Genomic DNA, 112,441 nt, shown 5'->3' on the forward strand with positions numbered 1-112,441 from the left:
GACCCCGCCCGCGACAGGCGCGCAATCGGGCACGCGTCCGGGCAGCGAAGGCTCCACCGGCTGGACCGGTGGCACCGGCGGTTCCTACACCGGCCTCACCCCCCACGCCGGAACCCCCGCCTCGCCGGACCGCCAGCCGGAGGTGGTCACCGGGGTCAATCCGAAGGCGGAGCCGGGCAAGGCGCCATGCTGATGACATCCATGGTGTGCCGCTGCCAGCGGATGTCGCCCAGGTCGTAGGCGAGCTGGTGCCGCACCACGGCGGCGTCGGCGTCGGAGGCGTCGCCCGTGCGGGCCTCGACACGCCGGATCAACTCGGCCTCCGGCACGTCGAGCCACAGGCCGTAGAACCGCGCGTCCGCCTCCTGCGCCACCACTTCGATGGCGTCGCGCTCGCCGGGTCGGGCATGGACCGCATCGACGATCACGCTGTAGCCCGTGGCAAGCACCCGGCGCGCCAGGGTCCGCAGCCGCTCATAGACCCGCTCGCCCGCTTCGGGCGTGTAGGCCGCGGGCGGCAGCTTCTCGGTCTCGGCGACGCCGAACAGGCGCTTGCGCTCGATGTCCGAGCGCACGATGACGGCCCCGGGCGCGCGCCCGAACGAATCCGCCATGTTCGCTGCCCAGGTGCTTTTGCCGCTGCCGGACAGGCCGCCCACCGCGCAGAGCGTCGGGCGATGGGGGGCTGCGCACGGCCATATGGTGTTTCCAGTGAACGACGCCACTGTCCTGCTGGGGGGCGCCTCGACATCGGCGAACCGCAGCGCCTGCGCCAGTTCCCCGCACACCCGCCGCTCCGCCTGCGCCCGCTTCTCTCCCGCAAGATGGGAAAGCCCCGCCGCCTCCACCTTGGCGCGGATGCCGGCGCGCAGGCTGAGGAAGAAGGGCAGGGCCTTCAGCCCGTCCAGTTGGGCATCGTCGCTCGCCCACAGATAGCGGTTGAAGACCGCGTTGGCCTGTCTGGTCAGCCCCTCCTGCCACAGGTCCATCAGCAGGAAGGCCAGGTCGTAGAGCACGTCGCAGGTGGCGATGTCGTCGTTGAACTCGATGGCGTCGAACAGCACCGGCCGGCCGTCCAGGAGCACGATGTTGCGCAGATGCATGTCGCCGTGGCAGCGGCGCACGAAGCCGGCGTCGCTGCGGGCCTTCATGAGGGGCGTGATGACAGCCAGGGCGTCTTGCGAAAGCTGCGCCAGCCGGGCCACGTCCTGCGGCGGGAACAGCTCCGGCCGGGCGGAGAATTCCTTCGTATTGTCCGCCACATAGGCGCCGAGCCGGGTGGCGGTGTCGAAACCGCGCGCAATCGGGGCGGCGGCATGGGCCGTGACCACGGCGGTCGCCAGCGCCTTCACGAGCTCGCTCGAAAGCGCGCCACGCCCGGCCACCTTGTCGAGGGTGAGGGAGGTGTCGAACCGGCGCATCTTCACCGCATGCTCCACCACCTCGCCCACCCCGCCCAAAGCAAGGCCCGCGGGCGTGCGCACGATGGGCACGACGCCGAGATAGAGGCCGGGCGCGCCGGGACCGGAGATGGCCACTTCGGCGGCGCAGGCGGCGCGGCGCTTCTCCAGCGTGGAGAAATCCATGAAGGGAAACAGCACCGCCCGCTTCACCTTGTAGGCGAACGGCCCGGCAAGGAAGACGGCGGCGCCGTGGGTGTCGATGCGGTCCACCGGCCCGGGAATGCCATGGGTGGCGGGATCGGCGAGGAAGGCGAAGACGGCGCCCTGGTCGGCCACCACATGGTCGGCGGCAGGCTGCGGGGATGGCGGGTGCGACGGCGCCGTCATGGGGGGCTCGCAGCAGGAGGAATGCGGCCCCGGCACGCGGCCGGGGCGGCTTTCACCTTAGGGCGTGATCGCCACCTTGAGAACGCCGTCGCGCTGGTTGGCGAACAGGTCGTAGGCGGCCTCGATGTCGTCCAGCTTGAAGCGATGGGTGACGAGGGCGCGGGCATCTACCCGGCCGGAGGCCACCACATCCATCAGCCGCCGCATGCGTTCCTTGCCGCCGGGGCAGAGCGAGGTGACGATGGCATTGTCGCCGAGGCCGGCGGAGAAGGCATCCAGCGGGATTTTCAGGTCGGTGGAATAGACGCCGAGGGAGGAGAGCGTTCCGCCCGGCCGCAGCACCCGCAGCGCGCCCTCGAACGTTTCCTGCCGGCCCAGCGCCTCGATGGCCACGTCCACGCCGCGCCCGTCGGTGAGGCGCAGGATCTCCTCCACCGGGTCCACCCTGGAGAAGTCCACCACCTCGTCCGCCCCCATGGCGCGGGCCACGTCGAGGCGGGCGGCGACCCGATCCACCGCGATGATGCGCGTCGCCCCCATCAGCCGGGCGCCGGCGGTGGCGCACAGGCCGATGGGCCCCTGCGCAAACACCGCCACCGTGTCGCCGATGCGGATGCGGCCGCTCTCGGCGCCGGAAAAGCCGGTGGACATGATGTCCGGGCACATGAGCACCTGCTCGTCGGCCAGGGCCTCCGGCACCGCGGCAAGGTTGGTCATGGCGTCGGGCACGAGCAGATATTCCGCCTGCGCGCCATCGATGGTGTTGCCGAAGCGCCAGCCGCCCATGGGCTTGAAGCCGTGCTTCATGCGCGGGCCGTCCTGGGAGGCGCAGCCGCACAGGCAGGCGTTGGAATAGCCCGAGGGGGTGATGGCGCCGGCGATCACCCGCTGGCCTTCCGCAAAGCCTTCCACGGCGGAACCCAGCTTCTCGATGATGCCCACCGGCTCATGGCCGATGGTGAGACCTTTGGCCACCGGATACTCGCCCTTGAGGATGTGGACGTCGGTGCCGCAGATGGTGGTGGTGGTGACGCGGATGAGGGCGTCGAGCGGCCCCACGTCCGGAATCGGCTTTTCGTCCAGGACGATACGGTTCTTCTCGACGAAGATCGCCGCCTTCATCCTGCCGGTGGCGGGGCGGTGGCGGGGGGTGACGGTGGCGGGGGTCTGCGCGATGGTATCGGACATGGTTCCCTTCCCTCCGGACGGCGGGGCCGTTGGAATATGGTATTTTGATAGGCGTGTGCGATGCGGGCCGCATTGACCCCGGTCAAGCTGGCCGCCGGCGCCGGGTTGTTGTATTTTCTTGTAGTATGGCAATGGTTTGCAGCATTTTTCAGGCGAGGATTTCATGACCGGGACATCGGATGAAGGCGGCATTGCGCAGGTGGCGCTGGAGCGGTGGAACACCTTGGAGGAGGGGGTTCCCCTGGCCCTGGCCCTGACCCGGGCGGACATCGACAACCTATTGCTGGGACTAAGAAATCTCGCCATCGGCCAGAACCGGCTGGTGGCCGCCCTGTCGGCCCACAGCAACCAGGATTTCAACGGCTGCATGGAGGCGATGAAGCTGTCGAACGAGCTGACCGTCGCGTCGTTCGACAGAATCAACGCCTTCATCACTGCGGTCATGGCCGGCGCCACCCCGGTTTGCGGCCCCCGCGGCTGAGGCGGCGGCGAAGGTTCGCCGGCTTCCACGCCTTCGCCATCAAGGCGCCTGCGGACGGGGGCGGGCGCCCTCGCGCCGGGGTGTCATTTTGCGGTATGAGAGTCGCGCGATGCGGTGCAGCATCGCGTCCGGTGCGGAGGCGCGACATGGGGATTGCGGGGGGACGGCACGGCGTGTTCCGGGCGATGGCCTTCTTCGCATTCTGGGTGGTGCTGGGGCGCACCGGCGCGGCGGACCTCGTGGTGGGGGCCCTGGCGGCGGTGGCGGCGGCGGCGCTCAGCCTGCGCCTGCTGCCGCCCGGCGCCACGCGACCGGACCTTGCCGCCGCCCTGCGCTTTGCCGCCCGCTTCGCCGTGGGCTCCGTGGTTGCCGCGGTGGATGTGGCGCGCCGCGTGTGCGTGGCGCGGGTGCGGGTGCGGCCGGGCCGGCTCCAGGTGCCCTGCGCGATTGCCGACGCCACCTTGCGGCAGGCCTTCTGCGCCGTCGCCAGCCTGCAGCCGGGCACCCTGCCCCTGGCCGGCGACGAACGGGGCCTGACGGTGCACTGCCTCGACGTGACCGCGCCGGTGGCCGAGGCGCTGGCGGCGGATGCGGCCGCCTTCCTCGCCATTTCCCAAATGGCTCCCGCCCGCCCGGCCGCCGGCCATGGCTGATCTTCTGTTGGCCGGCGCCGCCGTGCTGCTTGTCACCGTGGCCCTCGGCCTCGCCGGCCTGTGGCGGGGCGGCTCGGCCGCGGACCTCCTGCTGGCGGTGCAGCTGCTGGGCACGGCGGGGGTGGCGCTCCTGCTGCTGCTGGCGGTGGCGACGCCGGATGCGGCCATCCTCGATGTGGCCGTGCTGCTGGCGGTGCTGGCGGCCTTCGCCGCCGCCGCCTTCCGGGCCTGTGCCCCCGCGAGCCCCGGGCCCGGCGCGGGCGAAGGCACCCCCGGACGCCGCCCGTGAGCCGGCTTGCCGATCTCTTCACCCTGCTCTGCGTCGGCGCGGGGCTCGGCTTCTTCATGGTGGGAACGGTGGGGCTGCTGCGCCTGCCGGATACGCTCAGCCGCATCCACGCTTTGGCCAAGGCGGACAATCCCGGCCTCGGCTTCATCGTCCTGGGTCTGCTGCCGCAGGCCGGCGGGGTGCTGGAGGGGGCGAAGATGGTGGCGGTGTGGCTGCTGGCGCAGCTGGCCTCCGGCGCCGTGGCGCAGGTGATGGCAAGAGCCGCACTGGAAGGCACCGCACTGGAAGGCACCGCGCCGGGCGATGGCGCAGGCGGTGCCGCCGCCACCGGCACGGCTTCCGCCGCCGTCCCCGGAGCCAGGGCGGCCGGTGCGGGCGGGAGGGCGGCGCCGTGAGCCTTCTGCTTGAGGTCGTAGCCGCGCTGGAACGGGCAGTGTCGCAGCGCACCGCGCCGGGCGATGGCGCAGGCGGTGCCGCCGCCACCGGCACGGCTTCCGCCGCCGTTCCCGGAGCCGGGGCGGCCGGTGCGGGCGGGAGGGCGGCGCCGTGAGCCTTCTGCTGGATGGCGTGCTGTGCCTCGCGCTGGTGGCTGCCGCGTGGCGCGTCACGCTGGAGCGCCAGCCGGTGTCCGCCGCCGTGGGTTTCATCGCCTTCGGCCTGCTTCTGGCCATCGCCTGGGTACGGCTCGCGGCGGTGGATGTGGCCCTCACCGAGGCGGCGGTGGGCAGCGGCATTACCGGCGTCGTGCTGCTGCGCGCCGCGGCCCGGATGCCGCCGCCGGCCGGCCCGCCCGGCCTGCCCCTGCGTCTTTGCGCGGCCTTGGTTTCGCTGGTCGCCGCGGCGGCCATCGCCGCCCTCGTCCTCACCCTGCCGGAGCCGGCGCCCAGCCTCGCCCCCGCGGTGGCGCAGGCCATGCCCGCCACCGAGCTGGGCAATCCGGTGACCGGCGTGCTCATGGTGTTCCGCGCCCTCGATACGGTGCTGGAAACGGTGGTGGTGCTGCTTGCCGTCATCGGGGTCTGGGCCCTGGCCCCGGAACGGCACTGGGGCCACGCGCCCGCGCCCCTGTGGCCGGCCGCGCCGGAAGCCCCGGTGGTGTTCCTGGCCCGGGCGCTGGTGCCGCTGGGGGTGCTGCTGGGCCTCTACCAGCTGTGGGCCGGGGCGGACATTCCCGGCGGCAAGTTCCAGGGCGCCGCGCTCTTGGCCGCCATGGCGCTGCTGTTGCTCATGGCCGGGCTGGCGCGGCCGCCGGCCCTGGGCAGTGGGCGGCTGCGCGGGCTGCTTCTGGCCGGCCCCTTCGTGTTCCTGGCGGTGGGGGTTGCCGGCTGGGCCACGGCGGGGGTGTTCCTCGGCTATCCGGCGGGGTTCGTGAAGCCCGTCATCATCCTGGTGGAAGTGGCCTCCACCGCCTCCATCGCCTTGGCCCTGGCGCTTTTGGTGCTCGGCCCGCCGCAGGCGGAGGAGGGGCCATGACCCCGGCCGAACTTCCGGCGCCCGGCGCCCTGCACGGCGGCGCGATGCCCGCGGGCCTTGCGGCGGCCTTTTTCCCCGCCGCCCCGCGGGGCCGGGCGGCCGGCGGCGCGGCCGTGGCGGGGGCCGTCCCCGGCCATCCGGCGGGGCGCGGGAGGCCTGTCGTCATCCCCGCGGCCGTCACCGCTTTTGCCTCGGTTCCGGTCCCGGCGCTCCGGGTGCCCGCCCCGCAGGCGCAGGAGATGCCATGACCCTCGCCACGCTTCTGGCGCCCGGCGCGCTGATGGGCCTTGCGGCGGCCGCCCTGGTGGGGCTCGGCCTCTACGGCCTCATCACCGCGGGCGACGGGCTGCGCCGCATCCTCGGCTTCAACATCCTGGGCGGCGGGGTGTTTCTGCTGTTCGGCGTGGTGGCGCGGCGGGGGGCGGGGGCGGGCTTCGGCGGCGATCCGGTGCCGCAGGCGCTGGTGATCACCGGCATCGTGGTGGCCTTCTGCGCCACGGCGCTGGCCGCGGCGCTGCTGATGCGGCTGGCTGCCCTGAAGGCGGCGGCGAAGCAGCCGTCCCCCGGCGGCGGGACGGAGGAGGAGGCGTGAGCGCACCGTCCCTGTTCGTCGGCGGCGCGGTTTCCGCCCCCCTGTTGCCGCTCTCCCTTCTGGTGCCGCTGGCGGGGCTGGTGCCCCTGATGCTGCTGGGGCCATGCTGGGGGCGGCGCGCCGCTCTGGCCTGCCTCGCGCTCGGCTGCGTGCTGGCGGCGGCCATCGGCTTCGAGGTGGCGGGGCGCGGGGCGGCGCTGGCCGATTTCGTGGGCGGCTGGGCCCCGCCTCTGGGGGTGGCGCTGCGGGCGGACGGCTTCGCCTGCGCCATGCTGGCCATGTCGGCGGCGGTGCTTTTCGGCACCGGCGTGTTTGCGGCCATCCCGCCGCAGGCGGACGGGCAACCCCTGCCGCGCGCCTTCTTCATGCTGCTGCTGTGCCTCGCCTGCGCGCTCAACCTCGCCTTCCTGGCGCAGGACCTGTTCACCCTCTATGTGGCGCTGGAGCTGCTCACCTTCGCGGCGGTGCCGCTGGTGTGCCTCGACGGCAAGGCGGGGCAGATCGAGGCGGCGCTGACCTACCTCATGTTCGCGCTGTTCGGCTCGGTGCTCTACCTTCTGGGCGCGGTGCTGGTCTATGGCCTGTTCGGCACCCTCGACATCACGCTGGTGGCGGCGCGGGCGGGTGCGCCGGGCACCGCCCCGGCCTTCATCGCCGCCCTCGCCCTGATGAGCGCCGGCCTGGTGGCCAAGGCGGCGCTGTTTCCCTTGTACCTGTGGCTGCCGCCGGCCCATTCCGGCGCGCCGCCGGCGGCGAGCGCGGTGCTCTCGGCGGTGGTCATCAAGGCGCCCTTGTTCCTGCTGGTGCGCCTGTGGGCCGACCTGACCCCCGCGCCCCTGGCCGACGCGGCGGCGCCGCTGCTGGCCGCCTGCGGGGCGGGGGCCATCGTGTTCTGCGGGGTGCTGGCCCTCGCCCAGACGCGGCTCAAGCTGCTGATCGCCTATTCCACCGCGGCGCAGATCGGCTATCTCTGCCTCATGTTCCCGCTCGCGGCCGGCGCCGCGGTGATGGGCGATGCGGAGTGGCGCGCGCTCGCCTGGACCGGGGGAACGCTGCATCTCGTCTCCCACGCCTTTTCCAAGGCCGCCATGTTCCTGGCGGCGGGGCTGATGGCCGAGCTGATGGGGCATGATCGCCTGTCGGGCCTCACCGGCATGGCGCGCCGGGCGCCCCTGAGCGTCGCCGCCTTCGGGCTGGGTGGGCTCTCCCTCATGGGGCTGCCGCCGGCGGGGGGCTTCGTGGCCAAGGTCATGCTGCTCACCTCGGCGCTGCAGCAGCAGGTGTGGTGGATCGCCGTGGTCATCCTTTTGGGCGGCCTGCTGGCCGGCGGCTATGTGCTGAAGGTGGTGGTGGCGGCCCTGCAGCGGCCGGACGGCCCGCTGCCGGCGGCGCGGGAGGCGCGGGGGCGGGCGCTGGTGGCGCTGGGGCTCGGCCTGGTGGCGGTGGCGCTGGGCTTCGTGCCGCTGGCGCCGCTGGATGTCCTCGCCATCGGCCGGCCCCTGTCCTGGGAGGGCCTGCTGCCGTGAACGCGCCCTTCCCCCTGCCGGCGCCGTCCGCCGGCCTCACGGCCCTTGCGGCGGCAACCGCGCCGGACCTCCTGCTGCTGGCGGCGGTGCTGCTGCCGCTGGCCCTCGCCGCGGCGGCGCTGCATCCGCGGGCGCGGGGCGCCATTCCGCGGCTGATGGCCTATGCGCCGCTGCCGGCGCTGCTGGCCGCGCTGCTGGTGCCGGCCGGGCGCAGCGTGCTGGTCTCGCCCGATCCGTTCCGCCTCACCCTCGCCCTCGATGCCCCCGGCGCCCTGCTCCTGGGTGGCGCGGCGGTGCTGTGGATGACCGCGGGGGCCTATGCGCGGGCCTATCTGAAGGCGGACCCGGCGCGCGGCGCCTTCGCGGTGTGGTGGCTGCTCACCATGGCCGGTTCGTTCGCCGTGTTCCTGGTGGCGGACGTGGCGAGCTTCTATCTCGCCTATGCGCTGGTGAGCTTCTCCGCCTTCGGCCTGGCCGCCCATGACGATACGCGCCAGGCGCGGCGGGCCGGCGACCTCTACCTCGCCCTGACGGTGCTGGGCGAGGCCTTCCTGATCGCCGCCTTCGTGATGCTGGCGTCCGGCGCGCCGGAGGCCAATCCCTTGATCCGCGACGCGGTGGCCACCCTGCCGGCCGCGCCGTGGCAGGGCGCTATCGTGGCCCTGCTGCTGCTGGGCTTCACCCTGAAGATGGGCCTGTTTCCGCTGCATGTGTGGATGCCGCTGGCCCATGCGGTGGCGCCGGTGCCGGGCTCGGCGGCGCTGTCGGGGGTGGTGGTGAAGGCCGGGGTCATCGGCCTCGTGCGGTTCCTGCCGGAAGGGGTGCCGCTGCCGGGCTGGGGCGAGGGGTTGGTGGCCGCCGGCCTGTTCACCGCCTTCTACGGCGTGGCGGTGGGCCTCACCCAGCGCCACCCCAAGTGGGCGCTGGCCTATTCCACCGTGAGCCAGATGGGCGTGGTGGGGGTGGTGCTGGGGGCGGGGCTGGCCGCGGGGGATGCGGCGGCGCCGCTTTTGGCCGCCTTCTATGCGGTGAACCACATGCTGCTGAAGGGCGCCATGTTCCTGGCCGTGGGCATCGCCATGGGCGGCCCGCGCGGGCGCATGGGGCCGGTGCTGGCGGTGACGGCGCTGGCCGGCCTCAGCCTCGCCGGCCTGCCCTTCACCGGCGGGGCGCTGGCGAAATACGCCATCAAGGGGCCGGTGGGGGAGGGGATGGCGGGCCTCCTGCTCACCCTCTCGGCGGCGGGAACCACGGCGCTGATGGCACGCTACGTGCTGCTGCTGGCGCGCGCCGGGGGCGGGGCGGGGAAGGCCGAGGGGGCGCCGGCCGGCCTGCTGCTGCCGTGGGCGCTCCTGAGCGCGGCGGCGCTGGCGTGGCCCTTCGTCCTGTTCACCGCGGCGACCGGGGCGCCGCTGGGTGCGGCCTTCACGGCGGCGGCGCTGGCCAAGGGCCTGTGGCCGGTGGCGCTGGGGCTTGCCCTGGCCGGGCTGTTCCACCGCCTGGCGCCGCCGGTGCCGGAGATCCCGGCGGGCGATATCCTCGCGATTGCGGTGCGGGCGCGCCCGCTGGCGGCCCGGGCCATGGCCGCGGCGGTGCGCGCCGACGAGATGCTGCGCCGCTGGCCGGTGGCCGGCCTCGCCCTCGCCGGGCTGGCGCTGGCGCTGGCGGCAGCGCTGGCGGCGAAGGCCGGCGTCACCTTCCCGGCGCGGGCGCCGTGGTAAGGAAAGCGCCGCCGCCGCCGGGTGGCGATCATGCCGGGGCTCGGCTATAGGAGGACAGGTTGCGTCGCGAAATGGACGCGACGTTGTGGCTGCACCGACGGACCAGACACCGAACGAGGGTTTGCCCCCCATGCGCTCTTCCCCCTGCCCGGCCCTTCTCCTCGCCACCGTCCTCGCTCTCGCCGGATGCGGCGCCGAGCCCGAGGCCAAGGCGCCGGAGCCGCGGCCCGTGCGCACCGTGCTCGCCGCCAACCGCGCCGCGGGGGATGCCATCACCCTCACCGGCCATGTGGAGGCGCAGAACGAGGCCACCTACGGCTTCCGCATCGGCGGGCGGGTCATCGAGCGGCTGGTCAATGTGGGCGACCGGGTGAAGCCCGGGCAGGTGCTGGCGCGGCTTGACCCGCAGGACGAGCAGAACGCCCTGCGCTCGGCCCAGGCCGCTGTGTCCGCCGCCAACGCCAATCTCAGCCAGACCCGCAACCAGTATGAGCGCCAGCGCCAGCTCCTGGCCCGCGGCTTCACGCCCCGCGCCCAGTATGAGCAGGCCGAGCAGGCCTTCCTGAACGCCCGCGCCCAGGTGGAGGACGCCGAGGCGCGGCTGCGCATCGCCCAGGACCGCCTCGGCTTCACCGAGCTGAAGGCCGATTCCGCCGGCGTCGTCACCGAGCGGCGGGCCGAGCCGGGCGAGGTGGTGCAGGCCGGGCAGGCCATCGTGCAGGTGGCGCGGCAGGACGGGCGCGACGGCGTGTTCGAGGTGCCGGCCCAGCTGCTCGCCGGCCTGCCGGGCGACCCGGAGATCCAGGTGTCGCTGGCCAGCGATCCCGCCGTGGTGGCCACCGGCCGGGTGCGCGAGATCGCCCCCCAGGCCGACCCGGTGACCCGCACCTTCCGCGTGCGCGTCGGCCTCATCGACCCGCCGGAGGCGCTGCGCCTCGGCACCACCGTCACCGGCCGCGTGGTGGTGGACAGCGGCCCGGTCATCGAGATTCCCGCCAGCGCGCTCACCCGGGTGAACGACAAGCCGGCGGTGTGGGTGGTGGACCCGCAGGCCAGGACGGTGGCGCTGCGCAATGTGGAGGTGCTGCGCTTCTCGCCCGCCACGGTGGCGGTGGCCGGCGGGCTCCAGCCCATGGAGATCGTGGTCACGGCCGGGGTGCAGGCGCTGCATCCCGGGCAGGCCGTGCGGCTGCTGGAGGCCGCCCGGTGAGCGGCTTCAACCTCTCCGCCTGGGCGCTGAAGCACCGCTCGGTCATCATCTATCTCATGGCGGTGTCGGTGGTGGCCGGCATCCTGGCCTTCCGCAATCTGGGGCGGGGCGAGGACCCCACCTTCGTCATCAAGACCATGGTGGTGCAGGCCTCCTGGCCCGGCGCCACCATCGAGGAGACGTTCCGGCAGGTCACCGAGCGCATCGAGCGCACCCTGCAGGAGACGCCGAAGCTCGACTATCTGGAGAGCTACACCAAGGCCGGCGTCACCACCATCTTCGTCCATCTGAAGGGCTCGGCCACCGGCGCCGAGGTGCCGGACATCTGGTACCACGTGCGCAAGAGCGTGGGCGACATGCGCCACACCCTGCCGCAGGGCGTGGTGGGGCCGGGCTTCAACGACGAGTTCGGCGACACCTTCGGCATCATCTACGGCTTCACCGCGGACGGCTTTACCCACCGCGAGTTGCACGACCATGTGGAGGAGGTGCGCTCCGAGCTGCTGCACGTGCCCGATGTCTCCAAGATCGAGATCCTCGGGGCGCAGGACGAGCGCATCTTCATCGAATTCTCCATGATGGAGCTGGCCAGCCTCGGCATCGACCGCGCGGCGGTGCTCGCCGCGCTGCAGAGCCAGAACATCGTGCGGCCTTCCGGCGAGATCCAGACCAGCAAGGAGAACCTCGCCGTGCGCGTCACCGGGGCGTTCAGCTCCGAGGACGACATCGCCAACGTCAATTTCGCCGTGGGCGGGCGCCTCATCCGCCTGGCCGACATCGCCACCATCCGGCGCGCCTATGCCGATCCGCCCCAGCCGATGTTCCGGGTGAACGGCAAGCCGGCCATCGGCCTTGCCATCGCCATGCGCGACGGCGGCGACATCCTGGCCATGGGCGGCAGGCTCGCCGAGGCCATGGCCCGCATCACCGCCGACCTGCCCATCGGCATCGAGCCGCATCTGGTGGCCGACCAGGCGGTGACGGTGGACAACGCTATCGGCGAGTTCATGGAAAGCCTGTGGCAGGCGGTGGGCATCATCCTGGTGGTGTCGTTCATCAGCCTCGGGGTGCGGGCGGGGGCCATCGTCGCTTTGGCCATCCCGCTCACGCTGGCGATCGTGTTCGCCATCATGCAGATCGTCCACATCGACATGCAGCGCATCTCCCTGGGCGCGCTCATCATCGCGCTGGCGCTCATGGTGGACGACGCCATGACCACCACCGACGCGACGCTGACCCGCCTTGCGGCCGGCGACGACAAGGCGACGGCGGCCTCCTTCGCCTTCAAGGCCTATGCCATGGCCATGCTGGCGGGCACGCTGGTGACGGTGGCCGGCTTCGTGCCGGTGGGCTTCGCCGCCAGCTCGGCGGGCGAATACACCTTCTCGCTGTTCGCCGTGGTCACCATCGCCCTGCTGGTGTCGTGGGTGGTGGCGGTGCTGTTCACGCCCCTGATGCAGGTGCTCATCCTGAAGGCGCCGGCCAAGGGCGCGGTGCCGGACCCCGACGCGCCGCCCACGGGGGTGCTGGGGCTTTATCGCGGCCTCCTGGTGGCGTGCCTGCGCATGCGCTACCTCACCATCGCCGCCACCCTGGGCCTGTTCGTGCTCTCCGTGCTGGCGCTGCCGCTGATCCCCTCGCAATTCTTCCCCTCGTCCGACCGGCCGGAGCTGCTGGTGGACCTCGCTTCGCCGCAGAATGCCTCCATCTATGCCAGCGAGAGCGTGGCGGAAGCCTTCGACAAGGTGCTGGCGGACGACCCGGACGTGGAGCGCTGGTCCACCTATGTGGGCCGCGGCGCCATCCGCTTCTACCTGCCCCTGGACGTGCAGCTGCCCAATGATTTCTTCGCCCAGTCGGTGATCGTGGCCAAGGACATCGCCGCCCGCGAGCGGCTGCGCGTGAAGCTGGAGAAGGTGGTGGCGCAGGACTTCCCCCAGCTGGTGGCGCGCATCTCGCCGCTGGAGCTGGGGCCGCCCGTGGGCTGGCCGGTGCAATATCGCGTGTCCGGGCCGAACATCGAGAAGGTGCGGGCCATCGCCTTCGACCTCGCCGCCGTGATGGCGTCGAGCCCCGAGGCGCGCACCGTGAATTATGACTGGATCGAGCCGGCGCGGCAGATCCGCATCAAGGTGGACCAGGACCAGGCCCGCCTGCTGGGCCTGTCCACCCAGGCGCTGGCGGGCGTGCTCAACACCGTGCTCTCCGGCGCGCCGGTGACGCAGGTGCGCGACGACATCTATCTCGTCAGCGTGGTGGCCCGCGCCACCGACGAGGAGCGCGTTTCCCTCGACACCCTGGCCACCCTCCAGGTGCCCCTGCCGGGCGGGCGCACCGTGCCGCTCTCCCAGCTTGCCACCTTCGACTACGGCCAAGATTATCCGGTGATCTGGCGGCGCGACCGGGTGCCCAGCCTCACGGTGCAGGCGGACGTGGTGCGCGGCGTGCTGCCGGAAAGCGTGGTGACGGGGCTGGAGCCCAAGGTGGAGGCCCTGCGCCGCACCCTGCCGGCGGGCTATTCCATCGCCGTCGGCGGCACCGTGGAGGAGAGCGCGGCCTCCCTCGCCTCGGTGGTGGCGGTGGTGCCGGTGATGCTGCTCATCATGTTCTCGGTGCTCATGTTCGAGCTGAAGAGCTTCCAGCGGCTCGTCATCGTGCTGTCGGTGGCGCCGCTGGGCCTCATCGGCGTGGTGGCGGCGCTTCTGGTGTCGGGCCGGCCGCTGGGCTTCGTCGCCATCCTCGGCGTGCTCGCCCTCATCGGCATGATCACCAAGAATGCGGTGATCCTGCTCGGCCAGATCGAGGCGGACCGCGCCGCCGGCAAGAGCGTGTGGGATGCGGTGGTCACCGCCTCCTCCATGCGCTTCCGGCCCATCATGCTCACCGCGGTGTCCACCGTGCTGGGCATGATCCCCATCGCCCCCACCGTGTTCTGGGGGCCCATGGCCTTCGCCATCATGGGCGGTCTCATGGTGGGAACGCTGCTCACCCTCATCTTCCTGCCGGCGCTCTATGTCACCTGGTTCGGGCCGCAGACCGGGCCGGACGGCGCGGTGGGCGATGCGGCTCTGGCACAGGGATAAGGTCCCGCCAGGCCGGGGCCGCCGGGGGGAAGCGCCAGAACGAACGCCGCCCGCGGCGAAGCCACATCCACCCCGGCCGCTGCAGGCCGGGCGAACCTTTCGGAGATGCGCGCCATGGAACGCTCCCCCCTTCTCGTGGATCTCGCCCTGCAGGGCGGAGGCGCCCACGGCGCCTTCACCTGGGGCGTGCTCGACCGGCTGCTTGAGGAGAGCTGGCTGCAGATCGACGGCGTTTCGGGCACCTCCGCCGGGGCCATGAATGCCGCCGTGCTGGCCGACGGCTATGCCGCCGGCGGCGCGCAGGGGGCGCGGGACGCCCTGGACCGCTACTGGAAGGCGGTGTCGGACGCCGCCCGCTTCAGCCCGTTCCAGCGCGGCCCCCTCGACCGCATGATGGGGCGCTGGACGCTGGATTCCTCGCCCATGTTCGTCGGCATGGACCTCCTGTCGCGCCTGTTCTCGCCCTATGACCTCAACCCGGGCAATTTCAACCCGCTGAAGCGCATCCTGGACGAGTGCATCGACTTCGAGCGGCTGAAGGCCTCGCCCATCCAGCTCTTCATCACCGCCACCAACGTGCGCACCGGGCGCGGCCGGGTGTTCCGCAACGCCGAAATCTCGGCCGACGTGCTGCTGGCCTCGGCCTGCCTGCCCACCATGTTCCAGGCCATCGAGATCGACGGCGATCCCTATTGGGACGGCGGCTATTCCGGCAACCCCACCATGACGCCGCTGGTGCGCTACCTGAATTCCGACGACACCATCCTCGTGCCCATCAATCCGGTGGAGCGCCCGGGCACGCCCAAGACCGCCGCCGAGATCATGAACCGGCTCAACGAGGTGTCCTTCAACGCGGTGCTCCTGAAGGAGCTACGCATGATCGCCATGCTGCGCAAGGTGGCCGACCCCGGCAACACCGAGGGCGCGGAATGGGCCAAGATGCGCATGCACATGGTGCCCAACACGCTGATGGCGGGCCTGGGCTTCTCCTCCAAGCTCAATGCGGAATGGGATTTCCTCTCCATGCTCAAGGTGGAGGGGCGCAAATCGGCGGAGGAATTCCTCGCCCGCGACGGCGACAAGCTGGGCGTCACCTCCTCCATCGACCTCGACGTGCTGCTGGAAGGGGTGTGAGCCATGGGTCTCATCGGCATTCTGGTCGGCCTTTCGGCCCTCATCTACCTGGCCTTCCGCGGGTCGAGCATCCTGCTCCTGGCGCCGCTGGCCGGCCTCATCGCCGCCGCCTTCTCCGGTGAGCCGCTGCTGGCGAGCTGGACCCAGACCTTCATGCGCAACGCGGCGGATTTCGTCGCGCAATTCTTCCCGCTGTTCCTGCTCGGCGCCCTGTTCGGCAAGCTGATGGAGGATTCCGGCTCGGTCACCGCCATTGCCAACACCATGACGCAGAAGCTCGGCACCCGCCGCGCCATCCTCGCCGTGGTGCTGGCGGGGGCCATCGTCACCTATGGCGGCGTCTCGCTGTTCGTGGCCTTCTTCGTCATCGCCCCCATGGGCATCGCCTTGTTCCGCGCGGCCGGGGTGCCGCGGCGGCTGATGCCGGCGGCCATCGCGCTCGGCACCTCCACCTTCACCATGTCGGCCATGCCGGGCACGCCCTCCATCCAGAACGCCATTCCCATGCCCTTCTTCGGCACCACGCCGTTTGCGGCGCCGGGGCTGGGCCTCATCGCCTCGCTCATCATGCTCGGCTTCGGCATGTGGTGGCTGAAGCGGCAGGAGGCGCGGGCGCGGGCGCGGGGCGAGGGCTTCGGCCCCGTCACCGAGCCGGACAACGAGGCGGCGGAGGAAGCCGCCGAGAACCCCATCGTGCGCGAGCGGGCCACCACCGCCGGCCCGTTCGACCCGGCCGAGATCCACTCCAGCGAGGAAACGCAGAAGGTGCCGCCCATCTTCCTCGCGGCGCTGCCCATCATCGTCGTCATCGTGGTCAACCTCGTCATGTCGTTCGCGGTGCTGCCGCGCATGGACGTGGCCTTCCTGGCGCAGCCGGAATGGGGCAGCTCCAGCCTGTCGGCGGTGGGCGGCGTGTGGTCGGTGATGGTGGCGCTGCTGGCGGCCATCCTCACCGTCATCGCCATCAATTTCCGCTCGGTGCCGGAGCTGCGCGCCACCATGACGGCGGGCGCCAACGCCTCGGTGCTGCCCATCCTTTCGGTGGCGAGCCTTGTGGGCTTCGGCGCCATCGTCGCCTCGCTGCCGGCCTTCGCCGACGTGCGCAACTGGGTGCTCTCCATCGAGGGCGGGCCGCTGGTGTCGCTGGCGGTGGCCACCAACATCCTGGCCGCGCTCACCGGCTCGGCCTCGGGCGGGCTCACCATCGCCCTTGATGCGCTGGGGCCCACCTACATGAAGATCGCCGCCGAGATCGGCATGGACCCGGCCCTCATGCACCGCGTGGCGGTGATCGGCTCGGGCACGCTGGACAGCCTGCCCCACAATGGCGCGGTGGTGACGCTGCTGTCCGTGTGCGGGGTGACCCACAAGGAAGGCTATCTCGACATCGTCATGGCGGCGGTGGTGGGGGCGCTCATCGCCCTGGCGGCGGTCATCGCGCTCGGCACCCTGGCGGGCAGCTTCTGATCCGCCGGCCCCGCCCGGTGCCGGGCCGGTCGGCGCAAGCGCCGCGGGCTTGACCAGAGGCCCGCGAATTGCGCTCATGGGTCCGATGCCGCGTCCTGCCCGCAACAGGCCCGCACGCGGCGCCGCATCCCGTCCGGCCGGCTTCGCCCCGTGGGCGCGAAGCCCGGGCCGCCCCACCCGGACAGGCGAGAGAGGTGACATGCCGGCCACCCACGAGGTTTCGGGTTTCCTGACCTTCACGCTCGCCATCGTGGTCTATTTCGCCGGCGCCGGAATCAACGGCGTGGTCGGCCCGCTGCGGCGCTGGAACATTCCCGAGGCGGTCACCGGCGGGCTCCTGGCGGCCATCGCCACCCTTCTTGCCTATCGCGTGTTCGGCCTGGCCATCTCGTTCGATCTGGCCGCGCGCGACATGCTGCTATTGTATTTCTTCACCGGCATCGGCCTCAATGCCCGCCTGTCGGACCTGGCCACCGGCGGGCGGCCGCTGGCCATCCTGCTGGCGCTCACGGTGGTCTATCTCGGCCTGCAGAACCTGGTGGCCATCACCGGCGCCTCGGCCCTGGGGCTGCCGGAGGGGGTGGCGCCGCTCTTGGGCTCGGTCTCGCTCATCGGCGGGCACGGCACCACCATTGCCTGGGCGCCGCTCATCTCCGAGCGGTTCGGCCTTGAGAATGCGCTGGAGATCGGCATCGCCAGCGCCACCCTGGGCCTGGTCATCGCCAGCCTGGTGGGCGGGCCGGTGGCGGGGCTGCTCATCTCCCGCTTCAAGCTGCGCAGCGAGGAACTGCTGGCGCCCATGGTGGGCCTGCCCGACGACGACGTGGGGCCGGACGCGGGCAAGGTCACCTATCACAATATCCTCAGCGCGCTGCTGGTGCTGAACGCGGTGATCCTCGTCGCCTACGCTTTGGAGGACGTGGTGGAGGCCACCGGCATCAAGCTGCCGCTGTTCGTGGTGTGCCTGCTGGTGGCCATCGTGGTCACCAATACGGTGCCCCACGTGCTGCGGCGGACGCCCTGGCCGGCCCGCACCTCGGCGCTGGCGCTCATTTCCGATCTGTCGCTGAAGATCTTCCTGGCCATGTCGCTCATGAGCATGCAGCTGTGGACCCTGGGCGGGCTCGGCCCGGCGCTGGCGCTGGTTCTGGGGGCGCAGACGCTGGTGGCGGTGGCCTATATCCTGTTCGTGGTGTTCCCGGCCATGGGGCGGGACTACCAGGCGGCGGTGCTGGCGGCGGGCTTCACCGGCATCAGCCTGGGCGCCACCCCCACCGCCATCGCCAACATGACGGCGGTGACCCGCACCCACGGCCCGGCGCCGCTCGCCTTCATCATCCTGCCGCTGGTGTCCGCCTTCTTCATCGACATCGCCAACGCGCTGGCCATCGGCTTCCTGCTGCGGTGACGGCGCCCCGGCCGCCGCGGTGCCATGCGCCGGGCGCGGGTGAGGCATCGGGCTGCGGCGGGGGGCTACCGCCGCGCGCACGGCTGCCTATGTGAAGCAGACGGGCTCAGTTCCATGTCACACGATGCGGCGCGTGACACCTTCCGGCATGGCGCGCGGGCGCGGCGCGTGCGCAGCAACAGCAGGCGGCGACATGGTTGCTCTCTCCATTCTCGATCTCGTGCGCGTGCGGCAGGGGTCCGATCCGCGCCACGCCCTCGACCACGCGCGCGACCTCGCCGCCCATGCGGAGGGCTGGGGCTACCGGCGCTTCTGGGTGGCCGAGCACCACAATATGGAAGGCATCGCCAGCGCCGCCACCGCTGTCGTCATCGCCCATGTGGCGGCGGGCACGCGCACCATCCGGGTGGGGGCAGGGGGCATCATGCTGCCCAACCATGCGCCCATGGTGATCGCCGAGCAGTTCGGCACGCTGGCGCATCTTTTTCCCGGCCGCATCGACCTTGGCCTGGGGCGGGCCCCGGGCACCGACCAGGGTACCATGCGGGCGCTGCGCCGCTCGCTCGCCAATTCCGACAATTTCCCCAATGACGTGCTGGAGCTGCAGGCCTATTTCGCCCCGGACACGCCCGGCCCGGCGCTACGGGCAGTGCCGGCCACCGGCACGCAGGTGCCGCTGTGGATCCTGGGCTCCAGCACCTATGGCGCCCAGCTCGCCGCGGCGCTGGGGCTGCCCTATGCCTTCGCCTCCCATTTCGCGCCGGCGGACCTTCTGCCCGCCCTCGAAATCTACCGCGAGAGCTTCCGCCCCTCGGCCCAGGCGCAAAAGCCCTATGCCATGGCCGGCATCAATGTGATCGCCGCCGGGGACGACGCCACCGCCCGCCGGCTGGCCACCACCCAGCAGATGTCCTTCGCCGATATTTTCCGCGGCGCGCGCGGCCTCAGCAAGCCGCCCATCGACGATATCGAGACCTATTGGAGCCCGCTGGAGAAGGTGCAGGCCATGCGGATGCTGGCGCGCTCCGTGGTGGGCGGGCCGCAGGCGGTGCGCGCGGGGCTGGCGGCCTTCGTGGCGCAGACCGGGGTGGACGAAGTGATGGTGGTGTCCGACGTGTTCGACCACGCGGCGCGGCTGCGCTCGTTCGAAATCATCGCCGAGGCGGCGGCCGGCCTGTGAACGGATCGCGCCCCAGAGAACGCGTTATCCTCAAGTGAGAGGGCGATTCACCGCCCATATGGAGCCGCGCCGCGGCTCCATATGGGCGGATCGCGCTCTAATCCACGATCTGCGTCTGGATGGTGAGGATGTCGTAGGCCGGCGCCTCCGGCGGGTTGGCGTAGCGGGTGGTGAAGCGGCCCTGCCGGCCCTCGGCATCCACCGTGGTCCGCTCCAGCCCTGCCAGTTCCCCGCCATGCACCTGGATGGCGATGGCCCCGCCGGGGCCGGCGGGGCAGGCCATCGCAAGGCCCGCGGCGCCGGCGGCGGGGGAGAAGGTGGCCACCATTCCCGCCGTCAGCAGCCGCGCGGCGCCCTGCGCCACCGGCGGCGCCCCCTCCGGCAGCGCGAAGGCCTGCCGGGTGAGGCCGCCGCGCAGCACGCCGGTGATGTCCCACACCGGTTCCCGGCACAGGGGCAGGCTTTGCCCCGCGCCGATCACGGTGGCCACCACGCAGAAGCGCTCCATTGCGTCCGCATAGAGCTGGAACTGGCGGAAGGGCGCGTCCTCCGCCGTGGCGAAGGCGGCGGGAAGCCAGTCGTCGGCGGCCACCAGGCGCACCATGAGGTCGCGGCCGATCATGAGGATCTCGCGCTCGCTGTCCGCCAGCTCCACCATGGACTGGATGTCCCAGATGAAGCGCTTCAGGGCGGGGGGAACGGGCTGCATCACGTCTGTGTCCTGTGTGCCGGGGGATCAGGGATGCCCGCCGGCGGCGGGCGCATCGTGGCCGTCATGGCCGTCATGGTCGTCATGGTCATGGTCGGCCGGCCCGGCGGCAGGCTTGCGCACCACGGTGGCGGAGAGGAAGTCGCCGGCGGCGATCACGCCGTCGTCGTCGCTGGCGTGGCCGAGGCCCGGCCGCCGCATGCCCTTGGCCGGCACGCCGAGGGCCTTCAGGCGCTCGCGGGTGGCGGTCATGGCGGCGAAGGGCACCACCTCGTCGGCCTCGCCGTGGATCATCAGCACCTGCGGGCGGGCGCTGATCTCCTGCTCCAGCCCGTCGAGGTCGAACAGGGCGCCGGAGAAGGCGACGATGGATGCCGGGGTGCGGGGCCGGCGCAGGCCCACGTGCAGGGCCAGCATGGCGCCCTGGGAGAAGCCCACCAGTGCCAGGTGGCTGTCGTCCAGCCGGCGCTGCGCCAGCATTTCGTCCAGGAAGGCGTCGAGCTGGGGGGCGGCGGCGCGCAGGCCCGCCTCCACCGCCTGCGGGGTCATCCCGCCGCTCTCGAACCATCGCCGCCCGCCGCCGGCACAGGGGAAGGGGGCCTGCGCGGCGAGGAAATCCGCCTTGGGCATGGTGGGGGCCCAGTTCAGCGCCAGGTCGATCACCGCCTGCCCGTCGCTGCCCTCGCCATGCAGCAGCACCACCAGGAACACCGGCTTGCCGCAGGAGAGGGCGGCGATCTTGGGCCCCGGGGTGATGGCCGGCGGCAGGCCTTGCGTCATGATATCCCCCTTAGGGCGTGGCGGCTGTCGTCTTTGCGCCGCGGCGGGCGGGGCGCCGTGCGGGCGGCATTCTCCGGCTTTATCAAAGGCATGGCTCGGTTCCGGCGGCGCGGCTGCGCAGCGCCGGCACAAGCGTAGCAAGATGCGGGCCGCGCCGGGTCAGGGGCGGGGCAGGGTGCTGCGGTTCAAGATCAGGTCGGAGGTGGCGAACAGCTGGGCCACCCAGTCCACGAACACCCGCAGGCGGTTGGAGAGGTGGCGGCTCGGTGGATAGACCACGTGCACCGGCAGGGGGTCGGTATCCCAGCCGCACAGGACGGGCACGAGCGCGCCGCTGCCCACATGCTCCTGCACCATGTAGGCGGGCGCCATGAGCACGCCGGCACCGGCGAGGCCGGCGGCGAGATAGGCGGTGCCCTCGTTGCAGGCGATGCGATAGCGCCCCTGCACCTCCAGCGTTTCGTCCCCGCGCCGGAACTCGAACGGATAGTGGCGGCCCGTATGGGCACTGAAATAGCGCACCACGAAATGACCGTCCTCCAGCTCCCGCGGGTGGCGGGGGGCGCCGTGGCGGGCGATGTAGCCGGGCGATGCCACCGCGACGAAGGGAATCTCGCCGATGCGCCGGGCGATGAGGGAGGGATCGCCCAGCGTGCCGGCGCGGATCACGCAGTCCACATTCTCGCCCAGCAGGTCCACCGGCCGGTCGGTGCAGCCCACATCCACCTCGATGTCCGGGTACCGGGCCAGGAAGTCCGGCAGGGCCGGGATGAGGATGATGATGGCGAGGGACGGGGGCAGGTCGATGCGCAGCCGCCCGCGCGGGCTCGCCTGGGAGGACGACATGGAGCCGTCCAGCTCGTCCACGTCGCTGAGGATGGCCAGGGCCCGCTCATAATAGGCGGCGCCGTCGGGGGTCACCGTCACGCGCCGGGTGGTGCGGTTCATGAGGCGGGTGCGCAGATGGGTCTCAAGGCCCTGGATGTGCTTGGTGAGGGTCGCCTTGGGCATGCCCAGCAGGTCGGCGGCGCGGGTGAAGCTGCCCGTCTCCACCACCCGCACGAACGCACGCATTGCAGCAAGCTGGTCCATGATGGCCCCTTCCGCCCGCCGCAACACGGGCGATTATTTACTTATATGAACAATGTTATCACGCAGTGGCGGTTTATCCACCTGAAACGGTCCAGTAGCTTGCATGCACTGCACAAGGCGCGAACGGCGCGCCGGCAGGGACGGACCACCATGCACACGCCCTTCACGCAAACGCACATCGAGACCGAGGCCGGCGCCCTGCCGGCCCGCCTCTATGGCGGCGGTGCGAAGCGGGCGGCGCCGCTGGTGCTCTACCTGCACGGCGGCGCCTTCACCGACGGCACGCTGGAGTGCGGCGCCGTGGTGGCGAGCCTTCTGGCCCAGGCCGGGGCGGTGGTGGTTTCCATCGAATATCCGCTGGCCTGCGAGCACCCCTTTCCCTATGCGCTCACCGCCGCCTATGCCGCGCTGTGCGCCCTGCACCGGCTGCGCGGCAGCTTCGCCGGCAAGGCGTCCCGGCTGTTCGTGGCCGGGGAGCAGGCGGGCGGCAACCTTGCCGCCGGCCTCGCCATGATGGCGCGCGACCAGCAGGCGCCGCCGCTGGCCGGGCAGATCCTCATGTCGCCCATGCTGGACCCCTGCCTTGCCACCGCCTCGGCCCGCCAGGCGGACGCGGGGGTGGCGGGCTGCCGCTGGGCGGACGGCTGGCAGAAATACCTCGGCTCGGCCGACAAGGGCGCCCATCCCTATGCGGCGCCGCTCACCTCCGCCCGCCTCGCCGGGCTCGCGCCGGCCCTGGTGGTCAGCGCGCAGGACGATCCCATGCGGGACGAGAGCGTGCGCTACGCCCGCGCCCTCGCCCAGGCCGGGGTGCCGGTGACGCTGGAGGTTCTGCCGCCCACCGGCTGCAGGCGGCCGGATGAGACCCAGGATGCCGCCGGTGCGGCGGGGCCTGCGCCCGCCATGCCGCTGCCGGCCCTGGCGGACGCGCTGCGCGCGCTCTTCGCCGGCTTTCTCGAATCCGCATGGGTGCGTCGGCAGGCCGCCGCCTCGCCCGTCCTTTGACAGATCGGACACAAGGACTGCCCCCCATGAGCCGAATCTTCCGTTTCCTGTCCAGCCCCATCGGCGCCCGCGTCCTGCTCGTCGCCTTCGCCGCCGGGGCCTCGACCCTCGCCACCCTGGCGGTGCTGCCGGCGGGCGATGCCCGCGCCAGCGATCCCGCCAGGGCGGCGCTGGCGCCGGCGGCGGTGCCGGTGTCCGTCGCCACCGTGGAGCCGCGGGAGGCGCGCATGTACGACACCTTCTCCGGCCGGCTGGAGGCGGTGGAGCGGGTGGAGGTGCGCTCGCGCGTCGCCGGCGCCATCAAGGCGGTGCATTTCCGCGAGGGCGCGCTGGTGAAGGCCGGCGACCTGCTCGTCTCCATCGACCCCGAGCCGTTCCAGGCGGAGGTGGACGAGGCCCAGGCCCAGGTGGCCGCCGCCGAAGCCCGGGTGCAATTGGCCCAGAACGAGCTGGAGCGCGGGCAGCGCCTGTGGAATTCCCGCACCGTCTCCCAGCGCGACCTCGACGAGCGGGTGAACGGCCAGCGCGCGGCGCAGGCGGCCCAGCGCGCCGCCGAGGCCAAGCTCCAGTCGGCGCGGCTCAATCTCGGCTACACCTCGGTGCGCGCCCCGGTTTCCGGCCGGGTGGGCAAGTCCGAGATCACCGTGGGCAATCTGGTGGCGGCCGGCCCCGGCGCGCCGGTGCTGACCACGCTGGTGTCCGTGGACCCCATCTATGCCAGCTTCAATGCCTACGAGACGGTGGTGGCCCGCGCCCTCGCCAGCCTCGGCTCCGCCGCCGACCTGACCGGCGAGCTGCACCGCATTCCGGTGATGATGACCACCGCGGCGGGCGGCGCCCCGCTGCAGGGCCGCATGCAGCTCATCGACAACCAGGTGGACCCGCGCACCGGCACGGTGCGGGTGCGCGCCGAATTCGACAATGCCGACGGGCGCCTGCTGCCCGGCCAGTTCGCCCGGCTGGAAATGGGGCAGGCCACCACCGCGCCGGCGCTGCTGGTGAGCGAGCGGGCGGTGGGCACCGACCAGGACAAGAAGTTCGTGCTGGTGGTGGATGCCGACAACAAGGCCAACTGGCGGGAGGTCACCCTCGGCGCCCCGGTGGATGGCCTGCGGGTGGTGACGAGCGGCCTTGTCGCCGGCGAACGGGTGGTGGTCAACGGCCTCCACCGGGTGCGCCCCGGCGCCGTGGTGGCGCCCCAGCCGGTGCCCATGCGGGTGAGCGAGGTGGCGAGCCCCGCCAAGGCCGCCAACTAGTGGTTCGACCGCGACAGATGGAACCCATCTGCCGCGACCAAGTCGAACCACAACGCATTGATCTGGTGGATCAACTTTTCGAAACGGATGGGAACCATCCGTTTCGGTTGATCCACTAGGGCGCCATCCGCTCACAGGGAGCCGTGGCACGGTGCCCCGCCCCGTGCCCCGTTGAACCGGGCCGCGCCCCGGCCCGCCGGGTGCGCCCGGGATCGATCCGAACACGTTCCCTCTCCCCCGCATGGGAGAGGGTTGGGTGAGGGGTGCGCCGGGCGTCACGCCCCCGACAAACGGCGCGCTCCTCACCCGCCTTTTCCGCCCCCGGCCCGCCGCGGCATCCGCGCCGGACCCCGGGCTCCCGCGTTCCGCGTTCCATGAAACGCCGATCAGCCGCCTCCCGTGGAGGAAGGTGCCATGAACCTGTCCCGCTTCTTCATCGACCGCCCCATCTTCGCGGGGGTGCTGTCGGTCATGATCTTCCTTGCCGGGCTGCTGGCCATGCGGGCCATGCCCATTTCGGAATATCCCGAGGTGGTGCCGCCCCAGGTGGTGGTGCGCGCCACCTATCCCGGCGCCAACCCGAAGGTGATCGCCGAGACCGTTTCCACCCCGCTGGAGGAATCCATCAACGGGGTGGAGGACATGCTCTACATGTCCAGCCAGGCCACCACCGACGGCATCATGACGCTGACCGTCACCTTCCGCCTCGGCACCGACCCGGACAAGGCGCAGCAGCTGGTGCAGAACCGCATCTCCCAGGCCGAGCCGCGCCTGCCGGAGGAGGTGCGCCGGCTCGGCGTCACCACCGTGAAGTCGTCGCCGGACCTCACCATGGTGGTGCATCTCACCTCCCCCAACGGGCGCTACGACACCACCTACCTGCGCAATTACGCGGTCTTGAACGTGAAGGACCGCCTGGCCCGCGTCGAGGGTGTGGGGCAGGTGCAGCTGTTCGGTGCCGGCGACTATTCCATGCGGGTCTGGCTCGATCCGCAGAAGGTGGCCGAGCACGGGCTTTCCGCCGCCGACGTGGTACGCGAGATCCGCGCCCAGAACGTGCAGGCGGCGGCCGGCGTGGTGGGCGCCTCCCCCGGCCTGCCGGGCCTCGACCTGCAATTGTCCATCAACGCCCAGGGCCGCCTCGCCAACGAGGAGGAGTTCGGCGACATCGTGGTGAAGAGCGGCGCCAATGGCGAGATCGTGCATCTGCGCGACATCGCCCGCATCGAGCTGGGCGCCTCCGAATATGCCCTGCGCTCGCTGCTCAACAACACCTCCGCCGTGGCGGTGCCGATCTTCCAGGCGCCCGGCTCCAACGCCATCCGCATCGCCGACGAGGTGCGCCGGGTGATGGAGGAGATCAAGGGCAACATGCCGGAGGGGGTGGACTATTCCATCGTCTACGACACCACCCAGTTCGTGCGCGCCTCCATCGACGCGGTGGTCCACACGCTGCTCGAAGCCATCGCGCTGGTGGTGCTGGTGGTGATCGTGTTCCTGCAGACCTGGCGGGCCTCCATCATCCCGCTTCTGGCGGTGCCGGTGTCCATCGTCGGCACGTTCGCGGTGATGTATGTGTTCGGCTTCTCCATCAATGCGCTCACCCTGTTCGGGCTGGTGCTGGCCATCGGCATCGTGGTGGATGACGCCATCGTGGTGGTGGAGAATGTGGAGCGCAACATCGCCGGTGGCCTCGCCCCGCGCGAGGCCACCTACAAGGCCATGCGGGAGGTGTCCGGCCCCATCATCGCCATTGCCCTGGTGCTCATCGCGGTGTTCGTGCCGCTGGCCTTCATCACCGGGCTCACCGGCCAGTTCTACAAGCAGTTCGCCCTCACCATCGCCATTTCCACGGTGATCTCGGCGGTCAATTCCCTCACCCTGTCGCCGGCCCTCTCGGCGCTGCTGCTGAAGGGGCATGATGCGCCCAAGGACTGGCTCACCCGCGCCATGGACCGGCTGTTCGGCTGGTTCTTCCGCGGCTTCAACCGCGCCTTCGTCGCCGGCTCGGGCGGCTATGGGTCGGTGGTGGGCGGGGTCATCCGCCACAAGGCGCTGATGATGGGCCTTTATGTGGCGCTGGTGGGCCTCACCGTGGTGCTGTTCCGCACCGTGCCGCCCGGCTTCGTGCCGGGGCAGGACAAGCAGTATCTGGTGGGCTTCGCCCAGCTCCCCGACGGCGCCACCCTCGACCGCACCGAGGCGGTGATCCGCGCCATGAGCGACATCGCCCTGAAGCAGGAGGGGGTGGAATCGGCCATCGCCTTCCCCGGCCTCTCCATCAACGGCTTCACCAACTCGTCCAATTCCGGCATCGTCTTCGTCGGCCTGAAGGCGTTCGAGGAGCGCACCCGGCCGGACCTGGGCGGCGGCGCCATCGCCATGCAGCTGAACCAGAAGTTCGCCGCCATTCCCGAGGCCATGATCGCCATGTTCCCGCCGCCCCCGGTGCAGGGGCTGGGCACCATCGGCGGCTTCAAGCTGCAGATCGAGGACCGCGCCGGCCTCGGCTACGAGGCGCTGGATGCCGCCACCCGCGCCTTCCTCGCCAAGGCGTCGCAGGCGCCGGAGCTGGCCGGCCTGTTCTCCTCCTACCAGGTGAACGTGCCGCAGCTGTTCGCCGACATCGACCGGGTGAAGGCGCGCCAGTTGGGGGTGGCGGTGACCGATGTGTTCGACACCATGCAGATCTATCTTGGATCGGCCTATGTGAACGATTTCAACAAGTTCGGACGCACCTACACGGTCCGGGTGCAGGCCGACGCCCCGTTCCGCGCCCGTGCCGACGACGTGGGCGGGCTGAAGGTGCGCTCGGCCTCCGGCGAGATGATCCCGCTCTCCGCATTGCTGAAGGTGCGCTCCGCGGCGGGGCCGGAGCGGGCCATGCGCTACAACGGCTTCCTCTCGGCGGACGTGAACGGCGGCGCCGCCCCCGGCTTCTCCTCCGGCGAGGCGCAGCAGGTGGTGGAGCGCATCGCGGCTGAGACCCTGCCCAAGGGCTTTGCCTTCGAATGGACCGAGCTGACCTACCAGGACATCCTGGCCGGCAATTCGGCGGTGTGGGTGTTTCCGCTGGCCATCTTCCTGGTGTTCCTGGTGCTGGCCGCCCAGTATGAGAGCCTGATGCTGCCGCTGGCGATCATCATGATCGTGCCCACCGGCCTGCTGGCGGCCATGACCGGGGTGTGGCTCTCGGGCGGGGACAACAATGTCTTCACCCAGATCGGCCTCATCGTGCTGGTGGGCCTCTCGGCCAAGAACGCCATCCTCATCGTGGAGTTCGCGCGCGAGCTGGAGTTCGCCGGCCGCACCCCGGTGGCCGCGGCCATGGAGGCGAGCCGGCTGCGGCTGCGGCCGATCCTGATGACCTCGCTGGCCTTCATCATGGGCGTGGTGCCCCTCGTCACCTCCATCGGCGCGGGGGCGGAGATGCGCCATGCCATGGGCGTGGCGGTGTTCTCGGGCATGATCGGGGTCACGGTGTTCGGCATCTTTCTGACGCCGGTGTTCTACGTGCTGCTGCGGGCGCTCTCGGGCAACCGGCCGCTCACCCAGCACGGGCACGGGACCATGGAAGCCGGCGCCCCCGAGGGGGCGAGCCACGGGGCGGGCGCCGCCGCGCCCCACGGCGCCCCCGCCGCCCCGGCCCCGGCCACCCTCGGCCCGCAAAGCTGACGGCGGCGCCACCGGCCCGGCCGCTGTCCGCAGGGACGCGGCCGGGCCTTTTCTGTGCTGTCGCGCCCGCTGCCCGCGCCGCCCCTGCCGGCCGTTCTGGACGCCCTTGCGGAAGCCTCCCGCGGCAGTGTCGCAGCCGGTGCCCGGTTATTCCACGCTTGCGGTATGTCAATGCGTCAGCCCGATGCCGGGCAGACGGTCCGCGCTGTTTGGAAGAAGTCGAGGTCGAATCTGCGGGCCGGGCGTCGCCGTGGCGGCGGTGCCGGTGTCCGCAGGGGCTCCCGTTGCGGGCTGGCCCGGACCCGACGGCGGAGGGCGTGGACATGGACGACAGGGAAACCGCAGGTCGGGGATCACGGTGGCGCACCGTGCTCGGCTTGGCGCTGGGGGCCGCGGTCATCGGCGCCGGCGTGTTCTGGTGGGTGGTCACGCCCCCGCGCATCGAAGATGGCGGCCGGGTGCTGGCGGCGGCACCGGATGCGCAGCTGATCGAGCGCGGCCGCTACATTGCGGAGCTGGGCGACTGCGTGGCCTGCCACACCCGCCAGGGCGGGGCCTTCATGGCCGGCGGCCGGCCGCTGGAGACGCCGTTCGGCGTGCTGTTCTCCACCAACATCACGCCGGACCCGAAGACCGGCATCGGCGGCTACAGCTTCGGGGCGTTCGACCGCGCCATGCGCCAGGGCGTCACCGCCGACGGGACCCACATGTACCCGGCCATGCCGTACCCCTCCTATGCGAAGATGACGGCGGACGACATGTTCGCCCTCTACGCCTACCTCATGAAGGGCGTGGCGCCGGTGGCGCAGGCCAACAAGGCCTCGCAGATCGGCTTTCCCTTCAACCTGCGCTGGTCGCTGGCGTTCTGGAACGTGGTGTTCCTCGACACCCATCCCTTCGTCGCCGACGCGGCGCGCGATGCGCTGTGGAACCGCGGCGCCTATCTGGTGCAGGGCCTCGGCCATTGCGGCGCCTGCCATACGCCCCGCGGCATCGGCTTCCAGGAGGTCGCCATGTCGGACAAGGGGCCGAACGGCGACCGCTTCGTCTCCGGCGCCAAGGTGGAGGAGTGGAACGCGGTCAACCTGCGCGACCTGTGGACCGTGGCCGATACGGTGGAGCTGCTGAAGACCGGCCAGAACCGCTTCGCCACCGTCTCCGGTTCCATGACCGAGGTGATCCACAATTCCACCCAGAACTTCACCGATGGCGACCTGACCGCCATCGCGACCTATCTCAAGTCGCTGCCCACCGAGCACCCGCTGGCGGCCCCGCCGCGGGCGCCGGCGGCCGACGGCATTCCCGAGGCCATGTTCACCACCCGCGGCGGGCTTGCCTATTCGCAGTTCTGCGCCGATTGCCACCGGCTGGACGGCGCCGGTGTCGCCAAGGTGTTCCCGCCGCTGGCGGGCAATCCCTCGGTGGTGACCAAGGATGCCGCGACCCTGGTCCACATCACCCTCACCGGCTGGAAGACGGCGCAGACGCAGGCCTATCCGCGGGTCTACACCATGCCCGGCTTCGCCCGCCTCGACGACCAGGAGGTGGCCGAGATCGTGTCCTTCATCCGCACCAGCTGGGGCAATGCCGCGGCGCCGGTGAAGGCGGAGGAGGTGAAGGCGGCGCGCGCGCTGCTGGACCCCAAGGTGGACATGTCCCGGTTCGAGACGCCCCGCCTTGCCGACCTCCTGAGCGAGGCCAACGCCCCGCAGCTCGTCCGCGGCATGCGGCTGAACACGCAGACCCACACCCTCTTGCCCAACAATGTGGGCAATGTGCTGAACTGCGCCAGCTGCCATCTCAACGGCGGCACGGTGGCTGACGGCTCGCCTTATGTGGGCGTCTCCGCCTTCTTCCCCAGCTATGGCGCGCGGGCCGGCCGGGTGATCACGCTGGAGGAGCGCATCAACGGCTGCTTCCAGCGCTCCATGAACGGCAAGCCCCTGCCCAAGGAGGGCGACGACATGAAGGCCATGGTGGCCTATTTCAACTGGATGAAGGGCATCACCAAGCCCGAGGACAAGGTGGAAGGGCGCGGCATCGGCAAGGTCAGCCAGGACATCAAGCCCGACCCGGACAACGGCAAGCGCATCTACGCCGCCCAGTGCGCCGTCTGCCACGGGGACAATGGCGAGGGGCTGAAGGATGCCGCCGGCAAGTTCGTCTATCCGCCGCTGTGGGGCGACCTGTCCTTCAACATCGGCGCGGGCATGGCGCGCACCTACACCGCGGCGGCGTTCGTGAAACGCAACATGCCCATCGGCTTCCACGAGAAGTTCCCGCTGGGCCAGGGCGGCCTTTCGGACCAGGAGGCGGTGGATGTGGCGGAATATTTCAGCCATATGCCGCGGCCGGACTTCGCGCCCAAGGTGAAGGACTGGCCCAATGGCGGAAAGCCCGCGGACGCGCGCTACTGACGCCATCCGCCCCGTCTGCAGCCCGCAAGGCCGGTGAGCCCCCCTCACCGGCCTTCGCCGTCAAAGCCGGGCGGCGAGGGGCGGGCGGTCGCGGCCGATGAGGTGGCGCACCCGAGGCGGGGCCTCGCCCTGGTGGAAGGCCCGCAGGGCGGCCTGCAAATCGGCGTCCGCATGGGACACGCGGCGGTGCTGGCGCAGGTGCTCGGCCCAGGATTCCACCATGAACCATTCCACCAGAAGCTCGGGGTCGGCGGCGTCCTCGCTGATGCCCCAGGCATAGGCCCCGTCGCGCCGCCGCGCCGCGGCGAGGGCGTAGAGCGCGCGCAGGAAGGCGTCCTGCTCCGCCCGGGGCACGCGATATTCCACCTCCACCAGCACCGGCCCGCGGTCGTTCTCCACCGGCTCGGCCAGCAGCGGCTCCGGCCAGTGCATCGAGGGGGAAAGGTCCGCCTCGCCGGCCGGCAGCGCCACGCGATGGAGCGCGAGGCCGGCCAGCGCGGCAAGGCCGCCGGCCCACAGCAGGGTGGCGGCAAGCCCGATCTGCTGCGCCACCAGCCCCCAGCCGAGGCTGCCCGCCGCCATGGCGCCGTTGAAGACGGTGAGATAGACCGCCAGCGCCCGCCCGCGCACCCAATTGGGCAGGATGGACTGGGCGGTGGCGTTGAGGGTGGTCAGGGCCACGATCCAGGCCGCGCCAAGGGCCACCAATATGGCCAGCGCCAGCCACGGCGGCGGGGCCAGCGCCAGGGCGGCGGTGGCCGCGCCGGTCACCAGCGCCGCGCCCAGCACCAGCCCGTCGGCATCGGCGCGGGACCGCAGGCGCGGCAGCGCCAGCGCGCCGACGATGGCCCCGGCCCCTACCGCCCCCAGCAGCAGGCCGTAATAGGCCGCATCCCCCTTCAGAAGGTCGCGCGCCACCAAAGGCAGCAGCGCCCAGATGGCGCTGGCGAAGGCGAAGAAGCAGGCGGCACGCATCAGCACCACATGCAGCTCGTGGCTGGACCGCGCATAGCGCAGCCCGGCACGGAAGGCGCCGGAAAACCGCTCCTGCAGCTCGTCCCCGGTGCCGGGGGGCCGGCGCCACCACCACAAGGCGGCGATGACCACCACATAGCTCGCCACGTCCGCGCCATAGGTCACCGCCGCGCCGAACGCGGCCAGCAGCACGCCGCCCACGGCCGGGCCGATGGAGCGGGCAATGTTGATGCCGAGGGAGTTGAGCGCCACCGCGCTGCGCAGCTCCGCCCGCGGCACCAGCTCGGGCACGATGGATTGCCAGGTGGGCGCCATCAGCGCCGCCCCCATGCCGCCCAGGAAGGTGAGGGCCACCAGCGACGACACGCTCATCAGCCCGCTGTGCGCCAGCGCCAGCAGCGCCAGGCTCACCAGCGCCAGCCCGGCCTGGATGACCATGAGGAAGCGCCGCCGGTCGAGGATGTCGGAGAGCACGCCGGCCGGAATGGCCAGCAGGAACACCGGCAGCATCCCCGCCGCCTGCACCATGGCCACCGCCGCGGGGGAGGCCGACAGGTCGGTGACCAGCCAGGCGCTGGCCACGTCGCGCATGAAGCTGCCCGTATTGCCCAGCACCGCCGCCGCCCACAGCACCAGGAACACCTTGCGGCGCAGCGGCGCGAAGGCGCCCGCGGGCGCCGGCCGGGCGGGTTTCGATGGCTCGTCGGTCACGCGGGTGGCCTCCTTCAGAATGCCCAGCAGGCGCAGCCGAGGGCGCCGAAGAAGCTGCGCGCATCGGCCACCGGCACGCCGGAGGCCCAGGCGCCGGCATGGGCATGGCCGTGGACGCCGCAGGCGGAGGCGCAGCCGCAGCCGGCGGCGAAGGCATAAGCGCGCCCCTCCGCCGCCCGCTTCTGGTAGCCGCCGAAGCTGCGGGCCGGCGACCAGTCCGGCATGGCCGGCGGCAGATCCGGCGCCAGCGGCCGGAAATCGCCCGCGCCATGCACCGGCACGCCGCCCAGCAGGGTGAGGACGGACGTGATGTCCTGGATGCGGTCGTCGGGCACCGAGAAATAGTCGTCGGACAGGATGGCGAGGTCGGCGAGCTGGCCCGCCTTCACCTGCCCCTTCTTGTCCGGCTCGGCGGAGAACCAGGTGTTGGCGTGCGTCCACAGGGCCAGGGCGCTTTCGCGGTCCACAAGGTTGGCCGGCGGGTAGAGGGGGAGCCCGCCCAGGGTGCGCCCGGTCACCAGCCAGGAGAGGCAGACCCAGGGATTGTAGGAGGCGACGCGGGTGGCGTCCGTGCCCGCGCCCACCTTCACCCCCGCATCCAGCATCCTGCGGATGGGCGGGGTGCGTGCGGCGGCGGCCATGCCGTAGCGCTCGGCGAAATATTCGCCCTGGTAGGCCATGCGGTGCTGCACCGCGATGCCGCCGCCCAGCGCGGCGATGCGCGCGATGTTGCGGTCGGTGATGGTCTCGGCATGGTCGAAGAACCAGTTGAGGCCGGCCAGCGGCACGTCCGCATTCACTTTCTCGAACACGTCGAGGGCGCGCGAGATGGTCTCGTCATAGGTGGCGTGCATCCGCCACGGCCAGCGGTTTTCGGCCAGAAGGCGGATCACCGGCTCCAGGTCGCCCTCCATGTTGGTCGGCAGGTCGGGCCGGGCCACCTGGAAGTCCTCGAAGTCGGCGGCGGAATACACCAGCATCTCGCCCGCCCCGTTGGCGCGGTAGAGGTCGTCCCCCCGGCCGGGCGTCACCTGTCCGGCCCAGGCGGCGAAGTCGGCCAGCTCCTCCTTCGGCTTCTGGGTGAAGAGGTTGTAGGCGATGCGCACGGTGAGCTGCCCGTCGCGGTGGAGCTCCTCGATGATGGAATAATCCTGCGGGTAGTTCTGGAAGCCGCCGCCCGCGTCGATCACGCTGGTGACGCCGAGCCGGTTCACCTCGCGCATGAAATGGCGGGTGGAATTCTTCTGGTATTCGGGCGGCAGCCGGGGGCCCCGGGCCAGGGTCGCATAGAGGATGGTGGCGTTGGGCCGGGCGATCAGGAGGCCGGTGGGGTTGCCGGCCGCGTCGCGCGCGATCTCGCCGCCGGGCGGGTCGGGGGTGTCGCGGCCGTAGCCCACCGCCCGCAGCGCCGCGGCATTGAGCAGCGCGCGGTCGTACAGGTGCAGGATGAACACCGGCGTGTCCGGCGCGGCGGCGTTGATCTCGTCGAGGGTGGGCAGGCGCTTTTCCACGAACTGGTGCTCGGTGAAGCCGCCCACCACCCGCACCCATTGGGGCGGCGGGGTGACGGCGGCCTGCGCCTTCAGCATCTCCATGGCCTGGCCCAGGGAGCGCACCCCGTCCCAGCGCAGTTCCATATTGTAGTTCAGCCCGCCGCGGATGATGTGCATGTGGCTGTCGATGAGGCCGGGAATGACGCGCCGGCCGCCGGCGTCGATGCGCTGCGTGTGCGGCCCGGCATGGGCCATGGCCGCGCTGTCGGTGCCGGCGAGGAGGATGCGCCCGTCCTTCACCGCCACGGCGCTGGCCTGCGGGTTGGCGCGGTCGAGGGTGGTGACCTTGCCGTTGAAGAGGATGAGGTCTGCAATCACGGCTTGCTCGGTCATGGCTCGGCCCCGTGGATCAGGAGTTCGGCGGCGTTTCGGGTGTGTCGGGGGCGGCCGCCTGCCGGCCGGGCAGCTGGCCGAGCACGTGCGCGCCGCAATCGGCAAGGCCGATGGCCCGGGCGAAGCTGTCGCCGGCCATGAGGTTGCGCGCCACCGGAACGATCTGCTCGCCAATGAGGATGCCCAGCAGCCCCACCAGCGCCACCACCGGCGGCGCCGGCGAGCGCACCTGCAGCAGGCTGTAGACGACGCCCACCAGCAGGCCGGCGCCGAGGGAGAGGAGATAGAGCTTCATGCGGCCTCCGCGGCGCGGGCGCAAAGGTGCCCCGGGGCGCCGGCGCCGGCCGCAGGGACCGGCGCCGGCACGGGATCACTGGGTGATGAAGGCGAGGAGGTCGGCGTTGATCACCGGCGCATGGGTGGTGCACATGCCGTGGGGATAGCCGGCATAGACCTTCAGCGTGCCGTGCTTCAGGAGCTTGGCCGAGAGGAGGGCGCTGTCGGCGATTGGCACGATCTGGTCGTCGTCGCCGTGCATCACCAGGGTGGGCACGTCGCAGGCCTTCAGGTCGGCGGTGAAGTCGGTTTCCGAGAAGGCCTTGATGCCATCGTAATGGGCCTTTGCGCCGCCCATCATGCCCTGGCGCCACCAATTGGTGATGGCCCCCTGGGACACCTGCGCGCCCGGCCGGTTGAAGCCGTAGAACGGCCCCGCCGGCACGTCGAGGAAGAACTGGGCGCGGTTGGCGGCCAGCGCCGCGCGGAAGCCGTCGAACACCTCCAGCGGCAGGCCGCCGGGGTTGGCCTCGGTCTTCAGCATCAGCGGCGGCACGGCGCCGATGAGCACCAGCTTGGCCACCCGGCCCGCGCCGTGCTTCACGGTATAATGCAGCGCCTCGCCGCCACCGGTGGAATGGCCGATGTGCACCGTGTTCTTCAGGTCCAGATGCGCCACCACGGCCGCGGCATCGGCGGCATAATGGTCCATGTCGTGGCCGTCGGAGACCTGGGTGGAACGGCCATGGCCGCGCCGGTCATGGGCCACCACGCGGAAGCCCTTCTGCACGAAGAACAGCAGCTGGGCGTCCCAGTCGTCCGAGGAGAGCGGCCAGCCGTGGTGGAACACCAGGGGGCGGGCGTCCTTCGGCCCCCAGTCCTTGTAGAAGATCTCGACGCCGTCGGTGGTGGTGACGCTGGGCATGGGGGGTGTTCCCTTCGTTTCGGCGGGGGTGGTGGCGGCAGCAGAAAGGCTCGGGCCGAGGGCCTGGACACCGGCGCAGAGAAGGGCGGCGGCGGCCCCCAGCTCCAGCACCGCGCGGCGCGAGGGCCGAACGGCGCCATCGGGGGCGGGGGTGTCCGGCGGCGGGGCGGCGGGGCGCATCAATGGCCCTCGGACACGCCGAACATGGACTTGGCGTAGATGATGCCGAGGCCGTAGGCGCCGCCGAACTTCTTGGCGATGCCGGTGGTCATCTCGTAGGTCTCGCCGCGGGCCCAGTCGCGCTGCAGTTCCAGAAGATACTGCAGGGAGGTCATGGGCCGGGCGCCGGCCTGGATCATGCGCTGCATGGCGCGCTCGTGGGCCTCCTCGGAGACGTCGCCGCAGGCATCGGCAATGACATAGACCTCGAAGCCCTGCTCCAGCGCGGACAGGGCCGGGCCGACGATGCACACGCCGGTCCACAGGCCCGCAAGCACGATCCGCGACCGGCCGATCTCGTTGACGCGGGCGATGACGGCCGCATCCTCCCAGGTGTTCATGGAGGTGCGGTCCAGCATGGCCTGGCCGCCGAACGCCTCGGTGATCTCGGAGAACATGGGGCCGGAGAAGCTCTTTTCCGCCACCGTGGTGAGAATGGCGGGCACCTGGAAGCCGGCGGCGGCCTGCGAGATGAGCGCGGCGTTGTTGCGCAGCGCCACGGCGTCGATCGAGCGGGTCGCAAACGACATCTGCGACTGGAAGTCGATCAGGATGAGCATGTGGTTGGCGGGGTCGATCAACCCTCTGCCGGGGGTCGGGGTCGCGGTGGCCATGGGGGATCCTCTCGGGGGTGGTCCGCGCGGATTTGTAGGAACGAGCCGCGGTTCGGAACAATTGGCTCCGGGTGTCGGTCGGGCTGGACCTGCGTATAATCCCCTAGGTGAAACCACGTAGGCGCCCGGCGCCTGGACGCCGCCGGCCGCCATCCCGCCGGCTCGCGGTGCAAGCCGGTCGGCGCATGCTTCAGGCCATCGCCCGCCGCAGGCAGGCCTGCAATTCCTCCGGCACCACCGGCTTGCCCAGATAGGCGATGATGCCGTGGCCGAGGGCCAGCGCCCGCGTGGTCTCGTCGGGATAGGCGGTGACGAGGATGGTGGGCGGCGCCAGCCCGGCGCCGGCGAGGCGGCGGTAGAGCTCGAAGCCGCCGATACCGGGCAGGCGGACATCGGCGATGAGGCAGCTCACCTCCTGCGCCGCGCCGCAGGCGAGGAAATCGCTGGCGTCATGAAAGCCGCGGACCCAATAGCCAAATGCGCCCACCAGGCTGGACAGGGCCGCCAGCGCGGATCTGTCGTTCTCGACGATGGCCACCGTATTCCAAGCGCGCATCCCGTGACCCTCGGCAATGCGTCCTTCGACCGGGGGGCGAGGCGCGGGCCTTGCTGCAAGTTTCGAGACAAGCCCGGTGCGCGGCAATTATGCCGGGGGAGGGGGTGTCTACGCCCTGGAGGTATCCTGGGCGAGCTTGTCGGCCATGCGCACGAGATCCGCAAGGGTCTTGGCCTGCAGCTTCTGCATGATCTGGGCGCGATGCACCTTCACCGTCACCTCGCTGAGCTGCAGGCTGGCGGCGATCTGCTTGTTCATGAGGCCGCTGGCGACGAGGGGCAGGATCTCGCGCTCGCGCGGGGTCATGGCGGCGAAGCGGGCGCGCAGTTCCGCCATGCCGGCGGCGGCGGCGCGGCGGCGGCGGTCCGCCTCGATGCCGTTGTGGACCGCATCCAGCAGGTCCTGGTCGCGGAACGGCTTCATCAGGAATTCGATGGCGCCGGCCTTCATGGCGGCCACCGACATGGGCACGTCGCCATGGCCGGTGATGAACACCACCGGCGTGGCGATGCCGCTGCGCGCCAGCTCCCGCTGCACTTCCAGGCCGCTCGCGCCGCGCAGCCGCACGTCGAGCACCAGGCAGGCGGGAACATCGGGCCGCGCCGCCGCGATGAAGGCCTGCGCCGTCTCGAAGGTGAGCACCGCATGGCCGTCGGACAGCAGCAGGCATTCCAGCGAGGCCCGCACGGACGCATCGTCGTCCACGACGAACACGGCGGATGGCTGGGTCATGAAAGGGTCTCCGGGCTGCCGGGGGAGAGGATGGCGGCGGGCAGCGAGAAATGGAAGATCGCGCCGCGCGGGCTGTTCGCCGTGGTCCACAGGCGCCCGCCGTGCGCCTCCACCACCGAGCGGCAGAACATCAGCCCCATGCCCATGCCGCTGGCCTTGGTGGAGACGAAGGGATCGAAGATGCGCTCGGCCACGTCCGGGGCGATGCCGGTTCCGGTGTCGGCGATGGATACCCGCACCTCGTCGAACGGCTGGCGGCAGGTGTGCACGATGAGGCTGCGCTGGCGGTCCCCCGCGGCCCGGATGGCATCCACGGCATTCTCCAGCAGGTTGGACAGCACCTGGCGCAGCTGCACCGCATTGCCGATGACGGGCGGCAGGTCCGCGGCGAGGTCGGCGCCGATGGCCACGCGCTCCAGCCGGGCCTCCGGCTCCACGCCCCGCAGGGCCTCGCGCACCAGGGCGTTGAGGTCGATGGGCATGCGCTCCTGCGCGCCTTTCATGAACATGGTGCGGATGCCCGACACCACCTTGCTGGCCCGGTGGCCGTCATCGACGATGCGGCGCAGGGCGGCGGCGGCCTTGTCGAGGTGCGGCTCCCCCTTGGCCAGCCAGCGCACGCCGGCATCGGCATTGGTGATCATGCTGGCCAGCGGCTGGTTGATCTCGTGGGCGATGGATGCGGACAGGGCTTCCATGGCCGTCAGCCGGTTTGCGCGCGCCCGCCGCTCCGCCGCCGTGGTGCGCGCCAGCCGGGCGTAGACCGAGGTGGTCTCGGAAACCAGCACCAGCAGCACGATGCTGGCGGCGGCAAGGCCATAGAGCCGCCCCGCCCACCACCCCAGGCTGAGGCGCACGCCGGCGCTGAGATAGGACAGCAGCAGCAGTTCGATGACCAGGGAGAACAGGACGAGGCACACCCAGATGTCGAGGGCGGTGCGCCGCCGTGCCAGCAGCATGGCCATGGCCGCGCCATAGAGCACCAGCGCGGTGGCGGGCACGTGGCGCCACAGGTCGGTGACATTGTGCGCATCGCGCATGAAGCGCGGCAGCGCATCGGACCGCTCAATCACCAGGCCGAAGGCGAGGCCCGCGACCGCGCATACCGCCAGGATGCTGCCGAGAACCACGCCCCCGGCCCGCCGCCGGCCCGATCCGGCGACCGGTGCGAGGGCATAGCCCAGCACGAACAGCGGGAAGCCGATGCGCCGGATGGCAGCGACCGTGGCGGTGACCTGCCCGCCGAACTCCAGCCCCAGCGCCGCGAACACGCCGGGAAAGGATAGCGCCCAGAGCGGAATGGTGAGGGCGGTGAACAGGTAGCCGCAGGCGAGAATCAGCACCGCCGGGGAGCGCTGCACATTGTAGAGGGCGAACAGCAGGGCGCAGGTGATGGTTTCCAGCACGAAGGTGGCGGCCGCATAGGCGGGCACGATCCCTTCGGTGCCGCGGGTGGCGATGCGGGCATAGGGGGCGGTGGCGATGAGGGCGGCCAGCAGGGCCGCCGACACCGCCAGCACGAGCAGCGCCTGGCTGCGGGTGGGCCGCGGCGGGGAAACAAGGTGATCGGCCCGGTCCGGCATCTTTGCTCCACGGCCCCGGCGCGGGGCCTCCCCCATGGTGCGCCGCCCGGTGGACGGGCGACAGGCGCATTCGCGGACATCGCCCCCTCAGGCGGCGCAGAGCCGGCCTCGCTTATGGCCGGCTGCGGCGCTGGGATGCTGTGCATGTTCTGGTGAGATGCTCACCAGAACATGCCTGCAAACGTGGCAGAAGCATTATTATATAATTGAAATTACGCAACATTTCTGAATGGTGCCGTGATGCTTCTTTGATCTTGAGGCGCCCATGGGCTCTTTGTAGGCTGCTCACAGCGGTCATGAGGAGTGATCAAGGTGGCAGGCAAGCAAGAGCCGTCGCGGACCGGAGCCGGGGGAGTGCTGGAGGTTCCCAGCACCACCCTCAAGGGCAACCAGGCCTATGAGATGCTGCGGCGGGAGATCGTCGCCTGCCGCATCCTGCCCGGCACCCGCTTCACCGAAGCCGAGCTGATGGAGCGGCTGGACCTGGGCAAGGCGAGCTGCCGCATCGCCCTGCAGCGCCTGATCCAGGACGGCTTCGTCTCCTCCATGCCGCGGCACGGCTACCGCGTCACCCCCATCACCGTGAAGGATGTGGAGGAGGTGTTCGCCCTGCGCGTGGTGCTGGAGCCGCTGGCGGCGCGCGGGGCCGCCGGGCGGGTCAACCGCGCCCATCTGGAGCGGCTGGAGCAGGCCTGCCGCGGCAAGATGCCGGGCGACGTGGGAAACCAGATCGACTTCTTCCTGGAGGCCAACCGCAGCTTCCACATGGCCATCGCCGAGGCCGCCGGCAATCCGCGCCTGTGCCGCATGCTCTCGGGCCTGCTGGACGAGATGACGCGCCTCGTGGCCCTGGGCTTCGGCGTGCAGCGCGTGCGTCCCAACATCGACAACGACCACACCCTTATCATCGAGCATCTGGTGGCGGGCGACGCCGACGCCGCGGAAAAGGTGGCGCGCCGGCATGTGGAGACCTTCCGCGAGATGACCATGGAAAAGGTCATCGCCAGCCTGCGCGATTCCGCCGCCGTGGTGCCCGTGGGCCGGCCGTCCGACGTGGCGGGGGGCGAGCGTTGAGCACCGTCCGCCTGGAGGGCGTGGGCAAGAGCTTCATGCGCCGCGACGGCGCGCAGCTCGAAGTGCTGCGCAACATCAACCTCGATGTGCCGCCGCGCTCCATCGTCGCCATCGTGGGGGCCTCGGGCTGCGGCAAGAGCACGCTCCTCAACATCGTGGCCGGGCTGGTGCCGCCGGACCAGGGCTGCGTCTTCCTGAACGACGTGCGCTCGCGCGATTTCAAAGACTGGCGGTCCATGGCCTACATGTTCCAGGAGGACCGGCTGTTTCCCTGGCGCACCACGGCGCAGAACGTGGCCCTGGGCCTGGAGGCGGCCGGCGTGCCGCGGGGCGAGCGGCGCGAGCGGGTGATGCAGGTGCTCGCGCTGGTGGGCCTTGAGAAGTTCGCCGACGCCTTCCCCCACGAACTGTCCGGCGGCATGCGCTCGCGCGCCGCGCTGGGGCGCAGCCTCGTCATCGAGCCCACCATCCTGCTCATGGACGAGCCCTTCTCCAAGCTCGACCCCTCCATCCGCGCCCAGATGCACGACGAGGTGCTGCGCATCGCCGGCCTCAAGGCGATGACGGTCATCTTCGTGACCCACGACGTGGAGGAAGCGGTGGTGCTGGCCGACCAGATCGTGGTGTTGCACCCGCGGCCCGGCCGCGTGCGCGAGACGCGCCCCGTGGGCCTTGCCTATCCGCGCAACCCGCTGTCGCCGGAGGTGGCCGAGGAGGTGCGCCTCCTGCGCCTCAGCCTGTGACCTCACCCGAGCCCCCTGCCGTGGCGGACCCCTTCATGCAGCGCACCCACAAACAGATGGCCCAGGATCGCCGGTTGCGCCTTTTCGGCCTGCGGCTCCTCCTGCTGGCGGTGCTGCTCGGCCTGTGGCAGCTGGCCTCCATCGGCACGCCGGCCTTCATCCTGCCGGGCCCTGCCCGGGTGTGGTCGGCCTGGAGCAGCCTTGTCGCCACGCCCGGTTTCTGGAGCGATTTCGGCATCACCTTCTATCGCATCTGCGTGGGCTTCCTCATCGCCGCGGTGGTGGGCGGCGTGCTCGGCATCGTCCTGGGCGCGAGCCGGACGCTGGGCGAATTCTTCGAGCCGGTGCTGGTGGTGATCAACACGGTCTCCTCCTCCATCTGGGCCATCTTCGCCCTCATCTGGTTCGGCCTGTCCAACTGGAGCACCATCTTCGTGGTGTTCATGACCGCCATGCCGCTGATCCTGACCAACGTGTGGCAGGGCACGCGCACCGTGAACCCGGAGTTCGTGGAGCTGGCGCAGACCTTCCGCATGTCGCGGGGCAAGGTTCTGCTCAAGATCTATCTACCCACAATTCTTCCCCTCTTCTTCGCCGGCGCCCGCCTTGCCTTCGGCTTCGGCGCCCGGGTGAGCATCGTGGCGGAGACGCTGGGGGCGTCGAGCGGCATCGGCTATCGGCTGCGGCAGGCGGCAGACCTCGTGCAGACCGACCAGGTGTTCGCATGGACCCTGACTCTGGTGGCCCTGATGATCGCCCTGGAATCCATCGTTCTAAAGCCTCTCGAAAGGCATCTGTTCTCGTGGAGGGAACGGCAGTCCCGGTGAACAGCCGGAATGCGTGACGCGCGTACGAAGTCATCGACATCAATCCGCATCGGAGAAACGACATGAAGCGCATGGCTCTTCTTGCTGCCACCCTCGTCGTCGCCGCCATTACCGCCCTTCCTGCCGAGGCCGCCAAGGTGCGCATCGGCTACTGGAGCTCCGGCGTCAGCCTCGGCTTCGGCTCCTTCCTGGAGGCCGGGAAGTTCATGGAGAAGCAGGGGCTGGACGTCGAGTTCGTGACGTTCCCGGACGTGAACGCCCCCACCAAGGCCATGGCTGCCGGCGCCATCGACTTCGCCATCGGCGCCAGCGCCGGCAGCGCCCTTTCCGTGGCGGCGGACGGCCTGCCCATGAGCATCGTGCTCGCCACCCAGGTGGCCGACCTCGATTTCGTCGCCCTGGAAGGCTCGCCGGTGGCGCGCATGGCGGACCTGAAGGGAAAGAAGATCGGCATGTCGCCGGCCGGCAGCGCCACCGCCGCCATCACCTCGGCCATCCTCATCAAGAATTACGGCTTCACCGCTGCCGATTTCCAGGTGGTGCCGGGCAATGATCCCCGCCTCGCCCAGTTCCTGGTGCAGAAGGACATCGACGCCGCCGCCCTGCGCACCGTCACCATCGCCCTTCTGCCGGACGTGAAGCTGAAGACCCTCGGCAGCTTCCGCGCGGAATGGAAGAAGATCACCGGCAAGGATGCCCCCCCGGTGCTGGGCGTGGGCCTGATGCGCAACGAATGGCTCGCCGCCAACCCGGAGGCCGCCGCCAGGGTGGTGGCCGGCATGCGCAACGCCTTCGAGGCCGGCAAGGCCGACAAGGCCGGCGTCGCCAAGGCGCTGATGGCCGCCGGCAACATCCCGCAAGCCGATGCGAAGGCCTACGCCGCCCTGTGGGACGGCATCTACACCGTCTCCATGGAGCCCGCCGACATCGCCTCCCTGAAGGCCGAGTTCGAGGTGTTCAAGAGCGTGGGCGCGGTCAAGGGCACCCTGCCCGAGGCCGCCCTCGTCGCCGGCCCCTACGAGGCCTCCAAGAAGATCAAGTGAGCGCCTGAAGCACCCGGCCGATCCGGTAAAGCATAACCAAAGAGAGAGTAGTGGAATGCCCGACAATACGTCCAGGACCATGAAGGCCCTGCTGCTGAAGCAGCACGGCGACGTGAGCGACCTCGTGGTGGTGGACGATTATCCCGTCCCCACCGCGAAGCCCGGCGAGGTGGTGATCCGCGTCGGCGCGTCCTCCTTCAACTACCACGACGTGTTCACGGTGAAGGGCATGCCCGGCATCAAGGTGCCGCTGCCCGTCATCATCGGCCTCGACATGGCCGGCACGATCGTGGAACTGGGCGAGGGCGTCGCCGGCTGGGCCGTGGGCGACCGGGTGCTGGTCAATCCCCTCAACCCCGGCAAGGGGCTGATGGGCGAGATGCTGGACGGCGGCATGGCGCAGTATTGCGCCGTCACCGCCGGCCAGCTCATCGCCATGCCGCCGGACGTGAGCTTCGTGGATGCGGCCTCGCTCCCCGTCGCCTACGGCACCGCGCACCGCATGCTGGTGACCCACAACACGGTGAAGGCCGGCGACAAGGTGCTGGTCCTCGGCGCCTCCGGCGGCGTGGGCACCGGCTGCGTCATGCTGGCCAAGCAGATGGGCTGCGAGGTCATCGCCTGCGCCGGGTCCGACGACAAGATGGCGCGCCTGAAGGAGCTGGGCGCCGACCACGTGGTGAACTACCGCACCACCGACTTTTCCAAATGGGCCATCCAGCACTATGGCAAGCCCGAGCGTCGCAGCTATGGCGGCGGCGTGGACGTGGTGGTGAACTTCACCGGCGGCGACACCTGGGTGCCCTCGCTGAAGTGCGTGAAGCGCGGCGGCACCATCCTGGTGTGCGGCGCCACCGCCGGCCACGACCCGAAGGAAGATCTTCGCTACATCTGGAGCTTCGAGCTGAAGGTCATCGGCTCCAACAGCTTCTACCACGATAACCTTTCCGCCCTCATGGACATGATCCAGGCCGGCACGCTGAAGCCGGTGGTGGACAAGGTTCTGCCGCTCGAAGAGGCCGCCGAGGGCCTGCGCATGATCCGTGACCGCGAGGTCATGGGCAAGATCGTCGTCACCCCCTGAAAGGCCGCACCATGACCGATACGCCTTTGACCAAGGAACAGGTGGAGGCCATTCTGCTGCGTGGTCCCTTCCACCAGTGGCTCGGCCTCACCGTGGAAGAGGTGGGGGAGGGCACCATCCGCCTGCGCGCCAAGTGGCGACCGGAATGGGTGGTGAATGCCGATCGCGGCTACACCCACGGCGGCATCCTCGCCACCCTGGTGGACCTCACCGCCGACTGGGCCCTGGTGTCCAGGACCGGCCGCGGCGTGCCCACGGTGGACCTGCGGGTGGACTATCACCGCGCCGCCATGCAGCACGACCTCATCTGCGTGGGCCAGGTGATCAAGTTCGGCGGCCAGCTCTGCGTCGCCGAGGCGCAGGTTCTGGACGAGGGCGGCAAGCTCCTCGCCAGCGGCCGCGGGGTCTACATGATCCCGCCTGCGGTCTGAGGCGATGGCGGTGGCCGGCCTCGACCACGTGGTGGTCAACACCCTCCTCGACATGGATGCGGCCGCCGCCGCCTTCGCGGCGCTGGGCTTCACGCTCACCCCGCGGGGCCACCATTCGCTGGGCTCCATCAACCATCTCATGATGAGCGAGGGCGCCTATCTGGAGCTTGTCGGCGTGCCGGCGGAGGGGCTCCAGCGCCAGGAGGTGCTGGACAGTCCCCGCGGCCTCTCCGGCCTCGTCTTCGCCACCGCCGACGCGGACGAAACCCACGCCCGGCTTTCCGCCGCCGGCCTGCCGGCGCTGGAGCCGCTCGCCTTCTCCCGGCCCGTCGCCCTGAGCGGCCGGGAGGAGGCGGCGCGGTTCCGCACGGTGCGCCTCGCCCGCGAGGCCTTTCCCGCCGGCCGGGTCTATTTCTGCCAGCACCTGACCCCCGGGCTGGTGTGGCGGCCGGAATGGATCGCCCATCCCAACGGCTTTCTCGGCATCGACCGGGTGGTGGTGGAAAGCCCGCAGCCGGAGGCGGAGGCGCGCCTTTACGCCCGCCTCGCCGACAGCCGGGCCGAGCCCCTCGCCCAGGGCTGGCGGGTGCCGCTGGCGGGGGCCGACATCCAGGTGATGGCCGGCCCGCGCCCGCGCTTTCTCACCGCCCACCTGCTGTTTGAAGACCTCGACGACATCGAGCGGCGCGCCCGCGCCCACCTTCCCGCCGAATGGCGGCGCCACGGCCGCAGCGCCGGCACGCTCGCCCTGCCGGCGCTGGAGGTGAGCCTTGCCTGCCGCGCCGCACCCACCCGGAGCCGTTCATGACCCAGCCCGCCAGCCTTTCCGCCAATCTGGGCGACCTGGTGCGCCGCACGGGCGCGGCCGAGCGCCCCGTCATCATCGGCCTTGGTGCGGACGGAACACCGACGGTGATGACCCGCGGCGCACTGGACGCCATGGCCGATGCCTTCGCCCGCGGCCTGCTCGGCCGCGGCCTGCGGCGCGGCGACCGCATCGCCATCGTCGCCGCCAACCGGCCGGATTATGTGGCGCTGCTCATGGGCGCCATGCGCGCCGGCATCGTGCCGGTGCCGGTGAACTTCAAGCTGCCGGCCGCCGGCATCGCCGAGATCGTGCGCGACTGCGGCGCGCGCCTGGTGGTGCACGACGCCCCGCGCGCCCATGCCCTGGACCCGGCCCGCTTCCCCGATGCCCATCTCGCCGATTTCGATGCGGCGGGCAGCGCCGGCCTCGCGCCCTGGCTGGACCCCGGCCCGTTCGTGCCGGTGGTGCCCGCGCCGGACGAGCCGGCCCTCAGCCTCTACACCTCCGGCTCCACCGGCCGGCCCAAGGGCGTGCTCCTGTCCCATGCCGCCCACCGCTGGGTGGTGGAGGTGCGCATGGCCGAGACCGGACTTTCCGGCGAAACGGTGCTCATCGCCGCGCCGCTCTACCATATGAACGCGCTGGCCCTTTCGCTGCTGGTCTGCGCGTCCGGCGCCACGGCGGTGATGCTGCCCCAGTTCCAGGCAGTGGCCTATATCGAAGCCATCGCCCGCTACGATTGCACCTGGCTCACCGCCGTGCCGCCCATGATCGCCATGATGCTGCGGGAGAAGGAGGCGCTGGCCGCCGCCGACCTTTCCGGCGTGCGCACCGTGCGCATGGGCTCGGCCCCGGTGAACGATGCGCTGGCGGCGGAGATCCGCGCGCTTCTGCCCAATGCCCGCATCATCAACGCCTATGGCACCACGGAGGGGGGCCCGGTGGTGTTCTCCGCCCATCCCGCCGGGCTGCCCACGCCCACCGGTTCGGTGGGCTATCCGCACCCGGGCGTCAGCGTGCGCCTGGTGGGTGGGGAGGACGCCGACACCGGGGTGCTGGAGATGAAGAGCCCCGCCGTCATGCTCGGCTATCACAACCGGCCGGACGTGCGCTCGCCCATCACCGTGGACGGCTTCTACAACACCGGCGACGTGTTCCGCCGCGATGCGGACGGCTTCCATTATTTCGTCGGCCGCGCCGATGACATGTTCGTCAGCGGTGGGGAGAACATCTTCCCCGGCGAGGTGGAGGCGGTGCTGGAGGCGCACCCGGACGTGCTCCAGGCCTGCGTGGTGCCGGTGGCGGACGACATCAAGGGGCAGAAGCCCGTCGCCTTCGTGGTGCGCCGGCCCGGCGCCGGCCTGGACGAGGAGACGCTGAAGCGCCACGCCCTCGCCAATGCCCCCGCCTACCAGCATCCGCGCCGGGTCTGGTTCCTCGACCAGATGCTGCTGGCCCCCACCAACAAGATCGACCGCGCCGCCCTCAAGCGTCGCGCCGAAACCGCGATGAAGCGCGCATGACGCCGGCCATGGACCTGCGCCCCCTCGCCCCCGCCGCAGCCCTGCCGTCGCCGGCCGCCGGCCGCGCGCCCTTCGACCGCGCCTGGGTCACGGAGGCGGTGGGGCGCATCGAGGCGGATGTGAACCGCTCGGCGGACACCCACCTCATCCGCATCCCGCTGCCGGGCGCCCCGGGCATCACGCTGTATCTGAAGGATGAATCGAGCCACCCCACGGGCAGCCTGAAGCACCGGCTGGCGCGCTCCCTCTTCCTCTATGCCCTGTGCAACGGCTGGATCGGGCCCGACACCACCATCATCGAATCCTCCTCCGGCTCCACCGCCATTTCCGAGGCCTATTTCGCCCGCCTCCTGGGCCTGCGCTTCATCGCCGTGATGCCGCGCGCCACCTCGCCGGAGAAGGTGGCCGCCATCGCCTTCCAGGGCGGCGAGCCCTTCCTCATAGATGGCTGGAACACCTCGGAGGCGGCCCGGCGCCTCGCCGCCGAGCGGAACGGCCATTACATGGACCAGTTCACCTATGCCGAGCGGGCGACGGACTGGCGCGGCAACAACAACATCGCCGAATCCATCTTCGCCCAGATGGCGCGCGAGCCGCACCCGGTGCCGGCCTGGATCGTCTGCGGCGCCGGCACCGGCGGCACCGCCGCCACCATCGGGCGCTTCGTGCGCTACCGCAAGCTGGCGACCCGCCTGTGCGTGGCGGACCCGGCGGCCTCGGTGTTCCATCGCCATTTCGCCGATCGCTCGGTGCTGCGGGTGAAGGCCTGCACCAGCGTCATCGAGGGCATCGGCCGCACCGAGGTGGAGCCCTCCTTCCTGCCCGACCTGGTGGACCGCATGGCGGTGGTGCCCGATGCCGCCAGCATCGCCGCCGCCCGCCGCATCTCGCAGGTGGTGGGACGGACCTGCGGCGGTTCCACCGGAACCAGCATCGCCGCCTGCCTCGACCTCATCGCCGAGATGACCGCGCGGGGGGAGGGCGGCTCCATCGTCACGCTGCTGTGCGATTCCGGCGAGCGCTACCGCTCCACCCTTTATGACGACCACTGGCTGAAGGCGCAGGGGCTTGATATCCGGGACCAGGCGGCACGGCTCGACGCCGTGTTCGCGGCCCGGCCATGATCGCGCCGGCTGCCCCGGGGAAAGATCTCATGCACGCCTCCTTCGACTGGACCTGCGGCTACCCGTCCCGCCGCCTGCCGGTGTTCGGCAACAATGTGGTTTCCACCTCCCACCCGCGGGCGGCGCAGGCGGGGCTGAAGATGCTGTGGCAGGGCGGCAATGCGGTGGACGCCGCCATCGCCGCGGCGGCGGTGATGACGCTGGTGGAGCCCTGCAGCAACGGCCTCGGCTCGGATGCCTTCGCCATCCTGTGGGATGGCGAGCGGCTGCATGGCCTCAACGCCTCCGGCTTCGCCCCCGCCGCCTGGACGCCGGACTATTTCCGCGCCCGCTATGGCGCCGATGCCAAGACCCTGCCCATGCGCGGCTGGGATTCGGTGACGGTGCCGGGCGCGGTGGCGTCCTGGGTGGCGCTGTCCGAGCGCTTCGGCCGGCTGCCCTTCGCCGATCTTCTCGCCCCCGCCATCGAGCTGGCGGAAAGGGGCTGGCTCGTCTCCACCAACGTGCAGCACAAATGGGCGGCCGCGGCGACGGTGCCGGACCTCGTGTCCCAGCCCGGCTTTCGCGAGGTGTTTCTGCCCCGGGGCCGGGCGCCGCATGTGGGCGAGCATTTCCGCATGCCGGGCGCCGCCCGCGCCCTCGCCCGCATTGCCGAGACGCGGGGCGCTGCTTTCTACGCGGGCGAGATCGCCGAGGCGCTGGAAGCCTATGCCCGCGCCCATGGCGGTGCCCTCACCGCCGCCGACATGGCCGCCTACCGGCCGCAATGGGTGGAGCCCATCGCCAAGGCCTATCGCGGCTACACCGTGCATGAGATTCCACCCAACGGGCAGGGCATCACCGCGCTGATGGCCCTCGGCATCCTTTCCAGCTTCGATCTCTCCGCCATGGCGGTGGACGGTGCCGCCGCCCAGCACCTGCAGATCGAGGCCATCAAGCTCGCCTTCGCCGACGTCTACCGCTACGTGGCCGAGCCCGCCGCCATGGGGATGACCGCCGCCGACCTTCTGGACGACGCCTATCTCGCCGGCCGCGCCCGGCTCATAGATCCCGCCCGCGCCCAGCGCTTCGCCCCGGGCAATCCGGTGAAGGGGGGCACCATCTACCTCACCGCGGCCGATGCCTCGGGCATGATGGTGAGCTTCATCCAGAGCAATTACATGGGCTTCGGCTCCGGCGTGGTGCTGCCGGACTGGGGCATCTCCCTGCAGAACCGGGGCTTCGGCTTCAGCCTCGACCCCGCCAGCGCCAATGTGGTGGCGCCGCACAAGCGGCCGTTCCACACCATCATTCCCGGCTTTCTCATGAAGGACGGCGCGCCGGTGATGAGCTTTGGCGTCATGGGCGGCAACATGCAGCCCCAGGGCCATGTGCAGACGCTGGTGCGCATGATCGACTTTGCCCAGAACCCGCAGGCCGCCTGCGATGCGCCGCGCTGGCGCTTCGACCACGGGCTCTCCATCAATGTCGAGCCCGGCACCGATCCCGCCCTGATGGCGGGGCTGGCAATGCTGGGGCACGACGCGGCCCTGCTCACCGACACCTACCAGGATTTCGGCGCCGGCCAGTTCATCTGGCGCATGGGCGATCCGGCGGTGGAGGGCTATGCCGCCGCCAGCGACCCCCGCCGCGACGGGCAGGCCGTGGCGGGCTGAACACGCCGGCGCCTCTCTCCAGCCGCCGCCGCGGCCTCAGGGGGCGCTGCAGGCCGCATCCGCGAGGCGGGTGCGCCAGAGCGCGGCGCCGGCGGTGGACGGGTGCAACCCGTCGCGCGTGCTGGCCTTAAGCGGGGCGGGAACCACCCGCGCCCCCACCTGCCGGGCAATGGCGCGGATGGCGGCATTCTGGCCGGCGATGAAATCCTGATCGAGCCGGCGCACATAGTCCGAGGCGCGCGGGTCCACCGGATTGACCTCCACCAGCACCAGGTCGGCGCCCTCGAATGCGGCGACCAGATCCAGATAATCGGCCCGCCACGTCTCGATGCTGCGGTGCGGACGCGGGGAATCGTTGACGCCGATGGCCACCACCACCCGCCGCGGCCGCACCCGCGCGAAAAGGGCGGGGGCGCGGGCCAGGAGGTTCGCCAGCCGGTCGGCGGGCACTGCGGCGTTGAACACGGCGTCGCCGCACAGGCTGTCCTGCGCCGCCTCATGGGCGATGCTGTCGCCGATGACCAGCACCGGCGCATGGGTGAAGCGGGAGCGGATGTCCACTTCGAAGGCGATGCGCTGGCGCCGGGGGATCTGCTCCGCCGCCAGGGTTGCGGCCAGCGCCGCACCGGCCAGCGCCAGCGCCGCCAGCATCCAGCCCCGCGGCCGGGCGGAGCTGCGGCCGAGGCGGGAGCTGCGGATGTCGGCCATGCGGCTTGCCATGAACGATCGCCTTTCCAAATGCCTTCCCCGGTGCCGCCCGGGTGCCCGCGCGGTTCCCCGTGAAGGCCCCATGCGTTTCAGCAAGTCATTGTCGGGGCTGGCATGTCGGCAGTAGGGCCGCAGCGCATCGTTTGGTTTCGGGGCGTGTCCGAAGATGTCCGGCGGGGCGCTCTTCTCCCCAGGCGGGCCTCCGCCATGGGGATGTCCTTCAAATGCCTTGAGGCCCTGTTGCCCGGTGCGGTCGAGCGCGAACGCAGGCAGGATGGCGGCGCCGGTGTGCGCGGGCATGGTCATTCCTGTCCGAGGGACGGATGCGGCACCCTGCGGTGGGGCAAAGGCGTGTTGCCGCGGGACATTTGGATGGCCGCGGGCAAGGCGAGGAAAGCGAGTAATGGCCGGGCGGGACCGTCTGGCGGCGCGGGGCGGAATGTGCTTGCGCCTGTCGTCGCGCAAAACCGCTTCGCACTTTTGCTGGATTTGTCGCGACGTCTCGCTGCCGCGCAAATCCGGACGCAAAACCGCTTCGCACTTTTGCTGGATTTGCTTTAGGTCTGCCGCCCGGCGGATGATCCACCCGGGGCATGGACATGGCAGGCACCACCGCGACGCTCGATAATGGCCGCCTTTGCGCGCAGATATCCGATCTCGGCGCGGAGCTGGTGCGGCTGCGCGATGGCGAGGGGCGTGATCTGCTCTGGTATGGCGATGCGGCCTTCTGGGCCGGGCGCGCGCCGCTCCTGTTCCCCATCGTCGGCCGGCTGCCGCAGGATGAGCTGCTGCACGACGGCGTGCGCCATGCCATGAAGCAGCACGGCTTTGCCCGGCGCAGCCGGTTCGATCTGCTGGCAGTGGACCCGCAGCGCGCCGTGTTCCGTCTCATGCCCAATGACGAGATCCGCGCCCAATACCCCTTCGCCTTCGCCCTGCAGGTGGCCTATGGGCTGGAGGACGCCACCCTCACCATCGAGGCGCGCGTGGACAATCCGGGGCTGCGGCCCCTTCCGGCGAGCTTCGGCTTCCATCCCGGCTTCCTCTGGCCGCTGCCCTATGGCGGCAGCCGCGCGGACCACCGGCTGCTGTTCGAGGCGGCGGAAACCGCGCCGGTGCACCGGCCGGTGGGCGGGCTGCTGTCGGCGGCGGGCGAGCCCAATCCGGCCGCCGGGGGCGTCATCGCCCCCGACGACGCCGTGTTCGAGCGCGATGCACTGATCTTCACGCAGCTTCGCTCCCGCCGCATCCGCTATGGCGTGCCCGGCCGGCCGGGGCTGGAGGTGGCCTTCCCGGGGATGCCGCAGCTGGGCATCTGGAGCAAGCCGGGCGCGCCCTTCCTGTGCATCGAGCCCTGGGCCGGCCACGCGACGCCGGAGGGCGACGCCAGGCCCTTCGTGGAGAAGCCCGGCCTCGTGCACATTCCGCCCGGCGGCAGCGCAGCCTTCGCCATGGCCATCCGCTGGCTGCCCGACACCGCCGGCTGAACCGGCACCGGTCCGCCGCGCGGGATCAGGCGGTGGCGCGCGGCGCCTTGACGGGTCCCACGTCCACCTGGATCTCGTCCCCCTCCACCCGCAGCTCGTAGGGGTGGAGCGCGTTGCGCACCAGATGGGTCACGCACTTGCCGTCCATGCCGTCGAAACCCCACTGGTGGATCGGGCAGGTCACGGTCTTGCCGTTGAAGGTGGCGTCGGTCAGCGGCATGTCCGCATGGGGGCAGCGGCCGCGATAGGCCTTCAGCTCGCCGCCCTGGGGCCAGACCAGGAGCACGCTCTTGCGGCCGGCCTGGAACAGCCCCATGGCCCCCTCGCTGACGGCATTGGTGTGGCAGATGAAGGTGAACGCCATCGCTGTCGCTTTCTCAAACGCAAGGTCCGGCAGGGGACACGCAAGTTGCGGACCACCGGCAAACCCCGGGAATGGCGGGTGCAAGTGTCGCAAAAGCGACCTTCGCCGCGTCGCTCTTCGGGCACCGGCGCGCGCGGCCCGCCGGCGTCACGCCACCAGTGCCGCCACCGCCGCGCACTGCGCGGCGGTGAGGCGGAAATCGAAGATGGCGAGGTCCTGCGCCATATGCTCCCGCGACGAGGTGCCGGTGAGGCAGGCCATGTCCTGCTGGGTCAGGTAGCGGAAGAAGACCTGGGCCGGGGTGCGGCCGAGGCCTTGCGCCAGCGCCGTGAGGACGGGATTGGCGAGCACCTCGGGATTGGCGGTCAGGGTCCAGAAGCTTTGATAGACCATGCCGCGGCTGCGGCAGAAGGCGCGGATCTGCGTGTCGAATCCGGTCTTGGCATAAAAGCGGTTCTGCACCACCGCGGGCTTGATGCGGGCGTTGGCACAGAGCATTTCCAGCCGCGCCGGCTCGTAGCAATTGCTGATGCCCAGCTGGCGGACGGCGCCCTGGTCGTGAAGGCGCTCCATGGCCCGCCACACCTCCAGCGTGTCGGCATCCTCCGGGTAGGGGGAGTGGAGGATGAGGCCGTCCAGGTAATCGGTGTGGAGATTGGCGCACGATGCCGCGAACGACTGGCGCACCTGCTCGGCCAGGGGCGCCGCCGGATCATAGGGGACGTCTTCGGGGTCCTGCCCGCGCAGCGGGGTGAACTTGGTCTGCAGATAGACCTGCGCGCGGGCAAGCGCGCTGCCCAGCACGGCGCAAAGCCCTTCGCCCACGCCCGGCTCGTTGTAGTGCTTGGGCTGGCAGGCGGTATCAATGCCGCGGAAGCCGGCGCGCAGGGCCATTTCCACCAAGCCGGCGGTGCGCTCCTTCTTCCAGGCCGTGCCGTAGAGCATCCGCGGCACCGCCACGCCGGCGGCGGAGACGATGCGGTGACCGCCGTCGGACTCCGCGCTCAGGCCCGCGTCGGCGCCGTGGGGCGTTGCCGGCCGGCTCACCATGGCGCGGGCGCCGCGTTCGGGCGCGCCGTCGTCGCCCTTGCTCCGCCAAGCGTTCGCGTCATGGTGGCGCCGTCCCCTTGTCAGGTGGCTGCGGTGAAGACCGTCAGCACGCCGGTGTAGCCGTACAGATGGTGGCGGGCGATCTCCCCGCCGGCGAAGAAGCCGGCCAGCGGCACTTCGCCCAAGGCCTTTCGGACCATCTGGAATTCGGCGTTGGGGTGGCCGAAATGGGGGCCGCCGCGCCCGGAGCAGCTGATATAGAGGGCGCCGCGGATGCCGCCGGCCGCCTCGGCCTGGGCGCGCACTTCGGCGGTGATGCGCAAGAGGTCGTGCCGCGCCGCTTCGGCATTGCGCCGGCAGAACGCAAGCTGCATGCCGGCCGCGATCCGTTCGGCCACCACCAGCACGCCGCTCTGGCGACCGACGCCGAGCAGGTGGCGCACCTGCGTATTGGTGCCGAAATGCCCCGGCTTGGCGGACACGTCCTCGCTGGTGGCCACCAGCCCGGCAAGGGTGTGGGCCAGCTCGTGGCGCAAGTCCGGGTCGGAAATCTCCCCGTCGAGGCCGAGATCCTCCAGCACGCAGTCGAGCGCCCGGGCATTGTCCAGGCTCACCAGATAATTGCCCTCGGCGCGGGTGATGGTGCGCTGGGGGCCGATGGGCTGGCACCCCTGCGTGACCCGGGAGAGGATCGGCACCTGCGGGCCGAACGCCACGCCGGAAACCCCGCCCAGCAGCACGTCGTCGGCAAAGCACAGGGGCTGGTTGCGGGCCGACGACAGGCCGCCGAACAGGTAGCCGGTGGTGGTCTTCCCCGCCAGGGCCTTCAGCTGGTCCGGCAGGTCCGCGCCTGCGCCGTCGGCATGGACCAGGGCGGTGAAGGCCTCGAAGCCGTCCGCCGCCGGCTCCAGGGGCGTCGGGCCGGAAAACAGCCGGAACGAATCCGGCGGCAGGTGGGCCAGCATGAGCACCATGCCCGGGGCGTCGAAATATTCCACCGCCTCGGCCGCCACCCCCACCCCCACGGTGCCCACCCAATGCACCCCGGGCATGTGATCGCGAAGCGCCTCCAGGATGTTGCCTGCGGCCTTGGTGTGATGGTCGGTGAGGTAGCACCAGCCCAGGTTGGGCGCCGGCGCATCCTTCAGCTGGAAGCGGATCTGGGCCCAGCAGTCGCCCAGGGCGAGCTGCCACTCGGCATTGCCCGCATGGGCCTGGATGAATGCGCTCATGTTGGGCCGCCGGCTCGAAAGATGTGGGCGGCACCGCCCGCCGAAGCCGCGACCCGGCCCCATGGGCGGATGCCGCCGCATGGTCGGCTTTGTCGCAAACTGACGGTGGTGCCTTCAATCTCCCCCGCCGATGCAATCGCCATGCCGGCACGTCCCTCACCGCCGGGGCGGCGCAAATTTCCGCCTCCACCGGCGGCGCGGGCCGGGGCGAGCCTTTACCTCCTTGTGGCGGGGCGTGCGCTATGGCAGGGCAATGCATCACCATGGGCGCGCGGCGGCCGCAGGGGCGGCCCGCTGGCGGCGGAGGGACGAAGACCATGAGCACGGCACACCAGCCAGGCGGCCCGGATCTGGCGTCCGGCCCCCATGCCGGGAGCTTCCTTGTGCGCGAGCTTCCCTACCTCGCCATCCTCGTCATGACCGTGGGCGGCGTCGCCTATGGGGCGATGACGCGCAGTCCCCTCGTCACCTATTGGGAATTGGTGGCCCTCATCAGCTGCGGCGTCGGCATCTTCGCCGGCTGGTCGCGGGCGACGGACAAGGACGAGCGCGTTCGCCTCGTCTGGACGCAGGTGCTGCACTGGGGCGCGTTTCTCGCCGCCATGAACCTGGTGTTCCTGCCCAGCGTGCAGGCGGTGGCGGATGCCGATTCCACCAGCCTCGTGGTGCTGCTGCTGCTGGCCCTGGGCACCTTCGTGGCCGGCGTGCATACGGCCTCCTGGCGCATGGGCCTCAACGGCGTGGTGATGGGGCTGTGCGTGCCGGCGGTGGCGTGGCTCGACCAGTCGGCATTGTTCGTGGCCCTCCTGGCGCTGGGGCTGGTTGCGGTGGCGGGGCTGGTGCTCTGGGCGCGTGCGCGCATGTGAGGCCGGTCATCGGGCGGAGGGCAGGCGATGGGCGGGAGCGAAGACAGGCGCGCGGACCAGGACGGCAGGAACCTGGGCCTGCGGGCGACGCGGTTCCACATGGTGGTCATCGTCCTGCTGTTTGCCGTCACCGTGGTGAACTACATCGATCGGGCGGCCATCTCCTATGCCATCCCGCTGATGGAGGCGGAGCTCGGGCTGTCGCGGGAGGATGCGGGGGTCATTCTCGGCGCCTTCGGCCTCGGCTATGCGGTGACGACCCTGCTCGGCGGCTTTGCGGTGGATCGCTACGGCGCGCGGCTGGTGCTCACCATCGCGGCGCTGTTGTGGAGCTTCTCCATCGGCCTGACCGGGGCGGCCACCGGCTTTGTCACCCTTTATCTGGCGCGCACCCTGCTCGGCCTGTCGGAGGGACCCAATTTCCCCGCCCTCACCGGCGCGGTGAGCCGCTGGCTGCCGCCGCAGGAGCAGGCCAGCGCGCTCGGCTATGCGCTGGTTTCGGTGCCGCTGGCGCTGGCCATCGGCGGTCCCATCGTCACCTTGCTCCTCTCGGTGCTGGACTGGCGCTGGACCTTCGCCGTGCTGTTCGCGATCTCCATCGCCTGGGTGCCGCTCTGGTATGTCCTGTTCCGTGACGATCCCGCCCGGTCGCGCCATGTGAATGCGGCGGAGCTGGACCATATCCGGGCCGCAGGGCAGGCCCCCGCGCACCAAGCGAAGCGGGAATGGCCCAGCGGCGCGGAGATCCGCGGCCTGCTCACCAACCGGACGCTGCTGGTGAACTACTGGGCGTTCTTCGTCTTCGGCTATTTCCTGTTCTTCTTCATGACCTGGCTGCCCAGCTACCTGCGCCAGGCCTATGGGCTCAATCTGACCCAGGTGGGGGCGTTCACCGTTCTGCCGTGGCTTTCGGCCGCCATTGCGCTGTGGATGCTCGGGCGCTGGTCCGACCATCTGCTGAAGGTCACCGGCCGGCTGCGGGTGGCGCGCTCCTATCTCATTGCCGGCACGCAGTTCATCGCGGCGCTGGCGGTGGTGCCGGTGGCCCTCAGCAACAACCTCGCCGTGGCCATCGCCGGCATCACGGTGGCGGTGGCCGCCTCCATGGGCGCCAACGCGGCCTATTATGCGGTGAATGTGGACGTGGCGCCGAAGCGGGCGGCCACCGCCCTCGGCATCATGGATTTCGGCTTCGCCCTGTCCGGCTTTGCGGCGCCGGTGATCACCGGCTGGGTGCTCGGGCTGCGCGGGTCCTTCGCCGACGGCTTCCTGCTGATGACGGGGCTGGCCCTGTCCTCGGTGGTGCTGGTGCTCGCCTTCCACCACCCCGACGCCGACAGCAAGCCGGCCTGAGCCACCGGGCGCTCCCTCAGGCGGCCGCGGAGAGCCTGTCCTTCGCGGCCTCCACGTCGCGCACCGGCGACAGGCCGAACAGGCGGCCATATTCCCGGGTGAATTGCGGCACGCTCTCATAGCCCACGGCGAAGGCCGCGCTGCTGGCGCTTGCGCCCTCCGCCAGCATGAGCCGGCGCGCCTCGATCAGCCGCAGGTGCTTCTGGAACTGCAGCGGGGAGAGGGATGTGAGCGCGCGAAAATGCTGGTGGAAGGTGGAGGGGCTCATGCCCGCCTCGGCCGCGAGCCGCTCCACCGGCAGCCGATGGCGGAATTCGGCGCGCAGCACCGCGATGGCCCGGGCCACCCGCTGCACCTGGCCTTCCGGCCAGCCGAGACGGCGGATCGCGGCGCCGTGCCCGCCGGCCAGCAGCCAGTAGTGCATTTCGCGGATGAGCTGCGCGCTCAGCACCGGCACCGCGGCGGGGCGGTCCAGCAGGCGCAGCAGCCGCAGCGCCGCATCCGCCACCTCCGCGTCGGTGGGATCGACCCGCACGGGCGCGGGGTCGGGCACTTGGGCATGGGTCATCTCGGCGGCAAGGCCGGCAATGACCGCCGGGTCCAGCTCCAGCACCAGGGAGAAATAGGGCGCCGCTGGGCTGGCCCGGGTGATCTGGCTTACCGTCGGCACATCCGCCGTGACCAGCAGGGACTGGCCGGCGCAGAAGGCGAAGCCCTGCGTGCCCACGGTGACATGCTTGCTTCCCTGCAGCACGAGGCACACCAGCGGCCGCAGGATGTCGTGGATCAGGTCGCTGGGCATGGTCGCGCGCACGATGGCAAGGCCGGGGATGGGCGTGGGCACCACCCCCTGGATGTTGCCATGGGCTTCCGCATGGCGGCGGACGGCATCGAGCAAGGCTGTCATGAGCCAAGCCTAGCGCACCCTTTCGGCCGGCGCACGCCCGGCCGGAGGATCAGGCAAGCAATGGCGAGGATCCGGCAACACAGGGCGGCGGGCGGGAGCGATACCGGAGCCCTCACGCCAACGGAGACGGCCATGACCACGATAGCTCTTGTTACCGGCGCCAGCCGCGGCCTCGGCCGCAACACCGCCCGCGCCATCGCCCGCCATGGGGGCGACGTCATCCTCACCTATCACAGCCGCAGCGACGAGGCCGAGGCGGCGGTGGCGGAAATCCTGGCGCTGGGGCGCCGGGCGGTCGCGCTCCAGCTCGACACCGGCGATGTCGCCGCCTTCGCGCCGTTCGCCGGGCGGCTGCGCACGGCGCTGGCCGAGACCTGGCAGCGCGAGACGTTCGACCATCTGGTGAACAATGCCGGCCACGGCGACCATGCCCTGATCGGCGAGACCACCGAGGCCCAGTTCGACCGGCTGGTGGATGTGCATTTCAAGGGCGTCTACTTCCTCACCCAGGCGCTGCTGCCGCTGATCGCCGACGGCGGGCGCATCGTCAACCTGTCCACGGGCCTCACCCGCCTGACCCATCCCGGCTATGCGGCCTATGCGGCGGTGAAGGGAGCCGTGGAGGTGCTGACGCGCTACATGGCGAAGGAACTCGGCGGCCGCGGCATCGCCGTCAACACGGTGGCGCCGGGTGCCATCGAGACCGATTTCGGCGGCGGGGTGGTGCGCGACAATCCCGACATCAACAAGGTCTTCGCCGCCATGACCGCGCTCGGCCGCGTGGGCCTGCCCGACGACATCGGGCCGATGATCGCCAGCCTCCTCGGTCCGGAGAATCGCTGGGTGAATGCGCAGCGGATCGAGGTGTCCGGCGGGCAGGGGATCTGATGCGCAAGGCCCGTGGGCGCGCCTCACGGGCCTTCGCCCCGGCTTGGGGGCGGTCGGGCATCGGATGAGGTGTCGAGGGCACCCGAGGCGATGTGGTGCGGCTAGAGCGCGATCCGATCAAATGGACTCAATTTGAGCGGTGAAAAGCCCTCTCACTTAAGGATAGAGAACGCGTTATCCGACCAGCTTGCGATGCAAGCTGGTCGGCGCGTGCTCTAAGCCGTTCATCCGAACACGAGCGGGCACGAGGCGCCCGAACCCCAGTATTCCTGCGGCATCAGGCAGCCGACAACGCCCGCACCACCGCTTCCGGCTTGCGCTCGATCACCTTCAGCCGCACGCGGGGGCTCGAACATGGGGGGTGAAGAGAACGCTTACGTTTGCGGCCGATCCCGGCCGGGCTTGCGGCGCGCGATCTGTCGGAAGGCAAGCCGGACGCCTTCGGCAAGCCGCTGCGCGGCGGGGGAGATCGGGCGTCCCTGGCGCATCACCAGTCCCAGGGCGCGGGAGACGTCGGGCGCCCGCAAGGGGCGCAGGGCGAGGCCTCGCCGGTCGAACATGGCGAAGGTGAAGGCCGGCAAGGCGGTGATGCCGAGGCCGGCGCGCACCAGGCCCACGGCGGAGGGAATCTGCTCGACCTCGTACCGTGCGGCAAGGGCAAGGTCGGCGGCGGCCATGGCATTGTCCACCATCCGCCGCACCGAGGTGGAGGGCGCCAGAGCAACGAAGGGGTGGCCGGCGAGGCGCGCCCACGGCAGCGCCCCGCGCCCGGCAAGGGCATGGCCGCGCGGCGTCACCAGGTGGAACAGGTCCGCCCCGAGCGGCTCGAAGGCGAGTTCCTCGTCGGCCGGACGCATGGTGACGGCCATGTCGGCGACGCCTTCCATCACCAGCCCGCCCGCGCGCTCGTGCAGCACGTCGAACACGGAGAGGTCGGCCAAAGGATACGCCGCCTTCAAATGATCCACCGCGGCGGGGAGGAGCGCGGACGCGAGAGACGGCAGCAGCGCGATGGCGACGCGCGGGCGGCGCGCGCCGCGCTCGACCACATCCTTCAGCCCGAGGCGCACGTCCCGCACCACCTCTTCGGCGAGGCCGGCCAGGGCCCGCCCTTCCGCCGACAGCACCACCCGGCGGGTGGTGCGCTCGAACAGCCGCAGCCCCAATTCCTGCTCGATCCGCCGGATCGTCTCGCTGAGCGCCGGCTGCGAGATGCCGAGCCGCGCCGCCGCTTCCGTGAAGCTCGGAGCCTGCGCGGTCGCCGCGAACACCTCCAGCTGCCGGATCGTCACATTCATAAGCAAACCCTATGTTTTGGCCAGATCTTGCTATTTGACTAGATCAATCCCCCGCGTGTCTAGTTCGCCCGGACGGCGAGAGACGCGAGGGAGGGGGATGCCATGGACGCGATCGTGCGCATCGGCAGTGGTGCCGGCTTTGCCGGCGACCGCAAGGATGCCGCGGTGCCGGTGGTGGACATGCTTGCCGCCTGCGCCGGGCCGCGCTTCCTCGTGTACGAGACCCTCGCCGAGCGCACCCTCGCCTTGAGCCGCCTCGCCCGACGGCACAATCCCGAGGGCGGCTACAGCCCGGCGTTGGAGGGGCTGCTCGCCGGCGTGCTGGTGCGCTGCCTCGATGCCGGTATCCGCATCGTCGGCAATTTCGGCGCCGCCAATCCCCTCGCCGGCGCCCGCCGCATCGCCGCCATGGCCCGTGCGGCCGGCCGCACCCCGCGCATCGCCGTGGTGGACGGCGCCGACATTTCCGGCCGGCTGACGCCGGAGGCGTTCGCGGCCCGGGAGAGCGGAGGCCGGCTCCTCGCCGGCGCGCCCGTTCCCGTCTCGGCCGATGTCTATATCGGCGCGCGGCCCATCGCCGAGGCGCTCGACCGCGGCGCCGACATCGTGGTGACGGGCCGCATCGCCGATCCGGCGTTGGTGCTCGGCCCGCTGATCCACGCCCATGGCTGGGCCGAGGACGACTGGGACAAGCTCGCCGCCGGCACTCTCGCCGGCCATCTCCTGGAATGCGGCAGCCAGGTGAGCGGTGGCTATTTCGCCGATCCGGGCTTCAAGGCGGTGCCCGGGCTCGACGAGGTGGGCTATCCGGTGGCGGAGATCGCCGCCGACGGCAGCTTCGTCGTCACCAAGCCCGAGGGCACGGGCGGGCGCATCGACCGCCTGACCGTCATCGAGCAGATGCTCTACGAGATTCACGATCCGGCCGCCTATCTCACACCCGACGTGGTGCTCGACCTGACCTGCGTGCGCGTCGCCGAGGCCGGCCCCCATCGGGTAAGGGTGACGGGTGCGCGGGGGCACCGGCGGCCGGATACCCTCAAGGCCACGGTCTGCGTGGAGGCCGGCGTCCTCGCCGAGGCCGAGATTTCCTATGCCGGTCCCGGCGCCGCCGCCCGCGCCCGCCTCGCCGCGGACGTGGTGCGCGCCCGCCTCGCGCGGCGGGTGCCGGGCCTCGCGCTGCGGATCGACGCCATCGGTGTTTCGAGCCTGTTCAACGACACCGCCGGCGCGACGCTCGACGCCGCCTTCGGGGGAAGCGCCGCCGAGGACGTGCGCCTGCGCTTCGCCGCAGAGAGCACCGACGGGCGGATGCTGGAGCTGATGCTGGACGAGGTGGAGGCCCTCTATTGCGCCGGTCCCGCGGGCGGGGCGGGGGTTCGACGGCGCCTCACGCCACGCCTGTTCAGCGCCTCCTGCCTGGTGGAGCGCGACCTCGTCGCGCCCACCGTGACCCTCTTGGAGACCGAAGCCATGGAGGCGGCGTCATGAGCGCGGAAGCAACGGCCATGGTGCCCCTGCGCACCCTCGCCAACGCCCGGGCGGGCGACAAGGGCAACCGCCTGAACCTCGCCCTCGTGTGCCGCGCTCCCGCGGTCTATCCCGTGCTCGCCGCACAGGTGACCGTGGAGCGCGTGGCCGCCCTGTTCGCGGCCCGCCGGCCGGCGAGGGTGGTGCGCTACGACCTGCCGAACCTGTGCGCCTTCAATTTCGTGCTGGACGAGGTGCTGGACGGCGGCGTCAACGCCTCCCTCGGCCTCGACGGGCACGGCAAGTCGCTTTCCTTCCTGCTCCTCACGCTGCCGGTGGAGGTGCCGTCTTCGCTCGCGGACGGGATCAGGGAGGGCGCGGGCGACCCCCTCAGCCCTTGAAGAGTGCCGAGATCACCACAAAAACCATATGGGAGGAACCATGATGCCGACGAAGCTCACCTCGCGCCGGGGCCTCATCGCCCTCGCCGCGTCCGCGGCCCTGGCCGTCGGCGCACTTGCTGCCGTCCCCGCGGCCGCCGAGACATGGCCGAGCCGGCCCATCCGCTTCGTGGTGCCCTTCGCGGCCGGCAGCGCTACCGACACGCTCGCCCGCGTCCTCGGCCAGAAGGTTTCGCAGACCCTCGGCCAACCCGTGGTGGTGGAGAACCTGCCCGGCGCCACCGGCCAGATCGCCGCCAACAATGTCGCCCGCTCGGCGCCCGATGGCTACAGCGTCCTCGTCACCTCCAACTCCACCCACGCCTCCAACCAGGCCCTCTACAGGAAGCTCTCCTACGACCCTGTGAAGGATTTCGAGCCTGTCACCACGCTCGGCACCATCACCCTCGCCTTGGTGGTCAACCCGAAGGTGCCGGCCAGCACGGTGCAGGAGCTGATCGCCTATGCCAGGGCCAATCCGGGCAAGCTGACCTTCGGTGCCGGCTCCGCCTCCTCGCGCCTCGCGGTGGAGATGCTGAAGACGAGGGCGGGCATCGACATTCTCTACGTCCCCTACAAGAGCAACCCGCAGGCGGTGAGCGACCTCCTCGGCGGGCAGATCGACCTCATGTTCGCCGACATCTCCACCACCCTGCCGTCGGCGCGGGCGGGCAAGCTCAGGGCCCTCGGCGTGTCGAGCGCCGAACGCTCCGCCCTCGCCCCCGAGCTGCCCACCATGGGCGAGGCTGGGATCGCCGGCTACGAACTCACCGCCTGGTTTGCGGCCTTCGTACCCGCGAAGACCCCCCAGGCCATCGTCGTCACCCTGAACGCGGCGATGGTGGGCGCCATGAAGGACCCGGCCGTGCGGGCTTCCCTGCTCGCCGCAGGCATCGAGCCGTCGTCGTCGAGCCCGGCCGACCTTGCGGCGTTCGTCGCGAGCGAGACCCGCAAATGGGCCGAGATTACCAAGGCGGCCGGCATCGAGCCGGAATGACTTCGGCGCCTGGAACGGCGCGGTGGTGCTGGCGGACTACGTGTCGCGTCGGACAACCCGGTCGATCAGCGCATCGATCGACAGGGCGCCCGGCCCGCGCAGGACCAGCAGGAGGAAACAGGTGGCCCAGACCCCATGGGTCGGCCATGCGTCGGGATAGACGAAGATCTCGATCACCGCGGTCATGGCCAAGAGGGCCGCTGCCGACACCCGCGTGGCGAGGCCCAGCACCAGCAGAACGGGGAAGAAGTGCTCGGCGAACGCCGCCAGATGTGCCGCGATCCAGGGATCGAGCAGCGGCAGCTGGTATTCTTCCCGGAACAGGGCGACGGCTCCATCCGTCACCTGCCAGCCGTCCACTTTGGTCTGCCCGGATTGCCAGAAGACCGCCGCGGGGAAGATGCGGGCGCACAGGCAGACAAGATCGAGGGGGACGGCATCCAGCCGCCGATGCACGCGCGCGAGCATCAGGATGATGGGGGACGGGTGCCGGTGGCGCCCGAGTTCGTTCGCGGTCATGGCATCTCTCCGTTGGGGCACTCGATGCGGGTCGCCAGCCCCGACCCGATCATCTCGGCCAGCGCCGCCGGCAGGTCGAAATCCGAGTCGTCCGCCGCCGCCCCGGTGGCCGCGGCCTCAAGGCCGTCGCCCCCGGCCAGCTGGTTGAGGAAGGCGGCCGTTCCGAGGGGGATCGGACGCACCACCACGTCGAAGCCGGGGCGGTCGATGAGGACGGCCTCGGCGGTCCAGTTCTCGATGGGCGCTTGCGGCATCCATCCGCGCGCGACGGCGTGGATGCGTCCCACCGGATGCTCCGAGCGGACCACCATCACGGCGGGGTGAAGAACGATGCGCAGCGTCGCGAGCCGGTCGGCAGACAGGCGCGAGAACATCCCGCGCCCGGCGCGGGCGGTATCGGCTGCGTGGTAGGCACGCGAGATCGCGACCTCCACGCGGGCCACGTCGGCGAGATAGGGCATCTCCCGCGCAGGCGCGAATGTGGCGATGAAGGCTGGAAACGCATCCCCATACGCCATGAGCACGGGCGAGCGCGGCGGGTGGTGGCGGGTGAAGTCCCGGGCCATGGCGCGGAAGAAGTCTTCGCCCACCAGGTTCGCCAGCGCCGGAAAGCGCGCTTCAAGCGCCCCGATCAGCCCCACGGCCACATTGTTGCGGTAGACCGCGAACCTGCGGTCGCACGCGCCTGAAAGGCCGGGCGGCGGCCGGCGGGCGGCGTCGGTGAGCGCCGATGCGAAGGCCTGGAGGGTGGTCGCGGCCATGGCCGGCTTCCTCGCTCAGGCCGCCGCGCGCACGGGCTGCGCCAGCGTGCCGGCGGCCCGCTCGGCTTCCGCCCGGAGCGTCGGCCAGTCCGGCACGTCGTTGTCCCATTCGATCAGGCTGGGCAACGGTCCGGTTCGTGCGATCACCTCGGCGAACAGCGCCCACACGGGCTCCGCCACCGGCGCGCCATGGGCATCGATCAGCAGCGGCGCGCCGGTTTCATCGCGGTCCGCGTCGTGGCCGCCGAGATGGATTTCTTCCACGGCTTCCAACGGGAAGCCGGCGAGGTAGGCCCGGGCATCGGTTGTGTGGTTGACGGCCGAAACGAAGACGTTGTTGACGTCCAGAAGCAGGCCGCATCCGGTACGCGCCACCACGGCGGCGAGGAAATCCACCTCGGCGAGGGTGCTCTCCTCGAACCGTACGTAGGTGGCGGGATTCTCCAGCAGCATGCGCCGGCCGATCACGTCCTGCACCTCGGCGACGTGATCGGCGACGCGAGCGAAAGTCTCCGCTGTATAGGGCAGCGGCAGAAGGTCATTGAAGAAGACGTTGCCGTGTGAGGACCAGGCGAGATGCTCGGAAAAGCTTTCCGGCCGGTAGCGGTCGAGGAGCGCGCGCAGCCGGGCAAGATGCGCCTTGTCGAGCGCCGCCTCGCCCCCGATCGAAAGCCCGACACCGTGAACCGACAGGGCGAAGCGCTCGCGCAGCGCGGCGAGCTGGGCGTGGGGCCTGCCGCCGGCGCCCATGTAGTTCTCGGCATGCACCTCGATGAAGGCGAGCGGGCCGGGATCGGCGAGCATGGCGTCGAAATGCTCGGGCTTGAAGCCGACGCCGGCACCGGTGGGCAGGCGGACACTCATGATGGGCTCCTTTGATGGGAGGGGCGGCCGGAAGGCGTGCGGGCGCCCTCCGGCCGAGGGAGGCTGCGCGTGCTCTAGCCTCGCGTGCCGTCTCACATGGCCTTCAGGTGGCCCATGCCATTCGGCGTCTTGATGGTCTCGCACGTGCCCTTGGCGACGTACTTCCAGGCCTTGCCGTCGTAATTGACCTTGGAGGTGCCGGCGCAGGTGGTGCCGGCGCCGGCTGCGCAATCGTTCTTGCCGGCCAGCGAGATGCCGTAGCACTTTTCCATGCTGGGCTGCTCGGCCACGGGCCCGGCGGCGGCGCTCGCCACCATGCCGAGCGCGGCGGTGAGGGAGCCGGCGAGAGTGGCGGCGATGAACGTGGTCTTCGTGGTCATGGGTCGTTCTCCGTGGAAGATCGGCGCGCGGCAGGCGGTCGTCGTCTTGCGCCATCTCCTTGTTCGGGAGGACGTGCCATTGCGTTACACGTGGCGACGAAGAAAGATGCGCGCGAAAAATCGTCGGCGCTGTCCTCTCGGGCCGTAACGATCCCGCCGCCTCGTGCGAACTGACCTTTGGGAATGTGTCGATGGACGACCGCGAGCAGCGGTGGGCGCAGATGATGCAGGCCGCGCTTGCCGGCGATCAGCCGGTATATGAGCAGTTGCTGCGCGAGCTGGCCCCCGCCGTGCGGGCGGTGGTCCGCCGCCGGCTGTCGCGCCTTGGCGTTCCCACGGGCGAGACGGAGGATGTGGTGCAGGAAACGCTCCTCGCCGTGCACCTGAAGCGGCACACGTGGCGCAGCGCCGACCCGATCGGCCCCTGGCTCTGGACCATCGCCCGCAACAAGCTGGTCGATCACCTGCGCCGGCGGGGGCGCCGCGTGGAGGTGCCGGTGGAGGATTTCGCCGACATCCTGCCGGCGCCGGAAGAGCGGCCGGACACCGCGGCCTCCGATGTGCAGCGTCACCTCGCCTTGCTGCCGGAGAAGCAGCAGGCGGTGCTGCGGGCGGTGGCGGTCGACGGCGCTTCCATCGGCGAGACGGCGGAGCGCATGCGCATGACGCAAGGCGCCGTGCGGGTGGCGCTGCACCGGGCGTTCGCGAGCCTCGCGGCGCTCGTCAGGACGGACAAGTGAAGGAAACGACGGTGTGAAGACGGAAGACCTGATACGCGGCCTCGCCGCCGACATGCGCCCAGGGCGGAGCCTGGAGGGCGGGCTCGCGCTCGGCGTGCTGGCGGGCGTGGGTGCCGCGGCGCTGCTGTTCGCGCTGATCCTCGCGCCGCGTCCGGGCCTTCTGCCTTTGCTGGCGGAATGGCGCATCGTGCTCAAGTTCGCCGTGACGCTGCCGCTCGCGGCAGCCTCTCTCATGCTGGCGCTCCGGCTGTCGCGGCCCGCCGCCGATGCGGGACGGTGGGCGCTGTTGCTGCTGCTGCCCGTCGCGGTGCTGGTGGCGGGCGTCGTTGCCGAACTGGCCGCGACGCCGCCCGCGACCTGGCGGTCGGATCTCATCGGCCGCTATGCGCCCTATTGCGTATCGCTGATCCCGCTCCTGGCGGCTCCCGTGCTCGGCGCGCTGCTTCTGGCCCTGCGGCGTGGCGCCGCGACCCGCCCGGCCGTGGCGGGCGCCGCCGCCGGCCTGGCTGCCGGGGGCCTCGCCGCCGCGATCTACGCCCTCCACTGCGTTGACGATTCTCCCCTTTTCATGCTGGCGTGGTACAGCCTCGCCGTCGTCATCGTCACCGCGGCAGGGGCGGTTTTGGGCCGGCGCATTCTCGCTTGGTGACCTGCTTCCCGGGACGCGCGTTCCCGGAAAATTCCGTTCTTCAGAAAATCGCCGGTCCGGGTGATTGCGGGGTCTGGATCACGCGCCGATCAGCTTGCATCTCAACCTGATCGGATCACGTGTTCTCGATCCTCAAGTGAGAGGGCGAGGTCGGCACCCGATGGCCGACGCCTGCTGCCAAGGCCGGCCTCAGCCGACACCGATGGCCTGAAAATCCTTTGATTTCCAGAATTCCGCGAGGGTGAGCGCCGCCGCCAGACGGGCAAATGGTGCCGGATGAGGGGATCGAACCCCCGACCTTCGGTTTACAAAACCGCTGCACTACCGCTGTGCTAATCCGGCTCCTTTCCAGTGATCTACCAGCGCGGGCGCGGGCGAACAAGCGGCCGCTCGAAAGAAGAACGGCCCCGCTTGTGGCGGGGCCGTTCCGGTGCTGGTTAGGCGCTTCGGCGGCGCCCGGCGGTCAGTGCCAGTGATCGATGTTGCGATCCTTGGTCTCGGGCACGAACAGAAGGCCGATGACGAAGGTCATCAGGGCGATCACGATCGGATACCAAAGGCCGTAATAGATGTCGCCGGTGGCGGCCACCATGGCGAAGGCGGTGGCCGGCAAGAGGCCGCCGAACCAGCCGTTGCCGATGTGGTAGGGCAGCGACATGGAGGTGTAGCGGATGCTGGCCGGGAACAGTTCCACCAGCGCCGCCGCAATGGGCCCGTACACCATCGTCACGAAGATGACGAGGATGAACAGGAGCCCGATCACCGCCGCGATGCGCGGCTGGAAGATGTCGAACGGGTGCGCCATCTTGATGACGTCCTTGTTCGTCGCCGCGCTGGGATAGCCCGCCGCCTGCAACGCTGCCGTGGCAGCCTTGGAGAATTCGGGCGTGAACGGCACCACCGCGTCGTTCACCTTCAACTGCACCGGGGAGCCGGCCGGACCGGGTTCCGTCGAATATTTCACCGACGACTTGGCGAGGAAGTCGCGGGCGACGTCGCACGGCTGGGTGTAGATGCGGGTGCCCACCGGGTTGAACAGGCTGCCGCAGTTCGCCGGGTCCGACACCACCACCACCCGCACGTTCTGGATCGCCTTTTCCAGCGCCGGATTGGCGTAGGAGGTGATCATGTTGAACAGCGGGAAGTAGCTCGCGGCGGCGATCAGGCAGCCGGCGAGGATGATGGGCTTGCGGCCGATCTTGTCGGACAGCCAGCCGAAGAACACGAAGAAGCCCGTTCCGAACACCAGCGACCAGGCAATGAGCAGGTTGGAGGTGTAGCCGTCCACCTTCAGGATCGACTGCAGGAAGAACAGGGCATAGAACTGGCCCGTATACCACACCACACCCTGGCCTGCGACGAGGCCGAACAGGGCGAGCAGCACGTATTTCAGGTTAGACCACTTGCCGAATGCTTCGGAAAGCGGCGCCTTGGAGGTGGTACCCTCTTCTTTCATCTTCTGGAAGGTGGGAGATTCGGACAACTGCAGGCGGATCCAGATGGAAACGCCGAGCAGAGCGATGGACACCAGGAACGGAATGCGCCAGCCCCAGGCCGCGAACGCCGGCTCGCCCACGATGGTGCGGGTGAACAGGATGATGATGAGGGAGAGGAACAGGCCCAGCGTCGCCGTGGTCTGGATCCAAGAGGTGTAGAAGCCGCGCCGGCCATGGGGGGCGTGCTCGGCCACATAGGTTGCGGCGCCGCCATATTCGCCGCCCAGCGCAAGGCCCTGCAGCAGGCGCAGGGCGATGAGGATCACCGGCGCGGCGATGCCGATGGAGGCGGCGTTGGGCAGGATGCCGACGATGAAGGTCGACAGGCCCATGATGAGGATGGTGATGAGGAAGGTATATTTGCGGCCGACGAGATCGCCGATGCGGCCGAACACGATGGCGCCGAACGGGCGCACCAGGAAGCCGGCGGCGAAGGCGAGCAACGCGAAGATGTCGCGGGTTGCCGGCGGATAGGCGGAAAAGAACTGGGCGCCGATGATGGCAGCCAGAGAGCCGTAAAGGTAGAAGTCGTACCACTCGAAAACTGTGCCAAGGGACGAGGCGAAGATGACCTTCTTCTCCTCGCGGGTCATGGGGCGTGGCTTGGCGGCCGCCCCTGCTGTGGTTACGCTCATGGAAACAGTCCCTCCCATCGCTTCGGGGCTCCGCAGGGGCGGAGGAAGTGCTGGATATAGAAACTGCCAGAAGCGGGCCGGATCGGCGCAAACCCACGCGCCCGCGCGCACATGTAGTGCGGCGGCGAAAGGGCGTTCCTCCTCGGCTCGCCGGCCCTGCTTTTTTGGTGTGCAGGTACCTGACGGGCAGGGCGCATTACAGCGCCATACCGCCACCATGGCGAAATCGAGGCAAACTATGAATTAGTCATTGGTCTTAGGTGCAGGTGCGAAGGCCGGCCGGCCGAGGCGGCGCCCGGCGCCCGACCCCGGCGATGGCCGCCGGCGGTGTCAGCGCCGCTTCATCACCCGCCGGGCCATGCCCAGGGAGAGGGCGGCGGCGTTGGAGACATTGAGGCTCTTGATGACGCCGGGCAGGTCGATGCGCGCCAGCACGTCGCACGTCTCGCGGGTGAGCTGGCGCAGGCCCTTGCCTTCCGCCCCGAGCACCAGGGCGAGGGGCGCGCGCAGGGGCGTGTCCTCCAGGTCGGCGGGGCCCTCGCTGTCGAGGCCCACCACCAGCATGCCGTTCTCCTTCAGCTCGGCGAGGGCGCGCGCCAGGTTGGTCACGAGGCAGAAGGGCACATGCTCCAGCCCGCCCGAGGCGCTCTTGGCCAATACCCCGGTGGCTGCCGGGCTGTGGCGGGCGGTGGTGACGATGGCGCTCACCGCGAAGGCCGCCGCCGAGCGCACGATGGCGCCCACATTGTGCGGGTCGGTGATCTGGTCCAGCACCAGCACGAGGTCGGTCTTGGCAATGTCCTTCAGCCGCGGGGAGGGCAGATGGTCCGCCTCCGCCAGCAGGCCCTGGTGCACCGCGTCGGCGCCGAGCAGCTTGTCGATCTCGGAGGGACGGACGATCTGCGGCGCAACGGGAAAGGCGAGCCCCTCCTCGGCGATTCGGTTTGCCGCATTCTCGGTGGCGAGGATGCGGCGGAAGCGGCGCCTGGGGTTGGCGAGGGCCTCGGCCACCGTGTGCCAGCCATAGAGCAGGGCCACGTCGTCGTCCCCGGTCCAGGCTGGAGGCTTGCCACCGCCCTTGGGCCGGCGCGGCGGAAAGGGCGCGCCCGCCCGGCCGGCGGGCCGGCTGGCGAAGGGCGGGCGGGCGCCGGGGCGGCGGGGGTCGCGGGGCGGTTGATCGGCCATGGGATGGCTTTGTCAGAGCGCGGCGCGCGGCGCAAGGGGCGGGTGGCGCGCCCGGGTGGCTGTGGTGCCGCGGTATTGCGCGGGGCGATGGCGCACCCGCGGCGGCGGCGCAGTGTTGCGTCGTCCACAGGCGAAGTGCGCGGCGGTGATTTCCGGTTGACTTCATCGCGCCTGCCTCACATAAAGCCGCTCCTCGGATGACGATTTGAGCTTGCGCTCGTCGTTGCCTTCGGCCGCTGGCGCTTTCCTGCATCACCAGCCCGGCGCGAAGCCTCCCCGCCGCGGCTGGGGGGTCCGGGGCGACGGGCGTCGGATGGAGGGGTGCCCGAGTGGTTAAAGGGGACGGACTGTAAATCCGTTGGCTCTGCCTACGTTGGTTCGAATCCAACCCCCTCCACCACCCGTCGTCGCGCAGGAAAAGGCGCCGCCAGCCGCAACCGGCTGCCGCGCGCCCTTTTCCCAACCTTGCGGGCGCCGCCGGCGGCGGCAGGCTCTTCCACAAGCCGGGAGGCCTGTGTTAAGCGTCGGCAGATGCGGGTGTAGCTCAATGGTAGAGCAGCAGCCTTCCAAGCTGAATACGAGGGTTCGATTCCCTTCACCCGCTCCAACTACCGTTTTTCATGAAAATTGTTGAAAAACAATGACTTATGTCATGGGTTCGTTTTCTTTCGGGGAGGCGTTCGGGAACGAATTCGGGGAATTTACGGAACTATCTTGTGTTTTAATCTCTTTTCCAATTTTCTGCAGGCATTCCATGCAATCCCGGTAAAAATTATTGAAATCAGAAACAATCTTCGCGACCGTGTGGCTGTGCAGCTTAGCCGGGTTCGTGAGGTTGTTTGACGTTAATGCGAGAGCATTAACAACAGGCTCCAGTTCACCCGCGATGTTCAAATCAGAATGGACGAATGAATGTTTAAACGCATTTGATATGTCGTTCATGGTTTGTAGATTATTGCGGTTTCGGTCCAACAATCCACTTTCTTCAATGCTATGTTCCTGTAGGGCTCTGCCAATTGAATCTATCTTGATGCGGGTTGGCCATGATCCGGTTTTTCTCTTTTGATCCAACATCCAAATCATTGATATTAAGTCATCAGCTATCCGCCTCATTAGGTAAATTGCTTGTTCTGTTGCAAAAATATGACGCGGATATGCATTGTACCCGCTATTAATGTCATTCATTTTTAGAATATTCCAAAAATAGAAGGCGTCTATAATTCTTAAATTGGCCTCGTCTGCACACATTATGATTTTAATCAGCTTGAGATTCATGTTGCCGTAAGGCGTATCTGGCGGAAGCCAAACCAATCTGTGATCAATGTGCAGCGGATCACTTGGCTGCTTTCCGTTGTCGATCAAAACGGGTTCCATTGAGGGTCTCCAACTGGCACCAAGCTGGCTTAGCCACTGCGTCAAACTTAGCCTGACACGAATCGCCCGGCCTCTGCCATGTCGCGGGGAATCACCTTCTGAACGCGCCGGCTCCCACACTCGCCGCAGCGTAGGCGCAGGGAGCTAACGGCGGTCATACTGCCTCGCAGAAGGCGCCGACTGGCAAGCTGGTGGCCGGAAATGAGTGTGCGATGGCCGCAGTCCTCGCACGCGACGCATAGCGGGCAACCGCCAGATCGGGGCGCTGCGTGCCCTGTAGCGCGACTATTTCGTGTTCATGGGCGAGCCGGACCGGGACAATCCGTTCACCGGCCTGAACTTCGAGGAGCGCACCAAGACGAAGCTGACGAGTGCAGCAGCACTCGGCTTCGTCCGACAGCTGCAGCCGAAACAGGTGTGAAGGTTGGAAAACCGGCGCCTATGCGGCGCCGGTCTCCGCGAAGCGCGACACCGGAATGCCCATCTGGCGGGCCTTGTCGGCCAGGTTGGCGACGATGCCCGAGCCGGGAAACACCAGGATCCCGATGGGCAGAGGGCCTGCAGCATCGCATCATTGCGCTTGAACGGCGCGGCATGGGGCGCCGTGTCGGGCCCGGCATCGGTCGGAGAGAGGAAGGGATGGATCTCGGTCATGGCGGTCACCTCGCGTTTCGCGGCCGCGCTGATCGCGGCCTTCACGGGCGATCGTCCGCCGGGGACGGTGCCGGCCGGCACGCCCGCAGCCCCGAAGGGGCGAGGGGGCCGGAGCGCGAGCGGAGGATGGCGGGAGGCGGCTATTTTGGTTCGCGATGCAAAGGCGGGCCTGCCCGCCGGCGGAAAATAGCCGCTGGACGCCATTGCCGGACCGGCCCCGTCCCTGGCAGATCGCCTCCCCCGGGAAGTCTGCGGTGCGGGGCTGCGAGGAGCAGGTGAAACGGCGGGGCGCGGAGCCTGTCGACGCCGATGCGGGAGCAGATTGGGTTCCCCTTTGGGTGACACGCGACCGACAGAGCTGCGCACTGCGTAAACCGGACAGGCATCTGGCCGGCCGAGGGCCTTGTTGCACCGAACCCGCGAGGCAGATGAAAGACCGCGACGGGTGCGCAATGGGCCGCGCCGCCGGGCAGATGCGGGCTTGACCTTGGCGCCGGAGAGCGGCACGAGGCGGGGGCATTTGCTTGGGGGGGTATCATGGCGAACCAAGAGGAGGCGCGCATTCGCGCTCGCCTTCGTGCGCGTGGCGCCTGGCTGGTGGAGGCGGGCGATCGGCCGATGGAAGAGGCGCGGACGCGCGCGGACCTCTCCCGTGCGATTGCGGATGCCTATCCGGCCTTCGAAGCGTTGCGCGATGTTGCGCTCGGGCGTGCGGAGTACGCGCGCGCGCGTGATGCCGCCCTGCTGCGGCTCCTTGCGGGGCATGGGCTCGTGGAGACGCACGCCGGCCGCGCGGTCGCCGCCGGCGCAGTGGCGCGGCGCTATCTCAGCGGCGGCTGGCTGGAGGAGCTGGTGTTCCTGGCTGCGGAGGCGGCGGGTGCGGACGAGGCGCTGGTGGGGCAGCGCGTGCGCTGGCGCGCGGGCGGACACGAGGGAGAAAACGAAATCGATGTTCTGGCGCGGTTCGGCGAGCGTCTGGCCTTCTTCTCATGCAAGGCGCTGGCGGCGGAAATGGAGCGGGAGGACCAGGCCCATCGCAAGCGGCTGATGTCGGCTCTGGACGAGGTGGACAATCTGATGGACCATTTCGGCGGGCCGCAGGACAAGGCGGCGCTGGTGGTGAGCACCGATCTCTTTGCGGAAGAGGCGCGCTTGGTGCGCTATGAACAACTGCATGGCAAGGCCGCCGCCCTGCGCGTCTCCCTCATTTCGCTGGAGCGGCTGGGCTGGGCGGATCTGGTGCGGGCGGTGAGCGCCTGAGGGCGGGTCAGAGCTCCACCGCGGCCGGGGCGACCTTGCGCACCAGGGTCCGCAGCGAAGCGAGCGCGCGTTCCGCCACTTCGATTTCCTGGCGCAGCATCAGGGCGTCGCGATGGTCGATGCGCCCGTCCCGCAGCGCCGCCTCCACGCTCTCCAGAACATCCGTGGCCTCGATGACGATGCGGGTGGCGCCCCGGTGGATCTGCTCTTCCACGGCGCCGCCATCGCCCTCCAGCCGTTCCGCGGCCACGTAGGGCGTGCCGCGCAGCAGATAGGCCACGAGGCGCGGGTCCGGCGCGGCGGCGAGCAAAGCGCGGATCTCGTCGGCGGAAAAGGGCACGCGGTTGGACGTGCGGGCATAGAAGGCCGGCTCCGAAAGCCCGAGCGCGGCCGCGACCACCTTCGCCGAATGACGCCGCTCGTCGATGACCACCTGATGGACGAGGCCCGCAAAGACCCGGCCCCGCTCCTCCTGCCCGATCCCCATCGCAAGTCCCCCCCCACCGCTGGCCGAGCTTACCGGCAACCTGCGCGCGCGTCATCGTCCACTGAAGGCCGACACAGGCATTGTGCAGACGCGGAGCCTGCCGGCAGAAATAGCCGGGAGGGGAGCAACTGCGGAAAGGTCTCAACCCGAGTAGCTGCTGAATACTCAGGCAGATGGTCACCAAGAACCCCAACCTGAACAGCTATGGGCCTCAATCCGCGTAGCTGCGGAACACGCCGGCAGACTCACCAACTACCAGGCGACCGACGCCTCGGCCTAGTCTCAATCCGCGTAGCTGCGGAACACGCCGGCAGACCTGGAGGGCGATAACGCCTTTCAGCGCGTATGCGCGTCTCAATCCGCGTAGCTGCGGAACACGCCGGCAGACGCAGATTGGCAAATCGCGCTCAAGCTGATTGCGTCTCAATCCGCGTAGCTGCGGAACACGCCGGCAGACGCGAGCGTCTGGACAAGATCGAGCGCCGGCAAGTCTCAATCCGCGTAGCTGCGGAACACGCCGGCAGACGAGCAGCAGCGGCGCGGCCGCAAGGGTGACCGTCTCAATCCGCGTAGCTGCGGAACACGCCGGCAGACCGGTTTTGTTGCCACGCAGGACGGCGCCTTTCGTCTCAATCCGCGTAGCTGCGGAACACGCCGGCAGACCTGCGTTTTCACGCGCCGGGCGGACGCAGAGGTCTCAATCCGCGTAGCTGCGGAACACGCCGGCAGACGCCGGTTTCTCGCTGGTGTGCTCCGTCGCAGAAGTCTCAATCCGCGTAGCTGCGGAACACGCCGGCAGACTACAATGCTGATGGTCGGCAATTCAGAAAGGTCTCAATCCGCGTAGCTGCGGAACACGCCGGCAGACGTAATTCAGGGAGTATTGGCGTAGCAACTGCAGAGTCTCAATCCGCGTAGCTGCGGAACACGCCGGCAGACGTCCTCGTACCGGAGCGCAGCGAGGGCCGCGTCTCAATCCGCGTAGCTGCGGAACACGCCGGCAGACGTGAGCGCGATTCAGTCCGAGGGCGGAAAGAGTCTCAATCCGCGTAGCTGCGGAACACGCCGGCAGACTTTTCGTCAGGACATCAAGGAGAGTGGGGAATGTCTCAATCCGCGTAGCTGCGGAACACGCCGGCAGACTCTACTCGGCCGCACTGATGCAGGGCGGTTTGAGTCTCAATCCGCGTAGCTGCGGAACACGCCGGCAGACGAATTTTTGATTCTGCGGGCCGCGTACCTGCGGTCTCAATCCGCGTAGCTGCGGAACACGCCGGCAGACGAACATGATGGCGAGCCCCTGCCCCGGCGCGTCTCAATCCGCGTAGCTGCGGAACACGCCGGCAGACCGAACAAGCAGGGGAATAAGGATCTGAGTCGCGTCTCAATCCGCGTAGCTGCGGAACACGCCGGCAGACTGCCCCCCTTGAATCCTATTGTCAAGCTCCACCATTTCAGCCTTAACTCCAACCCAAATGGGCCGCGTGCGGCAGAATACGGAACAAAACGCGATCTGGATGTTCCGCATGCGCTCTATCTTCCAGATAAAAAATGATAATCCAGATTTCCAACAAATTTTACATGTCCCGAACCCACGAGGCATCCCATGGCGGAGGCGGGCCGGCCGCTGATTGACGACGCCAAGCTGTTCGCGCGGGCCACGAGCAAGGAGGCGCTGTTTGCCGCCTGGGCGCGGGTGCATGCCAATGGTGGCGCGGCGGGCGGGGATGGGGTCGGGCCGGAGCGTTTCCGGCTGGCCGCCGCCCGCGAAATTCCCCGGCTTTCCACTTTGCTGGTCTCCGGCGCCTACCGGCCGGGGCCGCTGCGAAAGGTGGAGATTCCGAAAAAATCCGGCGGCACCCGGCCGCTCACCATTCCCTGCATCATCGACCGCGTGGCCCAGACGGCGATCCAGCAGGCGCTCTCGCCGCTGCTGGAGCGGGAGTTCGAGGAGGCCTCCTTCGGCTATCGGCCGGGACGCTCGGTGGCGCAGGCGGTACGGCGGGTGGAGGCCCTGCGGGCCCGCGGCAAGACCTTCGTGGTGGATGCGGACATCGAGCGCTATTTCGAGCGCGTGCCCCACGCCCCGCTCATGGAGCGCCTGGCCCGCTCGCTCTCGCCGGGACCCACCACCGACCTCATCGCTTTGTGGCTGGAACATGCCTCTTCCGACGGGCTCGGACTGCCGCAGGGCTCGCCGCTCTCGCCCCTTCTGGCCAATCTCTTCCTCGACGCGCTCGACGAAGCCTTCGGCGAGGAGGCCCATATCGTGCGCTATGCGGATGATTTCGTCATCCTGTCCGGCAGCGAGGCGGGCGCGCAGGCGGCCCGGCGCAAGGCCGAGGACCTGCTCTCGGCGCAGGGGCTGAAGCTGCACGCGGAGAAGACCCGCGTGGTGGATTTCGACGAGGGGTTCCGGTTTCTCGGCCATCTGTTCGTGCGGTCCCTCGTGCTGCCGGGCGGCGCCGCGCCGGAGACGCTCGACGACGTGGAAGGCCTGATGCGCCTTCTGGCCGAGCGCGACGCCGCCGCCGAAGCGGACGAGGCCCGCGCGGCCGCCGAGGAGGCGCGCCGCGCCCGCGGCGGTTACGAGCGCGATTTCCGTCTCCTGCATCTGCGCGGGGACGGCAGGCGGCTTCACATCCGCAACATGGCCTTCGTGGTGGAAGAGCCTTTGGCCGATCCCGAGCGGCCGTTCCGGGAAATCCTCGCCCTCTCCCACGTGGAGGTGGATCGCATCGACATCGGGCCGGACGCGCGCATCTCCGAGGCGGCGCTGCGCCATGCCCTGGCCACCGACACGCCGATTGCCTTCACCACCGGCGCCGGCGAAACCCAGGGCTGGCTCGCCACCCCGCAGGCGCCCAACGCCCGCCGCCATCTGGCCCAGGCCCGCCATGCGCTCGATCCGGTCCTGAAGCTCGATCTGGCGCGGCGGTTCGTCGGCGGGCGGCTGGCCAACCAGCGGGCGCTGCTGCGGCGCATGAACCGCGAGGCCAAGGATACGGACGTCACCGTTGCGCTCACCGAGATCAACCGCCAGATCCGCGGCGTGCCCCATGCCCGCGACATGGACGCGCTGCGCGGGCGTGAGGGGCGCGGCGGGCAGGTGTTCTGGCCCGCCTATTGGCGCTTGCTGCCGCCCGGCCTCGCGCCCGCTGCCCGCATCCGCCGGCGCAGCGCGGATATCGTGAACCTGCTGCTGGATTTCGCGGCGAGCCTGCTGGCGCGGGACATGGCCCTCGCCATCGCCCGCGCCCTGCTGCATCCCGGGTTCGGCTATCTCCACGAGACGACGGACGGGCGCGACAGTCTGGTCTATGACCTCGCCGAGGAATTCCGGGCGCCTTTGGTGGAGGCCGTGGTGGCGGGGCTGGTGGCAAGCAAGGGCTTTTCGCGGGACGCCTTCACGCCGCGCCCGGAGGGCGGCGTACGCATGGCGCGCGAAGGGGCCGAGCAACTGATCCGGGCCTATGAGCGGGCGGCGGAGCGGGTGGTGCGAAGCCCGCGCACGGGCGATCGCCGGTCGTGGCGGGGCCTCATGGTGGAACAGGCCCTCTGCCTTGCCGCCCATGTGGAGGGCCGCGGCCTCTACGTGCCCGTGGCCATGGATTATTGAGGCGCCCATGGCGGAGACCCGCATGCTCACGGTCATCGTCTACGATATCGCGCGCAACCGGGTGCGGGCGAAGGTTGCCGACGTCCTGGAGGCGCGGATGGTGCGGGTCCAGGACAGCGTGTTCGAGGCCCATCTCACCCGCGGCGAGAGCGCGGCGCTGTTCGCCCAGGTCCGGCGCCTCGTTGAGCCGGGCGACCTGCTGCGGCTCTACGCTATCCCCCACGCCGGCCGCGCCCGCTGCCGCACCCACGGCGGGGCTCCCATCGCCGAGGACGGCGGGGCGCTGATTCTGTGAATTTGGGTTGGAAATGAAGATAGTCATGATAAATCAATCAATTATTGATCTGTACACGATATTGTTCTGTGTACGTTCTCTCAAAGCTCGGAATCCGTACATTATGGTTGGAACAGAAGGCTGGAACCGGAGACTTGACAGCAGCTTTGAAGGGGGCCAGTCTGTCGGCCTGTTCCGCAGCTACGCGGATTGAGACTTGTTCTGTTTTATAGGACATTAGGTCTTCGTGTCTGTCGGCCTGTTCCGCAGCTACGCGGATTGAGACTCAAGCTTCTTCACGTTGCCCGCCTGCTTCGTCTGTCGGCCTGTTCCGCAGCTACGCGGATTGAGACGCGAGGCCTCGGCTTCCGCGTCGGCCTTGGCCTGTCTGTCGGCCTGTTCCGCAGCTACGCGGATTGAGACATGCCAGTTGATCGCGGATCTCAAAGCCCGCGTCTGTCGGCCTGTTCCGCAGCTACGCGGATTGAGACCGATGCCGGGCGGATACGCGATCACGTCGCGTCTGTCGGCCTGTTCCGCAGCTACGCGGATTGAGACTGCAGGCGTGGGAGGGAAGGGGGTAATCCATCTGGTCTGTCGGCCTGTTCCGCAGCTACGCGGATTGAGACACGTTGAACGTCTCGACGGTGGAGGGGTCAAGTCTGTCGGCCTGTTCCGCAGCTACGCGGATTGAGACGCAAAGGCCGCGGTGGCGAAAATGAAGGCCGCGTCTGTCGGCCTGTTCCGCAGCTACGCGGATTGAGACTCTTCAGTTGATTTGAAAACGGACACCTTAAGTCTGTCGGCCTGTTCCGCAGCTACGCGGATTGAGACACAGATGAACACCAGGTCGTGATTCTCCGCCGTCTGTCGGCCTGTTCCGCAGCTACGCGGATTGAGACTCCGCCAACGACGCCCGAGGACCTTCCTCTTGAGTCTGTCGGCCTGTTCCGCAGCTACGCGGATTGAGACGCCGCCACCGATCTCCAGCTGCCAGTTGTTGGCGTCTGTCGGCCTGTTCCGCAGCTACGCGGATTGAGACGTCAGCTCCGGCGTAATCGCCTTCCCGGCTTCCGTCTGGCGACCTGTTCCGCAGCTACGCGGATTGAGACTCAGAATTCTGTGAGCTCTCGTCTTTCTGGAGAGGTCTGGCGACCTGTTCCGCAGCTACGCGGATTGAGATCCATCCGGCACTGCCACCGGGGCAGGCGGCGGCACGAGACTGCCCGCCGGGCTCTTCCCGGAGGCGCCGATCTTGACGCGTCGCCCGTGCCGCGCTTCGTGTGCCGCCATCAAAACCGCCCGCTTTCTTTTGATGGCGCCCGCCCCCCGCCCGGCGGCATCCTCGCCACGTCCCGATCCGGTGCTTGCCAGGGGCGTTGGTTGCGTGCCACTAATCGGCACGCTGCAGTAGTTGGGGGGGCTATGGCACAGTGGATTTTGCGCGCCGAAGGCGTGAATTTCGATGCAACCCTGCTTGATACATCCGATCTTTCAACCGTCCGCGGCGCTTCGCTCGCCCTTCTCCGTCTCGATGAAGTCATTCAGGGCGCGCTGGGCGGCGGGGTCGGCGTTCGCAAGCTGTTTTCCGGCGCCTCCCAATGCGCCTTCGTCTTCGAGGCGCCCGACGCGCCGGCGGCGGAAGGGCTGCGGGGCAAGGCGGAGCGCGCTCTCCGCCAGAACGGCACCGGCCTGCCCACGGCCCATCTCTGCGTCATGGTGGATGTGGCGCCGCTGGCCGGGGAAGGCCTGAGCGCGGAGCTTGCCGCCCTTGCCGTGGCCGAGGCGCGCAACCGCACCCGCCAGTTTCGCTCCTGGACCCTCGATCCCGTGCCTCCCGAACTGGGGGCCACCCGTGCCGACGCGCTCGACCGAACGCGGCCGGCCAGCACGGTCATCCGCCGCCCGGCCGGCGCCGGCGACCAGATGGAAGAGCTTCCCGTCTCGCGCGCCGTCAAGGCGAAGCGCGATTTCGGCCGCAACGCGCGGCAGGGCTTCTATCGCACGCCCGCCGGGCTGGGGGGCGAGGCGGCGCAGCGCATTCTCGGCGCCGACGACCGCCTGCGCTTCACCGACAGCATCGAGGACATTGTGGCCAGCCCTCCCGAGGGCCTGCCCCTTTCGGTGTGCGGCAAGGTCGCCCTGGTCTATGCGGACGGCAACGGCTTCGGCGCCAAGGTCCGCCAGGTTGGCCCCGAACGCTTCGGCGCCGAACTGGCGGCGCGGCGCCGGGATCTGCTGGCAGCCGTCCTGTCCTGGTATGCCCAGGGCGCAAAGGGTCCTCACTGGCGCCACTTCGCAACTGTAGACGGCGACGATCGCCTGTGCTTGCGGTTCGAGACCCTGCTCTGGGGCGGCGACGAGTTCGCCTTCGCCATGCCGGCCTGGCTGGTCTTCCCCTTCCTTGAAGGCCTGTTCTCCATGACAGCCGGCTGGACTGTCCACGCCGCGGACGGCGCGGCCCTGCCGCTGACCCATGCGGCGGGTGTCGCCGTCGCCAACCGCAAGACGCCCATCCGGCAATTGCTCACCATCGCCAAGGCGGCCGCCGATTTGTCCAAGGGGGCAGGGATCACGGGTGAGGACAGCGTCGCCTTCGAGATCTTCGAGAGCCTGACGCCGCCGGATCTGGGCGACGGGCTTTCGCCCCTGCGCGGGCGCACGTACGGCGCGGATGCCAGGCTGGACGCCTGCCTCGCGATCCCCGGCGGCGCGTTCCGCACCCTTGCTGACGGCCTGTCCAATCTCGCCGCGCGGGAGGGCTTTCCCCGCTCCCAGCTCTATGGGGCCCTGCGCGCGGCCCGCGACAGGGCGTCGGCGGCGGGGGAGAAGGCACGATCCCTCTTCGCGCAGGAAGCCGCGGACGCCGCCGGTCGGCATCTCGACGCCTACAAGCTGCGCCCGGGCGGGCTTGAGGCCGTGGAGTTGCTGCGCGCCAATCTGCCGCCCGCCTGTGCCGGCATCGAACGGCCCCTGCCCGTGGCGCTCGCTCTCATTGCCCAGCTTTGGGACTATGCGCAGGCGTCGCAGATCATCGATACCATGCCCGTCGAGGCTTCGGAGCTTGCAGCATGAATGCGCATCTTCCGCTCCGGCTTTCTCTCAATCTCACCGTACGCAGTCCCTTCATGTTCCGGGGGCTGGACAGCAGCGCCTTCGGCGTCGATGTGGCCTGCCTGCGGGACGAGCAGGATCGGCCGATCATCCCGGCGGATCAGATCCGCGGCGTCCTGCGCGAGGCCCTCGGCGACCTTGCCGCCGCGGGCGCCGGGATCACCGCGTCCGAGATCGACGAGATCTTCGGCCGCAAGAGCGCCGATCTGGCCGATGACGCGAGCGCGCGCAATGTTCCGGACCGAACGCGCATCCTCTTTGGCGATCTTCATGCGGCCGGCATGGTGCTCGATCCAGATGCGCGGGCGGGCGCGCCCCACAGCACCGAACTGCCGCTCGGCAGCGCGATCGAGACGGCGCGGGTGCAGATCGACGATGTGACGGGCGCTGCCGAGACCGGCAAGCTGCAATTCATCGAACTGGCGGCCCCGTTCGGTGCGGCGGTGCGCTTCGCCGGGGAGATCGTGCTGTTCGTGTCGCCCTCGCAGGCCGGCCGGTGGTCGGGGCTCCTGAATCGCGCCTTGGGCATTGTCGGCTCGATCGGCGCCTTCAAGAGCGTCGGCTTCGGCGAGGTGCTTCAGCTGGGCGCCCAGGTGCAGCAGGTGGCCCAGAAGGCGCCGGCCAAAGCCTCATCTCCGCTTCCGGAGCGTTTCACGCTCCGCGCATGGTTTGATCGCCCCATCCTGGTGGATGCCGAGCGGATTGCCGACAACGCCTTCGCCGGGCGTGAGGTCGTGCCGGGCGCGGTCTTCAAAGGGGCGTTGGCGCGCAATTTGGAGCTGACCGGCCGCAGTCCCGAAACCGGTGAACTGGGCGTGGCTCTCGCGGCGCTGTCGTTCAGCCACGCCTTTCCCGAAAGTAGCGAGGCGGGGCAACGGGATTTGCGGCCACTCCCCCTTTCGATGGTCGCTGCGCTGCCGGAGGGCCAGCCAAAGCCGATCGTGGGCGACGCTCTTCTGGTGCCCGGCGGGCAAGGCGCGATGATCGCCGGGCGAGCCGCCTTGTTCCAGAGCGACTGGAAAGGCGGCTGGTTCACCGATGCGCTGGCAGCCATGGGCCGCCCGCAGCCGCGCCACACGATCGGCATCGCACGGACCCATACCAAGATTGATGCGACTACGGGGACGGCGGAAACGGGCGCCTTGTACACCACCATCGCTCGACCGGTCGAGCTGGAGGGAGCCCCCCGAGCCTGGCTGCTGGACATCGATTTCACCGCTGTTCCGGCCGGCGCCGTGCGGGACGAACTCGAAGCCGCGGTGGCGCAATGTCTTGCCACAGGCTTGCATGGGATCGGGAAAACCGGGGCAAGCGCGCGCTTCGAGCTCGTGGCGGAGACTTCAGCCCCCCTTGTGGCTCCGATCCATGGCACCACTGATGAATTCGCCCTGGTGCTCGAGGCTCCGGCATTGATGCTGGATCGCATTGCGGTGAGCGGTGAAGAGGGCTGGTCCTGCGATCCCGAGCAGGCCTACGCGGCTTATTTCCAGCGTGTGCTTCCGGGGGCGCAACTCCTCTCGTTCTTTGCTTCCCAGAAACTGGCGGGTGGGTACCTGGCGCGCCGCCGGCGGGCCTATGGAGACGGGCTTTACCAGCCTTTCCTTCTCACCGAGGCCGGTTCGGTCTTCCGCCTGCGGGTGAGCGATCCTGAGCCGCTTCATCGGCTGATCCGCTCGGGTCTTCCAGCGACGCCCTTGTCCGGCGTTGCCGCGGTGACGTGGGCGAACTGTCCCTTTGTCCCGGAGAACGGCTACGGGCGAATATCGGCCGACCATCTGTCAGGCCAGGTTGGAGCTAAGCTCACGGGTGTGGTGCAGCATGTCTAAGGTTCGCTATGACATCAAAGGCCAGTTGCTCGTTCTGAGCCCGCTTCATCTGGGCACCGGCCAAGTTCGCCAGATATCCACCATAACGGGGAAGGAAGGCGCCAATACCAGCCCCGAGGTGGCGGCCCTCCTGCGGGATGCGACCGGGCGCCCCTATCTGTCCGGTTCGACCCTGAAGGGTCTCCTGCGCCGGATTGCCGAAGGCGCAATGGAGCAGGAGCTCGTTGACGCTCTGTTCGGCGCGCTCAAGGGAGAGGATGGCGGAACGAAGGGTGCGCTCGTCGTTGCCGGTGCCAGCCTTGATCGGCCGGGCGAGACGGCAGACGCGCCATATGTGCAGGGAGCGGCGCAGGAACTGGGTGGTGGCGTGTTCGTCGCGGCACGAACGGCTGTCGATCCTGCGTCCGGCACGGTGGACGACGGCAAGCTGTTCTTTGCGGAAATGGTGGCCCCCGGCGCGCAGTTCGGTTTGCGTCTTTCCATCGAGCGTAGGGGCACCGATTCATTGGCGGACGCAAGCTCCATACTCGACAAGACTCTTCGACTGCTGAAATCTCTGGCGCAGGACGAGGGTTGGAGCATCGGGAAGGGACAAGCGGATGGCTTTGGCCGCGTCCGCCTCGACCCAAGAAGCGTCAAGATCGAACGGCGCGCGTTGAACAGCAGCGGCGTTTTCGCGTCTTCGAGCGTGAGCGGCGTCTGGGAAAAGGCGCCGGCGATGGTTCGCCGTAAGCCTCCGCGATCTGTCGATCTCCATCTGTCCTGCGAGGGGCCATTCGCAATTGTCGATGCGTCGCGCGGATCGTCGTCGGGAAAAGGAAAGGCAGAGGGCGCCGCTCAGTTGGCCGCGCAGCGCATCAGACAGGTGCCCCTTGTCTTGGGATCAAGCTTATCTGGCGTCTTGCGGGCACGGGCCAACTGGATCGAGAAGCTGCAACTCCTCCGGGGCCAACGATCGCAAGCGGATAGTTGCCTGCGGCTTTTCGGGACGCAGGAGGCGCGTGCGCTTGTTTCGATTTCTCGCCTGGACGTGGTCAAGGCAGACCGCTGGCAGGTGACATCCGTGAAACTGGACCGCTTCTCGGGTGGGCCGGTGGACAACGCTCTATTCACCACAGACTGCTTCATCAATACAGAACTGTCCCTTCGGCTGGTCCTTGAGGATCGGGGCGGTGTGATGTCCCCTTCCGAAGACGACGTCGCCCTTTTTGATGCCCTGGTTGCCGATGTTTCAGAGAACGGCATCGAGCTTGGACATGCGACCAATCGCGGGTTCGGCTGGTTCAAGGTGCGGGAGGCCCAGCATGTCCATTGATCCGAAGATTTTGGATGACGCCGTTGCCTTCTTGAAAAAGAAAAAGCACATCGGGCCGCGTTCGAATCTCGAAGATGTTATGGAAACGCTGAGCGAGCGTTCTCCATTTGATGATTTGGATGATCAAGAATTGGAAGCGGTGGCCCTGGCCGCGCTCAAGGCACTGGCATCAAGCGCGCCGCCCGCCCCGGCGCCCAAGCCGGTTGCGTCGTCGCAGCGCGGAGGCCGCCCACAGGGCGGGGCCGTCCGCGCCTGGCCGGACATTCCTGCTGCCGCGCCCTTCCGGTTCGTCGTGCTGCCGGAAGAGGTTGCGAGCCCCGAACAGCAGGTGGCGCTCGACGAGCCCCTGAAGGATGGCTTCTGCGCCACACTGACAGTGGATTGGGCGGCCGAGACCCCGCTTCTCATCGGAGCGACCGCCGAGCGGGGCGACGACGCCGCCAAAGGGAAACGTGCCCCTCCCGTCAAACCCATGCGGCTCGGCCTTGGCGGTTCCCATATCATTCCAGGGGCGACCATTCGCGGCGCCCTCCGGTCGGCGACCGAAATCGTCGCACTGGGCAAGCTCGGCGCGGCCAATCTTCATCACCGCTACGGATTGCGCGATTTCGAGCATCCGGCTTATGGGCGGGGCGCCATGCCGGTGAGCCAGGTGGACGAGGTTCACGCCGGTTGGCTGCATTGGGAAGGCAGCCGAACAAGCCGGCAATGGTTTATAACACCGGCTCAGGAGTGGGCACATATTTCCATTGATCAGATGCTCGACTCGGGCCTCGTGGGACGGACCAGGCTGACGCGTGAACAATGGATCGACCAGAAGCTCGACGCGAAGTACATCGCGGCGGGCATGTTCGAGAACGGTCTTTTCGATTTCCGGAAGACCGTTGCAGTCGGGCCTCCGGTGCCCGATGAGACGGGCCGAAAGATCAGTGCCCCTCGCGGCGGCAGGACGGGCACGCTGGTTTTCGCCGGGAAGCTTCCAAAGGGGAAGGGCGAGGGCGGAAACAAGAAATTCGAATATGTCTTCTTCGATGCCCCTTCAGCTGAGCCGCAGCTGTTGGGCGAGGAGACGGTGGCAACCTTCATCCGTCTGAACTCCAAGCCGTCGCGCAACAAGCCGGTGCCCGACGGATCCTTCGCCGCGCTGGAAAAGACCCTTGAGGCGGGCCGTCGCGTGCCCGTGTTTTATGTCGGGCGGCTTGAAGGCTCTCAGGGACGCGACTTCGCCTTCGGGCTGACGCGGCTCTTCAAGGTGCCGCACGAGCGCTGCGTCGGCGATGTGCTGGGGAGCCAGCCCAGGCACGCGCCCTGGCGAAACGCATCACCGACGCATTATGCCCCGGACTTTGTGGAGAACCTCTTCGGCTTTGTGCTGGAGCCGGACGATATCGGTCTCGGCTTTGGCGACCGTGTCTCCCCACAGGCTGCAGCGCTCAAGGGGCGGGTGAGTTGCTCTCACGCCGCGCTGCTGCCGCAAACGCCGGCGCGAGAATTGCAATCCATCGCAACAGTGATGATGGCGCCGCGTGCGTCCTATGCGCCCTTCTATTTGCGCAGCGAGGCCGAAAAGGACTACAGCGCGGCCACGCAGCCTAAGCTGGCCGGACGCAAGCGCTATCTGCCGCGCCGCACGCCCGACATGGCCTTCGCTGCTGCGCAGACGCAGATGCAGACGCAGCTCACGGAGCAGATCCGGCGCCTGGAGGCGACTGGCAAGGGCGTGAGTGCGGACATTCAATCCGACCTCATCTTCCTGGCGCCGGCCAAGGACGCCGAGCTCACATTCCGGGGCGCGATCCGTCTGCACAATGTGACGGCGGCGGAACTTGGCGCCGTGCTGTTCGCGCTGACCCATGGTGGCGATCCCGCCAAGCCCTATCGCCACATGATCGGGCGGGCCCGTCCGTTCGGAGCAGGGCAGATGCGCATTGCGGCGTTGCGCCTCGCTGTGGAGCCCAACGCTGGCGAGAGCGATCTGGTGCGCGCGCCGGACGCCGATGAGGTGCTGCGGCGGGAGGGGCTCGAGGGCTTCGTTCCCGCTCCGGCAAGCGGCGAGGCCGCAGGCGCCAATGCCAGCCTGCGGCCGTTCCTTGATGCCTTTGCAAAGCACATGCGCAAGACGGCGCCCCTCTATCCCCGCATCCCCGTGGTGCAGGAATTCCTCGGGGCCTGCGATCCGCGCAGCACGGCCGCCATTCCTCCGGCCGAGCTCTCTTACATGGAGCTCAAGCAGTTCAATGAGATCCGCAGGGCGGTGAAGCCACTAAAGGAGGATGCGAAAACACGGCAGGCCCGAGCGCCCGCGTCTTATGCCAAGGCGCGCGACGGCCGGCTCTTGCCTGCGCCGATCAAGAAGGACGCGAAGTTCTGGACCTGATCGGAGCCGGACATGGATGCGCGCACGCCGCCTGAAGGCGGGCCCTCCTGCGAGCGAGACGAGGCGCCCATCGGCGCCATCGGCGCCTTTCTGCGCGATCCCGAGGCGGTGGTGGATCTGGAGGGGTTGGTGGCAGCATTTAAGATGCGGACCATCCAGCTTCGCGTGGGCGGGGCTGCGGCTCATGCCGCTGATCCGCTGCTGTGTGGGCGGGTGCGCGGCGCTCTGGGGGATCTGCTGGCGGCTTCCGCATCCCCAGAATCGCGTGCCGGACAACCGTGCCCCTGGAGCCCGCCGTGCGCCTTCGAGGCCCTCTTCCGCAAGCAGGGGCGGATGCGTCCGGGCGTCGATTTCCCCAGCCCCTGGGTCATCTGCGCAGAGGAAGGGGAAGGCGATCTCCTTCTGTCTCTCCGCCTGTTCGGCATCGCCTGCGAATGGGCGCCAGCCGTGGCGGAGACGCTGGTGCTCGCGGTTGACAGGCATCTGGGCTGGGCCGCCGGAACGGGCGCGATCCTCGATCGGCAGCTTATCGCCGCGGACGGACTTGCGATACCGGACCTCGGGGCGGAGGGCGCGCAGCGCATTCGGGTGGATCTCGATTTTCGCTCGCCCGCCGTGTGCGGCCGGGGCGGGGAAGCGCGCGATCCGGCCGTGCTGTTCACGGGCCTGCGCCATCGCATTGAAGGCCTTGCCCGCTGGCATGGCCTCACGGTCGCGCCGTCGCAATGGCCTCCCATCACCCGGGCGGTGCGGGCGCTGGAGGTGCGCTGGGCCGCGCCGCGCGCCCTCTCCTGGCGGCGCGGCTCCCGGCGGCAGGACCGCTGGGTGCCCATGTCCGGCGTCGCCGGGCTGCTGCGGCTCGCGGGCCGATCGGATGATCTGGCGCCGCTCGCTCCTCTCCTGGCGCTGGGGGCCGAGGTGCATGTGGGTGCAGACATCGCCTTCGGCTGCGGCCGCTACCGCCTGACCCCAGCCGAAGCCTTTTAGCCGGGTGGCGCCGCATCAGTTTGGGCGTGATATTGGTTGGAATTTTATAAGTATTTGAATTATAATATATTTTATCATGATATTAAAAGTAGTTCTCTTTTTGGTCCAAACTCGACGTTCCGAGCTGCGTCTGGCCACGTGTTCCGCAGCTACGCGGATTGAGACGGCTTTGGAGATGGGCTTGGCCTTCTGGCCGTCTGGCCACGTGTTCCGCAGCTACGCGGATTGAGACGACGGCACGCGCGAGGCTAGGAAGTGGACGCGTCTGGCCACGTGTTCCGCAGCTACGCGGATTGAGACTGGCTGGTCATCTGCGTCGTCCCCGTTTCGAGTCTGGCCACGTGTTCCGCAGCTACGCGGATTGAGACTCCGATGCGGGGATCGTCAGCCGGAGCATATGGTCTGGCCACGTGTTCCGCAGCTACGCGGATTGAGACGCGCGACAGATCCTTGTTTCCCTGCTTATTCGGTCTGGCCACGTGTTCCGCAGCTACGCGGATTGAGACTCGGGGTGGAGGGCGCGAGCTTGATGCTTGGCACGTCTGGCCACGTGTTCCGCAGCTACGCGGATTGAGACCTTGTTGGTGATCGAGCGGGTCTTGGCATCAAGTCTGGCCACGTGTTCCGCAGCTACGCGGATTGAGACCCCACCGCGCCGTTGCCGACGCGGGGAGAGAAAAGTCTGGCCACGTGTTCCGCAGCTACGCGGATTGAGACGGCGACGAAGATTGCCCCGAAAAGGCCCGCGTCTGGCCACGTGTTCCGCAGCTACGCGGATTGAGGCCACCGGCTCCCGCGGCTGGCGGGCGTGGGCAAGCCTGAAGGCGGTTTTTCGCAGCGACGCGGATTGACACTCCTCTCCCTATGGCTCGGCGGGGAGGGGGCGTCTGGAGAGGTGCCGCATCCAGGCGGATTGGACCTCCGGCTTCGGGGCGTTGGGGTGGGTGGCGAGGTTGCAGGCTTTTCCGTAGCTGCGCGGACGAGGCGACGTGACCGCATGAATGCATGCCACCACGTTTCGGCTCTGCTGCCACGTCCTCGCCCGCCCCTGTCCGTGGCGGGGAATGGTATGTTCCTCTCCCCATCTGCTTCGCGGAGTGCTCCATGTCCCTCGCGCCCCAATCCCAGACGCCCGCCTGGCGGCCCGCGTGGCTTGGCCCTCGCCCGGAGCTCTATCGGCCGGCGTGTTGGGGCGCGCGCAGCGCGGACATTGCGGTGCGCGAATTGCGCTTCATCCTCATCCTGCCGCTGGTGCTGCGCGAGCCGCAGCGGCTGGAGGAAGTGGCCGGCGCCCTTCACGCTTCGGAAGACTGGCAGCCGGTTGCCGACCTCGCGGATCACGCCGCGCCGGCCGGATGGAGTGGCGCTCCGGCGCCAGGCGAGCAGGCCAGCCGCTATGCGGAGTTCGTCTATTTCCACGATTTCGTGCAGCAGATCCTGTTCAAGGCCGATGCAAGCGGGCCGGGCGAGCCTGTGCGCCTGTTCCGCCACACGCGGGTCTCCGGCTTCTCCGTCACCCTCAATCAAGACAGCGTATCGACCCGTTATTCCGGCGCGGTGGACCGGGCGCTGATCTATCTCTTCGGCAGCGGCTCGGCGGCCTTCGTGGCGGAATTGCGCTTTCCGCCCGGCTGCATGGCCCGTCCCGAGAATGGCCCGCCGCGCCCCCTTTCCCTCGCCGATGCCCTCTGGCTCAGCGATCACGTCCGGCGCACCTACGCGCCCTATTTCGAAGTCAGGGGCGACAGGAGCGAGGCCGGCGGCGTTCCCCTGGACTTCACCTGGCATGACCGGCGCGGTGAACCGGCCTTCCCCAGGTCGCCGTCGACCGGCCTCGACGAAGCCTTCTGCTTCACCTTCCGGGACTCCCATCCGCGCACGGCGCCCATGTTCGCGCACTGGCGGGATATTCTGGCGCCCCTGACGATCGCCGGCTACGAGCAGCAGGGCGGCGGGCAAGCCGATCCGCCGGTCTGGCGGCATGTGGTGGACGACCGCATCCCGCTCATGAGCTATGTGTCCCTGACGGGTGCTGCGGCGTCATGGGCGCAAGGCCGAAATGACGAGTTCGGAACTCGGCTCCGCAGCTTGCCGTCCGACCACGCCGACCTTCACATGCTGAATCGCGGCGATTGGGTGCGCCTATGTTATGCGGATACGGCAGGATCGGACGCGCTCCCCTACAATCCCGAATTCCTGCGGAATTTCGAGGCCGAGGCCTGCTACGATCGCTTCTTCCCGTCCGAGGCGATGGCGGGCAACATCTCCAGCCGGATCATGTTGGCCGGCTACCATATGAACATGACGGGCGCCGGCTGGTTCTTCGATAACCTGATGGTCGAGCATTTTCGCCGCCATTACTTCCAGATGGGTCTCGTTGTGAACATGGAGCTCGCCTCCATGCTGGCCATTTCCAGCCGGATCACCGAGACCACGAAGCTCTATGTGGCCGCGCGGAACGCAGCTGAAGCAAAGCAGCGCGAAGCCTCGGAGCAGTTCCGGCGCGCAATGGCGCAGATCGAGCGGGATTTCCTGGAGCTCACACACCTCTACATATTCCGGGGCCTGTCAAACCAGCTGCAGCCGATGGAACTGTACGACATGTGGCGTCGGCAACTGAACCTGGACGCCATCTACGATGACCTGAAGGGCGAGCTCGATGCCGCCATGAAGGTGGTGCAGACGGATGATGAAAGTGAGCGCGCCGACCGCTCGATGCATCTGGGCCAAACGGCGAACGCGCTTGCGTTGCTTGCGGCTTTTGGTCTGGTCGCCGGCATCGTCACCGGTCTGCTCGGCATCGATTTTCTCATTACCACCGATATGTTCGCCCAATTCTTCGCATTCCTGCGCCAGCTGACCGGGCAGGGCAGCGGACCTGGCGTGCTCGGCCCTTCCGGGCATCTGGCGGTGGTCAGCGCCGTCGTTTCTCTGACCAGCTTTCTCGGCTGCGGGATGCTGAGGCTCGTCGCGCCCGATCTGCATCGCGCGCCCGCCGGCGGAAGCGGTGTTGCCGAGAGCCAGAGCGCCGGCCTGTCAAAAGTCCAGAGATGGCTCGTCTGGGTCGGTGGGATCGCGGGCGTGCTGGCGGTCTTTGCGACCGTGGTCGCATGCTCCGGTTGAGTTGGGGCCGGTGGTCCTTCCGCGCGCGTTCGGCGGCCTTGCGAAGCTCGGGTCGTGTGTTCCTGACGCCGCCGCCGCGAGCCGCGATGGCAACGCGCCTGTCCTCTGTTATGTCAGACTGCCAAGTCCGGCGGGGGTGATCGTCGCCTGCCCTATGCCCGGAGGCGGGTGAGGTGAAGGCCCGCTTACGGCCGATTCCGTTGAAAAAGTCGGCCTGTGAGGCGTGCTGGCACGGAGCCGGATTTCGCCAGCGGACGCCTTCTCCGGTCATGCCGGGCTGATCTGCGGCGCGCTCGGGAGGAGCTTGGCGAGCTTCCGGAGGTTCTGGGCGGTTGCGGCGAGGTGGAACTCATCCCGAGCTCCGTTCGGGCCTCGCAGGCGCAGGCGGTCGAGCTTCAGGATGCGCTTGAGATGCGCGAACAGCATCTCGACCTTCTTCCGCTGCCGCCGCGACGTGACATAGGCGTCGGTGCCGGCGATGGCCCGCGCCATGTCGCGGGCGCCCTCGTGGATCGAGCGGGGTATTTTCCGGGCAGGCGTGGTCGGGCAGCAGCGAGGCTTCAGGGCACAGGCATCGCAGTCCAGCTTGCTGGCGCGATAGCGCATCATGCCATCCTCATCGACCAGGGGCTTGGGTGTGCGGTAGAACTTCTGGCGCTGCCGCAAGAGCTTACCGGCCGGACAGACATAGGCATCCGCCTCGCGGTCATAGGTGAAGTCGGCTCGGCTGAAGGTGCCGTCGCGACGTCCCGACTTGTCGAACACCGGAACGTGCGGCTCGATGCCATGCTTATAGACCAGCCAGGCAAGCATCTCGGCGGAGCCATAGGCGCTGTCGCCCATCAGCCGTGCCGGGTAAAGGTCGAAGCGGTCCATCGAACGTTCGATCATGCGTTTCGCTGCCAGGACTTCGGCCTGACGGATCGCCGTCGTCGCCTCTACGTCGACGATGATCGCGTTCTCCACGTCGATCAGATAGTTGGTGGAATAGGCGAAGAAGGCTTGGCCACCATGTGCGCCGGTCCAGCGGGCAGCAGGATCTGCCGGCGAGAGGAATTTTGGCGTGACTTCGGTGGCCGCGCCGAAAGCTGCATCGTCGAGCACGGCGAGATATTCCTCGACCGCGCGTCCGGCTGCCTCGGGCGATAGCCCCGCTTTGCCCTCGACACCCTTCTGACGGCTGGCCTCGGCCTTGATCAGGCTGGCATCTACAGCGAAGCCTTCTCCGCCAACCAAGCCCTCCCCGATACAACGCTGCAGCACGGTCTCGAACAGATGCCGGAGCAAATCGCTGTCGCGGAAACGGCCGTGCCGGTTCTTGGAGAAAGTCGAGTGGTCCGGCACGCGGCCATCGAGCCCGAGGCGACAGAACCAGCGATAAGCAAGGTTCAGGTGGACTTCCTCGCACAGCCGCCGTTCCGAGCGGATGCCGAAGCAATAGCCGACGAGGAGCATCCGGATCATCAGTTCCGGGTCGATCGAGGGCCGACCGGTCTCGCTGTAGAAAGGCTTGAGGTGCGCCCGGATGCCGCAAAGGTCGACAAACCTGTCGATGGCCCGCACGAGGTGGCCGGCAGGGACATGGCGCTCCAGGCTGAACTCGTAGAACAGAGCCTCCTGCACCCCGGTCCGCTCGCCCATCATCGCCTCGTCCCTCCATCCGCAAGGACAACTGAATCAGGACTTCGGCCCAACAGCAACGCCGACTTTTTCAACGGAATCGGCCAAGGAGCGACAGTTCGGAAAACTCTAATTCCAAATGGTTCAATTTGCTGGGCTTACGTCCATCAAAATGGCCGCTCGTGCTTTGCTGGCCTGCCGGCTCCACGCATCCTACCAGAGGAGCAGGGAGGATCTGAGCCAATGCATCTGATTATCATGGTCATATTTGGCATCCCTCTTGTGGTCATGTTTTTCGCGCTCACCATCTGGGCGCTCGCCCAACTGATCATGGAGGGGATTGCAAACGACAACGCCGGAACAATTCTTGCCGGCTTGACTTGGTTTATTATTGTATGGGGCGGTCTCTTCGCAATATTCGGACATAGCTGACCTTCAGTTCACATAGTCTGCGGCGAGGCATGCTCGGGTGCAGTCATGCGCTCGCGCAATATGCCGCCATCACCTCAGCCTCGACTGGTGTTTCATCGTTGTGCGGCAAAATCTGTTGGCTCCCTACTCCCGCCTTTCGCTCATCCCGTGCTGTCCCATGAGATGAGCGACGACTTTGCGCTCGGCGGCGGGCGTCACCACTTCTTTCCAAAAGATCTTTCAGCGGGACATTGTCCAGCATCAGCATGCAACATGCCCGATGATCCCCCATCTGCCTCAACCGATCTCCCGCCCCAGTCTTCGCCTGAGGCCGCGGGGGCCCATCCGCATCAGATCCTCATTGAAATCCCCCCACACCGGCACGAGCTCGCACACCTCGATCCCGGCACTCTCCCCCCGCGCCTGGAGCCGTTCCGCCGCCATGCGCCCGGCGGCGTCATTGTCCTGCGCCACATAGAGGTGCTTCAGCCCGGGCGGAAAGGTGATGGCCGCCAGGTGGCCGGCGGACAGGGCGGCGATCATCGGCAGGTCGGGCAGCAGCGATTTCAGCGACAGGACGGTTTCGATGCCCTCGCCGGCGAGGAGCACGTCTGTTGCGCGCCCGAAGCGCACGCCGTTGCCGAGGAGCGCGCCCAGCGCCCGGCGCGGATCGGGCAGCGGGGCCTTGGCGGGCGGGGGGCAGCCGGGGCCGGCGGGAGTGAGAAAGGTGCGATGAACACCGGTGATGCGGCCGTGGAAATCGGTCACGGCGGCAAGAAGACCGGGCCAGGACTGGCGCTCGGCATCGGGCGCGGCACGATACCAGAGGGCCGGGTGGGAAGCGCAGGGCGGGAGCGTCGAACGGCCCCGTGATGCTGCGGGCGCGCAGATAGGCCTCGGCCCGTGTCCCGATGATGGGCACGCCGCGGCGTGCGCATCGTAGCGCGGAGCGATGTCCCGGGGCCGGCGCGGCGCGGTGCCCAGTGGCAGGATGAGAAAATGCCGTGCCTCCGCGGCGAGGTCGCGGAAGCTGGCGAGGCCGCGGTTGAGGGCGATGAGGTCGAGCAGGTCGCCATATTCGCCGGTGGCGGCATCCTGCCAGCGGCCGGCAGCGCCGGGGCCGGGCTCCGGCCCGGCGAGGCGGACGAAGAGGCTGCGTCCCGGCGTGCCATGGACATCGCCGACGCACCAATAGCGGCCCTGGCGGTGGCCTTTGGGAAGATAGTGGCGGCACACGGCTTCGGCGCGGCGCGCGAGGCCCTCCGCCAGATCGGCGGCGCGGGCGGACATGGCATCCCCCTCAGGCGCCCGGGCGGTCGACGATGCGCGCGACCGGATAGAGGTCGAGGAGCCCGCGGAGCACGCCGACGCCGCTCGCATCGACAGGCACGAAGAAGCGCAACTGCCAGGCGATGATCTCGGAAAAGAGGCCGCAGACGCGCAGGCGCTCGCGCATGGCATCGGTGAAGCCGGTGAGCTCGATGCGCCGCGCCCCCATGATGTGGACGCGGCGGAGCTGCAGCCCCTCGGCGAGATCGAGGAGGGGCAGGCCCGCCATCAGCGCGGCGAAGGCCTCGTCCGGCGTCAGCATCGGCCGATCCGTGGCGGCGTCCGCCGCCCAGGCCGGGGACACCTTGCGGCCGATGATGCGCTCGCCGTCGTCGGCCTGGAGCCGGTAGACCCGCGTCGATTCATCGGGCAGGTGCTTCCACACCGGCAGCAGCAGGCCGCAGACCATGTGCAGCGTGCCGTCGGTGAAGGCGGGAGCCTCCGACACCTCATTCTGCCAGAGCCGGGAGGCGGTCTGGATGTCCGCGCGCTGCCAGTGGCTTTCCGCCATCATGGTGAGCGACGCATGATGCTGCTCCATGGGCCGGATCAGCCGGACGCGGCGCTCGATCTCGCCGTCGTCCAGCATCAGCGCGGGCGCCGGCACCTCGACGGCGGCGTGGCCGGAGCGCGCGTCGTCCAGCAGCCGCGCGCGCGGATCGTCGAGATGGCCGAGGGCCTCCTCCGGCGCCAGGGGGCGGTTGTGCCGTTTCTCGGCGATGGTCAGGAGCCGGGTCTGCGCGCCGCTCAAGGGGTGGGTGTAGATGGTCCGGCGGTTGGTGACCTTGTGCGTCGGCAGGAGTGCCGCCACCTTCTCCAGCACGGCGAGCCGGGCGGCAGGAGACGGGGCCTTGCGGAACAGCGCCGCGCCATATCTGCCCAGGAACAGGACGGTGGCGGCCTCGCAGGCATCGTAGGCGAGCTTCCAGTCCCAGGCATCGGCCGCGTCGGACGCGCCGAAAGCGGATTCCATCTCGCCCCGCAGCAGCGTGGCGTCGATCCGCGCCCCGCGTTCCAGAAGGGGGAGAAGGCGCGTTGCGGCATGGTGCAGGCGGGATGGGGTGCAGGGAGGTGTAGTGGAAGCGTGCGACAGCGGTGCGGCCGCAAGGGCCGCACAGGGGGAGATGGGGGTCATGGGGAAGGTCCGGGAGAGCGGGAAACGGGCAAGGCCGGCGGGCCGCTCTCTCTCTGTGCCCGTCCGCCTCACCCCGTCCCGGCCGTCCTTTCCCTCTTGGGACCCTCCGTTCCCCGGACTATGGGGAGCTACAGTCCTTCATTTTTATGAGCATATATCCGCTGTAAGAGCAGATTTTCATACACAAACTCTTAAAATTGAGGATTCATGTTGAAATTTCCGCTAAAACCACGGATAATGAAGCATGATTTATGACCAGCGATCCGCGCTTGCGACCCATATCGCCGGGCTTCTGGCCCAGGGCCGGATCATCTTCACGAGCCGGGAGGCGGAACAGGCGCTCGATATCCCGCGCGGCGCGTTTCTAGACGCCGCCGAACGTCTGCTGCGCCGCAAGGCCCTGATCAATCCGCGCCAGGGTTTTTATGTCGCGGTTCCCCCGCAATTTGCGAACTGGGGCGGGCCGCCGCCCAGCTGGTACATTGATGCGCTGATGCAGCACGAGCAGCAGCCCTATTATGTCGGACTACTGAAGGCCGCCGAACTTCATGGCGCCACGCATCAGGCCGTCATGGAATTCCAGGTCATCACGGCCAAGCGCCTTCCCCGGATCAAGGCGGGCCGCAGCCTGATCGCCTTCTATTATCGCAAGGACATGGCGCCGGTGATGGCGGGGATCGAGGATCGCAAGACCGACACCGGCCTAATGAAGATATCCTCGCCCGCCCTGACGGCGCTCGATCTCCTGCGCTACCCTCAGGCGTCCGGCGGCATCGACAATATCGCGACGGTGCTGGCCGATCTCGGTTCGAAGATCGACCCGATGCAGCTTGCCAACCTCGCCGCCACGGTGGAAAAGCCGGTGGCGCAGCGTCTTGGCCATCTTCTGGATCGCCTCGGGCATGAGGCGCCGGCGTCTGCGATGCACGATGCGTTGGGCGCGCGCGGGACGATCGCCTGGACGGAGCTTGACCGCCGGGAGGCGCGCGACCCCGACTTCACGCCATCTCCCCTGGAGCGCGATCAACGCTGGCACGTCGTCGTGCGCCGTACACCGGAGCTCGACGAGTGATCCCGGCACAGAACATCGTCGCCTGGGGCGCGATCGTCCCGTGGGCCGATCCACGGCAGGTCGAGCAGGATCTCATCATCAGCCGGGCGCTGGTGGCGATCTTCGCCGATGCTGAACTGCACGAGGCGCTGCGTTTCCGTGGCGGGACGGCCCTCAACAAGCTGCATTTCCCCGCGCCCCTGCGTTATTCGGAGGATATCGACCTCGTGCGGACCTCGTGCGGACCTCGGCCGGTCCGATCGGCCCGGTCCTCGACCGGCTGCGCATGGTGCTCGAGCCGTGGCTCGGACGGGCGCAATTCGATCAGAGCGCGGTGGCCCCGAAGCTTCGGTTCCGGATCGAGGCGGAGGACGGCAGCGGCGCGCCGATCCGGCTGAAGATTGAGATCAATACCCGCGAGATCGAGGCCTATGATCCGCTGGCCGCGCTGAAGTTCCGCGTGGACAATCCGTGGTTCACGGGCGAAGCATCTATTCCCACCTTCTCCCGCGAGGAGATGCTGGCCACCAAGTTGCGAGCCTTGCTGCAGCGCGACAAGGGCCGTGACCTCTATGATCTCGCCCACACGCTGCGGGTCTTCAATGGACTGGCTGCGGAGCGTGTGGCGATCCTGCTTGCTCGCTATCTGGAACGCGCGGGCCAGTCGATTTCCCGGGCGCAGGCCCAGGAGCGGATGTTCGCCAAGCTGGTCAATCCGCGCTTCCTGCTGGATATGAGACCACTTCTGCCGGCGGGCGTTGCCGCGCAGCTCGATGAAGCCGATGCGGCGCGGTCCTTTCGGGACGTTTTCACGAGCTTCGTTGACCGCTTGCCCGGTGAGGCTTGGAGCCGGACCCCGGACATGAAGGAGCGGTTCGACATCGATTGGTAGGGGCATCGCCGTCGGCACCGCGGTTGCGTCCGACAGTGGCTTTCAGCTTCCTGTCGCGCGGGGAAGCCGGGCGGCGTCCTCGGCCGGGGGCCGATAGGCCTCGAACGGGTTGCCGTCGCACAGATGGCCGAAGGGCGTGAGGACATAATCGCCCTTGTCGCGGCTGACGGCGCACAGCACGTAGCGTGGCGCGCCGGTGGCGGCGTCGGTGCATTCGACCAGCGCGAGATGGCCCTGCGCGGCGGCGCGCAGCAGGGTGTCGAAATTGGTGCGGTGGTGGTCGGGAATGGCCATTTGGATCTCCTGAAATGGCAACGCCCGGCGCGGAGCCGGGCGGAATGTTGGGTCGGGGCAAAGCGTCAGGCTGCGTCCAGGCTGCCGCGGCTCGGGGGACTTTCCGCCGCCGGTAGGAAGTTCAGAATCCAGTCGGCGGCCTTGCTGGCCTGGGACGCAGCCCGCACGATGGCGCGGTTGTCCTCGCGCAGCACGTCGAGCCAGGCGCCGATATAGTCGGCATGGCGCACCGTCGGCACGATGCCGAGGCAGGCGCAGCAGAAGGCGGCGTTCATCTCCGCCACCAGTTCCTCGAAGGCATAGGCCTTGGTGCCGAAGCGGCCGGACAGATCCCGGTTCAGCCGCGCGGCATGGCCGGTGGCGTGGCCGAACTCGTGCAGGGCCGTGCGGTGCCCGTTGATGGGCTCGTAATAAGCCTGGGGCGGCGGCACCTGCACATAATCGAGGGCCGGGGCGTAGAAGGCGCGATCCCCGCCGATGCGCAAATCGATGCCGGTGGCCCGGATCAGCGCTTCGACCCGCGGCTCGATGAGGCCGGGCGGCGGCGGCGCCACGGCGGTGATCTCCTCCGGCAGGTTCTCGCATTGCGCCGCATTGAATACGGTAAAGCGCTTGAGGAAGGGGAGGGTTGCGGCCTCCTCGCCGGTCTCGTGGGCACGGCGTTTCTCGTCCTCCGGGGTGAAGCGGTCGGTATAGACGATGGTGGTACCGCGCTCGCCCTTGCGCACATGGGCGCCGAGGGCGACGGCCTGGCGGAAGGTGAGAAAGCCCTGGCCGGGGAAGCCGCGCTCGATTACTGCGCCCCACAGGATCAGGATGTTGATGCCGGAATAGGGGCGCCCTGTGGCGGCGTTCCGCGGCAGGGCGAGGGAGGCCTTCGCCGCCGCCGTGCCCCAGGGCTGGACCCAGGGCACGCGGCCGGCCTCCAACTGGGCGATGATCTTGTTGGGTGATCTCGTCATAGAAGTTCGCCCGCCTTCGCCGATGCGGGCATGAAGGGATGGTTTCGCCATGGCCTGTCTCCGCGACGGGCGCGGGAGACCTCTCTCCAGCTTTCGACCCGTCACGCCGGCCCGCCGGCCCTTTTCCGCTCGTCCGAAGGGGCGCCGGCTCTACCCATGGGACAAAAGAAAGCCCGGCTGCCGCATGGGCCGCCGGGCGCGTGAGCAGGAAGAGCAGAAGCCGGGAGCAAACCCCGTCAGCCGATCACTCGGCTGCGTCCGCCACGCCGTCCTCGTCGCCTTCGGTGAGGAAGGCGGGCAGGGCGGGCACGCCGCCATCCGCATCGGCACCCGCTTCGGTCGCGGCGGTCGCTTCGGAATCGCCCGGCCGCAGCGGCTCCGGCAGCCAGCTGGTGTCGGCCAGAAGGCGCTCGGCTTCCTGGGCCATCTCGCCTTTCTTGAGATGTTCGATCAGCCCGGCCGCCCGCCCGCCGGCGCCCTCGCGCACCGCTTCCAGGATGCGGGCCTTGGGCACGCGGCCGAGATAATTGGCGAGGGTGGGCCGCCAGCCGGCCTCGGCCATATGGAGCCCGGTCGCCCGCGCCAGCCGGTCGGCCTGGGCGCGCCGGAGCTTCAGCGCGTGGGCGGTGACGCCGGCGCCATAGGGGTTCGGCTTCTCGTGCAGCGCGGTGATGCCCTGGCTGATGCAATGGGCGAGCAGGGCCATGCGGCTCGCCTCGTCCAGGGCCGCCAGCCAGTCCCACAGCGCGGTTTCATCCGCCGGGATGTCCGCCCGCCACGCCTCGTGCCGCGCGGCGATGGATTTTGCCGAAGGACTGTCCTTCAGGTCGTCCGCCTGGACCGGCAGGAACACATGCCGGACGCTGGCCTCCAGGCAGCCCGCGGCCGAGGAAAGCCGGAAGGTCTCGGACACCAGCCGGTGCAGCAAGGCGGTGAAGGCGACATGGGGATGGTCCGCCAGCGCGTCGCGCAGCGCCAGGGTGCGATGGGCGGTCAGCTCGGTGAGAAGGCGGTCTGGCAAAGGCTTGATGCCCTCCTCCTCCTCGTCCTCCGCCGCGCCGCCGCGTCCCACCCTGCCGACGATCAACCGGGAGGCCGGCGATCCGGCGTCCGGGCCGTCCGCGCCTTCGACCGCCGCTTCACCTTCATGATCATCCTGCGCCGAGGCCGCGTCCCCGGGCCGGACATAGCCGCGGGCGACCGACAGCCGTCCGTCCGCGTCGATGCTCACGAAGGCACCGGCGCGGGCGATCTCCTCCGGCTCGAAGCGCACCGGCCGGTCCTCGAAGGCGATCAGCGCCGTCTCGATCTCGCCGAGCCGCGCATCCACCGCGTCCGGCAGCTCCGGCGCGTCCTGATACTCCGTCTCCAACTGGGCGTGCTCGGCCTCGAGCGCGGCGCGGGTGGCCTGCTCCTGCGGGGTGAGACCCTGCGGCGTGCCGGCGAGCTCGCGCAGCCCGTTGTCGAAGCCATAGGGAAAGCTCACCGCCGCCTCGACCCATTTCCAGCCCTCGGCGGCGACCTCATCGGCCATCACCTGCAGCTTCGACGCCACCAGCCGGTCGAGCAAAGCCGGGTCCTGCAGATAGCCGCCGCCATCCTCGGCGAACAGATCGCGCAGCAGGGTGCCGCCCGCCGCCTCATAGGCCGCGATGCCGACGAACAGCGCCCGCCTGTCCGACCCCGGCACGGTGCGTTCGGTGAGCTTGCGCCGGATCTGGTGGGGCGTGTCCTGCCACGTCTCCTTCTCCGCCTCCCAGACCTGTTCCTGACGGGCGTGGTCGTCCGACACGGCGAAGGCCATGAGCTGCTCCAGGGTCATGCCGTCCCCGGCATAGACCTCCAGCAGCGCCGGCGAGACCGCGGCGAGCTTGAGGCGCTGGCGCACCACCTGCGCCGGCACGAAGAAGGCGGCGGCGCTGGCCTCCTCGGTCATGCCCTTGTTGCGCATCGCCCTGAAGGCGCGGAACTGGTCGAGGGGGTGCAGCCGCGCGCTCGATATTCTCGGCCAGCGACACCTCGTCGATGAGGATGCCGCTGCCGGCCTCCGACACCACGCAGGGGACCGGCGCGGTGCGCGACAGCCGCTTCTGCTTGACCAGCATCTCCAGCGCCCGGTAGCGCCGCCCGCCCGCCGGCACCTCGAACATGCCGGTGTCATGCCCCGCGCCATCAAGGACGGGACGCACATGCGGGGACTGGATCAGCCCGCGGCGGGCGATGGATTCCGCCAGCTCCTCCACCGAGAGACCGGCCTTCACCTGCCGGACATTGGACTGGCTGAGTACCAGCTTGTTGAAGGGAATGTCCTGGGACCGGCTGAGGGTGATCTTGGTCGGGGAGACCTTGGCGGGGGACGTCTTGGCGGCGAGCGCCCTGGCTGCGGACGGGCTGGCCGGGGCCGTGTCGGTGGGGGGGGATGTGGTCATGAGATTTCTCCATGACGGGCCGGCGGGAAGCCTCTCTCCCCACCTTCAACCCGTCGCGGAGACGGAATTCGTCCTCTCACTCTGGACGGCTTGCGCCTTCGGACCGCGGCCTGGAGGGGGACGACGCGGCGGCCGTCAGATGGGCCAACGGCCTGGCGACATATCAAGATAGATTGAATCCGAGCGGTGGATGAAGACGCCGAATCCCATGTGCCAGACCTTATCCCAGCTGGGTAGTATCGCAGATTGTGGATTATTCGGCAGAATGAGGGCCATTCACTCCTTGTCGCACGGCGCGCAATCGGCCCGGCGTCACGCGCTCAATGTCCCCTTCGCTCTGCCATGAGCGATAGGACGGCTATCTATCAATCGCATATTCGCTATTATGTGAGCTATAGAAAGGAGTTCTATCGCTCATGGTGTGGAACTGGACGCAGCACGGCTGGCCGCATTTTGCCTATGATCCGGTCGCCCTCGAACCGCTGGAGCGGCGGTTCCTGCTGCTCACCGGCGAGGTGATCGGCGCGGTCCGGCATGTCAGCGAGGGTGAACAGGACCTGCTGCGGATCGAACTCCTGAGCGACGAGGCGGTCAAGACCAGCGCGATCGAAGGGGAGACACTGGATCGCCTGAGCGTGCAATCCTCCCTGCGCCGTCAGCTCGGCCTCGACACCGACAATCGCAACGTGAAGCCGAAGGAACGGGGCATCGCGGAGATGATGGTCGATCTCTACCGGAGCTGGGCGGATCCTCTCGATGCCGACACGCTATTCCGCTGGCACCGCATGCTGATGGCGGACAGCCGGCACCTCGAGACCATCGGCGGCTATCGCCACCATGAGGAGGCGATGCAGATCGTGTCCGGCCGCCAGGATCGGCCGACCGTGCATTTCGAGGCGCCGCCATCCTCTCGGGTTCCGGAAGAGATGGCCGCCTATCTCACCTGGTTCAATGGCTCGGCCCCGAACGGCGATAATCCCCTGCCGGCACTTACCCGTGCCGGGATCGGACATCTTTATTTCGAGAGCATCCATCCCTTCGAGGACGGCAACGGCCGCATCGGCCGAACCCTGGCGGAAAAATCACTCGCCCAGAACATCGGCCAGCCGACGCTGATCGCACTCGCCCACACCATCGAGCAGCATCGCAAGGCCTATTACGACCAGCTCGAAGTCCACCAGCGGACGCTCGATGTCACGGGCTGGCTGGTCTATTTCGCGCAAACGATCATCGCGGCCCAGCAGACGGCGCTCGGCCGCGTCGCCTTCCACATCGCCAAGGCGCATTTCTACGATCGCTTCCGCGACAAGATGAACGAACGGCAGGAGAAGGTCATTGCCCGCCTGTTTCGCGAGGGCCCCGGCGGCTTCACGGGCGGCCTGAGCGCGGAGAACTACATCGCGATCACCGGCACCTCACGCCCCACCGCCACGCGCGACCTGCACGATCTGGTCGAGAAAGGTGCCCTGACGCGGACCGGCGAGCGCCGCTACACGCGCTATCACCTGAATTTGCCAGGAAAGGTTGTAAAATCGTGAGCTGGCGGCACGTCGCGCAACTGTTCGGCCCTTTCGGTCGCGCCCGGCGAGGCATCCCCTTGAACCTGCAAGATGCGCCAAGGGACTAAACCGCTGCCGCGGTAGGCGCCCTGCATGACGGGCGGCTGGGTACTTTCCATGTGGCGCCCGGCATAGGCGGGCGGACGATCACGGGGTTTCTTCCGACAGGAGAACCCCGTGGACCATCAGGAGCACCCCACCAGCACACGGCCGGCCGTCAGCCCGCTGCGGCAGCGGATGATCGAGGACATGACGATCCGTCGGTTCGGCGAGCACACCCAGCGCGATTATGTCCGCCAGGTCGCCGAGTTCACCGCCTTCCTCGGCCATTCGCCGGACCAGGCCGAGCCGGAGGACCTGCGGTGCTACCAGCTTCACCTGGCGAGCCTCGGCGCCAGCTACAGGTTCGAGTCGCAGCCGGGTGTCGCCAACCTCACCGGTAGCGCGATGTACTTTTTCGCTGCGACTGGCGTCACGCCGGCGATGGACACGCAGATCATCGGGGAGGGTTCGACCTACCCATGGGCGGTAACGGATGCCGACAACAATCCGCTCGATGGAGGCAAGAACTACAAGCTGCACTTGCCGCCGCACATTCCGGTCAAGATGTTTTGGTCGGTGATCGTGTATGACGCGCAGACCCGATCGATGCTGCAGACCGATGCACAGTTTCCGAGCGTGAGCAGCCAGAACCAGACTGTGCAAGCGAATCCCGATGGCTCCGTGGATGTGTATTTCGGCCCGAAGGCACCTGCCGGGCACGAGAGCAACTGGGTTCAGACCGTCCCCGGCAAGTCGTGGTTCACGATACTCCGCCTCTATGGCCCGCTGGAAGCGTGGTTCCAGCAGGAGTGGCGGCCGGACGACATCGTGCAGCAGCTGTGAGCCACTGCGGTGATGGGGATGGCACGCGATGATGCCTCCTGGCAGCCATGGAGTACACAGCTGCCCCGCGCAAGCGGCGCTGCCATTAGTTGAATATGGCGGCGAATGTCTTGGGACCACACGGCTCGTATGGCCAACAAGGCCAGATCCAACCGCCAGAACAAACTCGCCGCGGGATAAAATTGGGGGCAACGGCAACGTGAAAGTCAAGGCCTCAGCGTGCGGGTTCAACGATATTTCCCAAATCATAACCGCATGAGCCATGGTGGGTGCGAGGGGTTATAGTGCCGGGAGATGAGGAGAATGCCGAAGCTGCCCGTACGTTCGACCAGATCAGCGACGCCACGATCAAGGGGCGAGCCTTTGGGGCCGGTAGCCGCCACGTCCAGCCCCCGCGATCTCCATGTCATCGGCGTAGGAGCTTCGGCCGGGGGGCTAGAGGCGTGCAAGAAGCTGCTTGCAGCGCTACCCGGCAATCATGGAATGGCGCTCATCCTGGTGCTTCACCTCGATCCGACCCATGAAAGCATGATGGCGGATCTCCTGGCACCCCACACCACCATGTCGGTGCAGCAGGCTGCCGATGGCATGCTGGTCGAGCCGGACCACCTTTATGTCATTCCACCCGCATTCTATCTGTCGGTCGAGGCAGGCCACCTGCGCCTCTCCACGCCCGGGGCGCCCCACGGGGCCCGCCTGCCTTTCGACTTCCTGCTGAAGTCGCTGGCATCGGAATACGGCTCCAGTGCCTGCGGGGTCGTGCTGTCCGGAACGGGAGGAGACGGCAGCGCCGGGCTCAAGGCGGTAAAGGAGGGCGGTGGCTTCACCTTCGCGCAGGATCCCGAGGAGGCCGATTACGATGGCATGCCGCGCAGTGCCATCGCAGCTGGTGTCGTGGATCTCGTGCTGCCCGTGGACAAGATCCCAGCCGCCCTGCTCGTCCGCACTCGGCAGCCGGACGACGGACCGGCGAACGGCGCCTTGAAGCAAGTTGTCGAGCTCCTCCGGACGAGCACCGCGTTCGACTTCACCCTCTACAAGCCCGGAACGTTGCAGCGCCGCACCGAACGGCGCATGGCCCTGGCCGCCATGCCGCCCCACGATATGGACCGGTATCTCGACCTGCTGCATAAGGACCCGGTTGAGCTGGAACTGCTGGCCAAGGACCTGCTCATCAACGTCACCGGTTTCTTCCGCGATCCCGAAGTGTTTAAGGCGCTCGAGGAAAAGATCATCCCCGATCTGGTCCGGGACCACCCGCCTGGCCGCCCCCTGCGCATATGGGTGCCCGCGTGCAGCACGGGGGAGGAAGCCTATTCCCTGGCGATGCTGTTCTTCGAGGCGATCGCGGCACGCAAGCGCAACCTCCACCTGCAGGTGTTCGCATCGGACGTCGATCCCGACGCCGTCGCCAAGGCCCGGGAGGGCTTCTATCCGGATGCCGTCACCGAGAGTGTTTCGCCGGGGCGGCTCGAACGCTTCTTCCTGAAGGACGCCGGGGGCTTCAGGGTCGTGGCGGACCTGCGCGCTGCGGTGGTGTTCACCGTGCAGAATGTGCTGGCGGACCCGCCCTTTTCACGCCTCGACATGATCTCCTGCCGCAACCTCCTGATCTATTTGACGCCGGAGGCGCAGGGCAAGGCCATTTCCTTGTTTCATTTCGCGCTTCTCGACGATGGACTTCTCCTGCTGGGAACCTCGGAAGAGGTGAGCGGCGGCGACGCCCGGTTCGATCTCCTCTCCAAGCCCCTCAGGCTTTACCGGCGTGTCGGGCAGCGCAGAGCCGGTGCTCTGCCCTTTCCGATCGGCGCGAAGGATGCCGTTCACCTTCCTGCGCGCCCGGCCAAGGTCGCCACGCCGTCGCGGCAGGTCGCCTTCGCCGAGCTGTGCTGGCAGGTGGTTCTGGAGAACTATGCGCCGGCAGCGGTTCTGATCAATCGCGCATACGAGTGTCTTTACTATCTGGGGTCCACGGACCCCTATCTGCGGCTCGCTCCCGGCCAGCCGACCCACGACCTTCTCTCAATGGCCCGGGAGGGCATCCGCACCAAGCTCAGGGCGGCGATCCATCAGGCCAGCCAGGAGAAGAAGCGCGTCGTCGTGACGGGCGGCCGCGCCCGCCGGGACGGCGAGCCTTTCTCCTTCAGCATCGCCGTGCATCCATTGCAGAGCGAAGGCGAAGACCTCCTCCTGATCTGCTTCCTCGATGCCGCCACAGCCGGTGTCTCATCCGCGCCGTCGCGCCCCGCGCGCAATGTCTCGCGCGTGAACGAGCTGGAGCGGGAGCTTGAAGCCACCCGCGCGGAACTCGAAGGCGCCATCCGCAACCTCGAGCTTCTCCAGCGAAGAGCAGAAGGCGGTGAACGAGGAGGCGCTGTCGGTCAACGAGGAGTTCCAGTCCACCAACGAGGAGCTTCTGGCTTCCAAGGAGGAGTTGCAGTCCCTCAATGAGGAGCTGACGGCTCTCAACGGCCAGCTCCAGGAGACGCTGGAGCGTCAGCGCACCACGTCCAGCGACCTCCAGAACGTGCTCTACAGCACTGACGTTGCTACCCTTTTCCTCGATACCGAGCTGAAGATCCGCTTCTTCACTCCGGCCACGCGTGCGCTTTTCAATGTCATCCCGAGCGACGTGGGACGGCCTCTATCGGACCTCAACTCGCTGGCCGCCGACGAGGCCCTGATCCGGGACATCGAGTCCGTGCTGGCGAACCAGGCGGCGCTGGAGCGCGAGATCGAGGCCCGCGGCGGGGCCTGGTATCTACGCCGCATCCTGCCGTATCGGACACAGGACGGAGGGGTCGACGGCGTCGTCATCACCTTCGTCGACGTCACGGAGCGTCGGCGCGCTGCTGATGCGCTTGAAACCGCGCGGCGAGAGGCGGAACTCGCCAACAGCGCCAAGTCTCGCTTCCTGGCCGCCGCGAGCCACGATCTGCGGCAGCCGCTGCAATCGCTGGTCCTGCTTCAAGGCCTTCTGGCGAAGGTTACGCAGGGGGAGAAAGCCGAGCGGCTGATCAAGCGGCTCGACGAGACCATCAGCGCCATGTCCGGAATGCTGAACGCACTGCTCGACATCAACCAGATCGAGGCCGGCACCATAAAGGCCGAGGTTGCGACCTTCCCCGTAAACGATCTGCTGGATCGCATGCGAGAGGAGCTGACCTATCACGCGCGCGGCAAGAAGCTGAGCCTGAGCGTGATCCCGTGCAGTCTCTCGGTGGAAAGTGACCCGCGCCTTCTGGAGCAGATGCTGCGCAACCTCATCTCCAATGCGCTGAAATACACGCCGCGAGGCCGTGTGCTGGTGGGCTGCCGACGGCATGGACCCTGGCTGCGCCTCGAAGTGTGGGACACCGGGATCGGCATTCCCGAGACCGAGCTGCGCGCCATTTTCGACGAGTACCACCAGCTTCACAACGCGGCCCGCGAGCGCAATCTTGGCCTTGGACTCGGCCTCTCCATCGTGCAGCGGCTCGGCCTGCTGCTGGATCATCCCGTCCACGTGCGCTCGCGCCCCGATCATGGGTCGGTATTTTCCATCGACGTGAAGCTCGCGCCCCGGGCTCCGGAGCGTCGCGTCGCGTCGCTCCCCGCCCCGCTCCCCGGCAAGGATGCGGGGAGCCGGAAGGCTGCGGTCCTGGTGATCGAGGATGATCCGGATGTGCGCTCCCTGCTGGAACTCCTGCTCACGACCGAGGGACATGCCGTGACCATGGCGCCCGACGGCGACAGCGCGGTCGCTATGGTGGAGCGCAGTGCCATCCGGCCCGAGCTCATCCTCGCGGACTACAACCTGCCCAACGGCATGACGGGGCTGGAAACGGCATCGCGCCTCCGCGCCAGGCTGGGCCGGCGGATTCCCGTGGTGATCGTGACCGGCGACATATCCACGATCGCCCTGCGTGACTTTGCGGGCCAGGATTGCGTGCAGCTCAACAAGCCGGTGAAGGCGGACGAGCTGACCCACATCATCCAGGGACTGCTTTGCGCGCAGCCTTTGCCTGTGGCGCCGGGCGTCGCGTCCCCGGGCGCCGAACACGCGCCGGCGGCTTCGCCGACCATCTTCGTCGTCGATGATGACGACCATGTGCGGCAGGGCATGCGCAGCGTGCTGGAGGAGGATGGCCGGACGGTCGAGGACTTCAACAGCTGCGAGGCCTTCATCGAGGCCTTCGGCGCCGGTCGTGCCGGTTGCCTCCTGGTCGATGCCTATCTGCCCGGCATGAAGGGGCTGGAGCTGCTGAAGCGTCTGCAGGGATCCAGCCACGACATGGCCGCCATCATGATTACCGGGAACAGCGATGTGCGGATGGCGGTCGAGGCCATGAAGGCCGGTGCCTTCGATTTCATCGAGAAGCCTGTGGGCCGGCGGGAATTGCTCGCGTGCGTGAAGCAGGCGCTCGACCATGCGGAAAATGCGCAGGCGCGGCCGGTGTGGCACGCCGCGGCCGCCGCGCAATTGTCGTCACTAACACACCGCCAGCGGGAGATCCTCGATCTGGTGCTCGCCGGTCATCCCAGCAAGAACATCGCTGCGGACCTCGGCATCAGCCAGCGCACAGTTGAGAACCACCGGGCGGCCATCATGAAGAAGACCGGTGCCAAATCCCTGCCGGCCCTCGCGCGTATCGCGCTCGCTGCGGCCTGGACGGGAGCAGGTGAACGCTTCAGCTAAGGACGGCCTCGCCGGCTCGGGAGGAAATTCCGCGGATGCGGCCCCAAGGGGTGAGGCCGCCCCCCGCCTTCGATCCCAGCTCCTGTCGCTTGGCGCATCACTGGGCGTATGAGAAATCCGGTACTCACTGATGCGACCTGAATTCTGAGATGCCTCGCCGCTCGACTGGACGCAGCGTCTTGGCCGCAGCGGGATCGAGGAGGCGATGGGGCTGACCGACGCGCACGACCGGCCAGGCCGATGGCGGCCAGCCGCGGCACGGGAGAGTGCCTGGGCCGTGCGGGCGAAGCTGAGTAGTTTCCGAGCCTGCCGCCACGCTCTCGCGGAGCTAGAATGGTCTCGATACGGCGTGTCTGTGCAAGCGGGCCGCCTGACGCTTGGCGTGGCCTAAGGGCCTGCGAGCCAGAAAGTCTGGTGATCAGAACCGAAATATTTTCGTCAGTCGAAAAGTCAAACAAGGAGGCCTGAACGTGAGCACAATACTTTTGATCGTGGTTCTTATCCTGCTGTTCGGCGGCGGAGGCTATTACGGTTTCAACCGCTACGGCAGTCGCGGGCTCGGGGGCGTGCTCGGCCTGGTCCTGCTCATCATCGTCGTGCTGTGGCTCCTGGGTGGGCTCCAGGGACTGCGTCTCTGACGCATTGAGAGCCGGTCGAGACCAGACAGGGGGCGGCCCCGCGCCTTGCTGGGCTCGTGTGCCCGCGGGCCGCAGTTCCACTTACGGCGGGGAGATGCCGTCGATCATGCGTTGGATGGCGCGGGTAAGGACTTCGGGCCGAAATGGCTTCTCCACGACGACGGCAGCCGGCAGGGCCGCCTTGACGCTCGCCGGATCGCCGCTGACGAAGACGTGGGGCACCTTTCGGTTTCGACAGATGGTCTCGACCGCCGAAATGCCGCTGCCGTTCCGCAGGAACGCATCCACGATCAGCAGGTCCGGGTGGCAGCGCTCGGCCGCGGCGATTGCCTCGGCCTCGGTGGTTTCGACGGCGCAGACCTCATGGCCCATGTCTTCGAGTATTTCGGCGAGATGGACCCCGATCATGAAATCGTCCTCGACGATCAGAATCCGCAGCATCATATGCATTGTCCCGAAGCGATATGGCAGCCCACCCGCCGGGATTTTCGTCCCAACGCGACAAGCTCCACCAAGGTTCTGTGCATCAACATCCCGTTGGACGCCTTCCGGCTGATGCAACCCGGAGATCTACCGGCGGCAGAACGCCGCCGCCGGCAGGGCGCGGTCGCGGCAAGCCGCGGCGGGGGAACGCACCGTCTGCAGGGTGCACGCCGGATGGAAGAAAGAGCAGGGTCGGAAACTACTCACTCGCGCAGCGTCGACGCCCCCAACCCCGGCGCGACGAAAACGGTCGCGGTGCCACAGCGGACTGCCTCGTCACAAAGGTCGATCACGATGAACCGAAATATTCTCTACCTTGCCATCGGCGCGCTCGTGCTCGTCATCGCTGTCGTCGGATACCAGCTCTACAAGGAGCGGCAGAAGCCCTCGGGCATCGAAATCAATTTCGGCAAAAGTGGCATCTCCATCGAGGAAAAATAGCACCGTCACACAGGCGGGCGGTTTCCCCGAGGCTCGGCGTGGCTGAGCCACCAACCGCCCGCCGATGCGCCGCACTTGACCGGCGGGACGAGCATAGGTGAGGCTTGACGCGGGTCCCTTCAGCGCTGCTCTGTGGCGCAGGTCTGGCGTTTCCGGGATGGTTGCGATGTCCCTCGATCCGTACCTTCCCCCAGATCAAAGGCGCCTCCTCTATCGTTTCTGGGAAAGCGCATCGGGGTTCTGGCGCGGCCGCTCCGGCGGCCGCGCATGGCTTCTGGCGGCCGCGATGGTAACCACGGTGCTTCTGCAGCTTTGGACCCAGTATCGGCTCAATTTCTGGAATCGGGATTTCTTTGACGCCGTCGGCCGACGGGATGGGCTGGAACTGTGGAGGCAGGCGCAGCATTTCGTGCCGCTGGCTGCCGCCAGCGTTTTGCTTGCCATCGTCTCGGTCTGGGCACGCATGACAACGCAGCGCGAATGGCGCCGCTGGCTCAGCGGCCATCTTTATGACTTTTGGCTGGGAGCTGGGCGCTATCGCCGACTGAGATTCATGCTGGGAGAGCATCAGACCCCCGAGTATCGGATCGCCGAGGACGCCAAGGTCGCAACCGACGTCCCCGTGGATCTCGTGGTCGGCCTGCTTTCTTCGGTGCTCAACGCGATCACCTTCATAGGGGTCCTCTGGAGCGTCGGGGGCTCGCTCGTCATTCCCGCCCTTGGAACCCACGTCACCATCCCGGGATATCTCGTGCTCGCCGTCGTCGGCTATTCGGTGCTGGTCACGGCCGCGATGATGTTCATCGGGCGCCACCTGATGCGCGTCCTGGAAGAATGCAAGCGCGCCGAGGCGGACCTGCGCGCGGTCGGGGCTCATTTGCGCGAAAGCGGAGAACGACCTCTGCGTCCCGATGCGACGCAGGACGGACGCGGCGTCATCGGCGATGCGCTGGCGAAGGTGATCGCCCAATGGCGCGCCCTGTGCTGGCAGCTCATGCGGATGACGCTGGTATCGCAGACGAACCTGCTGCTGACGCCGGTGATCGGATTGTTGCTCTGCATGCCCAAGTACCTGGTAGGCCTTATGAGCCTTGGCGAGGCCGTCCAGGCCGCTGCGGCATTCACCATCGTGCAGGGCGCATTCAACTGGATCACGGACAGCTATGCCCGCCTCGCGGAGTGGAGATCCTCCGCCAACCGGGTCGCCTCCCTCCTGCTCGTGCTGGATCACGTCGACCGCTCCGAATAACCCGCGATCTCTTTGTCAGAAGACGTTTCCCAGAATCCCGCCACACGTCAAATTAAAACGGTCAAGCTAAAAGCCATTTTGCCACAGATCGAAAGCAGAAAGTGGATAAAATTGTAAGCCGGAACGATATGTGTTATGTATTCGCCATGAATGAGATCCACCAAATCAAACCGTTCGATGCCACGGAGATGGCGGCCGCGGTCGCTCGCTGGGAGGGGGAAGGCGGTTCTCTGATGCCCCGGCCCGAGGTCTCCTCGTCGGTCAGCGCCCTGACGGGGCTGGAGCGGCGCGTTCTCGAGCATTTGGGTGTAGCCGTGGTCAAGGAGTGGAACGTGCTGCCGACGGCGATTCAGCGCGCGCTCTTTACGAACGCCACCGCCAGCACGGGCGATCCAGCGCAGCTGAAGGCGCTCATCGCGCGTTTTCTACACCAGCATAAGGACGCCTCCGCCAGCATGACTGTGAAGACGTAGTGCGGCCCTGGATAGACGCGTTGCGATGCCGCGCGCGTTGTTGTGTTCGGCGTGTTCCGACGGTGAACCAAAAATGCACCGCATGAACAAGCTGACGAACGGCCTCGGGCGGCTTCCTCAGGAGCCTGCCGACCGCTTTACCAAACCGTTCATGCGCTTCCTGCGGATCGAGAGCATGGCTGGCGCAGCGCTACTGCTTGCCGCCATTGTGGCCCTGACGCTCGCCAATTCTCCCTGGGCGAAGCCGTTTCTCGCAGTCTGGGACACGCGCGTCGGGCTGGAAATCGGTCCGGTCAGCTTTTCCCGTTCCCTGCAGCATTGGATCAACGATGGTCTGATGACGCTCTTCTTCTTCGTTGTCGCCCTGGAGCTGAAGCGTGAAATCGTTCTGGGAGAACTGCGTGATCTCCGGACGATTACGCTCTCGCTCGCGGCCGCGCTTGGGGGAATGGCGGTGCCAGCCGCTCTGTTCCTCCTGCTGCAAGGTGGCAGTGATGGCTGGCATGGCTGGGGCGTGGTGATGGCCACCGATACCGCCTTCGTCATCGGCGCGCTCGCCGTGCTGGGCAACCGCATTCCCTTGAGCTTGAGGTTGTTCCTGCTGTCGCTGGCGATCTTTGACGATGTGGGGGCGATCCTGGTGGTGGCCATCGGCTATGGTGGGACCATCTCCTGGCTCCCCATCGCCCTTGCAGGAGCAGGATTTGCCCTGGTGGCGATCATCTCGCAGTTGGGAATCCGCTCCATCCCGGTCTATTTCGCCATCGGCGGAGCAATCTGGCTGGCGCTGGATTCGGGCGGCATCCACCCGACCTTGGCCGGCGTGATCCTTGGTCTCATGACGCCGGCCCGAAGCTGGGTCAGCGGCATTCGCCTGCATGCGATCTTCGATCGGGTGGTCGCCTATCCCCTCGACGAGCATTGGACCGGCGACAGCCAGGGGAGACAGGACCTGCAGCGGGCCAGAGTAGCCGCCCGCGAGGCGCTTTCACCCATCGAGCGCCTGGAAATGCTGCTCCATCCCTGGGTGGCGTTTGCGGTCATGCCGCTTTTTGCCCTGGCGAATGCCGGTGTGGGCATCGTGTCCGCCGAATTCCACCGCGGGCTCGCATTTGCCGTCTTTGCCGGCTTCGTCCTGGGCAAGCCTGTCGGGATCGTGATGTTCAGTGCGATCTCCGTCGCGCTGGGTCTGGGCAAACGTCCGGCGGAACTCTCCTGGGGCGTGCTGGCGGCGGGTGCAATGCTCACGGGCATCGGCTTCACCATGGCCTTGTTCATCGCCGAGATGGCGTTCGAGGGGGGACTGCTCACCTCGGCGAAACTCGGAATCCTGGCGGCGTCGATGGTCTCGGCCGCCGGTGGGCTGCTGACCCTGACATTGCTGACATCTTCCAGGCTGCCGCGCCCCATCCCGTCATGACATGAACGTTTACCAGCGTATCCCGGAAACGGCGCCGTGGCGACCGCATTGCCGAAAACATCCTGGGCCCAGTCCACCCTCGCCGCCGGGGTCAGCATCAGCTGATTCGACGTCACCCGCAGGTCGCGGTTTTCACGGGGGCGGAGCATCAGTCTGTGGAGCCCGAATATCACGGGCCGATGGAAGCGATAGGTGGTGATGTGGCGGATCTGAAGAGGGATCAAGGGCGCTCCGTGGGGCTCTGCCTCGGGTGAGGGTCTGGCAGGGCTGCGCAAACAAGAAGCGCACCTCGCTGGCCTGGGTCAGGTCGGCTCAAGAGGGGCTTCATTTACTTAGCATATGATAGATTTATTGCAGCGCTGAAGTGATTGATATATAAATAACGTTGCAAATCCGCGAATATCGGAGCATATTGATCGGGTCGATACAAAGTCAGATCACTTGGCTCTGCGCAGAGTTTGTTTTTGCGCCCATCCAGAAATTCTCGCCAGAAAATGCGATGTCGACCACCGGCCATGGGCTGGTGAGCTAATTATCAAAATTGAGAGGGTTTCCCATGACTGAGGGAACCGTGAAGTGGTTCAACGCCCAAAAGGGCTTTGGATTCATCGCCCCCGATGCGGGCGGCAGCGACGCCTTCGTCCATATCAGCGCCGTGGAGCGCTCCGGACTCGGTGAGCTGCGCGAAGGCCAGAAAGTGGGCTTCGAACTCGTCGCTGACCGCAAGAGCGGCAAGATGGCCGCGGACATGCTCAAGGATCTGAGCTGACCTTTTGGGCGGCATCCCGAGCCTTTCGGAAATGCCACCCCTGCGCCTCGTTCCGAATGCCGGCCGCGGATGTACCGGCGGCTCAGGTCGCGATGCGCCTCCCTGG

The 112,441-nt window shown here is 68.7% G+C and carries 94 protein-coding genes, 3 tRNA genes, 4 pseudogenes and 3 CRISPR repeat arrays (1 of these 104 only partly in view); of the genes and pseudogenes, 65 read left to right on the top strand and 36 right to left on the bottom strand.

Features of this window, described 5'->3' with window-relative positions:
* Window positions 1-193, top strand: partial view of a hypothetical protein gene (locus tag ACI7BZ_RS11080; RefSeq protein ID WP_414117215.1) — the final stretch only. Its footprint begins 206 nt before the window's first position; 193 of the gene's 399 nt are visible here — the last part of the coding sequence; its start codon lies off the left edge, out of view; it ends in the stop codon at window positions 191-193.
* Here ACI7BZ_RS11080 and ACI7BZ_RS11085 read toward each other — a convergent pair.
* Together ACI7BZ_RS11085 and ACI7BZ_RS11090 are read right to left on the bottom strand one after the other, a co-directional pair.
* Complete coding sequence (locus ACI7BZ_RS11085) at window positions 156-1,790, bottom strand: bifunctional aminoglycoside phosphotransferase/ATP-binding protein (protein ID WP_414117216.1); 1,635 nt, start codon at window positions 1,788-1,790, stop codon at window positions 156-158. The two genes, ACI7BZ_RS11080 and ACI7BZ_RS11085, sit on opposite strands and share 38 nt — an antisense overlap.
* 57 nt (window positions 1,791-1,847) lie before the next feature.
* Complete coding sequence (locus tag ACI7BZ_RS11090) at window positions 1,848-2,912, bottom strand: NAD(P)-dependent alcohol dehydrogenase (RefSeq protein ID WP_414119145.1); 1,065 nt, start codon at window positions 2,910-2,912, stop codon at window positions 1,848-1,850.
* Window positions 2,913-3,141: 229 nt separating this feature from the next.
* On the opposite strand from ACI7BZ_RS11090, the gene ACI7BZ_RS11095 reads away from it, so the two are divergent.
* The 15 genes from ACI7BZ_RS11095 to ACI7BZ_RS11165 all read left to right on the top strand — a co-directional run bounded on the left by ACI7BZ_RS11095 (window position 3,142) and on the right by ACI7BZ_RS11165 (window position 19,195).
* A complete protein-coding gene (locus tag ACI7BZ_RS11095; RefSeq protein WP_414117217.1) occupies window positions 3,142-3,459 on the top strand; it encodes a hypothetical protein in 318 nt (105 codons plus the stop codon).
* A 146-nt stretch (window positions 3,460-3,605) separates the two neighbouring features.
* On the top strand, window positions 3,606-4,112 hold the full coding sequence (locus ACI7BZ_RS11100) for a Na+/H+ antiporter subunit E (protein ID WP_414117218.1): 507 nt from the start codon (window positions 3,606-3,608) through the stop codon (window positions 4,110-4,112).
* Window positions 4,105-4,401: a multiple resistance and pH regulation protein F gene (locus tag ACI7BZ_RS11105; protein ID WP_414117219.1), complete on the top strand. Its 297-nt coding sequence runs from the start codon at window positions 4,105-4,107 to the stop codon at window positions 4,399-4,401. The genes ACI7BZ_RS11100 and ACI7BZ_RS11105 overlap by 8 nt, the downstream gene beginning before the upstream one ends.
* On the top strand, window positions 4,398-4,796 hold the full coding sequence (locus tag ACI7BZ_RS11110; RefSeq protein WP_414117220.1) for a cation:proton antiporter: 399 nt from the start codon (window positions 4,398-4,400) through the stop codon (window positions 4,794-4,796). The genes ACI7BZ_RS11105 and ACI7BZ_RS11110 overlap by 4 nt, the downstream gene beginning before the upstream one ends.
* Window positions 4,793-4,951, top strand: a complete 159-nt coding sequence (locus ACI7BZ_RS11115; RefSeq protein WP_414117221.1) for a hypothetical protein — start codon at window positions 4,793-4,795, stop codon at window positions 4,949-4,951. The genes ACI7BZ_RS11110 and ACI7BZ_RS11115 overlap by 4 nt, the downstream gene beginning before the upstream one ends.
* Window positions 4,948-5,874 (top strand): hydrogenase subunit MbhD domain-containing protein, encoded by a 927-nt coding sequence (locus ACI7BZ_RS11120; RefSeq protein WP_414117222.1) that lies wholly within the window; start codon window positions 4,948-4,950, stop codon window positions 5,872-5,874. The genes ACI7BZ_RS11115 and ACI7BZ_RS11120 overlap by 4 nt, the downstream gene beginning before the upstream one ends.
* 244 nt (window positions 5,875-6,118) lie before the next feature.
* Entirely contained in the window at window positions 6,119-6,466 is a 348-nt protein-coding gene (locus ACI7BZ_RS11125; RefSeq protein ID WP_414117223.1) for an NADH-quinone oxidoreductase subunit K, read from the top strand.
* Window positions 6,463-7,992: a complex I subunit 5 family protein gene (locus tag ACI7BZ_RS11130; RefSeq protein WP_414117224.1), complete on the top strand. Its 1,530-nt coding sequence runs from the start codon at window positions 6,463-6,465 to the stop codon at window positions 7,990-7,992. The genes ACI7BZ_RS11125 and ACI7BZ_RS11130 overlap by 4 nt, the downstream gene beginning before the upstream one ends.
* Window positions 7,989-9,713 (top strand): complex I subunit 5 family protein, encoded by a 1,725-nt coding sequence (locus ACI7BZ_RS11135; protein WP_414117225.1) that lies wholly within the window; start codon window positions 7,989-7,991, stop codon window positions 9,711-9,713. The genes ACI7BZ_RS11130 and ACI7BZ_RS11135 overlap by 4 nt, the downstream gene beginning before the upstream one ends.
* 130 nt (window positions 9,714-9,843) lie before the next feature.
* Window positions 9,844-10,923, top strand: coding sequence for an efflux RND transporter periplasmic adaptor subunit (locus tag ACI7BZ_RS11140; RefSeq protein ID WP_414117226.1), 1,080 nt, complete (start codon window positions 9,844-9,846; stop codon window positions 10,921-10,923).
* Window positions 10,920-14,006 carry an efflux RND transporter permease subunit gene (locus ACI7BZ_RS11145; RefSeq protein ID WP_414117227.1) on the top strand — a complete coding sequence of 1,029 codons (3,087 nt, stop codon included), beginning with the start codon at window positions 10,920-10,922 and terminating at the stop codon, window positions 14,004-14,006. The genes ACI7BZ_RS11140 and ACI7BZ_RS11145 overlap by 4 nt, the downstream gene beginning before the upstream one ends.
* A 105-nt stretch (window positions 14,007-14,111) precedes the next feature.
* Window positions 14,112-15,140 (top strand): patatin-like phospholipase family protein, encoded by a 1,029-nt coding sequence (locus ACI7BZ_RS11150; RefSeq protein ID WP_414117228.1) that lies wholly within the window; start codon window positions 14,112-14,114, stop codon window positions 15,138-15,140.
* Between the two features lie 3 nt (window positions 15,141-15,143).
* Window positions 15,144-16,607, top strand: coding sequence for a GntP family permease (locus tag ACI7BZ_RS11155; RefSeq protein WP_414117229.1), 1,464 nt, complete (start codon window positions 15,144-15,146; stop codon window positions 16,605-16,607).
* A 199-nt stretch (window positions 16,608-16,806) separates the two neighbouring features.
* The gene (gltS, locus tag ACI7BZ_RS11160; RefSeq protein WP_414117230.1) at window positions 16,807-18,015 is read left to right on the top strand and encodes a sodium/glutamate symporter; all 1,209 of its coding nucleotides are present in this window, start codon (window positions 16,807-16,809) and stop codon (window positions 18,013-18,015) included.
* A 193-nt stretch (window positions 18,016-18,208) separates the two neighbouring features.
* Window positions 18,209-19,195 carry an LLM class flavin-dependent oxidoreductase gene (locus tag ACI7BZ_RS11165; RefSeq protein WP_414117231.1) on the top strand — a complete coding sequence of 329 codons (987 nt, stop codon included), beginning with the start codon at window positions 18,209-18,211 and terminating at the stop codon, window positions 19,193-19,195.
* 97 nt (window positions 19,196-19,292) lie between these two features.
* Here the strand turns inward: ACI7BZ_RS11165 and ACI7BZ_RS11170 are convergent, their stop codons facing one another.
* The 3 genes from ACI7BZ_RS11170 to ACI7BZ_RS11180 form a co-directional block, all read right to left on the bottom strand.
* A complete protein-coding gene (locus tag ACI7BZ_RS11170) occupies window positions 19,293-19,904 on the bottom strand; it encodes a cysteine dioxygenase family protein (RefSeq protein WP_414117232.1) in 612 nt (203 codons plus the stop codon).
* A gap of 27 nt (window positions 19,905-19,931) precedes the next feature.
* Complete coding sequence (locus ACI7BZ_RS11175) at window positions 19,932-20,684, bottom strand: alpha/beta hydrolase (RefSeq protein ID WP_414117233.1); 753 nt, start codon at window positions 20,682-20,684, stop codon at window positions 19,932-19,934.
* A 159-nt stretch (window positions 20,685-20,843) separates the two neighbouring features.
* Window positions 20,844-21,776, bottom strand: a complete 933-nt coding sequence (locus ACI7BZ_RS11180; protein ID WP_414117234.1) for a LysR family transcriptional regulator — start codon at window positions 21,774-21,776, stop codon at window positions 20,844-20,846.
* Window positions 21,777-21,926: 150 nt separating this feature from the next.
* Here ACI7BZ_RS11180 and ACI7BZ_RS11185 point away from each other — a divergent pair, with 150 nt between their 5' ends.
* The 4 genes from ACI7BZ_RS11185 to ACI7BZ_RS11200 all read left to right on the top strand — a co-directional run bounded on the left by ACI7BZ_RS11185 (window position 21,927) and on the right by ACI7BZ_RS11200 (window position 30,129).
* A complete protein-coding gene (locus tag ACI7BZ_RS11185; RefSeq protein ID WP_414117235.1) occupies window positions 21,927-22,781 on the top strand; it encodes an alpha/beta hydrolase in 855 nt (284 codons plus the stop codon).
* A 26-nt stretch (window positions 22,782-22,807) separates the two neighbouring features.
* On the top strand, window positions 22,808-24,037 hold the full coding sequence (locus ACI7BZ_RS11190) for an efflux RND transporter periplasmic adaptor subunit (protein WP_414117236.1): 1,230 nt from the start codon (window positions 22,808-22,810) through the stop codon (window positions 24,035-24,037).
* Window positions 24,038-24,451: 414 nt separating this feature from the next.
* Window positions 24,452-27,712: an efflux RND transporter permease subunit gene (locus tag ACI7BZ_RS11195; RefSeq protein ID WP_414117237.1), complete on the top strand. Its 3,261-nt coding sequence runs from the start codon at window positions 24,452-24,454 to the stop codon at window positions 27,710-27,712.
* A gap of 323 nt (window positions 27,713-28,035) precedes the next feature.
* Window positions 28,036-30,129 (top strand): c-type cytochrome, encoded by a 2,094-nt coding sequence (locus ACI7BZ_RS11200; protein WP_414117238.1) that lies wholly within the window; start codon window positions 28,036-28,038, stop codon window positions 30,127-30,129.
* 60 nt (window positions 30,130-30,189) lie between these two features.
* Here ACI7BZ_RS11200 and ACI7BZ_RS11205 read toward each other — a convergent pair whose 3' ends face one another.
* The 8 genes from ACI7BZ_RS11205 to ACI7BZ_RS11240 all read right to left on the bottom strand — a co-directional run bounded on the left by ACI7BZ_RS11205 (window position 30,190) and on the right by ACI7BZ_RS11240 (window position 38,606).
* Window positions 30,190-31,815, bottom strand: a complete 1,626-nt coding sequence (locus ACI7BZ_RS11205) for an MFS transporter (protein ID WP_414117239.1) — start codon at window positions 31,813-31,815, stop codon at window positions 30,190-30,192.
* 14 nt (window positions 31,816-31,829) lie between these two features.
* Entirely contained in the window at window positions 31,830-33,701 is a 1,872-nt protein-coding gene (locus tag ACI7BZ_RS11210; RefSeq protein WP_414117240.1) for an amidohydrolase, read from the bottom strand.
* Between the two features lie 16 nt (window positions 33,702-33,717).
* Window positions 33,718-33,996, bottom strand: coding sequence for a XapX domain-containing protein (locus tag ACI7BZ_RS11215; RefSeq protein ID WP_414117241.1), 279 nt, complete (start codon window positions 33,994-33,996; stop codon window positions 33,718-33,720).
* A 75-nt stretch (window positions 33,997-34,071) separates the two neighbouring features.
* Window positions 34,072-34,902, bottom strand: coding sequence for an alpha/beta fold hydrolase (locus ACI7BZ_RS11220; protein ID WP_414119146.1), 831 nt, complete (start codon window positions 34,900-34,902; stop codon window positions 34,072-34,074).
* A 179-nt stretch (window positions 34,903-35,081) separates the two neighbouring features.
* A complete protein-coding gene (locus tag ACI7BZ_RS11225; RefSeq protein WP_414117242.1) occupies window positions 35,082-35,735 on the bottom strand; it encodes a hydrolase in 654 nt (217 codons plus the stop codon).
* A gap of 190 nt (window positions 35,736-35,925) precedes the next feature.
* A complete protein-coding gene (locus ACI7BZ_RS11230; RefSeq protein WP_414117243.1) occupies window positions 35,926-36,291 on the bottom strand; it encodes a response regulator transcription factor in 366 nt (121 codons plus the stop codon).
* Between the two features lie 108 nt (window positions 36,292-36,399).
* Complete coding sequence (locus ACI7BZ_RS11235) at window positions 36,400-37,023, bottom strand: response regulator transcription factor (protein WP_414117244.1); 624 nt, start codon at window positions 37,021-37,023, stop codon at window positions 36,400-36,402.
* Window positions 37,020-38,606 (bottom strand): sensor histidine kinase, encoded by a 1,587-nt coding sequence (locus ACI7BZ_RS11240; protein ID WP_414117245.1) that lies wholly within the window; start codon window positions 38,604-38,606, stop codon window positions 37,020-37,022. The genes ACI7BZ_RS11235 and ACI7BZ_RS11240 overlap by 4 nt, the downstream gene beginning before the upstream one ends.
* Before the next feature lie 354 nt (window positions 38,607-38,960).
* Here ACI7BZ_RS11240 and ACI7BZ_RS11245 point away from each other — a divergent pair, with 354 nt between their 5' ends.
* The 10 genes from ACI7BZ_RS11245 (at window position 38,961) to ACI7BZ_RS11290 (ending at window position 48,918) form a co-directional block, all read left to right on the top strand.
* Entirely contained in the window at window positions 38,961-39,680 is a 720-nt protein-coding gene (locus ACI7BZ_RS11245; protein ID WP_414117246.1) for a GntR family transcriptional regulator, read from the top strand.
* Complete coding sequence (locus ACI7BZ_RS11250; RefSeq protein ID WP_414117247.1) at window positions 39,677-40,423, top strand: ABC transporter ATP-binding protein; 747 nt, start codon at window positions 39,677-39,679, stop codon at window positions 40,421-40,423. Before ACI7BZ_RS11245 ends, ACI7BZ_RS11250 begins: the two co-directional genes overlap by 4 nt.
* Window positions 40,424-40,443: 20 nt before the next feature.
* Window positions 40,444-41,250, top strand: coding sequence for an ABC transporter permease (locus ACI7BZ_RS11255; RefSeq protein ID WP_414117248.1), 807 nt, complete (start codon window positions 40,444-40,446; stop codon window positions 41,248-41,250).
* A 62-nt stretch (window positions 41,251-41,312) separates the two neighbouring features.
* Window positions 41,313-42,293 (top strand): ABC transporter substrate-binding protein, encoded by a 981-nt coding sequence (locus ACI7BZ_RS11260; protein ID WP_414117249.1) that lies wholly within the window; start codon window positions 41,313-41,315, stop codon window positions 42,291-42,293.
* Between the two features lie 79 nt (window positions 42,294-42,372).
* On the top strand, window positions 42,373-43,377 hold the full coding sequence (locus ACI7BZ_RS11265) for a quinone oxidoreductase family protein (RefSeq protein ID WP_414119147.1): 1,005 nt from the start codon (window positions 42,373-42,375) through the stop codon (window positions 43,375-43,377).
* A gap of 11 nt (window positions 43,378-43,388) precedes the next feature.
* Entirely contained in the window at window positions 43,389-43,808 is a 420-nt protein-coding gene (locus ACI7BZ_RS11270; RefSeq protein ID WP_414117251.1) for a PaaI family thioesterase, read from the top strand.
* 4 nt (window positions 43,809-43,812) lie between these two features.
* Window positions 43,813-44,616 (top strand): VOC family protein, encoded by an 804-nt coding sequence (locus ACI7BZ_RS11275; RefSeq protein ID WP_414117252.1) that lies wholly within the window; start codon window positions 43,813-43,815, stop codon window positions 44,614-44,616.
* Window positions 44,613-46,139: a class I adenylate-forming enzyme family protein gene (locus ACI7BZ_RS11280; protein WP_414117253.1), complete on the top strand. Its 1,527-nt coding sequence runs from the start codon at window positions 44,613-44,615 to the stop codon at window positions 46,137-46,139. The genes ACI7BZ_RS11275 and ACI7BZ_RS11280 overlap by 4 nt, the downstream gene beginning before the upstream one ends.
* Window positions 46,136-47,263, top strand: a complete 1,128-nt coding sequence (locus ACI7BZ_RS11285; RefSeq protein WP_414117254.1) for a PLP-dependent cysteine synthase family protein — start codon at window positions 46,136-46,138, stop codon at window positions 47,261-47,263. The genes ACI7BZ_RS11280 and ACI7BZ_RS11285 overlap by 4 nt, the downstream gene beginning before the upstream one ends.
* Before the next feature lie 29 nt (window positions 47,264-47,292).
* Window positions 47,293-48,918: a gamma-glutamyltransferase family protein gene (locus tag ACI7BZ_RS11290; RefSeq protein ID WP_414117255.1), complete on the top strand. Its 1,626-nt coding sequence runs from the start codon at window positions 47,293-47,295 to the stop codon at window positions 48,916-48,918.
* A gap of 36 nt (window positions 48,919-48,954) precedes the next feature.
* Here ACI7BZ_RS11290 and ACI7BZ_RS11295 read toward each other — a convergent pair whose 3' ends face one another.
* On the bottom strand, window positions 48,955-49,638 hold the full coding sequence (locus tag ACI7BZ_RS11295) for an SGNH/GDSL hydrolase family protein (RefSeq protein WP_414117256.1): 684 nt from the start codon (window positions 49,636-49,638) through the stop codon (window positions 48,955-48,957).
* A 587-nt stretch (window positions 49,639-50,225) separates the two neighbouring features.
* On the opposite strand from ACI7BZ_RS11295, the gene ACI7BZ_RS11300 reads away from it, so the two are divergent.
* Window positions 50,226-51,113, top strand: a complete 888-nt coding sequence (locus ACI7BZ_RS11300) for an aldose 1-epimerase family protein (protein ID WP_414117257.1) — start codon at window positions 50,226-50,228, stop codon at window positions 51,111-51,113.
* 25 nt (window positions 51,114-51,138) lie between these two features.
* Here ACI7BZ_RS11300 and ACI7BZ_RS11305 read toward each other — a convergent pair whose 3' ends face one another.
* The 3 genes from ACI7BZ_RS11305 to ACI7BZ_RS11315 all read right to left on the bottom strand — a co-directional run bounded on the left by ACI7BZ_RS11305 (window position 51,139) and on the right by ACI7BZ_RS11315 (window position 53,759).
* Window positions 51,139-51,477, bottom strand: a complete 339-nt coding sequence (locus ACI7BZ_RS11305) for a Rieske (2Fe-2S) protein (protein WP_414117258.1) — start codon at window positions 51,475-51,477, stop codon at window positions 51,139-51,141.
* 147 nt (window positions 51,478-51,624) lie between these two features.
* Window positions 51,625-52,527 carry an aldo/keto reductase family protein gene (locus ACI7BZ_RS11310; RefSeq protein WP_414117259.1) on the bottom strand — a complete coding sequence of 301 codons (903 nt, stop codon included), beginning with the start codon at window positions 52,525-52,527 and terminating at the stop codon, window positions 51,625-51,627.
* An 80-nt stretch (window positions 52,528-52,607) separates the two neighbouring features.
* Entirely contained in the window at window positions 52,608-53,759 is a 1,152-nt protein-coding gene (locus ACI7BZ_RS11315) for an FIST signal transduction protein (RefSeq protein ID WP_414117260.1), read from the bottom strand.
* Window positions 53,760-54,076: 317 nt separating this feature from the next.
* Between ACI7BZ_RS11315 and ACI7BZ_RS11320 the strand changes: the two genes are divergently transcribed.
* Window positions 54,077-54,625 carry a hypothetical protein gene (locus ACI7BZ_RS11320; protein WP_414117261.1) on the top strand — a complete coding sequence of 183 codons (549 nt, stop codon included), beginning with the start codon at window positions 54,077-54,079 and terminating at the stop codon, window positions 54,623-54,625.
* Window positions 54,626-54,652: 27 nt separating this feature from the next.
* On the top strand, window positions 54,653-55,978 hold the full coding sequence (locus ACI7BZ_RS11325; protein ID WP_414117262.1) for an MFS transporter: 1,326 nt from the start codon (window positions 54,653-54,655) through the stop codon (window positions 55,976-55,978).
* A 16-nt stretch (window positions 55,979-55,994) separates the two neighbouring features.
* On the opposite strand, the gene ACI7BZ_RS11330 is transcribed toward ACI7BZ_RS11325, so the two are convergent.
* Window positions 55,995-56,885, bottom strand: coding sequence for an AraC family transcriptional regulator (locus tag ACI7BZ_RS11330; protein ID WP_414117263.1), 891 nt, complete (start codon window positions 56,883-56,885; stop codon window positions 55,995-55,997).
* 132 nt (window positions 56,886-57,017) lie between these two features.
* Here ACI7BZ_RS11330 and ACI7BZ_RS11335 point away from each other — a divergent pair, with 132 nt between their 5' ends.
* The gene (locus ACI7BZ_RS11335) at window positions 57,018-57,773 is read left to right on the top strand and encodes an SDR family oxidoreductase (RefSeq protein ID WP_414117264.1); all 756 of its coding nucleotides are present in this window, start codon (window positions 57,018-57,020) and stop codon (window positions 57,771-57,773) included.
* Window positions 57,774-58,147: 374 nt separating this feature from the next.
* Here ACI7BZ_RS11335 and ACI7BZ_RS11340 read toward each other — a convergent pair whose 3' ends face one another.
* Window positions 58,148-59,071 carry a LysR family transcriptional regulator gene (locus ACI7BZ_RS11340; protein ID WP_414117265.1) on the bottom strand — a complete coding sequence of 308 codons (924 nt, stop codon included), beginning with the start codon at window positions 59,069-59,071 and terminating at the stop codon, window positions 58,148-58,150.
* A gap of 102 nt (window positions 59,072-59,173) precedes the next feature.
* On the opposite strand from ACI7BZ_RS11340, the gene ACI7BZ_RS11345 reads away from it, so the two are divergent.
* The 3 genes from ACI7BZ_RS11345 to ACI7BZ_RS11355 are packed head-to-tail and all read left to right on the top strand — an operon-like array spanning window position 59,174 to window position 61,978.
* Complete coding sequence (locus ACI7BZ_RS11345) at window positions 59,174-60,562, top strand: acyclic terpene utilization AtuA family protein (RefSeq protein ID WP_414117266.1); 1,389 nt, start codon at window positions 59,174-59,176, stop codon at window positions 60,560-60,562.
* Window positions 60,559-60,942, top strand: a complete 384-nt coding sequence (locus ACI7BZ_RS11350) for an AtuA-related protein (protein WP_414117267.1) — start codon at window positions 60,559-60,561, stop codon at window positions 60,940-60,942. Before ACI7BZ_RS11345 ends, ACI7BZ_RS11350 begins: the two co-directional genes overlap by 4 nt.
* A gap of 40 nt (window positions 60,943-60,982) precedes the next feature.
* The gene (locus tag ACI7BZ_RS11355) at window positions 60,983-61,978 is read left to right on the top strand and encodes a Bug family tripartite tricarboxylate transporter substrate binding protein (protein WP_414117268.1); all 996 of its coding nucleotides are present in this window, start codon (window positions 60,983-60,985) and stop codon (window positions 61,976-61,978) included.
* Window positions 61,979-62,014: 36 nt separating this feature from the next.
* Here the strand turns inward: ACI7BZ_RS11355 and ACI7BZ_RS11360 are convergent, their stop codons facing one another.
* The 4 genes from ACI7BZ_RS11360 to ACI7BZ_RS11375 all read right to left on the bottom strand — a co-directional run bounded on the left by ACI7BZ_RS11360 (window position 62,015) and on the right by ACI7BZ_RS11375 (window position 64,502).
* Window positions 62,015-62,446 carry a DoxX family protein gene (locus ACI7BZ_RS11360; protein WP_414119148.1) on the bottom strand — a complete coding sequence of 144 codons (432 nt, stop codon included), beginning with the start codon at window positions 62,444-62,446 and terminating at the stop codon, window positions 62,015-62,017.
* Window positions 62,447-62,493: 47 nt separating this feature from the next.
* A complete protein-coding gene (locus tag ACI7BZ_RS11365) occupies window positions 62,494-63,258 on the bottom strand; it encodes an HvfC/BufC N-terminal domain-containing protein (protein ID WP_414117269.1) in 765 nt (254 codons plus the stop codon).
* A 15-nt stretch (window positions 63,259-63,273) separates the two neighbouring features.
* Window positions 63,274-64,122 carry an MNIO family bufferin maturase gene (bufB, locus tag ACI7BZ_RS11370; RefSeq protein WP_414117270.1) on the bottom strand — a complete coding sequence of 283 codons (849 nt, stop codon included), beginning with the start codon at window positions 64,120-64,122 and terminating at the stop codon, window positions 63,274-63,276.
* Between the two features lie 92 nt (window positions 64,123-64,214).
* Window positions 64,215-64,502, bottom strand: coding sequence for a BufA1 family periplasmic bufferin-type metallophore (locus tag ACI7BZ_RS11375; protein ID WP_414117271.1), 288 nt, complete (start codon window positions 64,500-64,502; stop codon window positions 64,215-64,217).
* Between the two features lie 191 nt (window positions 64,503-64,693).
* On the opposite strand from ACI7BZ_RS11375, the gene ACI7BZ_RS11380 reads away from it, so the two are divergent.
* The gene (locus ACI7BZ_RS11380; RefSeq protein WP_414117272.1) at window positions 64,694-65,242 is read left to right on the top strand and encodes a sigma-70 family RNA polymerase sigma factor; all 549 of its coding nucleotides are present in this window, start codon (window positions 64,694-64,696) and stop codon (window positions 65,240-65,242) included.
* A 13-nt stretch (window positions 65,243-65,255) separates the two neighbouring features.
* Window positions 65,256-65,891, top strand: a complete 636-nt coding sequence (locus ACI7BZ_RS11385; RefSeq protein WP_414117273.1) for an NrsF family protein — start codon at window positions 65,256-65,258, stop codon at window positions 65,889-65,891.
* Window positions 65,892-66,158: 267 nt separating this feature from the next.
* Here ACI7BZ_RS11385 and ACI7BZ_RS11390 read toward each other — a convergent pair.
* From ACI7BZ_RS11390 to rlmB, 3 genes are all read right to left on the bottom strand, one after another.
* Window positions 66,159-66,233, bottom strand: a tRNA-Thr gene (locus ACI7BZ_RS11390).
* A gap of 121 nt (window positions 66,234-66,354) precedes the next feature.
* Complete coding sequence (locus tag ACI7BZ_RS11395; protein WP_414117274.1) at window positions 66,355-68,022, bottom strand: MFS transporter; 1,668 nt, start codon at window positions 68,020-68,022, stop codon at window positions 66,355-66,357.
* Window positions 68,023-68,352: 330 nt separating this feature from the next.
* Window positions 68,353-69,207, bottom strand: a complete 855-nt coding sequence (rlmB, locus tag ACI7BZ_RS11400; RefSeq protein ID WP_414117275.1) for a 23S rRNA (guanosine(2251)-2'-O)-methyltransferase RlmB — start codon at window positions 69,205-69,207, stop codon at window positions 68,353-68,355.
* Between the two features lie 315 nt (window positions 69,208-69,522).
* Here rlmB and ACI7BZ_RS11405 point away from each other — a divergent pair.
* Window positions 69,523-69,607: transfer RNA gene (locus ACI7BZ_RS11405), tRNA-Tyr, on the top strand.
* A gap of 133 nt (window positions 69,608-69,740) precedes the next feature.
* A tRNA-Gly gene (locus ACI7BZ_RS11410) sits at window positions 69,741-69,814 on the top strand.
* A 38-nt stretch (window positions 69,815-69,852) separates the two neighbouring features.
* Here the strand turns inward: ACI7BZ_RS11410 and ACI7BZ_RS11415 are convergent.
* The gene (locus ACI7BZ_RS11415; protein WP_414117276.1) at window positions 69,853-70,581 is read right to left on the bottom strand and encodes a hypothetical protein; all 729 of its coding nucleotides are present in this window, start codon (window positions 70,579-70,581) and stop codon (window positions 69,853-69,855) included.
* A gap of 292 nt (window positions 70,582-70,873) precedes the next feature.
* Here ACI7BZ_RS11415 and ACI7BZ_RS11420 point away from each other — a divergent pair, with 292 nt between their 5' ends.
* On the top strand, window positions 70,874-71,002 hold the full coding sequence (locus ACI7BZ_RS11420; protein ID WP_414117277.1) for a hypothetical protein: 129 nt from the start codon (window positions 70,874-70,876) through the stop codon (window positions 71,000-71,002).
* Between the two features lie 770 nt (window positions 71,003-71,772).
* Window positions 71,773-72,495 (top strand): Card1-like endonuclease domain-containing protein, encoded by a 723-nt coding sequence (locus tag ACI7BZ_RS11425; RefSeq protein WP_414117278.1) that lies wholly within the window; start codon window positions 71,773-71,775, stop codon window positions 72,493-72,495.
* 7 nt (window positions 72,496-72,502) lie between these two features.
* Here ACI7BZ_RS11425 and ACI7BZ_RS11430 read toward each other — a convergent pair whose 3' ends face one another.
* Entirely contained in the window at window positions 72,503-72,982 is a 480-nt protein-coding gene (locus tag ACI7BZ_RS11430) for a phage regulatory CII family protein (protein ID WP_414117279.1), read from the bottom strand.
* A gap of 138 nt (window positions 72,983-73,120) precedes the next feature.
* Window positions 73,121-74,400: direct repeats of the CRISPR family, unit length 37 nt; unit sequence GTCTCAATCCGCGTAGCTGCGGAACACGCCGGCAGAC.
* A gap of 188 nt (window positions 74,401-74,588) precedes the next feature.
* On the opposite strand from ACI7BZ_RS11430, the gene cas1 reads away from it, so the two are divergent.
* From cas1 to ACI7BZ_RS11470, 8 genes are all read left to right on the top strand, one after another.
* Window positions 74,589-76,601 (top strand): CRISPR-associated endonuclease Cas1, encoded by a 2,013-nt coding sequence (gene cas1, locus ACI7BZ_RS11435; RefSeq protein WP_414117280.1) that lies wholly within the window; start codon window positions 74,589-74,591, stop codon window positions 76,599-76,601.
* A gap of 7 nt (window positions 76,602-76,608) precedes the next feature.
* Entirely contained in the window at window positions 76,609-76,896 is a 288-nt protein-coding gene (gene cas2 / locus ACI7BZ_RS11440) for a CRISPR-associated endonuclease Cas2 (RefSeq protein WP_414117281.1), read from the top strand.
* A gap of 159 nt (window positions 76,897-77,055) precedes the next feature.
* Window positions 77,056-78,058: a CRISPR direct-repeat array (repeat unit 37 nt; unit sequence GTCTGTCGGCCTGTTCCGCAGCTACGCGGATTGAGAC).
* An 86-nt stretch (window positions 78,059-78,144) separates the two neighbouring features.
* The gene (locus ACI7BZ_RS11445; protein WP_414117282.1) at window positions 78,145-79,950 is read left to right on the top strand and encodes a hypothetical protein; all 1,806 of its coding nucleotides are present in this window, start codon (window positions 78,145-78,147) and stop codon (window positions 79,948-79,950) included.
* The gene (locus tag ACI7BZ_RS11450; protein WP_414117283.1) at window positions 79,947-81,815 is read left to right on the top strand and encodes an RAMP superfamily CRISPR-associated protein; all 1,869 of its coding nucleotides are present in this window, start codon (window positions 79,947-79,949) and stop codon (window positions 81,813-81,815) included. The genes ACI7BZ_RS11445 and ACI7BZ_RS11450 overlap by 4 nt, the downstream gene beginning before the upstream one ends.
* Window positions 81,808-83,130, top strand: a complete 1,323-nt coding sequence (locus ACI7BZ_RS11455; protein WP_414117284.1) for an RAMP superfamily CRISPR-associated protein — start codon at window positions 81,808-81,810, stop codon at window positions 83,128-83,130. The genes ACI7BZ_RS11450 and ACI7BZ_RS11455 overlap by 8 nt, the downstream gene beginning before the upstream one ends.
* Entirely contained in the window at window positions 83,120-85,507 is a 2,388-nt protein-coding gene (locus ACI7BZ_RS11460; protein WP_414117285.1) for an RAMP superfamily CRISPR-associated protein, read from the top strand. Before ACI7BZ_RS11455 ends, ACI7BZ_RS11460 begins: the two co-directional genes overlap by 11 nt.
* A gap of 12 nt (window positions 85,508-85,519) precedes the next feature.
* Window positions 85,520-86,494 (top strand): CRISPR system precrRNA processing endoribonuclease RAMP protein Cas6, encoded by a 975-nt coding sequence (cas6, locus tag ACI7BZ_RS11465; protein WP_414117287.1) that lies wholly within the window; start codon window positions 85,520-85,522, stop codon window positions 86,492-86,494.
* A 128-nt stretch (window positions 86,495-86,622) separates the two neighbouring features.
* A CRISPR array of direct repeats spans window positions 86,623-87,278; the repeat unit is 37 nt; unit sequence GTCTGGCCACGTGTTCCGCAGCTACGCGGATTGAGAC.
* Window positions 87,279-87,598: 320 nt separating this feature from the next.
* The gene (locus ACI7BZ_RS11470) at window positions 87,599-89,617 is read left to right on the top strand and encodes a hypothetical protein (protein WP_414117288.1); all 2,019 of its coding nucleotides are present in this window, start codon (window positions 87,599-87,601) and stop codon (window positions 89,615-89,617) included.
* Between the two features lie 267 nt (window positions 89,618-89,884).
* Here ACI7BZ_RS11470 and ACI7BZ_RS11475 read toward each other — a convergent pair whose 3' ends face one another.
* Window positions 89,885-91,261 (bottom strand): transposase, encoded by a 1,377-nt coding sequence (locus tag ACI7BZ_RS11475; RefSeq protein ID WP_414115758.1) that lies wholly within the window; start codon window positions 91,259-91,261, stop codon window positions 89,885-89,887.
* 219 nt (window positions 91,262-91,480) lie between these two features.
* On the opposite strand from ACI7BZ_RS11475, the gene ACI7BZ_RS11480 reads away from it, so the two are divergent.
* Entirely contained in the window at window positions 91,481-91,669 is a 189-nt protein-coding gene (locus ACI7BZ_RS11480; RefSeq protein WP_414117289.1) for a hypothetical protein, read from the top strand.
* Between the two features lie 276 nt (window positions 91,670-91,945).
* Here ACI7BZ_RS11480 and ACI7BZ_RS11485 read toward each other — a convergent pair whose 3' ends face one another.
* Complete coding sequence (locus ACI7BZ_RS11485; RefSeq protein WP_414117290.1) at window positions 91,946-92,938, bottom strand: toprim domain-containing protein; 993 nt, start codon at window positions 92,936-92,938, stop codon at window positions 91,946-91,948.
* Between the two features lie 10 nt (window positions 92,939-92,948).
* Window positions 92,949-93,761: pseudogene (locus tag ACI7BZ_RS11490) on the bottom strand (methylase); the annotation flags it as partial.
* Window positions 93,762-94,356: 595 nt separating this feature from the next.
* On the opposite strand from ACI7BZ_RS11490, the gene ACI7BZ_RS11495 reads away from it, so the two are divergent.
* The 3 genes from ACI7BZ_RS11495 (at window position 94,357) to ACI7BZ_RS11505 (ending at window position 96,055) form a co-directional block, all read left to right on the top strand.
* Entirely contained in the window at window positions 94,357-95,184 is an 828-nt protein-coding gene (locus tag ACI7BZ_RS11495; protein WP_414117291.1) for a type IV toxin-antitoxin system AbiEi family antitoxin domain-containing protein, read from the top strand.
* Between the two features lie 92 nt (window positions 95,185-95,276).
* Entirely contained in the window at window positions 95,277-95,561 is a 285-nt protein-coding gene (locus ACI7BZ_RS11500) for a nucleotidyl transferase AbiEii/AbiGii toxin family protein (RefSeq protein ID WP_414119149.1), read from the top strand.
* The gene (locus ACI7BZ_RS11505) at window positions 95,450-96,055 is read left to right on the top strand and encodes a nucleotidyl transferase AbiEii/AbiGii toxin family protein (RefSeq protein ID WP_414117292.1); all 606 of its coding nucleotides are present in this window, start codon (window positions 95,450-95,452) and stop codon (window positions 96,053-96,055) included. The genes ACI7BZ_RS11500 and ACI7BZ_RS11505 overlap by 112 nt, the downstream gene beginning before the upstream one ends.
* Window positions 96,056-96,097: 42 nt before the next feature.
* Here ACI7BZ_RS11505 and ACI7BZ_RS11510 read toward each other — a convergent pair whose 3' ends face one another.
* From ACI7BZ_RS11510 to ACI7BZ_RS11520, 3 genes and pseudogenes are all read right to left on the bottom strand, one after another.
* Window positions 96,098-96,349, bottom strand: coding sequence for a DUF6117 family protein (locus tag ACI7BZ_RS11510; protein ID WP_414117293.1), 252 nt, complete (start codon window positions 96,347-96,349; stop codon window positions 96,098-96,100).
* A gap of 65 nt (window positions 96,350-96,414) precedes the next feature.
* Window positions 96,415-97,351 (bottom strand): annotated as a pseudogene (locus tag ACI7BZ_RS11515) (ArdC family protein).
* 204 nt (window positions 97,352-97,555) lie between these two features.
* Window positions 97,556-99,641, bottom strand: a pseudogene (locus ACI7BZ_RS11520) (ParB/RepB/Spo0J family partition protein).
* 515 nt (window positions 99,642-100,156) lie between these two features.
* Between ACI7BZ_RS11520 and ACI7BZ_RS11525 the strand changes: the two are divergent.
* The 5 genes from ACI7BZ_RS11525 (at window position 100,157) to ACI7BZ_RS11545 (ending at window position 107,500) form a co-directional block, all read left to right on the top strand.
* On the top strand, window positions 100,157-101,278 hold the full coding sequence (locus ACI7BZ_RS11525; protein WP_414117294.1) for a Fic family protein: 1,122 nt from the start codon (window positions 100,157-100,159) through the stop codon (window positions 101,276-101,278).
* A gap of 198 nt (window positions 101,279-101,476) precedes the next feature.
* Window positions 101,477-102,184, top strand: a complete 708-nt coding sequence (locus ACI7BZ_RS11530) for a DUF1214 domain-containing protein (RefSeq protein ID WP_414117295.1) — start codon at window positions 101,477-101,479, stop codon at window positions 102,182-102,184.
* A 303-nt stretch (window positions 102,185-102,487) separates the two neighbouring features.
* Entirely contained in the window at window positions 102,488-104,635 is a 2,148-nt protein-coding gene (locus tag ACI7BZ_RS11535; RefSeq protein ID WP_414117296.1) for a chemotaxis protein CheB, read from the top strand.
* The gene (locus ACI7BZ_RS11540) at window positions 104,544-106,862 is read left to right on the top strand and encodes a response regulator (protein ID WP_414117297.1); all 2,319 of its coding nucleotides are present in this window, start codon (window positions 104,544-104,546) and stop codon (window positions 106,860-106,862) included. Before ACI7BZ_RS11535 ends, ACI7BZ_RS11540 begins: the two co-directional genes overlap by 92 nt.
* Before the next feature lie 470 nt (window positions 106,863-107,332).
* Window positions 107,333-107,500: a DUF3309 family protein gene (locus ACI7BZ_RS11545; RefSeq protein ID WP_149576689.1), complete on the top strand. Its 168-nt coding sequence runs from the start codon at window positions 107,333-107,335 to the stop codon at window positions 107,498-107,500.
* A gap of 81 nt (window positions 107,501-107,581) precedes the next feature.
* Here the strand turns inward: ACI7BZ_RS11545 and ACI7BZ_RS11550 are convergent, their stop codons facing one another.
* Entirely contained in the window at window positions 107,582-107,872 is a 291-nt protein-coding gene (locus tag ACI7BZ_RS11550; RefSeq protein ID WP_414117298.1) for a response regulator, read from the bottom strand.
* Between ACI7BZ_RS11550 and ACI7BZ_RS11555 the strand changes: the two genes are divergently transcribed.
* The 4 genes from ACI7BZ_RS11555 to nhaA all read left to right on the top strand — a co-directional run bounded on the left by ACI7BZ_RS11555 (window position 107,864) and on the right by nhaA (window position 111,566).
* On the top strand, window positions 107,864-108,424 hold the full coding sequence (locus tag ACI7BZ_RS11555; protein ID WP_414117299.1) for a hypothetical protein: 561 nt from the start codon (window positions 107,864-107,866) through the stop codon (window positions 108,422-108,424). The two genes, ACI7BZ_RS11550 and ACI7BZ_RS11555, sit on opposite strands and share 9 nt — an antisense overlap.
* A gap of 166 nt (window positions 108,425-108,590) precedes the next feature.
* Window positions 108,591-109,673: an SbmA/BacA-like family transporter gene (locus tag ACI7BZ_RS11560; RefSeq protein ID WP_414117300.1), complete on the top strand. Its 1,083-nt coding sequence runs from the start codon at window positions 108,591-108,593 to the stop codon at window positions 109,671-109,673.
* 146 nt (window positions 109,674-109,819) lie between these two features.
* Window positions 109,820-110,146, top strand: coding sequence for a hypothetical protein (locus tag ACI7BZ_RS11565; RefSeq protein WP_414117301.1), 327 nt, complete (start codon window positions 109,820-109,822; stop codon window positions 110,144-110,146).
* 91 nt (window positions 110,147-110,237) lie between these two features.
* Window positions 110,238-111,566, top strand: a complete 1,329-nt coding sequence (gene nhaA / locus ACI7BZ_RS11570) for a Na+/H+ antiporter NhaA (RefSeq protein ID WP_414119150.1) — start codon at window positions 110,238-110,240, stop codon at window positions 111,564-111,566.
* A 35-nt stretch (window positions 111,567-111,601) separates the two neighbouring features.
* On the opposite strand, the pseudogene ACI7BZ_RS11575 reads toward nhaA, so the two are convergent.
* Window positions 111,602-111,841, bottom strand: a pseudogene (locus ACI7BZ_RS11575) (transglutaminase N-terminal domain-containing protein); the annotation flags it as partial.
* Window positions 111,842-112,122: 281 nt separating this feature from the next.
* On the opposite strand from ACI7BZ_RS11575, the gene ACI7BZ_RS11580 reads away from it, so the two are divergent.
* Window positions 112,123-112,335 (top strand): cold-shock protein, encoded by a 213-nt coding sequence (locus ACI7BZ_RS11580; RefSeq protein WP_414117302.1) that lies wholly within the window; start codon window positions 112,123-112,125, stop codon window positions 112,333-112,335.
* Window positions 112,336-112,441: the final 106 nt, after the last annotated feature.

It is taken from the genome of Xanthobacter sp. AM11 (genome assembly GCF_047444035.1).
In the GTDB taxonomy this organism is placed as follows: domain Bacteria; phylum Pseudomonadota; class Alphaproteobacteria; order Rhizobiales; family Xanthobacteraceae; genus Xanthobacter.

Excerpts from the sequence above, each read along its gene's own strand:
- cas2 (WP_414117281.1), top strand. The coding sequence starts at position 76,609 with ATGGCGGAGACCCGCATGCTCACGGTCATCGTCTACGATATCGCGCGC.
- ACI7BZ_RS11395 (WP_414117274.1), bottom strand. The coding sequence starts at position 68,022 with ATGAGCGTAACCACAGCAGGGGCGGCCGCCAAGCCACGCCCCATGACC.
- ACI7BZ_RS11225 (WP_414117242.1), bottom strand. The coding sequence starts at position 35,735 with ATGGCCACCGCGACCCCGACCCCCGGCAGAGGGTTGATCGACCCCGCC.
- ACI7BZ_RS11430 (WP_414117279.1), bottom strand. The coding sequence starts at position 72,982 with ATGGGGATCGGGCAGGAGGAGCGGGGCCGGGTCTTTGCGGGCCTCGTC.
- cas1 (WP_414117280.1), top strand. The coding sequence starts at position 74,589 with ATGGCGGAGGCGGGCCGGCCGCTGATTGACGACGCCAAGCTGTTCGCG.
- ACI7BZ_RS11415 (WP_414117276.1), bottom strand. The coding sequence starts at position 70,581 with ATGGAACCCGTTTTGATCGACAACGGAAAGCAGCCAAGTGATCCGCTG.
- ACI7BZ_RS11270 (WP_414117251.1), top strand. The coding sequence starts at position 43,389 with ATGACCGATACGCCTTTGACCAAGGAACAGGTGGAGGCCATTCTGCTG.
- ACI7BZ_RS11495 (WP_414117291.1), top strand. The coding sequence starts at position 94,357 with ATGATTTATGACCAGCGATCCGCGCTTGCGACCCATATCGCCGGGCTT.
- ACI7BZ_RS11210 (WP_414117240.1), bottom strand. The coding sequence starts at position 33,701 with ATGACCGAGCAAGCCGTGATTGCAGACCTCATCCTCTTCAACGGCAAG.
- ACI7BZ_RS11340 (WP_414117265.1), bottom strand. The coding sequence starts at position 59,071 with ATGAATGTGACGATCCGGCAGCTGGAGGTGTTCGCGGCGACCGCGCAG.
- ACI7BZ_RS11240 (WP_414117245.1), bottom strand. The coding sequence starts at position 38,606 with ATGCCGGACCGGGCCGATCACCTTGTTTCCCCGCCGCGGCCCACCCGC.
- ACI7BZ_RS11295 (WP_414117256.1), bottom strand. The coding sequence starts at position 49,638 with ATGGCAAGCCGCATGGCCGACATCCGCAGCTCCCGCCTCGGCCGCAGC.
- ACI7BZ_RS11220 (WP_414119146.1), bottom strand. The coding sequence starts at position 34,902 with ATGCCCAGCGTCACCACCACCGACGGCGTCGAGATCTTCTACAAGGAC.
- ACI7BZ_RS11315 (WP_414117260.1), bottom strand. The coding sequence starts at position 53,759 with ATGAGCGCATTCATCCAGGCCCATGCGGGCAATGCCGAGTGGCAGCTC.
- ACI7BZ_RS11505 (WP_414117292.1), top strand. The coding sequence starts at position 95,450 with ATGGTGCTCGAGCCGTGGCTCGGACGGGCGCAATTCGATCAGAGCGCG.
- ACI7BZ_RS11105 (WP_414117219.1), top strand. The coding sequence starts at position 4,105 with ATGGCTGATCTTCTGTTGGCCGGCGCCGCCGTGCTGCTTGTCACCGTG.
- ACI7BZ_RS11485 (WP_414117290.1), bottom strand. The coding sequence starts at position 92,938 with ATGTCCGCCCGCGCCGCCGATCTGGCGGAGGGCCTCGCGCGCCGCGCC.
- ACI7BZ_RS11320 (WP_414117261.1), top strand. The coding sequence starts at position 54,077 with ATGAGCACGGCACACCAGCCAGGCGGCCCGGATCTGGCGTCCGGCCCC.
- ACI7BZ_RS11200 (WP_414117238.1), top strand. The coding sequence starts at position 28,036 with ATGGACGACAGGGAAACCGCAGGTCGGGGATCACGGTGGCGCACCGTG.
- ACI7BZ_RS11310 (WP_414117259.1), bottom strand. The coding sequence starts at position 52,527 with ATGGTGAGCCGGCCGGCAACGCCCCACGGCGCCGACGCGGGCCTGAGC.
- bufB (WP_414117270.1), bottom strand. The coding sequence starts at position 64,122 with ATGAGTGTCCGCCTGCCCACCGGTGCCGGCGTCGGCTTCAAGCCCGAG.
- ACI7BZ_RS11230 (WP_414117243.1), bottom strand. The coding sequence starts at position 36,291 with ATGCGCGCTTGGAATACGGTGGCCATCGTCGAGAACGACAGATCCGCG.
- ACI7BZ_RS11460 (WP_414117285.1), top strand. The coding sequence starts at position 83,120 with ATGTCCATTGATCCGAAGATTTTGGATGACGCCGTTGCCTTCTTGAAA.
- ACI7BZ_RS11555 (WP_414117299.1), top strand. The coding sequence starts at position 107,864 with ATGGCCCATGTCTTCGAGTATTTCGGCGAGATGGACCCCGATCATGAA.
- ACI7BZ_RS11380 (WP_414117272.1), top strand. The coding sequence starts at position 64,694 with ATGGACGACCGCGAGCAGCGGTGGGCGCAGATGATGCAGGCCGCGCTT.
- ACI7BZ_RS11330 (WP_414117263.1), bottom strand. The coding sequence starts at position 56,885 with ATGACAGCCTTGCTCGATGCCGTCCGCCGCCATGCGGAAGCCCATGGC.
- ACI7BZ_RS11360 (WP_414119148.1), bottom strand. The coding sequence starts at position 62,446 with ATGCTCGCGCGCGTGCATCGGCGGCTGGATGCCGTCCCCCTCGATCTT.
- ACI7BZ_RS11345 (WP_414117266.1), top strand. The coding sequence starts at position 59,174 with ATGGACGCGATCGTGCGCATCGGCAGTGGTGCCGGCTTTGCCGGCGAC.
- cas6 (WP_414117287.1), top strand. The coding sequence starts at position 85,520 with ATGGATGCGCGCACGCCGCCTGAAGGCGGGCCCTCCTGCGAGCGAGAC.
- ACI7BZ_RS11180 (WP_414117234.1), bottom strand. The coding sequence starts at position 21,776 with ATGGACCAGCTTGCTGCAATGCGTGCGTTCGTGCGGGTGGTGGAGACG.
- ACI7BZ_RS11095 (WP_414117217.1), top strand. The coding sequence starts at position 3,142 with ATGACCGGGACATCGGATGAAGGCGGCATTGCGCAGGTGGCGCTGGAG.
- ACI7BZ_RS11560 (WP_414117300.1), top strand. The coding sequence starts at position 108,591 with ATGTCCCTCGATCCGTACCTTCCCCCAGATCAAAGGCGCCTCCTCTAT.
- ACI7BZ_RS11350 (WP_414117267.1), top strand. The coding sequence starts at position 60,559 with ATGAGCGCGGAAGCAACGGCCATGGTGCCCCTGCGCACCCTCGCCAAC.
- ACI7BZ_RS11425 (WP_414117278.1), top strand. The coding sequence starts at position 71,773 with ATGGCGAACCAAGAGGAGGCGCGCATTCGCGCTCGCCTTCGTGCGCGT.
- ACI7BZ_RS11480 (WP_414117289.1), top strand. The coding sequence starts at position 91,481 with ATGCATCTGATTATCATGGTCATATTTGGCATCCCTCTTGTGGTCATG.
- ACI7BZ_RS11085 (WP_414117216.1), bottom strand. The coding sequence starts at position 1,790 with ATGACGGCGCCGTCGCACCCGCCATCCCCGCAGCCTGCCGCCGACCAT.
- ACI7BZ_RS11300 (WP_414117257.1), top strand. The coding sequence starts at position 50,226 with ATGGCAGGCACCACCGCGACGCTCGATAATGGCCGCCTTTGCGCGCAG.
- ACI7BZ_RS11275 (WP_414117252.1), top strand. The coding sequence starts at position 43,813 with ATGGCGGTGGCCGGCCTCGACCACGTGGTGGTCAACACCCTCCTCGAC.
- ACI7BZ_RS11325 (WP_414117262.1), top strand. The coding sequence starts at position 54,653 with ATGGGCGGGAGCGAAGACAGGCGCGCGGACCAGGACGGCAGGAACCTG.
- ACI7BZ_RS11285 (WP_414117254.1), top strand. The coding sequence starts at position 46,136 with ATGACGCCGGCCATGGACCTGCGCCCCCTCGCCCCCGCCGCAGCCCTG.
- ACI7BZ_RS11580 (WP_414117302.1), top strand. The coding sequence starts at position 112,123 with ATGACTGAGGGAACCGTGAAGTGGTTCAACGCCCAAAAGGGCTTTGGA.
- ACI7BZ_RS11265 (WP_414119147.1), top strand. The coding sequence starts at position 42,373 with ATGAAGGCCCTGCTGCTGAAGCAGCACGGCGACGTGAGCGACCTCGTG.
- ACI7BZ_RS11100 (WP_414117218.1), top strand. The coding sequence starts at position 3,606 with ATGGGGATTGCGGGGGGACGGCACGGCGTGTTCCGGGCGATGGCCTTC.
- ACI7BZ_RS11450 (WP_414117283.1), top strand. The coding sequence starts at position 79,947 with ATGAATGCGCATCTTCCGCTCCGGCTTTCTCTCAATCTCACCGTACGC.
- ACI7BZ_RS11170 (WP_414117232.1), bottom strand. The coding sequence starts at position 19,904 with ATGCAGCCCGTTCCCCCCGCCCTGAAGCGCTTCATCTGGGACATCCAG.
- gltS (WP_414117230.1), top strand. The coding sequence starts at position 16,807 with ATGCCGGCCACCCACGAGGTTTCGGGTTTCCTGACCTTCACGCTCGCC.
- rlmB (WP_414117275.1), bottom strand. The coding sequence starts at position 69,207 with ATGGCCGATCAACCGCCCCGCGACCCCCGCCGCCCCGGCGCCCGCCCG.
- ACI7BZ_RS11290 (WP_414117255.1), top strand. The coding sequence starts at position 47,293 with ATGCACGCCTCCTTCGACTGGACCTGCGGCTACCCGTCCCGCCGCCTG.
- ACI7BZ_RS11355 (WP_414117268.1), top strand. The coding sequence starts at position 60,983 with ATGATGCCGACGAAGCTCACCTCGCGCCGGGGCCTCATCGCCCTCGCC.
- ACI7BZ_RS11525 (WP_414117294.1), top strand. The coding sequence starts at position 100,157 with ATGGTGTGGAACTGGACGCAGCACGGCTGGCCGCATTTTGCCTATGAT.
- ACI7BZ_RS11215 (WP_414117241.1), bottom strand. The coding sequence starts at position 33,996 with ATGAAGCTCTATCTCCTCTCCCTCGGCGCCGGCCTGCTGGTGGGCGTC.
- ACI7BZ_RS11305 (WP_414117258.1), bottom strand. The coding sequence starts at position 51,477 with ATGGCGTTCACCTTCATCTGCCACACCAATGCCGTCAGCGAGGGGGCC.
- ACI7BZ_RS11375 (WP_414117271.1), bottom strand. The coding sequence starts at position 64,502 with ATGACCACGAAGACCACGTTCATCGCCGCCACTCTCGCCGGCTCCCTC.
- ACI7BZ_RS11535 (WP_414117296.1), top strand. The coding sequence starts at position 102,488 with ATGCCGAAGCTGCCCGTACGTTCGACCAGATCAGCGACGCCACGATCA.
- ACI7BZ_RS11195 (WP_414117237.1), top strand. The coding sequence starts at position 24,452 with ATGAACCTGTCCCGCTTCTTCATCGACCGCCCCATCTTCGCGGGGGTG.
- ACI7BZ_RS11165 (WP_414117231.1), top strand. The coding sequence starts at position 18,209 with ATGGTTGCTCTCTCCATTCTCGATCTCGTGCGCGTGCGGCAGGGGTCC.
- ACI7BZ_RS11190 (WP_414117236.1), top strand. The coding sequence starts at position 22,808 with ATGAGCCGAATCTTCCGTTTCCTGTCCAGCCCCATCGGCGCCCGCGTC.
- ACI7BZ_RS11090 (WP_414119145.1), bottom strand. The coding sequence starts at position 2,912 with ATGAAGGCGGCGATCTTCGTCGAGAAGAACCGTATCGTCCTGGACGAA.
- ACI7BZ_RS11455 (WP_414117284.1), top strand. The coding sequence starts at position 81,808 with ATGTCTAAGGTTCGCTATGACATCAAAGGCCAGTTGCTCGTTCTGAGC.
- ACI7BZ_RS11125 (WP_414117223.1), top strand. The coding sequence starts at position 6,119 with ATGACCCTCGCCACGCTTCTGGCGCCCGGCGCGCTGATGGGCCTTGCG.
- ACI7BZ_RS11150 (WP_414117228.1), top strand. The coding sequence starts at position 14,112 with ATGCGCGCCATGGAACGCTCCCCCCTTCTCGTGGATCTCGCCCTGCAG.
- ACI7BZ_RS11140 (WP_414117226.1), top strand. The coding sequence starts at position 9,844 with ATGCGCTCTTCCCCCTGCCCGGCCCTTCTCCTCGCCACCGTCCTCGCT.
- ACI7BZ_RS11510 (WP_414117293.1), bottom strand. The coding sequence starts at position 96,349 with ATGGCCATTCCCGACCACCACCGCACCAATTTCGACACCCTGCTGCGC.
- ACI7BZ_RS11335 (WP_414117264.1), top strand. The coding sequence starts at position 57,018 with ATGACCACGATAGCTCTTGTTACCGGCGCCAGCCGCGGCCTCGGCCGC.
- ACI7BZ_RS11260 (WP_414117249.1), top strand. The coding sequence starts at position 41,313 with ATGAAGCGCATGGCTCTTCTTGCTGCCACCCTCGTCGTCGCCGCCATT.
- ACI7BZ_RS11365 (WP_414117269.1), bottom strand. The coding sequence starts at position 63,258 with ATGGCCGCGACCACCCTCCAGGCCTTCGCATCGGCGCTCACCGACGCC.
- ACI7BZ_RS11185 (WP_414117235.1), top strand. The coding sequence starts at position 21,927 with ATGCACACGCCCTTCACGCAAACGCACATCGAGACCGAGGCCGGCGCC.
- ACI7BZ_RS11235 (WP_414117244.1), bottom strand. The coding sequence starts at position 37,023 with ATGACCCAGCCATCCGCCGTGTTCGTCGTGGACGACGATGCGTCCGTG.
- ACI7BZ_RS11550 (WP_414117298.1), bottom strand. The coding sequence starts at position 107,872 with ATGGGCCATGAGGTCTGCGCCGTCGAAACCACCGAGGCCGAGGCAATC.
- ACI7BZ_RS11565 (WP_414117301.1), top strand. The coding sequence starts at position 109,820 with ATGAATGAGATCCACCAAATCAAACCGTTCGATGCCACGGAGATGGCG.
- ACI7BZ_RS11175 (WP_414117233.1), bottom strand. The coding sequence starts at position 20,684 with ATGACGCAAGGCCTGCCGCCGGCCATCACCCCGGGGCCCAAGATCGCC.
- ACI7BZ_RS11280 (WP_414117253.1), top strand. The coding sequence starts at position 44,613 with ATGACCCAGCCCGCCAGCCTTTCCGCCAATCTGGGCGACCTGGTGCGC.
- ACI7BZ_RS11155 (WP_414117229.1), top strand. The coding sequence starts at position 15,144 with ATGGGTCTCATCGGCATTCTGGTCGGCCTTTCGGCCCTCATCTACCTG.
- ACI7BZ_RS11470 (WP_414117288.1), top strand. The coding sequence starts at position 87,599 with ATGTCCCTCGCGCCCCAATCCCAGACGCCCGCCTGGCGGCCCGCGTGG.
- ACI7BZ_RS11475 (WP_414115758.1), bottom strand. The coding sequence starts at position 91,261 with ATGATGGGCGAGCGGACCGGGGTGCAGGAGGCTCTGTTCTACGAGTTC.